Here is a 115,343-nt window from a genome sequence, read left to right on the forward strand (position 1 = left end):
AAGCGAAGGCGAAAGCCGCAGCAGCCGCAAAAGCGAAAGCAGCGGCATTGGCGAAGCAGAAGAGAGAAGGAAGCGAAGAAGTATCGGACGAAGAAAAAGCCAAAGCGAAGGCGAAAGCTGTAGCGGCCGCAAAAGCGGCTGCGGCTGCAAGAGCAAAGGGAGTTGTAAGTAAGAAGGAAGATGAAGCGAAGCAGGAAGAACCGTCAATTAACCAGCCATATTTAAATCGCTATGTGGAGGTTGTTAAGGAGAAGGTAGGAGAATATGCATTAGCAGATTCTTATATTAATAAGCTTTCAAAAGATGTTCCAACTCTTGTGGTGGATCCTTCTAAATATTATGAAGTGATGGAATTGCTAAGATTCCATGAGGGACTTGCTTTTGATTATATGTCGGAGCTACATGCAACGGATTTTGTGACCCATATGGAAGTGTATGTTCATTTATTTTCATATGGAAAGAAACAGTCAGTAGCGGTGAAGGTAAAGCTTGATAGGGAGGCGCCGCAAGTAGAATCGGTGACGTCGCTTTGGAAAGGAGCGGATTGGCCGGAACGTGAAGCATATGATTTGCTCGGTATTATATTTAAAGGTCATCCTAATTTATCTCGCATTTTAATGCCGGATGATTGGATAGGGTATCCGCTTAGGAAAGATTATGAACCGTATGATGTGGAGGTGTAGCTTATGATCCGTACGGAAGAAATGCTCTTAAATGTAGGGCCGCAGCACCCGAGTACGCATGGTGTGTTTCGGCTTGTAATTAAAATTGACGGGGAAATTATTAAAGAGGCTACACCGGTTATTGGATATTTGCATCGCGGGACAGAAAAGATTGCTGAGAGCCTGCAATATACGCAAATTATCCCGTATACAGATCGAATGGACTATCTATCAGCGATGACGAATAATTACGTCATTTGCCATGCTGTAGAGACGATGATGGGGCTTGAGATTCCAGAGCGTGCTGAATATTTACGGGTGCTTGCAATGGAGCTTGGGCGGGTTGCGAGTCATCTCGTTTGGTGGGGAACGAACCTTCTTGATATAGGAGCGGTTAGTCCATTTCTGTATGCGTTTCGCGAACGAGAAATGATTATTAATTTATTAAATGAATTGTGCGGTGCAAGGCTTACTTTCAACTATATGAGGGTCGGCGGCGTGAAGTGGGATGCGCCGGACGGATGGATTGAAAAGGTGAAAGAGTTTGTTCCGTATATGAGAGAGCAATTGGAAGGGTATCACGATCTTGTTAGCGGAAATGAAATTTTCCTAAATCGTGTGAAAGGCGTTGGTATATATAACGCGGAAGAGGCGATTTCATATTCTTTAAGCGGCGCAAATTTACGATGCACGGGGGTAAACTGGGATCTTCGCAAAGATGAGCCATACTCTATTTATGATCGTTTTGATTTTAATATTCCTATTGGGAGCGTGGGTGATGCTTGGGATCGCTACGTTTGCCGGATGGAAGAAATTGAGGAGTCATTAAAAATTATTGAGCAAGCAGCTGAGCAGTTCCCGAAAGATGGAGCCGTCATAGCAAAAGTGCCGAAAATTATTAAAGCACCTAAGGGAGAAGCATTCGTCCGTATAGAATCGCCGCGGGGAGAGATTGGTTGCTATATTGCTAGTGATGGAAAGAAAGAGCCGTACCGCTTGAAATTTCGCAGACCATCTTTTTATAATTTGCAAATTTTACCGAAGTTATTGAAAGGTGAAAACATCGCCAATTTAATTACGATTTTAGGTGGGGTTGATATTGTACTTGGGGAGGTTGACGGCTAATGATTGAGACGCTCTTACAATCACCTTCAAGCTGGACGAATTTCTTCATTTTTTTCGGATTAGCGGTGCTTCTATTATTTGCAGTCCTTGGCTTCGTTACATACGGTATTTTGGCAGAACGGAAAGTGATGGGATTTATGCAAGGACGGATTGGACCAAACCAAGTTGGGGGTCGATTCGGTTTACTACAAACGGTAGCTGATGTTTTGAAACTATTATTAAAAGAAGATAGCATTCCGAAAGCCGCGGATAAACCGTTGTTTATATTAGCACCTGTTATTGCATTCGCACCAGCATTTATGGTACTTGCGGTTATCCCGTTTACTGATAAATTTCAGTTCGCGGATATTGGAGTAGGGTTACTTTATTACATTGCTGTTTCTGGAATTACGACGATTGGCGTCGTAACCGGGGGATGGGCATCAAATAATAAATATTCCCTTTTAGGAGGGATGCGTGCGGCGGCGCAAATGATTTCTTATGAGATTCCGCTTGTAATGAGTGTGATTGGCGTCGTTTTGTTAGCTGGTAGTCTTAATTTAAATGAGATTGTAGCGGCACAGGAGAAGGTGTGGTACATTTTCGCGCAGCCAATCGGTTTCGTTGTTTTCTTAATTGCAGCAGTTGCAGAGTTAAATAGGACACCGTTTGATTTACCGGAAGCCGAGTCAGAACTTGTTTCTGGATACCATACGGAATACTCAGGGTTTCGCTGGGCATTTTTCATGCTTTCAGAGTATGTATATTTCTTCGGGATGGCATCTTTAATTACAGTACTTTTTTTAGGCGGATGGAACCCAGTTATGTTCCTCGGATTTATTCCAGGTGCTGTATGGTTTGCTTTGAAATTCAGCAGTGTGGTCTTTCTATTAATTTGGTTCCGCGTCACGTTTCCACGTATAAGAGGTGACCAGTTAATGGAGTTTGGCTGGAAAGTATTATTGCCAATCGCGCTTGCAAATATTTTCTTAACGGCATTGATTAAGGAGTTATTCTTCTAATCTATGAAGGGGGTGCCAGTAAGAGATGAAAGGACTATTTAAAGGTTTAAAATATACGCTTAGTAATTTGAGTAAGAAAAAGGTGACCTATGATTATCCGAATCAACCGTTGCCATTACCAGACCGCTTTCGAGGTATTCAAAAGTTTTATCCAGAGAAATGTATTGTTTGTAATCAGTGTTCTAACATTTGTCCGACAGATTGCATTCAATTAACAGGAAAAAAACATCCTGATCCTACGAAAAAGGGAAAAATTATCGACACGTACGATATTAATTTTGAAATTTGTATTCTTTGCGATTTATGTACAGAGGTTTGCCCGACAGAAGCAATTGTCATGACAAATAATTTTGAACTCGCAGAGTATTCACGTGATGATTTATTTAAAAATTTGCAGTGGCTTGACGAGAATGACGAGAACGTCAGGAAGGAGAATAAAGCATGAATGGCGAGTTTGTAGCTTTCTTTATATTATCCTTGTCTGCGATTATTGGCGGCGTTCTTATGCTGAACTTAACGAAAGTAATGCATATGATGCTGGCTCTTGTGCTTACGTTCCTTAGTATTGCAGGTTTGTACTTTCTCTTATCAGCTGAATTTATCGGAGTTGCACAAATTTTAATTTACTCTGGTGCAATCACTATTATTATGATTTTTGGCATTATGTTAACGAAACATAACGCGGAAAATGAATCGCGCCTTACTCTTCGAAAATGGATTATCTTCTTTGCGGTTGTAGCATTTGGAGCGGTTATGTATTTCGCTGTTAATAATATCGATTTTTCAAATCAAAGCGCACAAGGAAGTTTACCTCTCCATGAAAAAAACACACTTCAAATCGGTACACTTCTCTATTCAAAATATATTATTCCATTTGAATTAACCTCGGTTATTTTACTTGTAGCACTTGTTGGCGCAATTATACTTGCGAAGAAGGATGAGGGAGAGGAGGATTCCCATGAGTAGCGTTCCAGCTTCTGCCTATTTAACACTTGCGATTATTTTGTTTTGCATCGGCCTATTTGGAGCTTTAACAAAGCGAAATACAGTAATTGTATTGGTTTGTATTGAATTAATGCTCAACGCCGCCAATTTAAATTTAGTAGCGTTTAGTAAATTAGGTTTGTTTCCGAATTTAACAGGACAAATTTTTTCGCTGTTTACGATGTCTGTAGCGGCAGCTGAGGCGGCGGTCGGACTTGCGATTTTGATTGCTTTGTACCGTAATCGCACGACAGTTCATGTAGATGAAATGGATACGCTGAAAGGATAGCATTGTGACCGAAAAGGGGGAAGGAAACAATGATCGATTATGCATGGCTCATACCGCTTTTCCCGCTTGTTTCGTTTTTGTTACTTATTATGTTCGGGAAGAAGATTAGAGAGGGAAGCAGTGTACTAGGTATTTTCTTCACCTTTCTCTCCTTTATAGGAGCGGTAGTTGTACTAATAGAACGATTTTCATCCGAGGCAGTGAAACATAAATGGATATGGCTTAGGGCCGGAGATATAGATATATCATTTGGTTTTGAGGTTACTGCATTAGGGGCTTTAATGCTATTTATCGTTACGCTTGTGAGCTTTCTTGTACATGTGTACTCGAAAGGTTATATGAAGGGTGACGAAAGGTTACCAACCTTTTATGCATATTTAGGGCTCTTTACATTTGCGATGCTTGGGCTTGTTATATCGACGAATTTATTACAGCTTTATATATTTTGGGAGTTAGTCGGCCTCGGTTCATTTTTACTTATCGGTTTTTATTTCTTTAAAGAAGAAGCGAAGGCTGCTGCGAAAAAGGCTTTTATTATGACACGTATTGGGGATGTTGGGTTATTTGTTGGGATGATTTTAATTTTTTGGAACACAGGTAGTTTTGAATATGAGGCGATTTTTAAGGCGATTTATACGGGTGATCTTTCCCCTACTATGATTACAATAACGGCGATTTTAATTTTTATCGGTGCGATGGGGAAATCGGGTCAGTTCCCGCTTCATACGTGGCTGCCAGATGCAATGGAAGGACCGACACCTGTTTCGGCACTTATTCATGCGGCAACGATGGTTGCAGCTGGCGTATATTTAGTAGCAACGATGTTCCCTCTATTTTCAGCAAGTGCTGTAGCGATGCAAACAGTTGCAATCGTTGGTGCTTTCACCGCAATCTTTGCAGCCTCTATCGGTCTTGTACAAACTGATATAAAGAGGGTGCTTGCTTATTCTACAGTTAGTCAGCTCGGGTACATGATGCTTGCGCTAGGCTCTGCTGGTTATGTAGCTGGTGTCTTTCATTTAACGACACACGCTTTTTTTAAAGCATTACTGTTCTTGGCTGCAGGGAGTGTAATTCATGCAGTGCACACGCAAAACATTAATAAAATGGGCGGTTTACAGAAGAAGATGAAAGTAACTGCTGCGCTGTTTTTAATAGGTACACTTGCCATTAGCGGCGTTCCTCTCCTTTCCGGGTTTTTTAGTAAAGATGAAATTTTAGCGGCGACTTGGATGAATGGTAATTACTTTCTATTCGTTTTAGCGGTAATTGCGGCATTTTTAACAGCATTTTATATGTTCCGTCTATACTTTCTTGTCTTTACGGGAGAAACGAAGACGAAGGAAGAGGTGCATGAATCGCCTCGCACAATGACGTATCCGATGATTGTCCTCGGTGTTCTTGCAGTAGTAGCAGGATATGTAAATACACCGTGGTTTGGGACGTTTCTCGGAGATTGGCTTACGAAGGATGTAGGGTTCAAAGTGAAAGATGTACATGGGCCAGCTTGGATTATGGTTGTTGCGACGCTCGTTTCATTTGCGGGAATTGTCCTCGCGTATTTCATATATGGCAAGAAATCTATCTCTAGAGATTGGGCCGCGGGAGAGGGGACGCCTCTTTATAACCTTTTGAAAGAAAAATATTATGTGGATGAACTATATAATGTTACGGTGCTTCCTATTACGAAAGGAATCGCTCATATGCTTCGCTTATTTGAAGTATATGTTGTAGAAGGAATCGCAGTTTTAATTGGGGGATTGGTTAAAGGTGTGAGTGGCCTAGGGGCGAAGCTTCAAAATGGGAATGTACAAGTGTACGGCACTGTAACGGCAGTTTCGCTCGCGGTACTCGTAATTATTTTGTTATATACGGGAGGGGATTTACGATGAATGAGTTGCTATTAACGTTCTTCATTTTTTCCCCGCTGTTAGGAATTCTCTTACTGTTATTAACGCCGAAAAAAGAATCGCGTACGGTGCGAGCGCTTGGTTTATTCGGAACGGCGCTTCCATTTGGAATCGCTATCGTCCTTGCTTGTACATACGCCTCTGGAAAGAGCTTATCGATATTTGATGAAAAAATGAAATGGATTAAATTTGGGGACTTTGCAGCAGTGGATAAAAGGTTGTTTTCGATTTATTACGAGCTTGGTATTGATGGTCTATCGCTTGTAATGATGGTACTCACAGCCCTTCTAGCGATGCTTGCAGCAATTGCGGCATTTTCCGTTAAAAGAAATTTAAAAGCATTCTACATGCTATTACTCGTGTTAGAAATAGGGATGCTCGGTGTCTTCGCTGCTCAAAATTTAATGCTGTTCTTTATCTTCTTTGAAATTACGTTGCCACCAATGTTTTTATTAATTGGCAAGTGGGGGAAATTGTCGAGTGAAAAGGCTGCATATAGTTATTTAATATATAACGGTATTGGATCAGCCATTTTACTCATCGTTTTCTCAATTTTGTTTGCGAAAACAGGTACGACAAATATTGCGGAGCTTAAAGAGATATTAACGAGTGTAACTGCTGGGGGAGGACCGCTCGTCTCGAGTAGCTTACAGTTCGGTTTATTTCTTGCCATAATGGTTGCCTTTGCGATTAAACTACCCATTTTTCCTTTGCATCGCTGGATGGTCAATGTGCACATAGAAGCGCATCCTGCTGTAGTTATGCTTCATGCGGGAGTTCTGCTGAAGATTGGAGCGTACGGTATTATTCGCTTCGGGAAGGGGTTATTCCCAGAATACTTTCGTGAGTTTGCAACGCTAATCGCGATTTTAGGGGTAATTAATTTATTGTACGGGGCCTTTCTAGCACTTATCCAAACGGACTTTAGAAAGGTACTTGCTTACTCTAGTATTTCACATATGGGAATTGTTTTAATGGGGCTTGCGGCGTTAAATGCACCAGGCACACAGGGGGCGTTATTCCAAGTTGTGTCTCACGGTTTAATTGCAGCGTTACTCTTCTTCTTACTAGGCATAATTGAACAACGTTTCGGGACTTCGGATATTACAGCACTTGGCGGACTCGCAAAAAGTGTTCCAGTGCTTAGCGGTTTCTTCCTGGCGGGCGGTATGGCATCGCTTGGACTGCCAGGAATGTCTGGATTCGTTAGCGAATTCCTTGCCTTTCTCGGTTTATTCCAAGGGGAACCAGTCATCGCCGCTGTCGGTGTACTTGGGATTATTTTAACCGCTGTATACGTATTAAGAGCGATACTTCAAGTGACATTTGGCAAGAAAGAATGGGAAGCGAAATCTGATATACACGGATGGGAGTACGTCCCTGTTATATTGCTTATCGTTTGTATTATTGCAATTGGAGTAATGCCAGAACTACTAGGGGATCCGCTTCAAAATACATTGAAAACATTGGGGGTGAAGTAGGATGGATATGAACACGTTACTTAGCTTATCATGGCACCTCATGGTACCAGAATTCATTATTCTCGGGGCTGCCATCCTTCTTTCCATATGTGATTTGTTTTTTAAGCTGAACCATAGGTACGTAGCGATTGGTGCAATTGCCGCTGCCTTGTTAGCGATAGTGTCATTAATTACGCTATATAGCGAACCGGCAGGAGATATTTTAAATGGATCGTTTGTATTAGATGGATTTTCAAAAGGGTTTAAAACGTTGTTATTAATCGGAGCAGCTCTCGTCTTATGTATGGCAATGAGTGATGACAAAGAGGATCCTATTCGAGATAAGGGAGAATATTATTACTTAATGTTAATGGCGCTTCTTGGAGCGATGTTCATGGCTTCTAGCGTTGATTTCATCACACTATTCGTCGGTTTAGAGTTGCTTTCGCTTTCTTCGTATATTCTAGTAGGAATTCGAAAAAGAAACCGCGCATCAAATGAGGCAGCAATGAAATACGTCATTAACGGAGGGATTGGAACAGCGATTACGCTCTTTGGAATGAGTTATTTATACGGTATTACAGGATCGACCAACATAGTGGAAATGCAAAAGGTATTGACGCAAGAGTTGGCTGGTGGCATTCAGTTATTGTTAGCTCTCGCATTTCTACTATTGCTCGTTGGGCTCTCTTTCAAAATTGCAACAGTGCCGTTTCATATGTGGGCACCAGACGTATATGAGGGAGCGGCGACACCTGTCACAGCATTTCTCGGGACGATTTCTAAAATTGCGGGGTTTCTACTCATTACGCGCCTGTTCCTTATGGTATTTGCAAGTGTGGCAATCCAAGGGGATATGCAATCCTTGTATGGGCGTATGAGCATATACATTGTGGTGCTAGCTAGTATTACGATGATTGTTGGGAACGTAGTAGCCTTAAAGCAATACAATGTAAAACGCCTATTTGCTTATTCGGGCATTGCACATGCTGGGTATTTGCTCGTGCCTCTCGTGGCACTATCACAGTTTACGATGGATAGTATGTGGTTTTATATGCTGGCGTATATGCTCATGAATATAGGAGCATTTGCAATCATCCACGGATTAATCTTACAAAACAATAAGGAAAATATGACGATTTTCACAGGATTATATAAGCGATCGCCATTTACCGCTATAGTGATGACAGTTTTTATTTTATCGCTAGCTGGAATACCGGGGACGGCTGGTTTCATCGGAAAGATTAACATCTTTTTAGGAGCACTTCATGTAGAACCAGCTCATTACGTGTTAGCTTCTATTATGATGGGTACGACGGTTATTTCACTCATATATTATTTCTGGATTTTACAGCAAATGTTTTTCCGTACTGGAGAGACAGAAGAGAAAATTCAGTTACCGTTAAATATAAAGATTGTCATGAGCCTTTGCGCAATTTCGATTGTAATACTAGGGATTATGCCGATGATTGGTTACAATTTCTTTTATGAATATTTTCCATTAATGAAAGATTTCTTCTTCTTAGGGAACGTGGTACAATAGTGAAAATAAAAGGTGTAGAGTCCGTACTCTACGCTTTTTATTTTGGAGTAGTAGCAAATGAAAACGCCTATAGGTATATGTTTTTCAAAAGAAAATTTCGATGTGAAATGTAAGATACTTATTTGCGTGTGAAAAAGTGTGGCTCCTACTTATTATGGTATCGTTTTTACATTTTGCGTAAGTAGTAGCCAAGCAAAAAAGGGGTCGATTTTTTGGCACAACTTTTAGGGCAACAAGCACTGATTGCCATTGTTTCGCATTTATTATTTATTACCATTACGTGGTGGGCCTTACAAGGTATTCACATTGAGCGCTTAATGAAGTCTGGGAAAGTGATGCAGACGAGAGTGTTACTCATCCTAATTACAATTGCAATTGGGACATCTGTAAGTAACTTTTTCCTTGATTATTTAGGCTATTCGAAGAGTTTAACGTATTTAGTAAAGTAAGTGTATAGAACCTCATATCTCCGTTAACAATGGGGATAGGAGGGGATGAAATTGAAGTTTAAAGCCATTCTTATCGTTGTCGTAAGTGTTGTTTTATTTTTGGTTGGATATAGAGAGATGAAACCTATAAGCGATGAACAGAAAATGGAGAGCATGGTCGCAGCTTTAGAGAAGAACGATGCAAAAGTAGAGCGGTGGTCATGGTTAGCACGAGAAACGAAAACAATTTCTAATATACATACGTTTCAAAAATTGTTAAATGAAGTGAAGGAAAAAGCAAATGTCGAAAGTTGGGAATTAGAGCAATCTCCAGATGGATATAAAGCTACATCCTATAAAAAATCTTCTTCATATGAAGAACGAGTAGTAGTAACTTGGAGTAAGGAAAATACTAAAGAAAACACTTTCATTATTTTTGAAGTAAGCGGGGCGAAATGGGACCCGAAGTACGTTCGGAAAATGGATAAAATTTTTAGTGAAAAACCTACAATTTATACTTGTGTTCAAGGTGTACTGAATGATAAGATTGAAGGTGTTTTGCAAAATAAAACCAATCAGGTTTTGAAAGATCTTTCAGCAAGAGCGATCGAACAGATAGAAGAAAGAGCATTTGTGTCAGTCTCCGCATATAATAAAAAGTGGAATGACGCTCTTTCAACAAATAGAGAGAAAATAAATGTGCAAATAGCAATACGTTCTACAGACAACAAAGATACAATTGTGGTTGGCACACCGATCATAACTTCTGAGTATTGAGAGAATAGATACTGAAAAAAGGACACGGAGGGGAATAATTTGGAAAAGATCATCGTCCGTGGCGGAAAGCGGTTGAACGGCACAGTGCGTGTTGAGGGCGCAAAAAATGCTGTATTACCTATAATCGCTGCAGCCCTATTAGCGAGTGATGGAAAGAATGTACTATCTGAAGTACCAGTTTTGTCTGATGTATACACAATTAACGAGGTATTACGTCATTTAAATGCTGAAGTCGTATTTGAAAATAACCAAGTAACAATCGATTCTTCTAAAGAATTAAACATTGAAGCACCATTTGAGTATGTACGTAAAATGCGTGCATCTGTTCAAGTGATGGGACCATTATTAGCGCGTAACGGTCGTGCTCGTATTGCACTTCCTGGTGGATGTGCAATTGGTTCACGTCCAATTGACCAACATTTAAAAGGCTTCGAAGCAATGGGAGCGAAAGTGAAAGTTGGTAACGGATTTGTTGAGGCATATGTAGAGGGAGAACTAAAAGGAGCTAAAATTTATTTAGACTTCCCAAGCGTAGGCGCGACAGAAAACATTATGTCTGCAGCTACATTAGCAAAAGGGACAACAATCCTTGAAAACGCAGCAAAAGAGCCAGAAATCGTTGACTTAGCTAACTTCTTAAATGCGATGGGAGCGAAAGTACGCGGAGCTGGAACTGGAACGATTCGTATTGAAGGTGTCGATAAATTATATGGTGCAAACCATTCTATTATTCCTGACCGTATTGAAGCAGGAACATTCATGGTTGCAGCAGCAATTACTGGTGGAGACATCTTAATTGAAAATGCTGTACCAGAACATTTACGCTCTATTACGGCGAAAATGGAAGAAATGGGTGTTAAAATTATTGAGGAAAATGAAGGTGTACGTGTTATCGGCCCAGATAAGTTAAAAGCGGTTGATATTAAAACTATGCCTCATCCAGGTTTCCCAACAGACATGCAATCACAAATGATGGCATTATTACTACAAGCTGATGGAACAAGTATGATTACAGAAACGGTATTCGAAAACCGCTTTATGCACGTTGAAGAATTCCGTCGTATGAATGCTGATATTAAAATCGAAGGTCGTTCTGTTATTATGAACGGTCCAAACAGCTTACAAGGTGCTGAAGTAGGCGCAACTGATTTACGTGCAGCAGCAGCATTAATCTTAGCTGGTTTAGTATCAGAAGGTTACACTCGTGTAACCGAGCTAAAACATCTTGACCGTGGCTATGTAAACTTCCATAAGAAATTAGCTGCATTAGGTGCAACTATTGAACGTGTAAACGAAAAAGTAGAAGAAGTGAAAGAACAAGAAGTTTCTGATCTTCACGCTTAATTGAAATAGTCTCTATGTCTTTTGACGTAGAGGCTATTTTTTTTAACTATTACTGTTATAGTCAATAAATTCTATACTTATGCACGTCTCAGTAAAAATATTTAGAAAATTTTTGTTTTATCCCGCACATGCCCGGTTGGGATGGGCTAATAGTCAGTGGGGGATGAATAAAACCCTCACTGATCAAAGTTTCACTTTATACCGATCCCCCTAAGTATGTTCTAAAAGCCCCCTTAGTTCCATAAGAATGAAAGGAAGCCAACTTTATATTGGGGGAATAGGATGAAATTTTCAAAGCCACTTTTCATTACAATGGCGCTTTTAATAGCGCTCGTTATCATTGTACCTGCCGTCCTTGTCATTCCGTTTGCGAAAGCAAAGGTAGGGGAAGAATCTCCTAAAACTCCTCCAGTCGTACAAAGCATACCAGCTCCAGGGAAAGTTGATACAGCGGTTCAAGTTGCTGTATATCGCGATCAGCAGAAAAAGGTAGAAACATTGCCTATGGAGGAATATGTAACCGGTGTAGTAGCTTCTGAGATGAATGCCAGTTTTGAAATAGAGGCGCTAAAGGCGCAGGCATTAGCAGCAAGAACATTCGTGGTGCAGCGTATGCTAAGCGGAGGTAAGAAAAACAATGCGGACGTGACAGACACGGTCAAAGATCAAGTGTACAAAAGTAAAGAGGAACTGAAGAAACAGTGGGGGAATAACTACGAAAATAATTTAAAGAAAATCGAGGAAGCAGTTTCTAAAACAGCAGGACAAGTTTTAACGTATGAAGGTAAGCCAATTTCAGCTTCTTTCTTCTCAACGAGTAACGGTCGAACAGAAAATGCAGCGGATTATTGGGGGAATGATTATCCGTACTTAAAGAGTGTAGACAGTCCATGGGATCAAGCATCTCCAAAATTTACGAGCGAGCAAACATTTACAGTGACGGACTTTCAAAAACGTCTTGGTGTGAAAGTACTACCAGACGGGAAGATTGGAAACATTAAAGACCTTACAGAAGGAAAACGGGTAAAAGATGTAGAGTTTCAAGGGAAAACATTAACAGGAAAAGAAGTTCGTGAAAAATTAGATTTACGTTCTTCTGACTTTACATGGAAACAACAAGGTAATAACATCGTCGTTACGACAAAAGGTTTCGGCCATGGCGTCGGTATGAGCCAATATGGGGCAAACGGTATGGCGAAAGAAGGTAAGAAATATACAGATATCGTTGCTCATTACTATAAAGGTATTGAAATTAAAACGATGAATGATTATGAAGGGAAATTGATGGTGAAAAAATAGGGATTATAGTGCACGTACACTTTTGTTGATTTGATATAGATGTCGTTACTAGAAGGAGCTGTTCCAAAAGATATTTTGGAACAGCTCCTTTTTGTTGTAAAGGAGAAAATATAAAGGGGTGTCGCCTAGTCAAAAGTTCGACTTATGGGACAGCTCTTTTTGTCATTATTTGTAGAAATAAATGGAAGTTACCCTGCGCACTGCGTGTTATAATACAGTTATGTGAATATATAAAACATAATAACAGGGGGTAATGAAAAATGATGATGGATGTACCACTTCTCATTCCGTCAATGATGGAACGAGCGGAGAAATATTTTTCAAAAAAGGAAGTTGTCTCACGGACTGCATCTCGTATTCATACATTAACATACGGAGAAATTGCAAAGCGGACAAGAAGGCTTGCTAGCGTATTAAAGAGAATGGGAATTGAACAAGGGGATAAAGTAGGTACAATTGCTTGGAACCATCATAGGCATTTGGAAGCATACTTTGCGATTCCAGGAATCGGGGCGGTGCTACATACGATTAATTTAAGGCTTTCCGCTGATCACATTTCATATATTATTAACCATGCAGAAGACAAAATTATTTTTGTCGATGAAGACATGGTACCTATATTAGAAAGTATTCAACACGAAATTCCACACGTAAAAGCCTTTATTATTATGACAGACGATCATAAACTACCTCACACAACACTATCACCAGCATACCATTACGACCAATTACTCGAAGAAGGCGATGAGACATTTCCGTTTGTAAAAGATTTAGATGAAAAAGAACCGGCTGGTATGTGCTACACATCAGCTACGACAGGAAAACCGAAAGGCGTAGTTTACACACACCGTAGTATCGCGCTTCATAGTTACACACTCGGACTTGCAGATGGCGGGAATATATCAGAAGTAGACACTTGTATGCCTGTCGTTCCAATGTTCCACGTTAACGCATGGGGATTACCGTTTGCGAGTACATGGTTTGGTACGAAACTCGTATTACCAGGACCGCATTTCACACCAGAGATTTTGGCAGAGTTAATTGAAAGAGAGAAAGTAACAATTACGGCTGGCGTACCAACCATTTGGATTGGCTTATTACAAGAACTTGAAAAACATCCATATGATATTAGTAGCGTGAAAACGATATGGTCAGGTGGAGCGGCTGCTCCGTTAAGTATGATTCGTACGTATGAAGAGAAATATGAAATTGTATTTAGACAAATATATGGAATGACAGAAACGAGTCCAGCAGTTGTAATTAACTGCCCGAAATCGTATCAGCGTGATTTACCGAAAGAAGAATATTATAATTTACGTTCTCGCCAAGGGTATTTATTCCCTGGATTAGAAATGAAAGTGATTGGACAAGACGGTGAAATTAAATGGGATGGAGAAGAAATGGGAGAGCTTTGTCTGCGCGGCCCATGGATCGCTGGTAGCTATTATAATGATGAACGTACGGAAGAATCAATGAAAGATGGTTGGCTTCATACAGGAGACATTGTTACAGTTGATTCGGAAGGATTTATTAAAATTGCTGATCGTACGAAAGATTTAATTAAAAGCGGCGGTGAATGGATTTCTTCGGTAGATTTAGAAAATGCTTTAATGTCACATGACAAAGTATTAGAAGCATCTGTCGTAGCAGTTCCGCATGAAAAATGGCAAGAGCGTCCTGTTGCTTGTGTCGTATTAAAAGAAGGACAAGCAGTAGAACGAGACGAACTGTATGCTTTACTAGAAGCAGAATTCCCGAAATGGTGGATGCCAGACGATATTTTATTCGTAAATGAAATTCCGAAAACATCTGTAGGGAAATTCTTAAAAAGAGCGCTTCGTGATCAGTTGAAGACTTATATGGTGGAGCAGAAATAAAGAAGAAGGCTATCCTTTAATGCGGATGGCCTTCTTTGTTGACTATACTTATAATATTGTATTAAATATCATAATTTTCCATTAATTGTTTGGTATAATGAACTAAAAAACATTTGGGGGAGACAGAATGGCGTTATTGGAGTTGAAACAGTTAGGGAAGACAAACCAGTTGCCAACAATTGAACTGGAAGTTGAGGAAGGACAATGTGTTGTTTTGCAATGTAATAATCATACAGCTAAAGTGTTGCACCGTATTATTATCGGAGAAGAAGAGGCTTCTTCGGGCAGTGTGCTATTTGAAGAAGAGCCAATTGGGAAGAAAGTGTATTCACGCATCGGTTTTTGTTTTTTGAAAGATGAAGCATATGACCGTTTGAAGGTGAAGGAGTACTTTAAGTTCTTATTAGGGCTGTATGAATCAAATATGAGTATGGAAGAAGTAGTACAATATGTCGGTCTCCTAGATAAGTTAAACGTTAAAATAGAAAAATTGTCATTTTCAGAGAAACGCCGTCTTCATATCGGGCGAGTTATGATTCATAATCCGGACTTAGTTATTCTGGAAGAGCCAGAGCAAAATGTAGATACAGAGAGTACGATTATTATTCGAAAAGCAATTATGAAAATGAAAGAACAAGGAAAGGCAATCTTTATTACATCGTCCTTCTTATCGGATGCGCTCTCGCTAACAGAGGATGTATACATATTAAATCAAGACGGTGTAAAAAAAGTGGAAATCGAGCAGGAAGAAGTGGAAGAAGTCGATGAGGAAAAAGTAGTTCAAATGATTCCGCAAATGAAACTTGAAAGAATACCAGCGAAAGTGAACGATAAAATCATTTTACTTGATCCGATGGAAATTCATTTCATTGAAACGCAAAATGGAGTGACACATATTCATGTTCGTGAAGGTGATTTCGTATGTGCATTAACATTAAGTGAACTAGAAGTAAGATTAACAGGATTCGGATTCTTCAGATGTCATCGCTCGTACCTCGTTAATTTACAAAGAGTGCGAGAAGTTATTACTTGGACACGTAATAGCTTTAGTTTAATTTTGGATGACGAAAGAAAAAGTTCAATCCCACTTTCAAAAGGACGAATGGATGAATTAAAAGGTGTAATTGGGCTATAAAAAATACTCCAATAAGCTCAAAATACGATTCATTTACCGGTGAAAATACTCCTTTTACCGGTATTTTACTGCGTAATCCCTTTGTTTTTCATATGATTGAGTCAAGAAAAGCGAAACAAACAAACGAGAATCGCTAAAGCGACTTTCATCTATAAAAAGAAAAACAAAGGGGATGACGAAATGAAATTGGCAATTGAAATGAAAGATGTAATGAAAAGTTTCGATGGAAAAACGGCCCTTCGAAATGTAAATATTGAGGTGAAGCAAGGAGAAGTTTTCGGATTCCTCGGACCGAGTGGATCTGGGAAAACGACAACAGTGAAGATTTTAACTTCTCAATTGCTTCATAGCGTTGGAACTGTAAGAGTGTTAGGTAAAGATATTACGGGGCCAAGCAGCATCGATTACAAACGGATTGGTATTTTAACAGACAATAGCGGCTTATACGAAAGACTTAGCATTTATGATAACTTACTACTATTTTGTGATTTATATGATTGTAAAAAAGAACGAATTGATGAAGTGCTATCACAAGTGAATTTATTAGATGATAAAAAAACACAAGTGAAAAAATTATCAAAAGGAATGAAGCAGCGCGTTACATTAGCGAGAGCAATCCTTCATAAACCAGATATCCTTTTTTTAGACGAACCAACATCTGCACTCGATCCGGTAAACGTGCAAAACATTCATAAAATCTTAAAAGACTTAAATAAAGAAGGAACTACGATTTTCTTAACGACGCACAATATGGACGAAGCAGAAACGCTTTGTAACCGCATTGCCTTCTTATGCGGAGGAGAAATTGTAGCACTCGATACACCAGAAAACTTACGATTAAAATACGCGAAAGATCAAATACAAGTTGTGTTGAAAGATAAACAAAAAGAAACAGTGAAAAAAGATGAATTAGGAGCAAAACGTATTTCAGAATGGATGAAAAAGGGCGAATTACTATCGATTCATTCTTATGAGCCAACGTTAGGCGATATCTTTATTGAAGTTACTGGGAGGGGATTATAATGACGTTTTCAATGAGACGATTTTCAGCTATTTTTCGGAAAGAGGTACAGGATTTTAAAACGAATTCACAAAGTTTAATTATGATGGCAATGCCGATTTTCTTTGCAATAATATATAGTCGTTCAGATAATTTTAGAGAAGTTGGGGCAAGTACATTAATTACAATGACGTTAGTTTTGGTTGGGGGCTTTATACAGGCAATGCTTATCGCTGAAGAAAAGGAAAAAAGTACGCTTCGTGTTCTTATGTTATCGCCAGCATCGTCTATTGAAGTATTAATTGGAAAAAGCTCATTAACGGGCATAATTACAGTTGCGATTTGTTTTATTAATCTACTTATTTTAGGTAAATTAGAAGGTAATATTGCATTATTATTATTCATCTTTGTTCTTGGAATGCTAATATTCACCCTTATTGGAACATGTATTGGATTAATAGCTCAAAATGTACCGCAAACATCAACAATTGGGTTACCGATATTAATGGTCTTTCTTATTGGCGATTTTATAGCAGGATTCGTGAAAAATGAGGTTGTTACAAAAATAGTCGAGTATTTACCAACTCGTCATATCGGTCTCGCAGTTAGTAGTGTAATAAAAGGTGAAGATTTTAGTGCAATTACTAGTAATTTATTGAACATAACTATTTGGTTAGTGGCAGTACTTGTTATTACTCTCTTCGTGTATAGAAAGAAACAAATGGACTAAAAACTGGGCTGAAGAAGCTCAGTTTTTTCTTTTTTTCATCATTTCCTCGGAAATTTTGCGATTATTATACATATTTTTACAGATTTTGTCGAAAAGTAATTAGTTATAGGTTGTATAGGATGTATGAATATTGTTCAAAATGATTGCTGAGGTGATGATGGAATGCGAGGAAGAAATAATAAAAAGTCGCGAAAAGTAGTACATTTATTTCAAAGAAGATGGGTGTTTCCGGCACTATACATTGCTTGTGCAGCGGTAATCTTAATGGTTGCGCTATGGTTCCAAGGAGCTAATCCAAAGAAAGCTCCGAACCAAGATCAAGCAACGCCGTATACACAAACGGATGATCCGGCAGTACCGGTAACAAAATCTTCAGAAGTAGTGAAAATGCCAGCTGCAGCAAATGCAGAAGTAGTAGTACAGAAGAAATTCTATGAAGATGCAGCAACTGAGGCGGAACAAGAAAAAGCACTTGTCTTTTATAACAACACATATTCCCCGAATAAAGGAATCGACATTGCTGCGAAAAATGGAAAAGAATTCGATGTTACAGCTGCTTTAAGTGGTACAGTAACGAAAGCTGAAAAAGATTCACTTCTTGGTTATGTTGTAACAGTAGATAGTGGAAATGGTGTAGCGGCATCTTATCAAAGCTTAGGCAGTGTGAAAGTAGAAAAAGGTGCACGAGTTGCACAAGGTGAAGTACTAGGGAAATCCGGTTTAAGTACAATGAATAAAGATGCAGGTTCTTACGTTCACTTTGAAGTACGTAAAGACAATGTGGCTGTGAATCCTGAGCGTTACTTAAATAAATCAGTAGCAGAAATTAAAGCTGATGCAGGTACTGCAAAGGCGACGAATGCTTCTGGTAAAAAAGATGATGACAAATCTCAAAAAGAAGAAAAGTCAACAAGCACGAAACCAGAAAGTAAAACAGAGGATAAATCTCAAAAAGAAGAGAAATCAACAAGCGGTTCGACTAGTGATAAAGAGACGAACGGCAAACAAGAGGACAAAGCTAAGAAAGAAGAAAAATCAACAAATGGTTCTACAGAATCATCTAGTGATTCTTCTTCACAAGAATAAAAAAGTGAAAAAATCAGTTCTCACTAGGAGAACTGATTTTTTTATTTTCATATAAAAATAATCAGTTTCGAGAAAAAATTTGCAATAACAAGGAAAAATGACGAGATTCTCGAATATATATTACAAAAGGGAGGGGATACTGTGTCATTTTTATCAGTTCTGTCGATTGCTATTATTTTATTGTTTGTTTTATTCGCTTTATATTATTATATTGCCGGTAAGAAAGAAGTTCCCCACCATCAGTTGTTAGAAGAAGAGTATGAACGAGAAAAGTGACACCTTGTATAAGAGGTGTCACTTTTTTTCGCCATAATTGTCATTGTTAACGTATTTCTCACACAAAAACGTTATTTTTCTTAACTTAGTCCGCAAAAATAGTGAACATGTAGCATATATCAGTAGTGCGGGCAATACAATGGTATAAACCAATGCAAAGAGAGTGTTTGAGGTGAGAAATCGTGAATCATTGCATTATAAATCCAAGAATGTTTAACGCTTACAAACAGCACTCACATTTACTTCATAGTCGTATGCAGCGAGTCTCATTTCACACTTCTCACATCCAATTTAGGGAGGCGAGTGGTGTGCACGATTACATCAAAGAGAGAACTATCAAGATTGGCAAGTATATCGTGGAGACAAGAAAGACAGTGCGTGTAATTGCAAAGGAGTTTGGGGTATCAAAGAGTACAGTCCATAAAGATTTAACAGAACGTTTGCCAGAAATTAATCCAGAGCTCGCAAATGAAGTGAAAGAAATTCTTGATTATCATAAGTCTATTCGTCATTTAAGAGGGGGAGAAGCAACAAAGCAGAAGTATAGAAAAGAAGATATAGAAAAGCCTGTACGTCAATAAATGCAAAACAGCAAACATTCCTTACAGATTCGGTAATGTTTTTCAGAAAAATTCTTTTTGTGAATATTACGTTTCTGTTAAAATTATGATAAAATCAGAAATTAGGTGTAAAAGAATTCGGGTGTAACCTGATTTTGAATATCGAGGAGGAAAAGACGGGAATGTTTGCGCGAGATATCGGAATTGACCTAGGTACGGCTAACGTATTAATTCATGTTAAAGGTAAGGGTGTTGTATTAAATGAGCCATCTGTTGTGGCACTTGATCGTAATAGTGGAAAAGTATTAGCAGTAGGTGAAGAAGCAAGAAGTATGGTGGGACGTACACCTGGTAATATTGTGGCAATTCGTCCGCTTAAAGATGGTGTAATCGCAGATTTCGAAATTACAGAAGCAATGTTAAAGTATTTCATTAACAAATTGGACGTGAAGAGTCTCTTTTCAAAACCTCGCATTTTAATTTGCTGTCCAACAAATATCACATCTGTAGAACAAAAAGCAATTCGTGAGGCTGCTGAGCGTTCAGGTGGTAAAACAGTATTTTTAGAAGAAGAACCAAAAGTAGCCGCAGTTGGTGCTGGTATGGAAATCTTCCAGCCAAGCGGAAACATGGTTGTTGATATTGGTGGAGGTACAACAGATATTGCCGTACTTTCTATGGGTGATATTGTTACCTCTTCCTCTATCAAAATGGCTGGCGATAAGTTTGATATGGAGATCTTAAACTACGTTAAACGTAAGTATAAGCTATTGATTGGAGAACGTACTTCAGAAAATATTAAAATTAAAGTTGGTACAGTATTCCCAGGTGCACGTAGTGAAGAGCTTGAAATTCGCGGACGTGACATGGTAACTGGTTTACCACGTACAATTACAGTATGCTCGGAAGAAATTACAGAAGCACTAAAAGAAGACGCGGCTATCATTGTACAAGCTGCAAAAGGCGTACTAGAGCGCACACCACCAGAACTATCTGCGGACATTATTGACCGTGGTGTTATTCTAACAGGCGGTGGGGCTTTATTACACGGTATCGACATGCTTCTAGCAGAAGAGTTAAAATTACCAGTATTAATTGCTGAAAACCCAATGCACTGTGTTGCGGTTGGTACAGGTATTATGTTAGAGAACATTGATAAATTACCACGTCGTGCGTTGCGATAAGGTTTGAATGATTTAAAAAGTGCGAAGGAAATATTTCCTTCGCACTTTTTTTGTAAATAAAAGAAAGTAAGAGGAGGTTTGCAATACTAGATAAGAAGGCGCCTTCTTAAACAAACTATGACAATAGTTGTTAGGTTATTGTCATAGTTTGTAAATGAAAATTATGTTATAATCATTCGTGTGAATTTCGTGTGAACTTGATGTAAAATCTATGTAAATTTGTTTTAGATTTACATAGGGGGATTTGAGTCCTTCTTATCGTACATAGGTGCAAGGGACACTCTAGTTTGAATATATTTCTAAAGTGAATAATTATAAAATAAGAACATTTCACAGGGGGCGCGATTATGAAAAAGGTTATTACATATGGGACTTTCGATTTATTGCACTGGGGACATATTAACTTATTGAAGAGAGCGAAAGATTTCGGCGATTATTTAATTGTTGCAGTTTCTTCAGATGAATTTAACAAATTAAAAAATAAAAAATCTTATCATAGCTATGAGAATCGTAAAATGATTCTAGAAGCGGTTCGTTATGTGGATGAGGTGATTCCTGAGCATAGTTGGGAGCAGAAAGTAAAAGACGTTGTTAATCATGACGTAGATACATTTGTTATGGGTGATGATTGGGAAGGGAAATTTGACGAATTAAGTGAATACTGTGAAGTCGTCTATTTACCACGTACAGCTGGAATTTCAACAACAAAAATTAAAAAGGAACTAGTGCAAGTTGCTAGATAAAATAAATGATTAGAGAAATAATGGTAGAAATCTATCTCATCTTAGTTGCAATTTTACATAGTATGATGAAAGTGTTTCCAATTAAAAAGAAAGTAACTTTTATTATGTCTTATGGTGAGAATTTATTTTTTATTTATGAGGAAATGCAACGCCAAGGTATAAATTGTGAGGTGGTTTTTTTATATAAATCTACATGTAAATATGAAGTGGACAACTACTCGAATGTGAAATCTTATAAATTTGAAACAAGGAATATATTCCACACTATTAAATCTGTCTATCATTTATCTACTTCTCAATATGTCATTGTTGATAATTATTTTGGATCGCTAGCAAAAATTAAATTTAAAAAAGGCGTAGAGTGTATTCAAATATGGCATGCAGCAGGTGCTTTTAAAAAATTCGGATTATTAGCTCCTTCTTTTAAAAAAAGAAGTCTACGAGCTCAAAACAGATTTATGGATGTTTATAAAAACTTCCATAAAATTGTTGTAGGGTCAGAAGCGCTTGCTGACATTTATAAGAAAGCTTTTGCTCTATCTGATAATAATATATTAAAAACAGGTATTCCGAGGACGGATTTGTTTTTTGATGAACAGAGACAACAGAAAGTTAAAGATAATATTTTTATAGTAAATCCAAAGCTAAAAGATAAAAAGGTTATTTTATATGCGCCAACTTTTAGGGATAAAGAACTAGTAGATTTTGATTTACATCTAAATATCGATGAGATGTATAGGCAATTGAAAGGTGAGTATATTCTCATCATTAAATTACATCCAGCAATACGAAACATATGTAATTATGAGGAAAAGTATGCGGGATTTTTATATGACTATTCCCTTTATCCAAATATAAATGATCTATTTCTAGTGACGGATATATTAGTCACTGATTATTCCTCCATACCATTTGAATTCTGCTTATTAAATAAACCAATGATCTTTTTTGCATACGATTTAAAGAAATATATGAAAAAAAGAGGGACTATTGGTGATTATGTATCTGATGTGCCAGGACCAGTTGTTTATACAACTGAGGAGGTGGTACAGGTGATAACAGATGGTAAGTTCAAAATAGATAGTATAAATAATTTTACTTTGAAATGGAATGAGTATTCGATAGGTGATTCAAGTAAGTACTTTGTAAATATGCTTTTTAAAGGGAAATAGTAAGGTAGTCATGCATTTCTATAATAAGGATGTGTTCGAGGAAAAGATAAAAGACTTTTTATAGGAAGTATACTTTATAAATGAATTAAAGAGGGGTTTTAATATTGCAACTCAAGAAAAAGATTAACAGAATGAAAAATCGTATTAATTTTTTATCAGGTCCGCTGAAAAAATATTCGAATGACCAAGGGTTTAAGAGAACTGTTAAGTACACTGATTTTTATGTGAAATTAGACTTGGATGAGAAAGTTATATTATATGAATCTTTCCATGGTAAAGGTATGACAGATAGTCCATACGCAATCTTTAAAAAAATTATTGATAATCCAGAGTATAAGGGTTATACACATGTTTGGGCATTAAATGATGGAAATAATTTTTATGCTAAACGGTATGAAAATAAAAAAAATGTTAAGTTCGTTAAAGTTCATAGTGAAGAGTATTTAAAATATTTAACAACAGCAAAATATCTAATTAACAATACTACATTCCCACCTTATTTCCAGAAAAAAGAGGGACAAATCTATGTTAATACATGGCATGGAACACCTATTAAAACATTAGGAAAGGATATGAAGGGCGAAATAGGGCAACATAAAAATATTCAAAGAAATTTTATGCATTGTGACTATATATTAAATCCTAATAAATTTACTGCAGATACCATTGTAAATTCACATGATTTAGAAGGGTTATACAATGGTTATGTTGTCGATGAAGGTTATCCTCGAATTGACCTCACTCTACAAGTAAACCCGGAAGAAGTACGAGAATACTTAAAGGAATTTGTAGAAATTGATGAAACGAAAAAGATAATTTTATATGCACCGACTTGGAGAGGAGGAGTAAATCAGGTAAGTAATATTAAGGATGAGATTAACAATATTGTGAAAAAAATGTATTCTGAAATACCTAGTGATTATCAACTCCTGTTAAAAGTCCATACATTGACATATAAATTTATTAAAGATGATGAAAGCTTACGAGAGATTTGTATACCAGATTGGGTAGATTCCAATGAATTGATGTCAATAGTAGATGTTTTAGTAACAGATTACTCTAGTATATTCTTTGATTATATGGTAACAGAAAAACCAATCATTTTCTTAACGTATGATAAGGAAGCGTATGAAGAGCAACGAGGTTTATACGTTCAATTAGAAGATATGCCAGGTCCAATATGCTATACGGTAGACGAAGTTGTTCGTAGTATTGAAAAAATTGAGAGTGTAAAAAATGATTACAGTTTTAAATACCAAGAAATATTAAAAGAATATTGCTATCATGATGATGGAAATGCTACAGCAAGAGCGATTGAGATTATTTTCCGAGGAAAACATACGGAGAATGTATATAAAGTCACAAATGAGAATAAGAAAAATATTCTAATGTACTGTGGTGGGTTTTTGAATAATGGAATTACCACATCAGTTATTAACCTTTTGAATAATATTGATTACTCAAAATACAATGTGGCAGTTATTGATAAAGGGAAGTATGATCAAATTTCAAGAGATAATTTCAATCAAATTAATTCGAATGTGAAAAGGTTTTATCGAGTAGGTAGTTTAAACACCACTTTAAAAGAATCTTATCAAAATAATTATGTTATGAAAATGGGGCTAAAGAATGAAAGAGCTCAGAAGGCGCTACCAAAGCAACTATACAAGCGTGAAATTTCAAGGTTATTTGGTAATGCGGAATTTGATATAGCTATTGACTTTAGTGGATATGTTCCATTTTGGACATTGTTATTTGCTTTTGGAGATTTTAAAAAGAGAAATATCTATCAACATAATGATATGTGGGCAGAATACTCTAAAAAAATTAAAGGTAAATTTAAGCATAGAGCTAATTTAAATATTATTTTCCCGTTGTATAAGGAGTTTGATAAAATAGTAGCTGTTGCAGAACACACAAGAAACTTAAATAGGAAGAATTTGAAGGATTATATTACACTAAAACAAGGTGTGTATGTCCATAATGCCATTGACCCTAATAAAGTACTTAAACAGATTGAAGAAGGCGACATATATAAATATGACGGGAAAGAATATTTATTAAAAGAAAATATTCACGGAAATGGTAAGCTTGAAATTAGAGGAATTGAAATGCCCCAAAAACAGAACATTAATTTTGTTAATATGGGAAGATTGTCACCTGAAAAAGATCAGAAAAAGCTTATACATGCTTTTGCACAAGTTACGGAACTCTATGATAATATTAGGCTTTATATTATTGGAGATGGAGTTTTAAAAGAAGAATTAGAGAATTTAGTGAGAGAAAAAAATCTAGAGGACAAAGTGATTTTTACTGGTCAAATGAGTAATCCTTTCTTACTTATTAATCAATGTGACTGTTTTGTTCTCTCGTCTAATCACGAGGGACAACCAATGGTATTGTTAGAGGCTTTAATATTAGGAAAGCCTATTATAGCTACTGATATTGCAGGATCAAGGAGCATTTTGGAAAAAGGCTATGGGGATTTAGTTGAAAATAACATTACTGGTTTAGTAATTGGGATGCAAAAGTTTATATTAAGTAAAACATCTTTTAAAGAATTTGATTTTCAAAAGTATAATGGGCATGCTCTTGAAATGTTTTACGATGAAGTATGCACTCTTAAAGAGAAGTAGAGCGTAATCAAATTAAAAAATATAATGAAATATGGAAGCTAAGTGAATTATGTTTATATCACTTAGCTTCTTGCATAAATAGTGATATTTTTAACGTTGTTAAGGTGATAAGAGGGGGCTTATTTTGAAAAAAATCACAGTGGTTGGTGCAGGAAGCTGGGGAACAGCACTATCTATGGTTCTAGCGGATAATGGGCATGAAGTGCGAATTTGGGGAAATAAAGCAGAACAAATCCATGAAATTAATGAGAAGCATACAAATGAAACATATTTACCTGGGATTCAGCTTTCTAAAACAATAAAAGGGTATGAGTCCTTAGCGGAAGCAATGGATGGGATAGATACGATATTATTAGTTGTCCCAACGAAATCAATTCGTAGTGTAATGCAGCAACTGAAGGACATCGTAAAACAACCGATAACAATTATTCATGCAAGTAAAGGAATTGAACCAGGGTCATTTAAACGTATATCAGAAATGATTGAAGAAGAGATGCCGAAAGAGTTAATAGAAAGTGTTGTTGTTCTTTCAGGACCGAGCCATGCAGAAGAGGTGAGTCTTCGTCATCCTACTACTGTAACCGCTGCGTCATATCATTTACAGGCTGCGGAAAAAACACAAAAGCTATTTATGAATACAAATTTCCGTGTTTATACAAATCGAGATGTGATTGGTGTTGAATTGGGCGGGGCACTAAAAAATATTATTGCCCTTGGTGCAGGAATTTCAGATGGTCTTGGTTACGGAGATAACGCGAAGGCAGCTTTAATTTCCAGGGGACTAACTGAAGTTACACGATTAGGGTGTGAGATGGGAGCAAATCCGCTTACCTTTGCAGGATTAACAGGTGTAGGTGATTTAATTGTGACTTGTACAAGTGTTCATAGTCGCAATTGGCGAGCTGGAAATTTACTTGGAAAAGGTCATAATTTAGAAGAAGTATTAGAAAATATGGGTATGGTAGTAGAAGGGGTTCGTACAGCTGAGGCAGCGTATCATTTAGCTGAAAAAATGAATATTGAAATGCCAATTACGAATGCAATATATAATGTTTTGTTTAATGGGAAAAATGCAAAAGAAGAGGTAGACACATTAATGGGAAGAACGGGAAAAGGCGAGGTTTCGCGTTAATGTATCGTAAGTATGAAGCGACTGAATTAGAAGGTGTGTAAATGACATGAGTTTTATAAGAAGAATAAAAAATCACCGTATTGTAAAGAAATTATGTAAGGCAGTATTTCTATTCTGTAGTTGTTTGCCTCCCAAAAAGAAATTAATTTTATTTGAAAGTTATTCTGGAAAACAATATAGCTGTAATCCACGGGCTATATATGAATATATGTTACAAAATAATATGGATTTTGAAATGATATGGAGTGTAAATAAAAACCATACAGTGCAATTTGATAAAGAAAATATCCCATATGTAAAAAGGTTCTCGATTCGTTGGTTTATTTTGTTGGCGCGTTCAAAATATTGGGTTACAAATAGTAGAATGCCCTTATGGTTACCTAAACTAAAACATACGGTATATATCCAAACTTGGCATGGTACGCCATTAAAGAAATTAGCTGGTGATATGAAAGAAGTACATATGCCAGGTACGACAACGGAAAAATATAAGCATAATTTTCATCTTGAAGCACAAAATTGGGATTATCTACTTTCACCTAATACCTATTCTACAGATATCTTTAGAAGGGCATTTCAATTTCAAAAGGAAGTCGTAGAAGTTGGTTACCCACGTAATGATTTTTTATATCAGAGTAACAATTCTTCAGTAATAGAATCTTTAAAGAAGAATAATAACTTACCGATAGATAAAAAAATTATTTTATATGCACCAACATGGAGAGATGATCAATTTTATAGTAAGGGACGATATAAATTAGATTTACAACTAGATTTGGATCTCTTACAAAGTAAGTTAGGATTGGACTATGTTATTTTATTACGTATGCATTATTTAGTAGCAGAAAAATTTGATTTAGTTAAATATAAAGGGTTTGTTTACGATTTTTCCAAGCATGTTGATATTAACGAACTATATGTAATATCTGATTTGTTAATCACAGATTATTCTTCAGTCTTTTTTGATTATGCAAATTTAAAGCGTCCAATCATTTTCTATACGTATGATATTGATTCTTATCGTGATAAATTAAGGGGATTTTATTTTAATTTGGAAGAAGAAGCCCCTGGACCGATTGTAAAGAATACAAGAGCGGTATTAGAAGAAATAGTAAAGTATGAAGTAAACGGATTGGGAGAATTTGCAGAGAAATACGATAGTTTCTATAATAAGTATTGTTATTTAGAAGATGGTGGTGCTTCTAAACGAGCTGTAAGGAAAATATTTTTCGGAGAGGCATAGTAAAGATGAACTCAATGATCATGGTATTGAAAGAACAGATAAGCAGTTTATATTTAATTAAACGTTTATCTATTTATCAAGTAAAAAGTACAAATAATAATAATTACTTAGGACTTTTTTGGGAACTTTTGAATCCACTAATACAGATGAGTATTTATTGGTTTGTTTTTGGCTTAGGTATTAGAGGGGGACAAGGTGTTAATGGAGTTCCTTTCGTCTATTGGTTATCTGCAGGATTAGTTGTATGGTTTTTTATAAATCCGGCAATGATGCAAGCTTCTAAGTCAATTTATACAAGGTTAAATATGGTTTCAAAAATGAGCTTCCCGATGAGCGTTATTCCAAGCTTTGTAATCATGTCTAATTTTTATTCACATGTAATACTTGTAGGAGTTATAACAATTTTATTTTTAGTAACAGGACAAGGAATTTCTATTCATTATATTCAGCTTGTTTATTATATGTTTGCCACTCTTATGCTAGTATGCTCACTGTCTCTAATTACATCCACTTTAGCGACAATTGTTAGAGATACTCAAATGATTGTTCAATCAATTATGAGAATGTTATTTTATTTAACTCCTATAGTATGGACTCCTGAAAGGCTACCATCTATTTTCCAAAAGATTATGCAATTAAATCCTTTTTGCTATATTGTTGATGGATACCGGGCATCTTTATTAGGAACAAATTGGTTCTTCCAAGATATAAATTATGCGCTATATTTTTGGGGATTTGTTTTTGTTACTTTTTTAATTGGCTCAGCATTACATGTGAAATTTAGAAAGCACTTTGCAGATTATCTATAATGAGGGTTGTAAAAAATGAATGAATCAGTCAGGTTTCATAATGTAACAAAAAAATACAAAATGCACAGTAAAAATTCAGATAAATTAAAGGATATCATATATCCTGGAGGATTTGGCGAAGACTTTTATGCATTAAGAAATTTAGAGTTTGTAGCTCAAAAAGGTGATGTAATTGGTATTGTTGGGGTAAATGGCTCAGGAAAGTCGACGATGTCTAATTTAATTGCTGGAATTACACCACCTACAAAAGGAAAAATTGATATTAAAGGAAAAGTTGCACTTATTGCTATTGCAGCTGGGTTGAACAATCAACTTTCTGGTAGAGAAAATATTGAACTAAAGTGCTTGATGATGGGATTAAGTAAAGAAAAAATTGAGAAGTTGACACCGGAAATTATTGAATTCGCCGATATTGGAAAATTTATTGATATGCCAGTCAAGAAATACTCAAGTGGAATGAAATCCCGTTTAGGGTTTGCTATTTCTGTAAGTATTAATCCAGACGTCCTTGTAATTGATGAAGCACTTTCAGTAGGTGATCAAACATTTACAGATAAATGTTTGAAACGTATGAATGAGTTTAAAGAACAAGGGAAAACTATCTTCTTCGTCAGTCACTCTTTGAGTCAAGTGAAAAAGTTTTGTACAAAGGCTTTATGGTTAGAATATGGAGAAATTAAAGACTATGGTCCAATTCAAGAAATTATGCCGAAATATGAAAACTTCTTAAAAGAGTACAAGGCTATGAGTAGAGAAGAGCAGCAGAAGTTTAAAAAAGAATCAATGGAGAAGCAGGCGGGTAAAAATTTAATAAACAATGAAGATACGAAAAAAGAGGGCACTGCTCAAGTTGTAGATCACCTATCATTATTAGGAAAACAAAGCCCACATCATACAAAAAAGAAAAATGGACGAAAGTTCTTAAGTGCTATTATTGGTGCTATGTTATTAATGATACTTGTTGGGGTAACTTACTGGCAAAAGGATAGTATTCTATATTCTTTACAGGCGAAAGAGCAGAAGAAAGAACCAGTAAGTAAGGTGGAACGTACTAAAAAAGAGGAGAATCCACTTGCATCTTTAGATGTCCGGTATGTAAACTCTGCAAAAGGTCGTATTAGGGGTACACCAACTTTAGATGGACAAGTAGTTGGAACGATATCGTTTGGAACTCCATTTGTTGTAAAAGAGCAGCAAAAAGAGATGGGATCAGATATTAATTGGTTAAAATTCACATTAGGGAATGGAGAAGAGGGTTGGATTAGTGAATCCATAGTTAAATCGATTCCGTATAACCAAACAATACCTTATGAAGAATTTTTAGATAAATTAAAACAATTAGATGGAATTACTCCAAATTTAGAAGAGTATCTTACTTTTTTAGGAAAGTCTAAAGAAGAGATAATTAACAAAGTAGGTAATTCAAAAAATGAAAAACAATTAGCAGTTGGAACATTAGTTCAATATGAAGATATTGATATAGTATATAATAATCAATTAATTGTTCAGAAGATAAATATTAAAAATATGAAAATATTAAAAGAAAATTTATTTGGAAAATTGGGTGAAGCACAATTGAAGGCTGAAGATAATTCGCTGTTTATTTATCGATCAAATAAATTTGACTTTGACTTTTCTTTAATTGGTTCGATAATTAATGAAATATCAATTTCAGATATTTCAAAGTAATAAAGTTTGTTATTATATTAAATGAGCATGTAGTATTTGGATATTTATAGGAGGTTAACCGTTGAAAACAGTAAAAAAAGCCATTATCCCAGCAGCTGGATTAGGAACTCGCTTTCTACCAGCAACTAAAGCAATGCCAAAGGAAATGTTACCAATTGTTGATAAACCAACAATTCAATATATCGTGGAAGAGGCAATTGCGTCTGGAATTGAAGATATTATTATCGTAACAGGAAAAGGAAAACGTGCAATTGAAGATCATTTCGATCATTCCTTTGAATTAGAACAAAACTTACTATCAAAAGGAAAGTATGAAACTCTTGAAAAAGTACAAGAATCTTCAAAAATCAATATTCATTATATTCGCCAAAAAGAGCCTAAAGGTTTAGGACATGCTGTTTGGTGTGCTCGTAAATTTATTGGAAATGAGCCATTTGCGGTACTACTTGGTGATGATATTGTTCAAGCGGATACGCCGTGCTTACGCCAATTAATGAATCAATATGAGAATACACAATCATCAGTAATTGGTGTTCAAACTGTTCCAGAGAATGAAACGCATCGCTATGGTATTATTGATCCGCTAGAGCAAAAGGATCGCAGTTATCAAGTGAGTAAATTTGTTGAAAAACCTGCTAAAGGAACAGCACCATCTAACTTAGCGATTATGGGGCGTTACGTGTTAACTCCAGAAATCTTTATGTTCTTAGAAGATCAACAAACAGGGGCAGGGGGAGAAATTCAGTTAACAGATGCGATTCAGCGTTTAAATGAAATTCAACGTGTATTTGCATATGATTTCGAAGGAAAACGCTATGATGTCGGAGAAAAACTAGGGTTTATTCAAACAACAATTGAAATGGCACTGCAACACGAAGAGTTAAAAAAAGAGCTATTAGATTATATGAAAAAGTTAGTGAAAAGCGCAATGGTTTGTAACTAAGCTTTAACGATACAAAAAAGACTTCATTAGAAATGAAGTCTTTTTTTGTAGAAAAGGATGCTAAAACTTTTATGGATCAGAATCAATATGTTGGGTAAACAGTTAAGGTGAATCTGTTTTTGGAATTAGCTTTTTAATAATACTTCTTTTTTTCAGTCGTCAAACTTGTAAGATATTGTTTAATTCAGTTTTAAATAGTTTTTATAATGTATCAATATACGAATTAATCAATTTGTTTGAAATAATTATTTATGAAGTTATTTTTGAATTTATATAAGGATAATTGAATTAAATATACTAAGGTAATTGTTGGATTTGATGTATAAATTTATATTGACGGGTTCATTATCAAGAACTAAAATGAATATTAAATGAGTATATTAAGATTAAAGAAACAAGGTATATATTTTCTGAATAAAATATATACCCAGAAAATTTATTCTACTTATGATTTAGTAAATTATGTTCGATATAATCAAAATTAACTTAGGTTATACGATTTGATTTACCAGCGATTAGCTTTTTTATTAGTTAAATAGACAGTAATGGAGGGGAAACATGGAAAAGGAAATAAACTTAAAAAATTTATTTAATGTTATAAAAAGAAAATTTTGGATTATTGCAGTGATTACGATATTAGCGGCATGTATTGGTGGCATATATAGCATTTTCATGAAAACGCCTTTATATGCGTCTTCTGCAAGAATCCTCATTCCAGCTAATGCTGATGCTATAGCTACACTTAAAGTGATGATAAAGGAACCTATTGTTTTAGAGAAAGTGGCCCAGCAATTAAATTCGCAAAAATCAGCAGATGCATTGAATGGACAGGTTAGTGTTGGAAAGATTGAAGAGTCGCAGGTTTTTGTTATTACAGCTGTGGATACTAATCCGGCGGAGGCAGTCAAAATTGCCAATGCTACAGCAAGTGTTTATAAAGAAGAGGCCAATGCTATCCTAAATTTTTCGAATGTCCGCATCTTAACAGAAGCAAAAGTACAAGAGCATCCTTTACCGATAAACTTGAATCATGCAAAAGCAATTGAGATGGCCTTGGCTGCCGGTCTTATATTGAGTGTCGGAGTAGTCTTTATATTGGATTCTCTTGATGAAACAATTAAATCGGAACGTAGCATTGAAAAATTATTACCGGTTCCCGTTTTAGGAAGTGTTTCTCAGATGAAGAAAAATAATATAGTAGATAAAACAAGTAAGAGAGAAAGTGTAATAGTGGAGGGGAAAACATTTGATTCATAATAAAAAACAAAGCCGTATCCTTGATAATAGTCATTTAATTGCTCATATAGCTCCAAAATCGAAGATGGCTGAGGATTATCGAACAATTCGTACTAACCTTCAATTTGCAATTGGAACTGACAAAACAAGAACTATAATTATTACTTCCCCTGGATATGGAGAAGGTAAAACCACTACTGTGGCAAATTTGGCTGTTTCTATGGCTCAGCAAGATGAAAAAGTCTTAGTAGTTGATGCGGATTTACGAACTCCGGAACTACATGCGATTTTTGGAATGGAAAATAAATCTGGATTAACAAATGTTTTGGAGGGAAAAGCAGCATTAGAAAAAGTGGTAATGCAGACAGAAATCAAAAATGTACATATATTGACAAGTGGTCCCGAAATTAATAATCCAGCTGAGATGCTTAGTTTACCATCTATGCAAAATTTAATTAGCAAAGCAATAGCACAGTACGACATTATTTTATTTGATTCTTCGCCCCTTCTTGAGGTTATAGATACAAATATACTAGCTAGTCAATGTGATGGGGTATTATTGGTGCTAAGTTGCTATCAAACTGCTAGTGAAGCAGTTGTTGAAGCGAATAGGGCATTAGATTTAACAAAAGGGAAGCTTGTAGGGGCTATTCTAAATAAAAAAGTATAAGAGATTTATTAGAATTGATTATACATAAAATAATAATACAACGCTTTCCTAATGGGTGACGTAAGGATGAGAAGCTTTTTTTATATTTTATAGTAGAGAATGAAAGGCCACCTATAAAGAATTATAGGGTACGGTGATGTCTCCTTACCACTATCAATGGAGACACTCGATCATACTGTGGGTTGAAGAACCTTAGACGTTAGTCGTCAAGAGTGTGGTGTGAGGGAGGGTTGGATGCCCAAACTTATTTGAAGTTCTTGTCTAGAAAGTCTTTCTAAAGGATTTTGTAGATAGGAACTTTGTATTAGTTGGTTATTGATTATTTTCCTTGTCTATATGTTTAGCTAGACATGTCCAATATATAAATCTTTTAATTCTAAGATAACAATTATGAAGATTTCCTTTTATTATATATAAAAAATTTAGAGAGGGGGACCTATTATGACGTATCGCCAGAGATTATCCTTATTAATTTTAATTGATTCCTTAATCGTATTAACTACGGTTTTCTTTAGTCGTTTCTTAGTAAGTGCTGATTTCAATGTCATAACATTTCCCATCGTAGTGAGTGCAATGACGCTGCTGCTTAGCCATCATATTTTTTCTTTTATTTATAAGCTTTATAAAAAAGCATGGGAGTATGCAAGTGTAGGAGAATTGCTAATTATTTTAAAAGCAATCACACTTTCTGTTATCACAACAGCGATAGTACAACAAATATTGGTTCAAGATATTTATTTCCGTCTCCTTGTTGTAACGTGGATGATTCATATTTTACTAATTGGAGGATCACGTTTTCTATGGCGGATGTTCAGAGATGCTTATATTCAAAAAGGGGACAACAAAAAAAGAACACTAATTATTGGTGCGGGTTCTGCAGGTACAATGGTTGTAAGGCAACTTTTGAATAGTAATGATACTGAATTACTGCCTGTGGCATTTATAGATGATAATATAAAGAAACAAGGGTTGGATATTCTTGGAATACCGGTAATTGGAGGAATTGACCGTATTGAATTTGCTGTTCAGCAATTAGATATCGATAGCATCATAATAGCAATTCCTTCACTTAGCAAGAAAGCATTAAATATGATTTTTCAAGAATGTTCCAAGACAAAAATAAAAACGCAAATTCTTCCAATGCTAGAGGATTTAGTGACTGGAAAAGTTTCAGTGAATGAATTTCGTGATGTCCAAGTAGACGATTTATTAGGACGTGACCCTGTTGAATTGGATATTGAAAGTATTTCAGAATTTATTACTAATAAAATTATTTTAGTAACTGGTGCTGGTGGTTCAATTGGATCTGAAATTTGTCGTCAAATTGCAAAATTCAACCCAAAACAATTGATTTTATTAGGTCATGGTGAAAATAGTATTTATTCTATCGAAATGGAATTGAAAGAGCTATACGGTGACACAGATATTGTCTTTGCCACAGAAATTGCTGATGTACAGGATGATCTGAAAATGATGTCAGTCATGAGTCAATATCAGCCTCAAGTTGTTTATCATGCCGCTGCACATAAGCATGTACCATTGATGGAACGTAACCCCGAAGAAGCTATCAAAAATAATTTAATTGGGACAACGAACGTGGCAAAAGCGGCAAGCTGGAATGGGGTCGAGACGTTTGTAATGATTTCTACAGATAAAGCTGTGAATCCGACAAGTGTAATGGGAGCAACAAAAAGGCTTGCTGAAATGGTAATTCAAAACTTGGACAAAACAAGTAATACAAAGTTTGTGGCTGTAAGATTTGGTAATGTACTAGGAAGCCGCGGTAGTGTTATACCGTTGTTTAAAAAACAAATTAAGCAAGGTGGTCCAGTTACGGTTACACATCCAGATATGATTCGTTACTTTATGACAATTCCAGAGGCGTCCAAGCTTGTAATACAGGCTGGTGCATTAGCTAAAGGTGGAGAAATATTTGTGTTAGATATGGGGGATCCTGTAAAAATAGTAGATCTTGCAAAAAATTTAATTACATTATCAGGAAATTCCCTAGAAGAAATACAAATAGAGTTCACTGGAATAAGACCTGGAGAAAAGCTCTTTGAAGAACTATTGAAAAAAGAAGAAATACATGAACAACAAATTCATCCTAAAATTTATATAGGTAAAACATCGAACCTTTGTATAAACGAAATTGAAGCAGTTCTCCAAACTTATAAGAATCTCGAGAAGACGGAATTAAGAAAACGTGTATTGACATTGGCAAATAGTCATATAACTCCACAAAATATGATGTAAATATGGATTTTGATCTGCATATATATGCTTAGACTTATGTTTTACTATGTAGAGAAATGAGAATGAAGTATGCACAGGTGGTTAGTTACAATATAACAATTGTAGGGTGATATATATATGGAAAATAAAGTATTATTTTGTGCGACGGTAGACTTTCACTTTAAAGCATTTCATTTGCCGTATATGAAATGGTTTAAAGAACAAGGCTGGGAAGTCCATGTTGCTGCTGCTGGCAACATAGAACTTCCATATGTGGATAAGAAGTATGACATTTCTATTCAAAGGTCACCTTTGCAATTTAAGAATATTAAGGCTTATAAAGAGCTGAAAGAGATTATTGATGAAAATCAATATAAAATTATTCATTGTCATACCCCGATGGGGGGAGCCGTTGCACGTTTGGCAGCAAGAAAATCTAGAAAGCATGGAACAAAAGTTTTATATACTGCGCATGGATTTCATTTTTGTAAAGGTGCCCCGCTTGCAAATTGGCTGTTATATTATCCAATTGAAAAAATGCTAGCAAATTATACAGATTGCCTCATTACAATTAACCAAGAAGATTATAACTTGGCTGTTCAGCGAAGGTTTAAAGTACCTAAAATTGAACAAATTCATGGGGTGGGAGTGGACACAGAATATTTTAAACCAGTTAGTGAGGCTCAAAAGAATTGTCTAAGGATTGAGATGGGTTATAAACCGGATGATTTTTTAATGTTTTATGCGGCTGAGTTTAATAAAAATAAAAATCAGCAGTTTTTGATTCGTTCATTGGCCTTAATAAAAGATCATGTTCCCAATGCGAGGCTTCTATTGGCTGGGAATGGTCCTTTGATAAATGATTGCAAAAATTTGGCTAAACAAATGGGTGTATTTGAAATGATAGATTTCCTTGGTTATAGGAATGATATTGCAAAAATTTTACCTATTTGTGATATTTCTGTTGCATCCAGTCTACGTGAGGGGTTACCAGTTAATATTATGGAAGCGATGGCTTGCGGATTGCCTGTTATAGCCAGTGAGAACAGGGGCCATAAAGAGTTAATTCAAAATGGTGTAAATGGTTGGATAGTAGGTCGTGAAGACATACAGACAATGGCAGAAAAGATAAAATATCTTGCTGAAAATAGTGGCTTACAAGGCATATTCGGAGAGTCTGGTCGTGAGATTATTAAAAATAATTATGCCGTCAATAAAGTATTAGAAGAAAAGAGCTATATTTACACCATGTTTATGAGTGGAACGGAGGCGTTAGATTGGATTGTCCATTAAGAATCTTACATGTTGTAGTCAATATGAACCGTGGTGGTGCAGAAACCCTTATTATGAACTTGTACCGGAATATAGATCGAAATAAAGTGCAGTTTGATTTTCTTACTTGTAAGGAAGGTGTTTTCGATACAGAAATATCAGAATTAGGTGGGAAAGTGCACAGGATTCCATATATTACTGATAGTGGTCATAACGAATACATAAAGTCTTTAGATAATTTTTTTGAATCTCATCAAGAATATAGGATTGTACACTCCCACATGGATAAGATGAGTGGATTTGTGTTACGTGCAGCTAAGAAAGCAGGTATACCAATTCGTATCGCACATAGTCACAATACTAGCAGTGAAGGGGGAGTTGCTGCGAAAGTATATAAGTGGTATGCAGGGAAGTATATATTACGAAGTGCGACACATCTTCTAGCATGCTCGGATGCAGCATCTCGCTGGTTATTTGCAGGTAAAACAGATACTGCCACGATTTTAAAAAATGGAATTGAGCCTGAAAAGTTTTCATTTTCCCCCGAAATTAGAAAACAGATAAGAGAGGAACTAAATCTTACAGTTGATAACTTTGTAGTAGGGCATGTAGGAAGGTTTGCGCATCAAAAAAATCATGAATTCCTTATAGAAGTGTTTGCTCAGTTAGTTAAACTTAGAGGAGATTCCGTTCTTGTTTTGGTGGGGGATGGTCCGTTACGGGTAAAGATTGAACAAAAAGTGGAAGAATTAAATTTAGGGGCTAATGTAAAGTTTCTTGGCATAAGGAGCGATATCGACCATTTACTTCAAGCTTTTGATGTATTTGCATTCCCATCCATTCATGAAGGATTGCCTGTTACTCTTATAGAAGCGCAAGGAGCCGGGTTATCTTGTGTAATCTCGGATGCGATAACTAAAGAAGTAGACATGGGAGCAGGTCTAGTGAGTTTTGAAAGCATAAATACCTCCCCCGAAATATGGGCGCAGGATATATTGGATGCCAATAAACGTATGCAAGATGTAGAAGGGTATATCAAGAAAGAAGGATATGATATAAGTGAATCGGCTACTTGGCTTGAGAATTTTTATCTTCAAGCGCTTTAATTAATAGTAACTTCTATATTTTAAATAATGTCTAAAGGATTAAAAAGGAGCACAATGATGTCAAGAGTTTCATGTTGTCTTAGGCTAGGAGAAGTTCCGCTGCATCTCTATAATATAACTGCAGGTTTTGTTCTACTTGCTCAACAAGGAGTAATAGACTTGAGGATAGAGAAACTTAGTAAGAATCATCAAGATCAATTACCTTATAATATGATGGAAGTTATAATCAACGGGAAAACTCGAGTGTTATATGATCTTAATGATGGTTATGATAATTTGCTTAAGCAAAATCAGGATTATGTTGAGTTTATGAATGTGTTGTTAGAAAAATACAACTTTTACTTTAAGCGAAGTTTTAATAGTTTTTATAATTCAAAGTTAAGGCATAAGGAAAAAATTTATCCTCTTGGATTAAATTATATGGTTACAATACCTGGAAATATTGCGCATTCACCGATGCCTCAAGATCCACTTAGGGAGAAAATTAAGAAAATAATACGGAAGGTTCCGTTGTCTCAATATTACAATGGTTTATATCGTATTAATTCTTTTGAAGATATACCTCATAAAGAAATAGATTCAAAAATTCTTTTTATGGCTAGGCTATGGGATGTAAATGGAGATTATGAAGGGCAAATTTCTTCGAATAAAAAGGAAGAACGTGCATATATTAATGATTTTCGAGCAACATGCATTAGACTTTGTCGAAAAGAGTTTGGAGATAAATTTTATGGAGGAGTAGCACCATCAGAATTTGCATATAAAAATTATGCAGATATTGTTATAGAAGACGGAAAAGCTACTGAACGGAATAATTACCTAAGAAAGGTAAAAGAATCTGCAATTTGTATTGCAACTATGGGATTACATCAATCTATTGGTTGGAAATTTGCAGAGTATGTTGCAGCAAGCAAGGCTATAGTAACAGAAGAATTACATTATGAAGTCCCAGGTGATTTTCGTGATGGTCAAAATTATCTTGTTTTTAAAACACCAGAAGAGTGTATAAATCAAATATATACTTTATCAAATGATGAAAATTATAGATATCAAATGATGATTAACAATTATAGATATTACCATGAATATGTAAGACCTGATAGATTAGTATTAAATAGTATATTAACAATATTAGGGGATGAATTTTAATAGATTAGATGATTGATGGAGAGATGTAAATTGAAACCTACTCTTACAATTTTTACACCTACATTTAACCGTGCTTACACGCTGCATTTATGTTATGAAAGTTTAAAGCGACAGACAAGTAAGGATTTTGTTTGGTTAATTATTGATGATGGATCTACAGATGATACAAGAGAGTTAATAGAAAATTGGATTTCCCAAGGCAGTATCTCAATTCAGTATCATTATCAAGAGAATCAGGGAATGCACGGGGCACATAATACTGCTTACGAATTAATTGATACGGAACTTAATGTTTGTATTGATTCTGATGATTATATGGCGGATGACGCCGTTGAAAATATCACTCGTTTTTGGAAGGAGTATGGAAGTAATGATTACGCTGGAATAATAGGATTAGACGCTAATCCAAATGGAAAAGTTATTGGAACGATGATGCCGGAACATGTGAAGGAATCTAAACTGACAGATTTGCATGCGAAATATAAAGTCACAGGTGATAAAAAGTTAGTTTATCGATCAGAGTTAACACGAAAAACCCCACCATATCCAATATTTCCGGGCGAAAAGTACTGTCCTCTAAGTTATAAATATATTCTTATTGATCAAGAGCATCCGTTACTCATCATGAATAAAGTTCTTTGTCATGTTGAATATTTAGCAGATGGATCTAGCATGAACATTATTAAGCAATATAGAAAAAATCCCCAAGGGTTCTCATTCTTTAGAAAAGTTGCTATGAAATATGCTCCTACATTAAAAGAAAAATTTCGAGAATCTATACATTATGTATCTAGCAACTTGATGATCAAAAACTATAAATTTCTCATTGAGTCCCCATGTAAATTTATTACTTTGGTGGCTACACCTTTTGGGATTATGCTTCATTTTTATATTCAAAAGACAAGTAAAGCTACTGTTTTGAAAAATAAATAGTAGGTCTTTAATTAACTGTGTATTTTATTGTCATATGTATTTAGATTGTAAGAGAAATATAGGACTGATAGGTTATATTATTGAATTATTTGGTTAAAGAATAGCAAAGAGTTTTATATTTACAATCTATAATATGAAAGGAATTTAAAAATGTTTATATTTTGGGTTACGCTGGCCTTAGTTTATATTCTTTCTTTTTTAGCAAGATATTTTTCTACTCCTGTAATAATGGGACCACACATTGTTCAATCAAAGCCAAATAAGCTGTTAGTATTTTTAACAATGGTTATTCTTGTAATGGTGTCTGGTCTCCGTAATAATATCGGGGATACTTTTTTTTATATGTATTCTTATAAAAAAGATACGTTTGATTGGGAACATATAAAAGAAGGAAAAGATATGGGTTTTAATGTGCTTCAGATGATTTTAAAACAGTTCTCTAATGACCCTCAAATATTGATTTTTGTAACGGCACTAATAACAAATGTACTTATTGTATTGGTTTTATATAAATATACAAGAATGTTCGAATTAAGTTTATATGTATATATAACAGGTGGAATGTATTTAATATCAATGAATGGGATAAGGCAATTTCTTGCAGCAGCAATTATTTTTGCTGCAACAAAATATATATTTGAAGGTAACTGGAAAAAGTATATTCTAATTATTCTATTTGCATCAACAATACATCAAACTGCACTTATCCTTATTCCAATATATTTTATGATTAGGAGAAAAGCATGGTCATGGGAAACGTATGTAACCCTTTTTTGCTCTGTACTCATAGTTATAGGGTTTAATCAATTTTTAGATACCTTATTCTCAGTCATAGGAGATAGTCAGTATGGAGATTACAAGAACTTTTCTGAGGGCGGAGCAAATATACTTAGAGTTGGAGTTAATATTCCTCCAATTATTATTGCTTACATTGGAAGAGAGAAACTCAGGGAAATATTTCCTAAAAGTGACTATGTAGTAAATATGTCTATATTAGGACTTGTATTCATGATAATTTCAACACAAAATTGGATTTTTGCAAGATTTTCTATATATTTTGGATTATACCAATTAATTTTAATTTCATGGATTATAAAATTATTTACTGATAAAGACCAAAAACTAGTTTATTATGCAATATTAGTATTTTATTTTATTTTCTATGCATACGAGAATGTAATAACATTAAACATTATTTATAAAAGTAATTTTTTAAATTTCTAAGTTTTTTAAGGTGAAATATGTTAATGACTAGTTGATCAATGAAATATGGAAATTTAGGTGTATAGGTATATTATTCTATATAGTTTAGAAAGGGGATACCGGGTTGGCATTTACAGAAAAGATTCCACGCATCATTCACTATTGTTGGTTTGGTAAAGGAGAAAAACCAATAATAGTAAAAAAATGTATAGATAGTTGGAAAGAGAATTTGGCTGGTTATGAAATAATTGAGTGGAATGAAGATAATTTTGATATAAATTGTAATTTATATGTCAAGGAAGCCTATGAATACAAAAAATTTGCATTTGTAAGTGATTATGTAAGAGTATACGCTCTTTATAAATTTGGAGGAATTTACTTAGATACGGATGTGGAGGTATTCAAATCTTTTGATGATATGCTACATCATGATTCATTTTGGGGATTTGAACAAGAGAACTATATAGCTACAAGTACAATAGGAGCCACTAAAGGAAATGTGTTAATAAAAATGTTTCTAGATTCATACGAAGAAAAAAGTTTTATTAAAGAGGATGGAAAGTATGACAGTTTAACCAATGTGGCCATTATAAGCGAGATACTAAAAAATAAAGGATTACAGTTGAATGGAAAATATCAAGAAATAAGTGGGATAGGAGCCTTCTATCCTCAAACATATTTTTCTCCATATGATTATATTAACTGTAGAAAATTTATTACCTCAAATACATATGCAATGCATCATTTTTATAAAAGTTGGTTACCACCTAAAGCGAGATTGAAGAGTGGTTTAAAACTGTTAGCATCTAAGGTTATAGGTGGAGAAAATATAGCGCGGATAAGAAAATTTGTTACAAAAAATTAGGAGGCATATATGAAGGATATACTGGTGGCCTCATTTGATATGGAAGTTGGAGGAGTAGAAAGAAGCCTTATAAGTATGCTTGAGGGTTTTGATTACAAAAAATACGCTGTTGATTTAATGCTGTATAGGCATCAAGGGGATTTTATGGAATTAGTTTGTAACAAGGTAAATTTATTAGAAGAAGTTCCACAATACACCACCTTTAGGAAGTCAATCGGAGAAACTTTAAAGGATAAAGAGTATGGCATTGGATTTTCTAGAATTTTATCTAAGATAAATACTCGTTTTGCAGGAAAAGCTAAAGGAATAGTAGAGACAGGATATTATCAAATGCAATTAATGTGGAAATATGCTATTCCATTTTTACCTAAACTAGATAAAGAGTATGATGTTGCAATTAGTTATTTGTGGCCGCATTATTTTGTAGCAGATAAGGTCAAGGCTAAGAAAAAAATAGCATGGATTCATACAGATTATTCTACAATTGAGACAGATATAGAGATGGATTTAAAAGTATGGAATAAATTTGATTATATTGTAGCTGTATCAGAAGCATGCAAAAATTCATTTTTAAAAAAATATAGTGCATTAAAAAATAAGGTTATAGTAATGGAAAATATAACCTCCCCGCAGTTTATTAGAGACATGGCGAATGAAGAAATAGATACCCCTATGCTTCTTGATAACCGTTTTAAAGTTATAACTGTGGCTAGACTATCTCATGCAAAAGGAATCGATAATGCTGTTAGGGCTTTAAGGATATTGAAAGATAAAGGCTATGAGAATATAGCCTGGTATGTAGTTGGATATGGTGGAGACGAAACAATGATTAAAAATCTAATAAGGGATTTGAAATTAGAAAATAGCTTTGTGTTGCTAGGAAAGCAAATTAATCCATATCCATATATAAAAGAAGCTGATTTATATGTCCAACCATCTAGATATGAGGGAAAAGCTGTTACAGTAGGAGAGGCTCAGATACTTGCAAAACCAGTCCTAATTACAAATTATACAACCGCAAACAGTCAAGTGAAAAATGAGGTTGACGGATATATTACGGAATTATCCGTTGAAGGAATAGCAGATGGAATAGAAAAATTGTATAGGGATGCTACCGTAAGAGAGCAGTTAGCTAACAATTGTAGTAATACTGATTATAGTAATAAGTATGAATTAAATAAGTTGTATGAAATTATGGAGGCTTAAAAGTTTATTAAGTGTACTGGTACAACTACAAAAATTTTAAAAAATGAAAGTATAAGAGATTCGAAGCAAAGGGGTGATTTGCTCATGAATAGAAATGTCAGTGTAATTATACCGGTTTATAATGCTGGTAAATATATTACTCGGTGTATAGAATCACTGTTAAATCAGGTGCTTCATAACTGCGAATTTATCTTTATCAATGATGGTTCAACGGACAATAGTGTAGAGATTATTGAAAAGTATAGGGCACTAGATGACAGGATTATACTTATAAATCAAAAAAATCAAGGTGTGAGTATTGCAAGGAATCAAGGAATTCTTATAGCTAATGGTGAATATATTGGATTTGTTGATGCTGATGATTATGTAGAAGCGGATATGTATGAAACTCTGTATAATTCAGCAAAACAAAGCAATTGTGATGTAATTATATCAAATTTAAGAAGTGAGATTGAAGGGCATAAGGTAACAATTGAATATCCATTTCCAATTAATATTGTTCTGGAAAAAGAATATATAAATAAGGAGATATTACCCTATTTTCTTAAAAGCGATAATTTAAATACTGCTGTAAACAAAATTTATAAAAATAGCATAATAACGAAAAATAATGTGAAGTTTCCAGAGAAGGTTGCATTAGGAGAAGATGGAATGTTTAATATTCAATTTTTTAGTAATGCAACTAATATGAAATATATAGATTACACGGGGTATTATTATAGGGATGTAGCGGGTAGCGCAACTCGGGATATCTCAAAAAAAGATTATTTCAAGCGAGCTGTGGAAGTATATAATATGGAACTGCCGAAAATTTACATCGAAAAGATCGATAAGGCAAAGATACGTGAATTGAAATCAAGAAAGTTTATAAATAGTGTAATTTCCTACGTATATATTTATTTTGAACCGTCTAAGGAAATACGGTTTAGTGAGAGATATGAATACATAAAAAACATGATATGTAATAAATATGTTAGAGAGGCATTGCCACTATATTGTGAAGTAACTTATAGCAAGCTTGGTAGATATGAGAAATTTTTAATAAATATGATTAAAAGAAAATCTACTGTGGGGTTATACTTCGCAGTCTCTTACAGCAGGCTTAGAAATAAATAAAACTGGAGGAATTTAGTGTGAAGTTTATGATGTTTGCCCATGGGGGCAGTTTGAATAGAGGGTGCGAAGCGATAGTTCGAGCTTCTACAAATATTATAAAAGAAAAAATAGATGGAGCAAAAGTATGTTTGGCATCAGATAGACCTGAAACAGATAAGGTAATCAATAAGTTAGATTATATATATGATGGCTCTAGCCGCAGTCTGAAAAAATATTCATATGATTGGTTATTGTCCTCAGTTAAAGTAAAACTCTTTAACGATGAATCTTATGCATTAGGGAAAATTCATCATAACATAATAAAGCATATAAAAAGTTCCGATGTATGTTTATCTATCGGAGGGGATAATTATTGCTATGGAGAGCAACCTGGGTGGTATGAGATTGATAGAAGAGTAAAAATGCAGGGGAAAAAGCTAGTACTATGGGGATGTTCTATAGGAGAAGAGGATATGTCTGAAAGAAAGTTGGAAGATTTAAAGCTCTTTGATTTAATATTAGCACGCGAAAGTCTTACCTATAATATGTTAAAAAAACAAGGATTAAATAACGTTCAATTGTGTGCTGATGCTGCGTTTACAATGGAAAAAGAAGAATTGGAGTTGCCTAATGGATGGCAGGAAGGAAATACAATGGGTCTTAATTTTAGCCCGCTTGTATGGAATAGAAATGAGAATTCTCAAGTTGCGGTAAGAAAGTTAATTAATCATATATTAAATACTACAGATATGACGATTGCTCTTACACCTCACGTTATTGAAGATGGGAACAATGATTACGAAGTTCTCTACAAATATTACCAAGAATTTAAGGACACAGGCAGAGTGATTCTGTTACCAGATAACCTAAATGCAATACAGTATAAGGGATATATAGCTAGAATGCGTTTCTTTATAGGAGCTCGAACGCATGCAACTATAGCTGCTTACTCTAGTTTTATTCCGACTATGGTATTGGGATATAGTGTAAAGTCCAAAGGGATATCTAAAGATATATTTGGGGAAGAAAAATTAGTTTTAGATATAGAGGAGATATCTGATAGTAATAAATTAAAAGCAAGATTTGATGAGATGGTACGAGAGGAAGGGGAGATAAGGCAAAAGCTACGACAATCTATACCTAATGTAAAGAAAATGTCCTACAAAGCAGTAGAGTATTTGAAAGAATTGTCTAATTAATTTGGGGTATATTATGAAAAAAAAACTACTATTTGTTATGCCTAGTTTATCTACTGGTGGTGGAGAGAAAAGCTTGATAAATCTACTATCACAAATAGATTACAGTTTATATGATGTAGATTTATTTTTGTTTAGTAAAACAGGAACATTCATGAATTCAATACCAAGAGAAGTAGATATATTAGATTTGCCAAGTGATTATAAAATATTTGCATCGAGCCTTAAAAATTCAATAATGGGCTTTTTAAAGAATGGGCAAATTAAATTGGCATATTCGAGATTGATGTTCACCATTAAGAATAGATTGATAAAGAATGTTGCTATTTCAGAACAGTATACATGGGGATATCAAAGTAAGTCATTTGAAGTTTTAAGGAAAGAGTACGATGTAGCGATTGGTTATCTTGAGAAGTCTTCAATATATTTTGTAGTTGATAAAGTGAATGCGAAAAAAAAGGCCGGATGGATACATACAAACTACTCGAATTCAGGTATGGATCGTCAGTTTGATAATCCATATTTTGAACAACTAGATAATCTAATAACGGTTTCAGAAGAGTGTGCAAAATCGTTACAGGAAAACTTTCCACATTTAAAAAATAAAGTTACGGTTATATATAATATAGTAGCCCCTAGGATTATATATGATTTATCTAAAGAAGATATAAAAGATGATAGTTTGTTTGATAGAAATTATACTAATATTATTACTGTCGCTAGATTAAGTCATGAAAAGGGTTTAGATTTAGCGGTGAAATCTTGTAAGTTAATTCTAGAAAAAGGATACAAGATAAAGTGGTATGTACTAGGGGATGGGGATGAAAGAGATAAATTAGAAAGTTTAATAGAAGATAATCATCTATCCCAACATTTTAAAATCTTAGGTGTTCGAGAAAATCCATATCCTTATATACAAAAAGCAGATGTATATGTACAGCCATCTAGGTATGAGGGTAAGTCTATAGCAATTGATGAGGCAAAGATACTGTGTAAACCGATAGTAGTGACCAACTTTGAAACTGCAAAAGATCAAATAGATCATAGAATAAACGGAATTATTACCGAGATGTCTGAAGAAGGAATTGCAACTGAAATTGAAAGGCTTATCACAGATATAGAATTGAGGGAAAGAATCGTAAATAATTTATCTACAGAAACGTTAGGAACCGAAAAAGAAATAAATAAGCTCTACGGAATTCTTTAAAAGGTGATTATTATGAAAAAAGACGTATTATTTGTTATTAATAATTTGAACTGTGGTGGGGCTGAGAAATCATTAATTTCTCTGTTACATACGATGGATTACTCTCGCTATAATGTGGATTTATTTTTATTTAAGCACGAAGGTTTATTTTTAAATAAAATCCCTAAGCACGTGAATATATTGGACGAACCTGCTGAGTATCAATATTTTGATATGCCAATAAAAGCAGCCACCATTAAATGTTTGCGACAAGGAAGATTAGATATAGCCTTCTCAAGGATTTGTGCAGGTTACATATTTAAAAGTGAGAAAAACAAAGCTCGTTGTGAACAGAGAGTATGGCGATATCTATCAAAATCCCTCCAGACTATAAATAAAAAATATGATGTGGCTATTGGGTACTTAGAGAAGAATCCGGTTTATTTTTGTATAGAAAAGGTTAAAGCCGATAAGAAAATCGGTTTCATACATACTGATTATGACAAGTTAGGAATGGATTCTAAAATTGATATGGGTTATTTTCATTCATTGAATCATATAGTAACGGTGTCTGAGGAATGTGCCAATGTTTTAAGGAAAAGATTTCCTATATATAACAACAAGATAGGTGTTATTCATAACGTAGTCTCTCCAAGTACGATAAATAAAATGTCACAGGAAAAGGTAGATATAGAACATAAAGGGATAAAGCTTGTTTCTGTAGGAAGATTAAGTAGTGAAAAGGGATTTGATTTGGCCATAGAAGCATGTAAGGATCTGATTGGGAATGGATATGACATAAAGTGGTACATTATCGGAGAAGGCAAAGACCGAGATAAATTTAAAAAAATGATAGAAGAAAACGAACTTCAAGACCATTTTTTATTATTAGGATTGAAAGAAAATCCGTATCCGTACATAAGAGTAGCAGATATATACGTACAACCATCTAGATTTGAAGGGAAGTCTATAGCGATAGACGAGGCAAAAATATTGCATAAACCAATAGTGGTAACAAACTTTAGTACGGCTAAAGACCAAATCGACAATGAAGAAAATGGGATTATTGTAGACATGGATGCTCACTCACTTTCAGAGGGAATTAAAAAATTAATACATCATGAAGAATTAAGAAATAAGTTAATAAATAACTTATCAGATGAAAAGTTAGGAACCGAGTCGGAAATAACAAAATTATATACATTATTCAAGTAGTATAGAAAGGACATAATTATATGATTATACAGGCAGCGTGCTTTGTGTTACTTGCCGTAATCGCAATTATTATAATGATTGATTTCGTCCCTATATGCAAGAGCTGGTTGGGGAGAATAAAAATAGGAAGATATACCGATAAAAGTTTATGGAATCAGTCAATTATTAATATAGGTATTAAATGGCTAAATAACACGCCAAAGATTAAGGTAACTGATAATACAAGATTAATAATAATTGATATGCTGAAAGGAAATTATACGAAAAGCGCTATACAGCATTGGCAAGAAGCATCTTTAATATTAGGGTTGTCTGAATACCTGAAATATAATGATGACAGAGCAGTAAAACATGAAATCACAAAGTTTTTGAACTCCAAATTTGATTCTAACGGTCAGTGGGTACACAAACCTCAGTATGTAGATGGAGCAATACTGGCTTATGCTATTATGAAGCTGGATTTTGGGGAGATAGATAAATATAAAAAAGCTTTGGATGCTACTTGGGAAATGATACAAGAACATATAGGTGAGGATGGTACGATAGAATATAGAAAGTTTATGAAGGGGTATCGATATGTAGATACCATTGGTTTCATATGTCCATTCTTAGTGACTTACGGCATTAGGTATAACAAAAGTGAGTGTATAGATTTGGCTGTAAAGCAGATTAAAGAATATGAAACATATGGAATGTTAAACTTAAGTCATATACCATGTCATGCTTATAGATTAGAAGATAAAGTTCCTCTAGGTTTATATGGCTGGGGAAGAGGTCTTGGATGGTTTGCTATAGGTCTTATAGATACGTGGAATGAATTACCGGAAAACAACAGCTATAAACCTGTATTAGAAGAAAGTGTACGTAAATTTGCAAAAGCTACGATGAAATTTCAACAACAAGGTAATTGGAATTGGACTGTAACCAGGAACGAATGCGGACCAGATTCTTCCGCTACATCCACACTGGGATGGTTTATGTTGAATGCAGCAAAGATAGAAGATATTTCAAAGGAATGTTTGGAAAGTGCAGATAAAGCTATCGGTTATTTGATGGGAGTGACAAGAAGAAACGGAGCGGTCGACTTCTCTCAAGGTGATACGAAGGATATAGGTGTATATTCTACGTTATTCGATATATTGCCATTCACACAAGGGTTTTGTATTAGAATAATTAACTTACGTAATAATTATAAAATTTAGTCATCCTTATAAGGGTGGCTAAATTTTAATAGTTAGATTAATAAATTTATTTTAGAACAGAGGGAAGAATTATGACGAGACGTTATAAAGAATTGGATTCCCTTCGGGGTATTGCTGCAATCATTGTTCTATTAGGACACTTCTTAGCATTATTTCCGATATTAGGTAAAAAGGTAATGTATTCAACATTTGGGGCCTGTTTTTCTATATTATGGCAGGGTCATTCGGCTGTTATTATATTTTTTGTGTTAAGTGGATTTGTTCTATCCTTGCCTTTTTATAAAGGGACGGAATTTAATTATTTAAAGTATCTTATTAAAAGAGTTTGTAGGATTTATATTCCTTATATTGTGATTCTTTTTATTGCAATAGGAATTAAATTTGGGATTCATTCTAAAATTGGTACCATTCCTGGTTTGGTACAATGGGGTTCATGGAACATAGAAGTTTCTTTTAATAGAGTAATGGATCATATTTTATTCTTGAGAGAATTTAATTCTGATGCGTTTATTATGGTGATTTGGTCATTAGTTCACGAGATGCGAATTTCCATAGTGTTTCCTTTAATTATTTTTCTTTTACTTAGAGTAAACTGGAAAGTAAGTATTGGGATAGCGATGTTTTTATCAGTTATTGGTTATTTATTAATGAAGAACATTCCAAGCGAATTTAATATGCCAGTATCCACCAATTACTTTATCACATTACATTATAGCTCAATGTTTATTATTGGTGCACTACTAGCCAAAAATAGAGAATATTTAGTGAGTAAAATTATTAATTCAAAAGTAAAATATATATTATTGCCTTTAGGTCTTCTATTTTTTAGCTATCCACGTATCCCATTTATGTTACTTTCCAAACTAATTGGTGAAATTGATTATGAGTTGTATCTTATTATCATCGATTGGTATATATGTTTTGGTGCAGTTTTAATTATTCTATCCGCTCTAAGTTCAAAACTATTTTCTAAATTATTACTGATTAAGCCAGTACAATTTATAGGGGAAATATCATATAGTCTTTATTTAGTACATCCAATTGTTCTATTAACAACAGTTCATATTTTCTATGGAAAGATATCAGTGCCTTTAATTTTATTAATTTCTTTCTTATTTACTATGGTTGTGTCGGTCTTATGTTATAAATTTATTGAAATTCCATCAATAAAAATAGGCCGGAAACTTGCCACTAAAAATTCTAGAGGCGATATTTCGTTGAGAAAAAAGGCTAGTTGAAAAATTGGGGAATAATAAGAATAAATATTATGTACGATGTGAATAGAGGGATAAGAGTAATTTTCTTAAGAAAAAGAGGAAAGATAATCTAATGCTCTATCGAGAAAAGTATTAGAAAGGAGCTTGGTATGGTGCAAATAAAAATAAAAATAAAAAGTATGTTAGTTTTTATTTGGAATAAATTGATCGATATGAAAATTCAGAGTTTGAATCGATTAACTATCATAAAAGATCGATTCACGAAGTGCTTTTTCAAGCCCCCTAGAATTCAATCTATAGATGAAACTTTAAAAAAAATTATTCATGATAAAGCTTCCGTAGCCAGGTATGGTGATGGTGAATTTAAATTAATTCATAATCTAGATATAACATTTCAACGAGCTGATCATTTGTTATCAAAAAGATTAAAAGAAATATTGCTAAGTGAAGATGAGAAGTTCTTAGTTTGTTTACCGGATGTTTTTCAAGATTTATCAAAATATGCAGATGAACCAAAGGATTATTGGAGTCTTCATACTGCAAAATATAGATTAAAGTGGTATAAAGACTTGAAGAAGGGAAAAATATATTATAATTCCTTTATATCGAGATTCTATTATCCCTTTCGAGATAAGTCAAAATGTAAAGAATGGTTTATATTATTAAAATTAATATGGAAAGATAGGGATATAGTTTTAATAGAGGGCAGTAAGAGTAGATTAGGTATTGGAAATGATCTGTTTGACAATGCTAAATCAATTGAAAGAATTTTAGTACCAGAGGAGCACGCATTCTTACATTACAATAAAATCTTAACAGCAGCAAAAAAAAATAATAAATCTAAATTGATTCTATTAGCAATAGGGCCTACTGCTACTATATTAGCATATGATTTGTATAAAGAGGGATATCAAGCAATTGATATAGGGCATGTGGATATTGAATACGAATGGTTTTTAAGACAAGCAAAAACTAAAATCAAAATTGAAAATAAGTACGTATGTGAAGCAGGTGCTGGACAAAATGTGGGCGATATTCAAGATGAGAAATATTTAAGCGAAATTAAAGCTGTAATAAGATAGGCATGAGGGTTTAACTTATGTAAGTAATGTAGAGGTGAAAGGATTGCATGAATTAATAAGTGTTATTGTTCCCATATATAATGTGGAAAAATGGTTAGTTAGATGTATTGAAAGTGTTTTAAAACAGCCTTTCGTCAATATTGAATTAGTTCTAGTCAATGATGGTTCAACAGATAAATGTGGTGAAATATGTGAAGAATATTTAGAAAAGGATAATAGAATTAAAGTAATCTATAAAGAGAATGGAGGAGTGAGTAGCGCAAGGAATGCAGGGATCGAAGCTGCTACAGGGAAGTATATAGTGTTTATAGATCCCGATGATGAGGTAAGCGAAAACTATTTTACTAGGTTATATGGTATTGCGGAAGATAAAAAGTGTGATGCTGTAATATGCGGATACAAAACTGTTCCAAATAATAATAGTATTATTCCTAACTTCAAATTAGATACTGTTATGAACGGGAGAGATTTTGTACTGAGCTCTCCAAATGTTCATTCCAAGAATGATCTATGCTTTGCATGGAGGTATATATACAATTTAAGCATTATAAAAGAAAAAAGCATCAGATTTAATGAACAAGTGTTTATTGGAGAAGATGTTATTTTTAATTTAGAGTTTTTATTGCACTCACAAAGGGTATGTGCAGTCTCAGAAGTTCTTTATTTTTATACTATTAATAATCCAAATAGCTTAATGAGGGTTCCGTATAAACCAAATTTAGAGAACAGTTTAGTTTTACAATATCAAATGAGAAGACAACTTTCACAAGAATTTGGTTTACTACACGATAAGCAATTTAAAAAAGATATGGCTAATTATTATATAAATCATATATATAGACTGTTGATTAATAATTTGAAAAGCGATCCTAATGTGGATGTTAATAATGCTTTTCGTAGAATAGTGAATTATGAAATGTTCTCAGATAGTGTAAAAGGAATTGGTTTTTCATATCGATGCAATAACTTTAAGGAGTATATATATTATTTGGCAATAAAGTTTAAAGTGTACCCTTTAATAGTTGCAGCATATAAAAGAGAAATCAGGTAATACCCTTGGGTTGAAAGTGTTTTCATACTTTCTGAAGTGGGAGGAAAAATGAGAGTTAAAAATTCAATAATTAATATATCAGCCGGTATAGGTAGTCAAGTTATTATTACGTTACTAAGTTTTGCTTCCAGAACCATATTTATTACTTATTTAGGTGTTGAGTATCTGGGCGTAAATGGATTATTTACTAATATATTAGGAATGTTATCTTTAGCTGAAGCAGGAATAGGATCTGCTATCATATATAATCTATATAAACCAGTGGCAGAAAATAATCAGGATAGAATCAATATGCTTATGAATTTTTATAGAAAGGCATATATGGCAATAGCTTTAATAGTATTGTTACTAGGATTACTTTTGTTACCTTTTCTTGGATATATCGCTAAAGATGCAAAGGTAGACAATATTCATTTTATTTATATTATATTTTTAATTAATACAGCTTCATCTTATCTATTTTCTTATAAAACTTCATTTTTAAATGTTTGTCAAAAGGGATATATTGTTACAGGGATTTATTCTATCTCATCTATTATATCTACTTGCGTTAAAATAGGAATTTTATACTTTACGCATAGTTATATTTTATATCTAATAATCGATATTATTATAACAATCAGTACCTCTGCGTTCTTGGCTATATTGGTAGATAAGATGTACCCATTTTTAAAAAATAAAGCAGCAAGCAAATTAGATAGTGAAACCAAAAGTAATATTGTTAAAAATGTAAAGGCTTTGGTGCTACATAATATAGGTGGATATATTGTCTTTGGTACTGATAACATGTTAATTGCGTCCTTTGTCAGTGTTACAGCTGTTGGATTGTATTCAAATTATTATATGTTAATTAACATTTGTAGAACCTTTATAAATCAAATCTTTGATAATATTAATCATAGTGTAGGGAATTTGGTTGCAAAAGAAAGCGATGAAAAAATTTATAGCATATTTAAGGTTACTATGCTTTGTAATTTTTGGATATACTCATTTTTTTCCATATTTTTATATATTATAATGCAACCCTTTATTACTTTATGGATTGGTTCGAAATTTATTATGGATATAAGTGTGTTAATTATATTAATGATAAATTTTTATGTATCAGGAATGAGACGTTCTATATCTATGGTCAAAACAACATCAGGGATTTTTCATGAAGATAGGTATGCGCCCTTTTTAGAGGCTGCCGTGAATCTGGTGGCTTCTATTGTCTTGGTGCAATATATGGGCATAACAGGTGTTTTTATTGGAACACTTATAAGTACACTAGTGGTTCCATTTTGGATTGCTCCTTATTTAGTATATAAGAAAGTATTCCGTAAACCGGTTAGGGATTATTTTTTAAAATATACTTACTATGTGATGATAGGGCTAGGAGCTTGTGTTATCACAAGTTTAATATGCGGTCTTATTCCGTATAATGGATTACTAGAATTAATATTAAGAGGGATGATTTGTTTAATAATTCCAAATGCTATTTATGTATTTGTTTTTTATAAGACAGATGAATTTAAGTATTTATTTGGAGTTGTTAAAAGTATAATGGGAAACCTGAGGGTGAAAATTCAGTCAAACAAAAAGGGCACTTTTTAATTTGAAATCTACATTTCTATTATCCCGTTACTAACCCAATCCATCGAGGGCCAGCGCCTAATGAATTGACACAAAATTATAATGCTTTAAAGTAAGAGCAAGTAAATAAAAGGAAAGTATTAAGAATCTTTTAGAAATGAAACACCACTATGTTCTGTTGAATATGGTGGTGTTCTTATTACTGAGTATTTTAATTAAATATTTTGCATGACATGTCCTTAAATAAAAAAGTAAATCAATTCGTTATTTTTCAACTATGAATGGGACTGCTTTTTATGAAGATAGAAGTTTTAGGCAGTTATGGAGTAGAGGTTAATACATAAACCAAATTAGGAGTATGATTATATATGAAAAGACTTTTCGATTTGTTCGTTTCTTTGTCATTATTGGTGTTTCTTTTACCTCTCATTATAATAGTGGCTGTTTTAGTTAGAATTAAGTTGGGTTCCCCTATCATATTTAAGCAGCAACGCCCGGGATTGCATGGTGTCCCTTTTTTTCTTTATAAGTTTAGAACTATGACTGACGAGAAGGATAGTGAGGGGAATGCGTTGCCCGATGATGTAAGGTTTACCCGTTTCGGAGGGTTTCTAAGAAAATATAGTTTAGATGAATTGCCACAGTTGTTTAATGTTATAAAAGGGGACTTAAGTTTGGTAGGTCCAAGACCATTATTGATGGAGTATTTGGAACTATACACAGAAGAGCAGGCCAAGCGACATAATGTCAGACCAGGGATTACGGGATGGGCCCAAGTAAATGGCAGAAACGCGATTTCTTGGGAGGAAAAATTTGATTTTGATGTATGGTATGCAAAAAAACGGACTTTTTGGCTTGATATGAAAATTTTGTTGTTAACGGCAAAGAAAGTATTTAAGTCAGAAGGAATCAATCAGGTTGGGCATGTAACTGTGGAAAAATTTAATGGTACAAAGAATTCTTGAGGAGGTGAGATGGATGCGAATAATTATGATTGGGGCAGGTGGTCATAGTAAAGTAATCCGAGATATTATCCTATCGTATGGAAATTATGAAATCATTGCGCAATTAGATGATGTGTATAAAGAGTTGAAAATTGAGGATGGTGTTTATTTTGGACCTATTTCTGCAGCTGTAAAGTTAATGGATGAGCATGTAGATACAAAGTTCGTGATAGCTATAGGGAATAACAGAACAAGAAATATAATTATGGAACAGTTAGAGATTCCCAGTCATCGCTATGCGACGCTTATACATAAACAATCTATTGTTAGTTTAAGTGCAAAGATTGGGGCTGGTACGGTTATTATGCCAGGTGCAATTGTTAATGCAGATGTTGAAATTGGGAATCACGTTATTGTCAATTCAGGCGCTATTATTGAACATGATAATAAGGTAAATGATTTTGCACATATTTCCCCAAATGCAGTGCTTACAGGATCCGTTACTGTAGGAACAGGAGTACATATAGGAGCAGGAGTTAATGTGATTCCAAATATCACAATTGGCGATTGGTCCGTTATCGGTGCCGGAGCAACAGTGATCTGTGACATTGTAGCGAATTGTAAGGCAGTTGGCATTCCAGCTAGAGTAATAAAAAAAGAATTATAGGAGAGTGTTTAAAGTGGTATACTCACAGGAAAAAACAAGAATCTATCTCTCCGCTCCACATATGAGCGGTAATGAACAAAAATATATAGGGGAAGCATTTGATATGAATTGGATTGCTCCACTTGGTCCAAATGTAGATGCGTTTGAAAGTGAACTTTCATCCCATGTTGGAGTTCTTGATGCGGCTGCAGTTAGTTCAGGAACCTCTGCTATCCATTTGGCACTTCGCTTACTGGATGTAAAAGATGGAGATACGGTGTTTTGTTCAAGTCTTACTTTTATAGCGAGCGCAAATCCAATTTTATATTTAGGGGCTAAACCAGTATTTATTGATTCTGAGCTTGAAACGTGGAATATGTCGCCACAAGCTTTAGAACGTGCATTACGTGATGCAAATGAGAAAGGAATACTTCCGAAAGCTGTCATTGTTGTAAATTTATATGGACAAAGCGCTAAAATGGATGAAATTCTTTTGTTATGTAATGAATATGATATCCCAGTGATAGAAGATGCAGCAGAATCGCTCGGTTCTTCCTATAAAGGTAAAGCAAGCGGGACATTTGGAAAATTTGGTATTTATTCGTTCAACGGCAATAAAATTATTACAACTTCAGGTGGAGGGATGCTTGTTTCGAATGATGTCGAAGCATTGAGAAAAGCAAGATTTTTAGCTACTCAAGCAAGAGATCCGGCTCCACACTACCAGCATAGTGAGGTTGGATATAATTATCGTATGAGTAATATTTTAGCAGGTGTAGGTAGAGCACAGCTGCAGGTCTTACAAGAGAGAGTACATGCAAGAAGACGAATATTTGATAGATATTATCAAGAATTATCTCATATTCCAGGGATACAGTTTATGCCTGAGTTAGAGGATACTTATTCAAACCGGTGGCTTACAGTTCTTACTGTAGATGAAGAAAAAACAGGAGTACCGATTCAGGCATTACTGAAACAACTGGAAAATGAAAACATTGAGGCGCGTCCTGTTTGGAAGCCTCTTCATATGCAACCTTTGTTTGAAGATGTAATGTATTATCCGCATAGCGAGAGTGAGGATGTTTCTAGAAAATTTTTTGAAACAGGCGTATGCCTTCCGTCTGGATCAGGTATGACAGAAAAAAATCAGACAAGAGTTATTACATGTATTAAGGATATATTGATGGTAAGTGCTGGCATGTAAAGATAAAAAATAGAAACAGCTTTAATTAAGAAAGGTGTTAATGAACTAGGAGTATTTAATATCTCATTCAGTGCTGTTTTTGTGAAATCTCATTTTACGGAAAAAAATTTTCTTTGAATGAAAGTCACGGCAATCCCTATAAAGAGTGAAATAGTAAGCGTACATAATCTTATGGTAAATGCGAATGGTATTTCTTATTAGTGGTAAACGCATATTATATCACCCCCTTTGTGAAAATGGTATGAATATAAAAAGGTTATTCTCCTGTTTCGATTAAAGAAGCAGGAGAATAAAGTAATAGAGAACATAACACGTGAAAAATCAACTTTAATTAATGGGTTAATAATAAATTATATAAAATATCATAGCACAGAAATTTTTAAAATATAAAAAGATGAAAATTCTCCTGTGTATTTGTAAGATATAACGTTTATCCTGCTATTTATGAGCATTAAGAGCACTACCTTAAGATTTTAGGGAAACTAAGAAAATAGATGGAATGTTCGTAAAAGCTCGATTGGTGAGATTAATAGTTAGGGATGTAAAGCCTCCTACCGATTAAAATTTTACTGTATTATTTGTTTTTACAGTTACTAAAAAAGATATATAAATATTCATTTTTTTGAGTATATAGATACTTGACAATGCAATAGTGAAATGTTAATCTGAGTTTATATTCTTTATAAAGAATATAAACGTTTTATTAATATATTAAATTCAAGGATTTTTATTCATATAAAATTGAGATGGTAATATCTTGATTAGAATTAAGAGAATCACACCTTTGTTCATTTTTTTGAGGAAATTAAAATGCAAGGGTTTACAATAGGATAGGTAGCCTGAAGGCTTGAATACTTCAACTGAAAAAAGATTTAAGGCTATAAAGTTGGGTTTTAAAATCTGTTATGCGTAAACGAGGTAGTTTGAGGAAAGGGTTTTCTGGTATATTAATAACATTTTTTTGATATATCTGGTAATTTTCTTATCCATCGGGTTTTCCCTTAATTGTCTCGTAGTGGGAGGAAAAAAATGAGTGCAATAACCGGAATTTATCATTTAAATGGAGAACCGATACCGCCTGAACATAGGATTGGAATCATGAAGGATTTATCTCGTTATCCAGGTGACAATACCGATATATGGCACAAGGAAAATATTTTTTTGGGCTCTCATGCAAAATGGATAACATCTGAATCTATTAATGAACAATTACCTTACTATGATTATGAAACACAGTTGGTTATAACTGCTGATGCTATTATTGATAATCGCAATGAATTATTCGATAGATTGCAAGTAGAAAAGGTACATAGAAGAGAGATGCCTGATAGTAAGTTGATTTTACTCGCTTATCAAAAGTGGGGAGAGCATGTACCAAAGTATCTAATTGGTGATTTTGCTTTTATGATTTGGGATGAGAGAAAGCAATTGCTCTTTGGTGCACGTGATTTTTCAGGAAGTCGGACTTTTTACTTTTACCGCAATCAAAATCAATTTGCTTTTTGTACTAGCATACAACCGCTGTTTTCTTTACCGTACGTCGGGAAGGAATTGAATGAGCAATGGTTAGCTGAATATTTGGCGATACCTAATATGCTTGATACAATAGATGCATTTTCAACAGTGCATAAAAATATAGAGCAAGTCCCGCCTTCTCATACTATCTCCGTAGTTAAGGGAAGAGTTAGTATTGCGAAATACGACACGTTATTTGTAGAGGAGCAGTTGCAACTCAAATCAAATGAAGATTATGAAGAGGCGTTCAGGGACGTATTTGAAAGCGCGGTAACATCAAGGTTACGTACTCATCGTAACGTTGGTTCTCATTTAAGTGGGGGATTAGATTCAGGAGCTGTTGCTAGCTTTGCTGCGAGAGCCCTGCAAAAAGAAAACAAAAAATTATATACATTCAGCTCAGTACCTGCAGAAGGGTTTACTGATTGGACTCGTGGTCATACGATTGCTGATGAAAAGCCATTTATCCAAACTACAGTACAACATGTAGGGAATATTAAAGAGAATTATTTGAATTTCCCGGGAGAAAATTCTTTCTCAGAAATTGATGATTGGCTTGAGATTATGGAGATGCCATACAAATTTTTCGAAAATTCCGTCTGGGTGAAAGGAATTTATGAAAAAGCCCAACAACAAGGGATTGGGGTGCTCTTAAATGGAGCCAGAGGAAATTTCACAATCTCTTGGGGGCCAGCTTTAGATTATTATGCGATTTTACTTAAAAAATTCAGCTGGCTGCAGCTTTATCGTGAAATTGATTTGTATGGTAAGAACGTTGGGGTCAAAAAATCGAGAATACTGAAAGTTGTAGGGGAGAAAGCATTTCCATCGATAAAAAACATGTTTTCCTCGGAACAGCAATATGAACTGCCAACGTTAGTTAGTCCAGAACTTGCAAAACGTACTGATGTATTTAGAAAGCTTGAAGAACATGGTGTGAAAGTAACAGGGGCTTCTATCCCAAATTTATATGAAATAAGGCAGAAACATTTTGAACAGCTAAACTTGTGGAATACAACGGGTACAAGTGGAACAAAGCTCTCCTTGCGTTATGGTTTACAAGGGCATGATCCAACGAATGACTTACGGGTAATTCGATTCTGTTTATCGTTACCACTCGAACAATTTGTTCAAAATGGCTTAAATCGTGCACTTGTCCGGAGGTCCACAAAAGGATTTCTTCCTGACAAAGTAAGATTAAATCAACGTGTGCGGGGAATACAGGCAGCTGATGTGGTTCATCGCATGATTCCTTCATGGAAAATGTTTATCGAGGAACTTCAGCAGCTTAGTAAAGACCCAGTGGCCTCTAACTTTTTTAATATAGAGATTATTAAGAGCGCGATTTTGAAAATTCAAGGAGAACCACGAGTAGAATACGTGTTTGATCCAGATTTTAGAATTTTAATGCGTAGCCTTATTGTTTATCGATTTATCAAAAAATATATTTGAAAGGGGGTGAAATTATGAAACAAGAATGGCAATCACCAGTATTAGAAGTGCTTGATATCAACATGACAATGGCTGGACCTGGAAAGAGACTTGTTGACCAAGTTTTTGAAGATGAGGATGAGCAAGGCGCTCTTCACCACAGCTAATGCACTAATATTTAAATGAGATTTATATGCTTTACAGCCCTTATATAGTTTAATTACGGTATAAGGGTTTTTTTTAATCAATTTTTCAACTATTTGGAGTGAGAAAGATGATACATACTGTAAAGAAAGAGATTTACAAAGCCTTCGGATTAGCCCTATTAAGTGAGATTCCCCTGCCGGAATTGCCTCAAGTAAGTAATTACGAAAATGAAGTAGACGTAAAAATAGAAACTGCAGACTTGTCTCAATTATGGGGAGAGTTATCTTCTCCGAAGTCAGTGTTTGTAGTTGAAGAAGAGTTAATTATGTTTCAAATCCCCGAAACTGCTACGTTTTGTATTCAAAATGGAGAAAAAATTATTGTTTCACCTATGAAAGGGTCTGATCAAGATAAGATTCGGCTTTATATTCTTGGGACTTGTATGGGGGCATTGTTGATGCAGAGAAAAATACTCCCTCTGCATGGAAGTGTAATAGCCATCAATGGAAAGGCGTATGCTTTTGTAGGAAGATCAGGAGCTGGAAAATCAACTCTTGCATCAGCCCTTTTAAGCAAAGGCTATAAGCTTTTAAGCGATGATGTAATTGCTGTGTCTCTTTCTGAGGATAATATTCCTTTTGTTACACCATCTTACCCGCAACAAAAGTTATGGAAAGAGAGTCTTGATCAGTTTGGAATGGAGACAGCGCATTATCAGCCATTATTTGAAAGGGAAACTAAATATGCTGTCCCCGTTACAGCTAACTTTTTCGAGGAACCATTACCATTGGCAGGTGTATTCGAATTAGTGAAAGTAGAAAATGGGGATGTTGAACTTCAGCAGATTGAAGGACTGGAGAGACTACGCACATTGCTGCGTCATACATATAGGAATTCATTAATCCCACGATTGGGGATGATGGAATGGCACTTTATGCATTCAACAAATATCGTAAACAAAATAGATATGTTTCAATTGAGACGTCCTATTTCAAAGTTTACGGCACATGATTTAGTATCCAAAATTCTAGAGTCTTTAAAAGAGGAGGAAAAATAATGAGTAGTAAACGAACAATTTCATTAAACAGTTTTGTTGTACAGGGTCAGGAAAATGTAGTGAGTGATATGGATGGGGAGAAAGTGATGATGAGCATCCATAATGGGAAATACTATAACTTAGGAGGTATAGGTGGTGAAATTTGGAGTTTAATTAATGAATTAATATCTGTCAATCAAGTGATTGATATATTATTGTCTCGATATATGATTGAAGAGGCAGAATGTAAGGAACAAGTACTCTCTTTCTTAAATCATTTGTATGCAGAAGGGTTAATCTCGGTTGATGAAAAACTTTGATTTTTAATTGAACGTTCCAGATTTAATAGATTAGGAGTAGGATCGATGAATATCATAAATAAAGCCAAAGCTTTCTTGTCGTTCGATATGAGAACAAAATTATTACTTATAGAAGCTTTCTTTTATTTAGGCTGGGCTCGTATTCTTAAAAGTATACCGTTTTCTAAAGCTGCTCCTATATTAGGAATTCATATGGCAGAAACGTCTTTAAGCTATGATGAATCGGAAAAGATTACGTTAAGGGAAATTTCTCAAGCAGTGCATATGATGAGCCGTTATACATTTTGGGAAAGCCAGTGTCTCGTTAAAGCTATCGCTGCAATGAAAATGTTGGAGAAGCGTCAAATTGAAAGTACCCTTTACTTAGGGACCGCGAAAGATGAGACGGGAAATATGATTGCCCATGCGTGGTTACGTAGCGGGCCCTTTTATATTACTGGCGTAGAAGAAATGAAGAGATTTACCGTTGTTGGTAAATTTGCAAAAAGGATAGGGTAAAAAAATCTTGAAGGAGAATGAGATGTATACCGGTTGTAATCTTGATTTGAGTCATTTACCTAAAGAACTAAAATTGTTACTTGAAATTATAAAGAAGGAAGATAAAGAGATACAAGAAATCCCGGGAGACTGGTTCATAAATATTGATTGGAACAAATTTTTGAAACTGGCGCTGCATCATCGCATGTACGCGTTTATTTATCCAAAAATGAAATCTATTGATAAACAGTTAGTTCCATCAAATGTTGTGCAAGTATTAAGTACATATTTTAAAAGGAATACATTCCATATGCTTCATTTAAGTGGGGAAATGGGAAAAGTAAGTAAATTATTTGCTGAAAACCAACTTCAACTTCTATTTTTGAAGGGCCCTATTCTTGGCGCAGACTTATATGGAGATGTTTCCCTTCGAACATCAGGGGATCTGGATGCCCTTGTTCCTATAGATGATCTTGGGAAAGTGAACGAATTACTTGTAAAGAATGGTTATGTCAAAGAGGATGATTTTCCGACGGTTATGAATGAATGGAAGTGGAGACGCCACCATACAACTTACATGCATCCGATAAGTAAGGTGAAATTGGAGATTCATTGGCGACTACACCCAGGACCGGGAAAGGAACCACGCTTCGATGAGTTATGGGGGCGAAAGAGGACGAGTCCTGTCACAAATTATCCTGTCTATTTTTTAGGTAGAGAGGATTTGTTTATGTTTCTTGTGACCCATGGGACTAGGCATGGTTGGTCCAGGCTTCGATGGTTAACGGACATTGACCGTATGGTAAGGCAAGAAATAGATTGGGAAGAACTCACTGTTATGTTAGAAAGATATGGATGTAAACAACTGGTAGGTCAGGCGCTTATTTTATCTTCTGAGCTTTTAGATACTCTTATAATAGCGGAAGAGGCAAAAGTATTAATGTCAGGGAGAAGGGTAACGCAATTAGCGCAGCTTGCTATATATTACTTGGAAAATATGATTAACTTACATACAGATCCTGTCCCAGAAGAAGTTTCAAAATATCATGAGCGATATTTATATTTGTTAAAGACAAGCTCTCAAAAGCTACTGTTTCATCTTAGTTGGTTGTATCCTTATCCTCAGGATGTGGAAACTTTACCACTGCCAAAACAACTGCATGTTTTATATTTCCCTTTGCGGCCGGTTTTATGGATTTGGAGGGAAATGAGGTACCGTAAGGAGAAGTGAAAATGAGAAATATTTTATATTTTACAAAGCGGTTATACTCTTTTACTGGAAAAATTCTCATTGTTAATCTCATGGGAATGGTATTGGTCAGTCTTGTAGAAGGAATCGGCATTTTATTATTAATTCCTATGATAAGTATTAGCGGTATTGCGAAGATGAATGAACAGACAAGTCCTCTTTCAGGGGTTCTTGGATTCCTAGGTGAGTTTCCAACTACTTTAGGATTACCACTTGTATTAGGAATATATATTATATTGGTCGTGGGACAAGCGCTTTTGCAAAGGAATATAACAGTTCGTAATGCGAAAATCCAGATACGTTTTATTAATCATTTGAGATTGGAAACTTATCGTGGATTGTTGCAGGCCAACTGGAGTTTTTTTGTGAAAAAGAGAAAATCAGATCTTATCAATTCTTTGACAACGGAATTAGGGCGTGTTAGCGCAGGCACTAATTTATTTTTACAGTTGCTCACTTCTTTAATGTTTACATTTATACAGATTGGTTTCGCTTTTTGGTTAGCGGCAGATATAACAATTTTTGTACTATGTTGCGCTGTGGTACTCGCCTTTCTTTCACGAAGATTTATTAAAAAATCAAAAAGATTAGGTGGTCGAACCTCAGAGAATTCAAAAGCGTATCTTGCAGGTATAACTGATCATTTTAATGGAATTAAGGATATTAAGAGCAATACACTAGAACGATCTCGTTATACGTGGTTACGTAATTGGGTAGAAGATGTGGAACGTGAACAGTTTGCATATATTAAGGTGAGAAATAATTCTCAACTCTTTTATAAAATTGCATCAGCTGTTTTCATTGCTATTCTTATCTTTCTATCTGTTAAGCTGTTTCAGACGAAAACGGAGCAATTATTATTAATTATTCTTATATTTTCTCGTTTGTGGCCACGATTTGCAGGTATACAATCCAACATGGAACAAATTGCAGCGAATCTTCCCGCTTTTAAAGATTTGCTGCAATTACAGGAAGAGTGTAAGAAAAGTATAGAATTGCAAGATATAGAGCAGGATTATGATTGTATAAATCCTATGCAGATAGAACAATCTATTGAGTGTCAAAATATCTCTTTCTGCTACAATAAAGAAAATGCTGTGTACTCACTTAAAGATATTAATTTGCGTATTCCTGCAAATTGTATGACAGCTATCTCAGGGCGTTCCGGTGCTGGAAAGAGTACATTAATTGATATCATAATGGGACTTATGCAACCGGAGAGCGGTCAGTTATTAATAGATAACAAACCGTTGACAAGTAAGGACCTATTATCATTGAGGAAATCTATTAGCTATGTTCCTCAAGATCCATTTCTATTCAATGCCAGTATAAGAGACAATTTGAGAATGGTTGAACCAAATGCAAGTGAGGAGCAGCTTTGGGAAGCTTTGGAATTTTCTGCTTCCGCTGAGTTTGTTAGCAGGCTCTCGCAAGGATTGGATACAATGATTGGCGATAGGGGAGTCAAGCTTTCAGGAGGAGAACGACAACGTCTTGTTCTGGCTAGAGCGATACTTCGAAAGCCTTCTATTTTAGTACTGGATGAGGCAACAAGTGCTCTAGATGCTGAAAATGAAGCGAAAATACAAGAAGCATTGGAAAGATTGAAAGGAAGCATGACAATTATTGTCATTGCACATAGGCTATCTACTATACGTAAAGCTGACCAAGTAATTGTAATGGATCAAGGACAAATTATTCAACACGGTAGTTTCACACAACTGGCAAAAGATGAAAGTGGTTTGTTTAGTAGCCTACTTGGACAACAGGCTAAGGTAAACATTTAAATATGACTAGTCACAATTATTTTTTATAAATTTAAGGAATACACTGCCTTTATTTCTTTCGGGCCGGTAACACAATTTGATTATTTATGGTTTGGGGGACAATTGGTATTTGTGTACTGGTCTTTTTATGGAAATATGAGCTTAATTTAATTGTGTGACCAGTAAAAAACTAGAAATACTTTTTGTGACTTATTAATATGCCATCTATATACATGTATAAATATCCATGTTATAATTTAACAAGGAACCTGATTTTATTTATACCATATAACAAAAAGCAGCGAGACCCCTCGTCTTTAGGACTAGAGGTCTCGCTGCTTTTTGTATATAAAGGTTTATTAGTGTAGTTGTGATAATATATTTTGAAGCACCTTGTAGACATTTTTATGGTCAGTGATTAATGAGAGGTAGTGCCTAATAAATTGTTAGTATTTTGAATTGCTACTAATTTTATATAAGTAATTAAGAAGGGAAACGATTTGAGGAGATGAAAGAGAGATAGTGAAGAATATTATATAAGTATTTCTTTTTATTTCATTTGAGTTTTTCTCTCAAATACTCCGGAATGCCTTATTTAACAGATAAACAAGGAAAAGCAACAATTTCTTATTAGTTATACTTTATTTTTATGTATTGTTAAATAGATTTAAAAGAATTTATATGCAATGTTGGATATTTCTGTGAAATGTAAATGTATCTTTTGTGATGATATTTTATAGGATTTTTATTAAAGGCTAATCCACGAAGATTTATTTTTTTATAAAGCATAGTGTTCTGGATTGCGAATCTTAATTTCTAGATATGCTATTTAAGATAATATAAGAAAAATGAAGAAATTTGTAGAAATTTGTAGAAAATTAAGGGTATGATGGTAAAAAGGAGTAAATATTAAATTTTTCTTTCTTATTTTTGTCCTTTATAATGAGCTATGAATACGACACATAGGGAAAATAATGTATATTTCCTCTCCCTAACTTTGATATACACCTTTTTCCAACCTCCGTGTTAATTGCTATTATTTTGTTATACCGATTAGCGAAGGGAAAAGGGTGTATCTTTTTTGTATGAATAGTCCTAATAGATATTTTGGGTAGAAAGCATTTCTTGTTTTTCGTGACAAAAACAATGGAGAATGGGATAATAAGGACAGTGTGTTGGTGGTATGACCAATTTGGTATATAAGGAGAGAATGATATGCTAGATATTCAACAGATTAAAGAAATTATTCCACATCGTTATCCATTTCTACTAGTCGATCAAATTCTAGAAGTAGAAGAAGGAAAGCGTGCGGTTGGGATTAAAAATGTAACGGCAAATGAGGAATACTTTAATGGACACTTTCCAGATTATCCTGTGATGCCAGGTGTTCTAATTGTAGAGGCATTAGCACAGGTGGGTGCTGTTGCGGTACTGAAGAAGGAAGAAAATCGCGGTCGCCTTGCATTCTTTGCTGGCATTGATAACTGCCGCTTCAAACGTCAAGTTCGCCCAGGTGATCAACTTCGCTTAGAAGTCGAAATGACACGTGTCCGTGGACCGATTGGAAAAGGAAAAGCAGTAGCAACTGTAAATGGTGAAATCGCTTGTGAAGCTGAAATCACATTTGCAATTGGTGATAAGAAAGAATAAAGATTTGCTAACATAACTTTACGTTGGAAGATGAATGAAGAGAGTATGGTCATTCATCTTTTTTATTGTTATTGAAGCGAATTATGAAGAAATGGACGAAAGGTAAGAGGATTTGTCGATAGGTAAGTTCTCTTACTTTTAAACAAACGTTTGATTGAAAAATATAGGGGACTTTCGAAAAAAAAGTTTATCAACTAAAGTCTGAAAAAAGATATTGAAAGAGTAAGAAAAAACAAAATGAAAATTAACAAAGGTAAGATTTTTATAAACAGGATAGTATAAATACACAGATCAATCAATGGTATATTCACTAGTAATACTAATAATACCCATATATCGACAGTGTATAACAAGTGAAAACCTATACATTAAAAACTGTTTCGAAATTCGTCAGATTCGGTAGTGTAATATTTGTCAATTTTTCCAATAATTTTCTCAACTATTCTTGCTATACTAATGTAAGTTCTGTAATATGTTAAATAGTTATTTATTGCTAAACAATTTTAGGACTAGATACCAGATTTTTGTTGTCAGCCTAAAACCTGACAAATTATTTATTTTCAGAAGTTTTTATAACAAATTATTGAAAGCTGGAGGAAGGCATGGAAGAAACAATAAGTTTGAAAGAGTTATTTGCTATTTTAAGAAAACGATTAGTTATGATCCTTGTAATTACGATTGGTGCAGCACTTGTAAGCGCGATCGTAAGTTTCTACTTTATAACGCCGATTTATCAGACTTCGACGCAAATTCTTGTTAACCAAAAGAAACAAGATGAGAAAATCATCCAGTATAACGAAGTGCAAACCAATGTGCAATTAACTAATACATATAAGATCATTGTAAAAAGCCCTGTAATTTTAGATAGGGTGAAGAGTGAATTAAAGTTAGGCATGTCTACTCAAGAGTTAAATGGAAAAATTAATGTAGAAAACGAGAAAGATTCACAAGTAATAGCTGTTACAGTTCAAGATAAAGATGTAAAACTAGCTCGTGATATCGCAAATACAACAGCGGAAATATTCAAAAGTGAAATTGCAAAAATTATGAGTATTGATAACGTAACGATCTTATCAAAAGCAGAAGTAGCAGAAGGTCAGTCACCAATCAAACCAAATAAAAAGTTAAATATAGCAATTGCATTTGTTGTTGGATTAATGGCTTCTGTTGGAATTGCATTCTTACTAGAGTACTTAGATAACACGTTGAAAAAAGAAGAAGATATTGAAAAACTACTTGCTGTACCAGTTCTTGGCGTCGTTTCTCATATGGAGGAAGATGGCACAAAGAGCGGTAGTTTATCAGCAACGAAGAGAGTAGGGGGTCATACAATTGGTTCTTAAGAAAAAAATATTACGTGCTCGCCGTCAGCTGATTGCATATGAACAACCAAAATCATCTGTGTCAGAGCAATACCGAAATATACGAACAAATATTGAATTTGCATCTGTTGATAAGAAGATTCGTTCTCTTATCGTAACATCTGCGAATCAAAGTGAAGGAAAGACAACAACGGCTGCTAATATTGCAACTGTTTTCGCACAACAAGGTAAGAAAGTATTACTTATCGATGCAGACTTACGTAAACCAGCATTACATCAAATGATGCAAGTGGATAATATATTTGGCTTAACAAGTGTATTAACACGTAGTAAAACACTAGAAACATGTGTGACACAAACGAAAATCGGTAATTTAACATTTTTACCATGTGGTCCAATCCCACCAAATCCAGCGGAATTACTGGGTGCAAGCTCGATGAAAGATTTACTTTCAGAAGCTTATGGCACGTATGACCTTGTCATTTTTGACACATCACCAATCTTACCAGTTACAGATGCACAAATTATGGCAAATCAATGTGATGCTTCTGTACTTGTTATTCGAAGTGGTGCAACAGAAAAAGAGGCGGCACTTAAAGCAAAACAATCATTGGATAGCGCAAAAGGTACATTACTTGGCGTTGTCTTAAACGATAAAGAACAAAATGGATCCGAATATTACTATTACAGTTCTAACTAAATGTAAAAGAAGGGAAGGTGAACATTCATCTTTTCTTCTTATATTCAGTATGTGAAGAATATGTGGAGAGGGGATGAAATAGAATGATTGATTTACATTGTCATATCTTGCCTAATGTCGATGATGGAGCACAATCAATCGAAGACAGCATTGCAATGGCAAAGGCAGCATGCGAAGAAGGAATTCATACAATCGTTGCTACTCCTCATCACCAAAATGGGGTTTATATGAATCTAGCAGAAAGCATTCTTCATCAGGTAAAGCAGTTAAATGAAAAATTAAAAGAAGAGGATATCAATTTAACCATTTTACCTGGCCAAGAAATCAGGTTGTACGGAGAGTTATTAGAAGACTATGATTTGGGACGTATTATTACGCTGAATCGTACCGATAAATATATATTAATTGAATTTCCAGCAAACCATGTCCCGCGCTATGCAGAAAAAATGTTATATGAATTACGTGTGAAAGGGATCACGCCGGTTATTGTTCATCCAGAACGGAATATGGAAATTATTGAACGCCCCGATGTGTTGTATAAGCTCGTCAATCAAGGGGCACTGACACAAATTACCGCAGGAAGCGTCACAGGGAAGTTCGGAAAGAAAATCAATAAGTTTTCATTGCAACTTATTGAGCATCATTTAACACATGTCATATCATCAGATGCTCATAACACAACAACGCGCTCCTTTCACTTGCAAGCTGCGTATGAAACAGTAGAGAAAACATTTGGAAGTTCTACATTGTACTACTTTAAAGAAAATACATATGAACTAATAAGTGGAAAAATGATTTATCGAGAAGAGCCCGAGAAAATAAGACGAAAAAAAATATTCGGTCTCTTTTAAAGGGAAAACCACTTGGTGATGCCTCCTAACCAATATCAATGGAGACACTCGGCTATGCTGTGGGTAGAGTAAATTTCTACCTTAGACGCGTTTGTTGTCAAAAGCATGATGTGAGGTAGGGTTAGATGCCCATAATTGAAACTCTACCTATGGAGTTATAAATATGACTCTATAGGTAGGTTTTTTTATTATTGCTACATGCATATATACAGAAAAAATATTTGGGGGTACTGATTTGAAAAAAGTAAGGAAAGCAATTATTCCAGCTGCTGGACTGGGAACAAGATTTTTACCAGCGACGAAAGCGATGCCGAAAGAAATGTTACCTGTAGTTGATAAACCGACGATTCAGTGCATTGTAGAAGAAGCAATTGAATCTGGCATTGAAGATATTATTATTGTAACTGGAAAAGGAAAACGTGCAATTGAAGATCATTTTGATCATTCTTTTGAACTGGAACAAAACCTTTTAGAAAAAGGTAAATATGAAATGCTTGAAAAAGTACAAGCATCTTCAAAGATTAATATTCATTACATAAGACAAAAAGAACCAAAAGGATTAGGTCACGCAGTATGGTGTGCTCGTAAATTTATTGGGAATGAGCCATTTGCAGTATTACTTGGTGATGATATCGTACAAGCTGATACGCCATGTTTACGTCAGTTGATGAATGAGTACGAGGTAACACATTCGTCTGTAATTGGTGTGCAAACAGTACCCGAAAATGAAACGCATCGTTATGGAATTATTGATCCAATCACGCAAAATGGTCGTCAATATCAGGTGCGCCGATTTGTTGAAAAACCAGCACAGGGAACAGCACCATCTAATTTAGCAATTATGGGGCGTTACGTATTAACACCAGAAATTTTCATGTTCCTTGAGGACCAACAAACAGGTGCAGGTGGAGAAATTCAATTAACAGATGCGATTCAACGTTTAAATGAAATCCAACGTGTGTTTGCATATGATTTTGAAGGTACTCGATATGATGTTGGGGAAAAATTCGGATTTATTAAAACAACGATTGAAATGGCACTTCAAAATGAAGAGTTGAAATTAGATTTAATGAAATATATAGAGGGACTTGTAAAAAAGGAAGAGGTACATTCATAAGCGAATGTACCTTTTTATTATAAATAAGATACTAATTATATAAAGAAGGGAACATATATATTGAGTTATCAAAAACGGCTCTCATTATTAATTTTATTAGATTCATTTATCGTATTAACCGCCGTGTATTTAAGTTATTGGTTCGTACATCCTAATGTATTAAACAGAATTCCTACGACAGTAATTATTAGTTCTATTACATTATTGTGTAGCCATCATATTTTTGCAGCTATTTATAAGCTTTATAATAAGGCATGGGAATATGCAAGTGTTGGAGAATTAATACAAATATTTAAAGCAATTACACTTTCTATTATTGTAACAGCAATTGTTCAACAAATTATAAATCATGATATTTATGTTCGAATTTTAGCAATCGCATGGATGTTACATTTATTATTAATTGGTGGTTCTCGCTTTGTATGGCGTATGTTTCGCGATACATATATTACGAAAGCTACAGATAAAAAACGAACATTGATTATCGGTGCTGGTTCAGCGGGAACTATGGTAGTAAGACAATTGCAACATAATAAAGAAGCGGATCTATATCCAATTGCGTTTGTTGATGATGATGGAAATAAACAAAAATTGGAGATTTATAATGTGCCGGTTGTTGGTACAACAAATCATATTCAAGAGATTGTGGAAGATAATGATATAGAGCATATCATTATTGCTATTCCTTCTTTAAATAGAAATCAAATAAACGAAATTTTTGAGAAGTGTACAAAAACGAAAGCAAAAACGCAAATTGTACCAATGCTTGAAGATCTTTTAGATGGCAAAGTTTCTGTTAATGAATTTCGAGACGTACAAGTGGAAGATTTATTAGGTAGGGAGCCAATTCAATTAGATGACGCGGGTATCGGGGAAAAGATTGCAGGTAAAACGATTTTAGTAACGGGTGCGGGCGGATCAATTGGATCAGAAATTTGTCGTCAAGTGATGAAGTATAATCCTGCAAAAATTGTTCTTTTAGGACATGGTGAAAATAGCATTTATACTATTGAAATGGAAATGCGAGTTACTTATAAAGATGCAGTGGAAATTACGACAGAAATTGCTGATATTCAAGATCGAAATAAAATCTTTGAAATAATGAACAAGCATCAACCATATATCGTATATCATGCAGCTGCACATAAGCACGTACCTTTAATGGAACGTAATCCTGAAGAGGCTGTAAAAAATAATATTTTTGGTACGAAAAATGTAGCAGAAGCGGCTGATACATTTAAAGTAAATACGTTCGTAATGGTTTCTACAGATAAGGCGGTAAATCCGACGAATGTAATGGGAGCTACAAAACGATTTGCGGAAATGATTGTCCAACATATGGCATCCATTAGTACTGGTACACGTTTTGTTGCAGTTAGATTCGGTAATGTTCTTGGAAGTAGAGGAAGTGTAATCCCGTTATTTAAGAAACAAATTCAAAAAGGTGGACCTGTAACAGTTACTCACCCTGATATGATTCGTTACTTTATGACAATACCGGAAGCTTCAAGATTAGTTATTCAGGCTGGAACGCTAGCTAGAGGTGGAGAATTGTTCGTACTAGATATGGGGGACCCAGTAAAGATTGTTGATTTAGCTAAAAATTTAATTACTCTTTCAGGGTATTCAATTGAGGAAATTGGAATTGAATTTACTGGATTAAGACCAGGTGAAAAAATGTATGAAGAGTTATTAAATGAAGGTGAAATTCATCCGGAGCAAATATTCCCTAAGATTCATATAGGAAAAGCTGTTTTAATGGATCAAGAGATTTTAAGACAGTTTATGAATGATTTTGAGGAAATTAGTAAAGAGGAAATAAGAGGACGATTATTAGATATTGCCAATAATAAAGTTAATCTTAAACATTAATTTAAGGGAAGGAAGTTTTTTAAATGGGAGACAGAATATTTCTTTCATCACCACATATGAGTGATGAAGGTTATGAAATGCATTATGTTAAGGAAGCTTTCGATACAAATTGGATTGCACCACTTGGGGAAAATGTGAATGGATTCGAAAAAGAATTAGCTATGAAAGTGGGATCTAAAGCAGCGGCAGCACTATCTTCTGGAACGGCTGCAATTCATCTGGCCCTAAAAGCGGCGGAAGTAGAGAAGGGGGATGTTGTTTTTTGTCAAACACTTACATTCTCAGCTACTGCAAATCCTATTATTTATCAAAATGCTACTCCTGTCTTTATAGATAGTGATTATGAAACTTGGAATATGTGTCCTAAAGCATTGGAAGAGGCATTCAAAAAATATCCAAACGTAAAGGCAGTTATAGTGGTTCATCTTTATGGGCTTTCCTCGGATATGGATAAGATCGTTGAACTTTGTAAAAAGTACGGTGTTGCTTTAATTGAAGATGCAGCGGAGTCTTTAGGTACTTATTATAAAGGTAAGCATACTGGAAGTTTTGGAGATTATGGTATTTTCTCTTTTAACGGAAATAAGATTATTACTACTTCTGGTGGCGGTATGCTCGTTTCTAATGATAAGGAACGAATTTCAAAAGTAAGATTTTGGGCTACTCAAAGCAGAGATCAAGCAAGACATTATCAACATAGTGAATTAGGCTTTAACTATCGTATGAGTAATGTAGTTGCCGGAATTGGTAGAGGGCAGCTTAAAGTATTAGATCAGAGAGTTCAGAAGAAAAGATACATATTCGAGTTTTATAAGAGAGAATTAGGAAATCTTGAAGGCATTGAGTTTATGCCTAGCAATGATTGGAATGAACCAAACTATTGGTTAAGTTCTATGACTTTGAATGGTAAGATTCGACCAATCGATGTGATGGAAGCTCTTGAAAAGGAAAACATTGAATCTAGACCAGTTTGGAAACCAATGCACTTGCAACCATTCTTTGAGAAGTATGATTTTGTTGGAACGGGTGTAGCAGAGAAGTTATTTGAGGAGGGTGTTTGCTTACCAAGTGATACGAAAATGACGGATGAAGATTTAGATAGAATCGTGAAAATTATTAAAGGATTGTGGTTAGCATAATGAGGAGCTCTAAAGGTAGCGCCTATAGAAAGTTTATAAAAAGACCAATGGATTTTATGCTGTCTTTAATTGCTATTATAGTGCTTAGTCCAGTATTTCTTATAGTAGCTTTTCTCGTGAAAACAAAGTTAGGCAGTCCAGTGTTATTTAAACAAGAGCGACGAGGATTACATGGAAACATTTTTAAAATGTATAAATTTAGAACAATGACAGATGAAAAAGATGAGCTGTTACCTGATGGTGTAAGACTTACTAAGTTCGGTAAATTTTTACGCTCGACATCACTTGATGAGTTACCAGGTCTGCTTAATATTTTTAAAGGTGATATGTCAATTATAGGACCTAGACCTTTATTAGTTCAGTATCTACCGTTATATAATGAACATCAAAAGCGCCGTCATGAAGTTAGGCCAGGATTATCAGGTTTAGCACAAGTTAACGGTCGGAATGCTATTAGTTGGGAAGACAAATTTAATTACGATGTAGAATATGTAGACAATGTAAGTTTTATTACAGATTGGAAAATTATATTTTTAACTCTCAAGAAAGTCTTTATTAGAGAAGGGATTAATTCAGAAACTGCAGCTACTATGGAACCATTTAAGGGGAGCAGTAAAGGAAGGGTGGAGTTATGAAAAAAAAACTCCTTATAATAGGTGCTGGCGGACACGGAAAAGTTATAGCTGATATTGCATTAAAAATGAATAACACGATAACATAATTAAGGATTATGTCCATGTATCACCAGGTGCACATTTAGCTGGTACCGTTAAAATAGGCAGGGGTACTTGGTTAGGTATCGGGAGCATAATAAGTAATAATTTTAGTATTACTAACCAGTGTAAAATTGGCGCAGGGGCCGTTATTGTTAAAAATATAATTAAAACTGGAACTTATATCGGAGTTCCTGCTAGGAGAGTAGTTTAATGAAAAAAGTACTTATATTAGCAAACAATGATGTTGGTCTATATAAGTTTAGAAGAGAATTAATAAAAGAATCGCTTGAAAAATACGAGGTATATATATCGCTTCCTGATGGCGAATTTATTAATGAATTAAAAGAGATGGGGTGTAAATTTATTAATACACCTATTAGCAGAAGAGGGACCAACCCAATAGCTGATTTGAAATTAATATATAGTTATTGGAAAATTATTAATAAGGTCAAACCTGATGTTGTTTTAACGTATACAATCAAACCTAATATTTATGGTGGATTAATGTGTCGAGTTAATAGTATTCCTTATATAGCTAATATTACGGGGTTGGGTACAGCTGTAGAAAATCATGGAGCACTCCAACGAATTACTTTATTTTTGTATAAAATAGCACTAAAAAAAGCAAAATGTGTATTTTTCCAAAATAAAGAAAATGAAAACTTTATAAATGAAAGAATTTTTATTAGTAATTATAAATTATTACCTGGATCAGGGGTTAACCTTGAACAATATTCAGTGTTAGATTATCCATCAACGGAGACAGTAAACTTTCTATTTATTGCACGTGTAATGGAAGAGAAGGGGATTGATCAATATTTAGATGCGGCTAAATATATAAGAGAGAAATATCCAAATACTGTATTCCACATTTTAGGATTTTGTGAGGACGAATATGAAGAAAAATTAAAGATAATGCATGAGAAAGGGATAATTCAATATCATGGAATGCAAAGTGATGTCAAAGAGTTTCATAAACTTTCTCATTGTACTATTCATCCTACATATTATCCTGAAGGTATGTCTAATGTATTGCTTGAAAGTGCTGCTTGTGGAAGACCTATCATTACAACTGATAGAAGTGGTTGCCGAGAAATTGTTGAACATGGAGAAAATGGCTTAATTGTTAAGCAACAAAACAGTCAAGATTTAATAGAAAAAATAGAGAGCTTTTTAGGTATGGAGTGGCAAGATAAAGAGAAAATGGGGTTAGCTGGTAGAAAAAAAGTAGAAAAAGAATTTGATAGAAATATTGTTCTAAACGCTTATGTAGAGGTAATAAATAAAATATTTAATAGTGTACAGAAATGATTATAAATAAGAGGGTTATATGATATTATGACTAATTCTAAGTCTATGTTACTTAAAGTTATATCGGTTTTTATGGGATCAGCATTTTTTATGGCAGCACAATTTTTAATAATAATTATATTGGCAAGATTAGGTGATGCTAAAGTTGTTGGAGAATTTGGATTAATGCTAGCAATTACAGGCCCAGTATACATGTTTTTTACAATGCAAATTAGAAATAAAGTTACCAGTGAAGATAGTAATTTATCTTCTTATATTGAAATTGTAATTTTAAATGTAGTATTGGGAACTATAGCATCATTAGTTATTTGCTTTGTTACAAATGCTAGTTCTAACGTAACACAATTGGTTTTTGTTTACTTGCTAGCAAAAAATGTTCAATTAGTTTCAGAATTAGTTTATGGATTTTTACAACAACAAGAAAAACTTCATGAAGTAGGATTTTCAAATTTTATAAAAGGTATTTCATCAACCTTTTTATTCTTTATTTTTTATTATTTAACAAGAGACATTTTATTGGCAACTTTTAGTATAGGCTTGTCGTGGCTGTTTATACTTTTAATATATGATATCCCCAAAATCAATATTAATAGGAAAAAAAATATTAAAGATTACTTGAGATTACCTAATGATATTAAAAAGATTAGTTATTTATATAGGGCTTTATTGCCTTTAGGGATCATTTCTCTTTTATACTCATTAAATACAAATATAACTAGGTATTTTATTACTTATTATATGGATACTGAAAAGTTGGGATACTTCACAGCCCTTTCATATTTAATGATAGCTGGAAATACTCTTGTTGGTGCGATAGGGCAATCTTTTTGCAATAGGTTATCTCGTTATAGTAATCGAGAATCAAAAAGTGATTTTAATAAATTATTTAACAAATTAGTTACCTTCGGTGTGATGTTAGGCCTGTTAAGTACGTTATTGACTTTTTATCTTGGGGAGTTGTTATTGTACATTCTTTTTGGACCGGAGTATATTGAATACTCTTCACTTTTAACCATTTTAATGGCAGCGACTATTTTTAGATATCCTGCTGAATTTATGGGGTACGCAACTATTGCAACTAAGACCTATAAGAATGAGTTACCTCAACTTATTTTTATGTTAATTGCCACATGTATTTGTTCGTTTTTATTAATACCTATATGGGGATTATATGGTGCCGCTATTACTTTACTTGTGGGCTCTTGTATTACTGCAATTGGAAGATTTGCAATAATTTTAAGGGTGAATAAAGTAAATGAAAGGAAAGTAAGTTATGAAACACAACAACATGGGTAAGGTTGGAAATTCAATTTCATTACCACTATTAATTAATGTATTACTCGTAATCTTTTTTGTGATTTTTTGTTCAATATCATTTTTGTTCTTAAGCACGAATGAAATATTGACTGTAATTCCTATTGCAATTACAGCTTTATTTATAATTCGAAGAATAGTATTAATAATTTTTCATAAGGTGCCCACTTTGGATATTTGGGCTGTTTTTACTTATACTTCGATATTAATTTTTATTTATTCCCCATTGTACCATTTGATAACTCATCAACCAATCGCAAATAATTTACCATCTAATTTTACTAGTCTAATCGCTTTTATCGCTTGGACTTCGTTACCGATAATACCGTTGTTTTTTTTAGGAAGTTATATTAGAAAAAAGATTAGATGGGGAGCGAAAAAAGAAAATTTTAATAACGAAGAAATAAAGGTACCTAATATTTCTTTACTCGCCCTTCTTTATATACTAGTTGGTTTTAGTGCAAATATGGTTATAGAATCAGGGGTAGGTTTAGGGGTGTTAACTGGGACCCTTTATGTTCTAAATGATTTTTTTAGTGTAGGGTTAATATTTTTATATTTTAATTGGGCTAGTAAGGTTCCTAAGCAAGGCAAGGCTGTAAAATTTTTAGGAATAGTATATTTACTAGTTATTGTAGTCTTGATTTCACTATTTAATTTAGATAGAGGAAGCCGATTTTTTATTTTGATCTATTCATTTTGGGGATTGCATATCTATATAAATTATTTAAATAAAAAGTTTAATATCACAAAACTGATAATAATTACACTCGTATTAATACCATTGCTTACACAATATAAGTTATTCAAATATACAGAATATGATACGAATTATCTTGTAGATAGTAATTATCGAAATTCTATTCAAAATCAATATGAGCAGTTGACGCCTGGTTATACAATTGCTACAGATTTGGGGCGATATTATATTTGGATGTTATATTATCAAGAATTACAACCAAACGGTAATATTGATTACCAGTATGGAAAAACTTATGTTGATGCTATTTTAACTATGTTACCTAGTTGGATTGTACCAAATAAACCCCCAGGAATGATTGCTCTGTCCCATGATGCAGAATCTGGTAGAGGATTTTATGAGCAATATAGACCTACTACGGCAAAAATAGGAGGATTCTGGGCTGAAAGTTATGTAAACTTTGGATTACTAGGGATATGGACTTTAGCAATTATATTTGGCTATTTTTTAGAAGTCATTAATGAAGTAATAAATAGAAATAAACTGGGGAGTATTACACCAATTGTATCTGGCTTGTTAGTTACATTTGGTGCAGAATTTTTGTTACACGATTCAAGATTAATATTATGGCATGTTACAAAGGATTTAGTTTTAATCATTCCGTTAGTAATATATATGAAATTTAGAAAAAAGAGGTTTATTATATGAAAATAATTTTCGCTATAAGTTCACAATACTATGAAAATCAAGATGGGATTTGGGCAACGACATCATATAATAATACGATGTGGGATGAATATCTTAAAAGTTTTGATGAAATCTTTGTTCTAGCTCCACTAAAAAAAGTAACTACACTTCCAATTGGATGTAAAAAGGCTGATAATAAAAGGATAAAGTTTATCGATTCATCTGCTATTAAGAAAAAAGATGCAATTGGTATAGTAAAAATGAGAAATAAGATTCATCTGTTAGTTAAATCGTTAGATGGTGGAATATTGCATAGTCCATCATTTGAAGCAGAGTTTGCGTTTAGTGCCTTAAAAAAGTATAAAAAGCCTTATGTTGTTGAAAGTAGAGGAGAGCAATCGATGCATGAAGGCTTTTTAAAAGCTAGGGGTATTCCTTTTTCTAAGGTTGTGAAACAAATTTTTCTAAAGATGCACATGAAACATCTTGAAGGTGCATATGGGTGTATTTATGTTTCTAACACTTTAAAAGAAAGATATGCACCGAAAAATAAAATTAAAGCAGCAGTAATAAGTGATTTAAGATTGCCAGATTCTTTTATAAAAAAATCAAGGGTTTGGGAACAACAGTCAGAACCTTTTAAAATAATTAATGTAGGTAATTTAAGTCCCTATAAGGATCAAAAGACTTTAATAAAAGCGCTTCATTTCATTGTGAAAAACTTTAATTATAATATCCAATTAAATATAGTTGGGAAAGGCCCACTTGAATCTGAATTAAAACAGTTTGTGAAAGATTTAGAAATAGAACAACATGTGAATTTTCATGGTTTTGTACCATGGGGCGAGGAACTTTTTAATTTATATGATCGAAATGATTTATTTGTCCTATCTTCTCTTACTGAGGGTATGCCTAGGGTAGTTCTTGAATCATTAGCTAGAGGACTACCGGTAGTATCAACAGAAGTTTCTGGGTCAATTGAAATTCTACCTAAAGAGTGTATAGCTCCTGTTGGTGATTACGAGGGATTAGCTAAAGCCATTACAAGATTAATGGAGTCTCCTTCTTTACTAAGTGAACTTTCCAGTTTAGGAATTAATGAGATTAAGAATTATAGAGAGAGCATCCTGAAGGAGAAGAAGATAAACTATTTTAATGAATTTAAAGAAGCTTTTAAGGCGGATGGGGATTGATGAAAAAGCCATTAGTTAGTGTTATAATACCAAGTTATAATCCAGGAAGGTTAATAGAATTTGCGGTAAAAAGTATAGAAAATCAAACGTACACAAATAAAGAAATTATTATTATAGATGATGGGTCAAATGATGGAACGATTGAATGGTTAGAAAATAATAAGAAAAGATTTAAATATGTTACTCAGAAAAATAGTGGGGCTTCTGGCGCAAGGAACAAGGGAGTCAGTGTTGCTAATGGGGATTTTGTTGCTTTTCTTGATGCCGATGATATTTGGTTTCCTAATAAACTCGAAAAACAAATGGGAATTTTTAAAGAAGAAAAAGACATTTCTTTTGTATTCTCAAATGGCCTGATAATACATGATGATATTGAAACTGATAGTATAATTTCGGAGAATCATGAAAAAGTATTTGATTTATACACTTTACCCCCAAGAGTAGTAGGTTTTGATTGGAATTTTCGTATCCATTCAGTACCTACAAGTAGCCTTCTTGTAAGAAAAGATGATTTTCTGAAAGTAGGGGGATTCCCAACCTTAGTTCAAGGGGAGGATTTCGCTCTAATACAATTATTACTAACTTATAATAAAGGTTATGCTTTTGCTGAGCCTTTAATGTGCTATAGAAGACATCAGAATAATACAAGTTCATCTATACAAAAAGTATCTATGAAAAAAAGACTAGGAAAGATTTTAAATAAGGATTTAGCAAGAATTACATTATTCAATATTTTGAAAGAAAATAATCATCCAATACCAAAAATTATTAATAAATATAGGATTTATCCAGTTCCTTTTAGAATGCTTGCATTGTTTATTTGGAGATTGAAATATGGGGCAAATAAAAATAAAGTAAAACAGGATATTATTAATTATCTAATGGGGAGGGCTTGAAAAAATTGAGAGGAAGAGAGAAAGTAAAAAAACTCCAAATTTTACTAAAAATAATGGTAGGTATTTGGAGTTTATTTCCACGGAAGATATTGTATTCTTTATTAGGGTTAAATCGAAATTTACCAGGATATTTAGGTTTAGGGATAAGATATACTATATTTAAAGTTTTATGCAAATCTTGTGGAGATAATGTTTTAATTAAACCCGGAGTATATTTCTTTAAGTTAGAAAATTTAGTAGTAGGGGATAATGTTAGCTTCCATCCTCTATGTTACATTGACGCTACTGGTGGAGTAGAAATAAAAAAGGATGTTTCAATTGCACATAATTGTACAATTGTATCTTTTGAACATGATTATACTTCGGGGACTGTATATAGGGATAACCCAGTAATTCCAAAATCTATTAGTATAGGTTCTAATGTCTGGTTAGGGGCAGGAGTAAGAGTCTTATCGGGAACGATTATTGAGGATAATGTTGTTATTGGCGCGGGTTCAATTGTTAAGGGGAGGGCAAATAAGAATTCGTTATATGCTGGAGTGCCTGCAAAAAAAATAAAGGGGATTTAGTTCGATTTTATTTGGGTACTAAGTTAAGAAATTCTACTTAATAAATTATTTTAGTTAGTTTTTAAAAGGAAATGAATATCAAATTAGGGTATTAATATAAGGTAGTATGGTGCTTGTCTCTTCTATATTATTGAGGGATATAGAATTGTGAATTAAGATATGAAGAGGAAGGTAAATATGTACAAAATAGCAGTAGCAGGAACAGGATATGTTGGTCTGGTAGCAGGGGTATGTTTTGCTGAGGTTGGTCATCAAGTAACTTGCGTTGATATTGATGAGAAAAAAGTTGAATTAATGAAATCTGGTGTTTCACCAATTTATGAAGCTGACTTAGAGGGTTTAATGCAGAAAAATTATGCTGCTGGAAGAATTAATTATACAATGGATTACAAGGCAGCATATAAAGATGCAGATGCAATTTTCATTGGTGTAGGAACTCCTGAACAAGCTGATGGTTCTGCAAACCTTTCATATATTGCAACCGTTGCGAAACAAATTGCTGAAAGTTTAGAAAAGGATTGCCTTATTGTTGTAAAATCAACTGTTCCAATTGGAACAAATGACAAAGTAGAGCAGTTTATTCAGGACTTTTTAGTTAATGATGTGAAAGTAGAAGTGGCATCAAATCCAGAATTTTTAGCTCAAGGATCTGCGGTTCATGATACGCTATATGCAGAAAGGATTGTTATTGGTACAGAAAGTAAATGGGCTGAAAAAGTGTTAATGGATCTGTATAAACCATTCCATTTACCTATCGTTTCAGTAAATAGAAGATCAGCAGAGATGATTAAATATGCTTCTAATGATTTCCTAGCTCTTAAGATTTCTTATATGAATGATATTGCTAATCTTTGTGAGTTAGTTGGTGCGGATATTCAAGATGTTGCAAAAGGTATGAGCTTTGATGAGCGTATTGGAAGCAAATTTTTAAATGCAGGTATTGGGTTTGGAGGATCATGCTTCCCTAAAGATACTAAAGCATTAGAGTACTTAGCGAGACAAAACGGTTATGAATTAAGAACGATAAAAGCTGCCATTGATGTAAATAAAGATCAAAAGACTCTATTATACAAAAAAGCGAGTCAAAGATTAATTACTTTTAACGGTCTTAAAGTGGCGGTATTAGGATTGACATTTAAATCTGGTACAGATGATTTAAGAGAAGCTGCATCTCTTGAAAATATTCCTCTACTGTTAGAGCAAGGCGCAGATATTTATGCATTTGATCCAGTAGGTGCGAATAACTTTGCTAAAGTGTATCCAAAGGGGAAAAATAAGAACGGTAATATCACATATGCTACGGATATTGAACAAGCTTTAGAAGGTGCAAACGTCTGCTTTATTTTCACAGAATGGGGAGAAGTGAAGGCATTAACTCCAGAAATTTATAAAACATTAATGCGAACACCTCTAATTTATGATGGTAGAAACATTTATGATGTGCAAGCAATGCAAGAAGCAGGCATAGAATATCATTCTATTGGTAGAAAATCAACAAGTAGAGATCGCATGGAGGAGTTGAATAACAGTGATTTACAAGCCTCTAGATAAAAATAAAATATACCTTATTACTGGAGCTGCTGGTTTTGTAGGATACTTCTTATCTAAAAAATTACTAGAGCAAGGTTGCAAAGTAATAGGTGTTGATAATATAAATGATTATTATGATGTGAATCTTAAATATGCTCGTTTGGAGCAACTTAAGCCATATGAGAAATTTACTTTTATTAAAGGGGATATTTCTGATAAGGATATGATTAAGAAGATTTTTGAAGAGCTCAAGCCTAATATTGTTGTAAATTTAGCTGCACAAGCAGGTGTAAGATATTCAATTGAAAATCCAGATGTGTATATTCAAAGCAATATTATTGGTTTCTATAATATTCTTGAAGCGTGTAGACATTATCCAGTAGACCATCTTGTATATGCATCATCAAGTTCTGTTTATGGGGCTAATAAGAAGGTGCCGTTTGAGGAAACAGACTTTGTAGATAACCCAGTATCACTTTACGCATCTACTAAGAAATCAAATGAGCTAATGGCACATACATATAGTCATTTGTATAAAATTCCTGCTACTGGACTTCGTTTCTTTACGGTGTACGGTCCTATGGGACGTCCGGATATGGCTTACTTTGGATTTACTGATAAGTATTTTGCTGGTGAGTCAATCAAGATATTTAATAATGGTGATTTTGAAAATGACCTATATCGTGATTTTACTTATATAGATGATATTGTTGAGGGAATTCAACGTCTTTTGAGTAATCCACCTAAAGGAGATGTTGAACATAAGGTATTCAATATTGGAAACAATAACCCTGAAAAATTAATGGTGTTTATTGAAACATTAGAGAAAGTGCTAGGTAAAGCTTTAGGAAGAGAAGTGGCATTTGCAAAGGTGTTTGTGCCTATTAAACCAGGAGATGTACCAGCTACTTATGCATCAACTGATTTATTACAGAAGGCTGTAGATTTTAAACCTGAAACTCCTATAGAAAAAGGCTTACAGGAGTTCGCCAATTGGTATGTAGAGTATTATAAAGTGAAATAATATTGATTATGCTTTTGGGAAAGAAAAATCTATCAAAGGTTTAGGTTACTTAAGATAGAATATACTTTGATATACTGGCTATAGAATGTCATTCTTAGTATAAGAGAATAAATTGATACTTTTATTATCTGGATATTTATTCAGAATGATGGAAAGAAGAGGTCTATAATAATGAAAAAGAAAATCCTATTATGGATATTAGGAATCATAGGAGTATTAATTATAGGTGGAGGAGTCTACGCTTATAATATATATTCTTCTGTTTCAAAAACATTAGATGAAGTTCATAAACCTTTAAAGCGTGATCAAAATAATAAACAAGAAGAAAAAATCAATAAATCTGAACCTGTTTCAATCCTATTACTAGGTGCAGATGAACGCGGTGAAGATAAAGGGCGTTCTGACTCTTTAATGGTTATTACTTTAAACCCGAAGAACAATTCTATAAAGACGTTAAGTATCCCTCGTGATACGTATACGGAAATTGTCGGTAAAGGAAAAAGTGATAAAATTAACCACGCTTATGCGTTTGGTGGAGTAGATATGTCTGTCGCAACAGTCGAAAAGTTCTTAGGTGTGCCTATTAATTACTACATAGAAGTTAATATGGAAGGATTTAAGGATATTGTTGATGCTGTGGGCGGTGTTGATGTAAATAATGATTTAGAATTCTCTCTTGAAGGAAAGCACTTCCAAAAAGGGAATATTCATTTAACAGGTGATCAAGCTTTAGCGTATACTCGTATGCGTAAAGAAGATCCACGTGGTGACTTTGGTCGTCAAATGCGTCAACGCCAAGTGATGCAAGCAGTTATTAAAAAAGGTGCAAACTTATCTTCTTTATCAAATTATGGAGATGTACTTACAGCAATCCAAAAGAACGTGAAAACAAACTTAACACAAGATCAAATGTTTGATATGCAAAAGAATTATAAGAATTGCTTGCAAAATAGTGAAGATATTCAAATCCCAGGTGACGGACATAAAGCAGCTGACGGTATTTGGTATTACTATGTTCCAGACGCAGCGAAGCAAGATTTAACAAATAAATTAAAAGCACATCTTGAGCTAAAATAAGTAATAATACGGATAAACCCAACTCTTTTGGAAAGAGTTGGGTTTATTTTTTTGTGTTTTTATATTAGTATTATATGATGTAAGACTATTAGACGAAGTGAATCGATGAGCAAGAAAGCAATAACGGTCCTTGTTATGTTCGTATTGTTTGTAGATGCTATTGTAAGTGGTAAGATACACTGGAGTAAGAAGGTTGCGAATGCAACAGCACAAAAAAATGAGGTAAAAACGACAAAGACTAAAGTAGAGAACAATAAGACGAACAAAGAAGAGAAACAAGATGCAAAGGCATCTTTTAATGAAGCATACGCAAAGAATTTACCAGATGCAGTGAAAGAGAAGTTAAAGAAAGCTGCTGAAGATAAAAAGGCAGTGAATCTTGTTATTGTTGGTGATGATGCTTCTTCACCTGTAAAAGACGCTTGGGTATCTAAGTTTGTATCTAACTTGGATGCAAGTTACGGTAAAGGTTTATGGAATGTGACGGTTAAGGAATATAAGAATGAAAGCACTGAGGAGCTAATTGCAAATAAACGTGCTCAAGATATTGCGAAAGCAAAACCAGATGTTATTTGATTTGAAGCACCGTTCATTACAGAAAATCATAAAATGGGTAATGGAAACTCTGTTGCTAATGCGCAAAAGTTTGTTGGAGAACTTTCGAGCAGTGCGAAAGATGCTACGATTATGATTCAACCACCAAACCCAATATATGGTGCGAAAAATTATCCGAAAGCAGTTGAAGCATTAAAGCAATTTGCGAAGCAAAATGGTTATGCATATGTTGACCATTGGGAAGCATGGTCAAATGCAACTACGAAAGAGATTTTACCGTATTTACAAGAGGAATTCAGTTTCCCAAATGCTAAAGGATATGGCGTTTGAGCGCAATATGTGACAAATTATTTTGTAGCTAAGTAATTTGTTTATGTAAAAGGTATGCCATTAATCGCATACCTTTTATATTAGGGAGATAATATGTAGGAGGAAGAAAGATGAATTCAATTTTAATCTGTGGTGGAGCTGGCTACATCGGTTCTCATGCTGTAAAAAAATTAATAGATGAAGGCCTATCTGTAGTAGTAGTTGATAATTTACAAACTGGTCATGAAGATGCGATTACAGAGGGTGCAAAGTTTTATAAAGGGGACCTTCGTGATAAAGGTTTTCTAAGAGATGTTTTTAAACAAGAAAATATTGAAGCGGTTATGCATTTTGCTGCTGATTCTTTAGTCGGCGTTAGTATGGAGAAGCCTCTTCAATATTATAACAATAATGTGTACGGCGCACTTTGCTTGCTAGAAGTAATGGACAAGTTTAAAGTAGATAAGTTTATTTTCTCTTCTACTGCGGCTACTTATGGCGAGGTAGATGTTGATCTTATTACTGAGGAAACTTTAACAAATCCAACGAATACATACGGTGAAACAAAGCTAGCGATTGAAAAGATGCTCCATTGGTATAGTCAATCTTCTAATTTAAAATATAAGATTTTCAGATACTTTAACGTAGCTGGTGCAACTCCAAGTGGCATTATTGGTGAGGATCATTGCCCTGAGACACACTTAATACCTCTTGTTTTACAAGTTGCATTAGGTCAACGTGAGAAGATTATGATGTTTGGTGATGATTATAATACACCAGACGGTACTTGTATCCGTGATTATATTCATGTTGATGATTTAGTAGGAGCACACTTCCTTGGACTTAAGGATCTACAAAATGGCGGGGAAAGTGATTTCTATAACTTAGGGAATGGTAATGGCTTCAGTGTGAAAGAAATCGTTGATGCAGTTCGTGAAGTTACGAATCATGAAATTCCAGCAGAGATTGCACCAAGACGAGCAGGAGATCCAGCGCGTTTAGTAGCTTCTTCTCAAAAGGTGAAAGAGAAGTTAGGGTGGAATCCTGAGCATGTAAATGTGAAGACAATTATTGAGCATGCGTGGAATTGGCATCAGAAGAAACCTCATGGTTATGAGAAATAAGTAAAAATAAAAAAGAGAGGGGATCGTCGTTCAACATATGTTCGACAATACCCTCTCTTTTTTTGTATGATTTTTGCTATACTAAACTGTACTATAATACAGGACGGAAGGAGGAGAATGATGAAGATACTTGTAGTTGATGATGAATCGAGTATTCGTAATTTGATTCGGATGCAGTTGTAAATGGAAGGGTATGAAGTATTGACGGCAGCTGATGGGAGAGAAGCTTTAGAGAGATGGAATGAGCAGCCGGATGTACTCATTTTAGATGTGATGCTTCCTGATACGGATGGGTATGAGTTATTACGTTTATTCCGAGAGAAGGATCACGATATTCCAGTGCTTATGCTGACAGCAAAGAGTCAGATGAATGATAAATTGCTTGGTCTACAGCTTGGTGCGGACGATTATGTGACGAAGCCTTTTAATTATGCGGAGCTTATTCTTCGTGTGAAAAATATGAGTCGGCGTGTGAGGAAGGAAGAAGTGTCTTCTAATCATGAGGTAATCCGAGCAGGAGAATTGGTAATTTGTCCAAAGGAAAGAAAGGTACATGTGAGTGGACAAGAAATTCAGTTAACGTATCGAGAGTTTAATTTATGTCAGTTGTTTGTTTCGAATCCGCAGCGTGTGTTTATGAGAGATGAGTTACTTGAGAAGGTATGGGGCTTTGAGTATATCGGAAATACGAGAGCAGTTGATATTATGGTGCAAAGACTTCGAAAGAAACTAGGTAATAGTGGGGAGTATATTAAGACGATTTATGGCGTTGGCTATAAGCTGGATTGTTAAGTGGTGATGATATGTCTTTAAAACGAAATATGGTGTTTGGAATAGTTGGATTGTTGATTCCAATTCTTGTTCTTTTGTATGCAGTTGTTTATATTGCACTGGAGAAGAATGTGTATCATAATGCGGCAGATTCCTTAGAAAAGTTAAGTGTAGAAGCGCAAATTTATACGATGAATTATTTAGAGAAGGAAGCAGAAGTGGAGACGCTAGGTCCTAATTCGCTTTTAATTGCTTCGTATTTAGCGAAGCGAATGGATATCCGTGTGCAGATGATTGGGAAGAATGGAGATGTTGTTGCGGATACACAAAAAGGAGCATTACTTCATCGAAATATCGATATTGAGAGTTCTTTGAAGGGAAAGAAATCGTATGTTTTCGAGGAGGGAGATCCAGCTCCAATTCTTTTGTTTTCAAGTCCAGTTTATTATGGAAACGATGTCATTGGGAGTATTCGTTTTATCAATGAGTTAACGGATGAGAAGGAAGTTTTAACAAATGTGAGTTGGACGTTTTTAATAACGTCTCTTTGCCTAGTAGCTGCTGGTATTTTCTTTGCGATTCGTTTGGCGAAGTCTCTTCATAAACCAATTGATCAGTTAAGGCAAATGGCGCAGCGGCTTGCGAATGGAGATTATGAAAGCAAGATTGAGCTGAATGAGTATGTGGAAATTGCGCAGCTTTCAGCATCTTTTAATGCGATGGCTGATGGAATTGAACTGCATATTAAGCAGCTGAAGGAAGAGAAAGAGAAACAGAAAGATTTCTTAGACCGCATTACGCATGAGCTGAAAACACCGCTCACAGCGATTATCGGTTATGTTGATTTAATTCCGAAGTTACAATCGAAGGAAGATGTTCAGGAGAGTCTCCGTTATGTGGCTGTAGAAAGTGAGCGTTTATTATCGCTTGTAGAGGAATTACTTAAATCTTCAAAGTATGGGACGAGTACGTTTGAAGTGTCACCTACAGTCGTGAATATAAAAGAATTGGCAGAAGAAGCAATTTCGATTGTGAAACCTCGATTGCAGCAGTTTGAAATCGAAGTTATGAATGAGCTAGCAGAAGTACACGTCGTCGCGGATTTTGATAAGACGAAGCAAATTTTCTTGAATGTGCTTGATAATGCGATTAAATATAGTGATGCTACGCGAGTTCGTATGAATGTAATTATAAATGAGCAGGAAGCAAAGGTTTTTGTTCATGATGATGGTATTGGTATGGATGAAGGTGTGCTTGCAGAGTGGAATGAGTCTCCGGAAGGTAAGGTGCTTCCTTCTAATTACGGGAATGGCTATGGTTTATACATTTGTCAGGAGATTATGAAGAAGCAAGGCGGGAGTATGCGAATTGAGAGTAGTGAAGAAATGGGAACTACAATATGTATGACATTTTTACTCCCAAGACGGATGGAAGATATAAAAAACTTGAAAGCGGTTAAATGATACATTTATGAAACAATTATGCGGTATTTTCGAAACAACGTTTTTTTATCTTGGAGGTAGGCAGAAATGAAAAGGCTATCATTTCAAATTCTTGTGTTTGTCTTTTGTATGATCGTTTCTCTTATTTTGTTTTATGTTATTGAGAAGCAAATATATAATCGAATCACGATTGTGGATGACAAACAAGCCGTTTTACAAAGAGTGAATGAATCCCTTCCTACTGAAGTGAAAGTAAGGCATGAGAAGTGGGGAGAAATTGTTGTAACGGATGAAGTTCGTTTGCATACGATTGTTTCATTCTTTGACCGAATTCGAGTAGAACCGAGAGAAGCGAGGAATCAAGAACAAGTATTTACTGGAGAAGTAACGTACTTGAATGGACATAAACGTACTTTTGCAGTAGGTGACTTGTTCCAGTATGAGGCTAATGTATACGGAAAGAATGGTACGGATCCGATGATCTCAGCATTGCAAACGTATTTGTTAAGTCTGTATTATACACCAGAGCGCATTAGTAATTTCTTTGCGGAGGCAAAGGAAGTTGTAGTGAGGCAAGGGGATGTAATACGTACTATAGATCTTACGCGAATATTTGATTCTATTCGATACGCAAAGCAAATTACAGATTACGGAGAAATTCAGAAATTATTACAATCACAGAATGAACCGATTGCTTATATTACTGCCTATAAAACAGGCAAGCGTGTAAAGAATGAGCGAGAGGATATTCTTACGATTTCTGTGTATCCATCGTACTTTGTTGTGCAATACCTCGGTGATAATAACGGGAATGTCATGTATATGAAAGGCTCTCTAGCAGAGTTATTCGTAAAGGAGAATGCGTCATGAGAAAGATAGCCTTTTTCTTCTTTTTGCTAGTAATTGGAGGAGCGATGTCTAGTTGCTCTCGAGATACAACCTCTATTAAATATAATAAAAGTGGTCTCCCTATTTTGGATGATCGTCATCTTGTTGCATATGTAGCGGCCCGCGAGGAAGTTGGTGAGGCATTGCTTTCATCATTTTGTAAACCGCGAGGATGTACGTATGAATTTATTCGTCTTTCGACAGAAGAACTTCTTCGAAGAGTGGAAGAGGAATCTGGAAATCCGAAAGCGGATATTATTATTGGCGGTACAGTAGATGCACATCAAATGATGAAGCAAAAGGATCTGTCTATTCCTGTGACGAGCCAGCATGCGAATCGTATTTCAAAAACTGTTAAAGATAAAGATGGTTATTGGTACGGTTACGAAGTAGAGAAATTGGCAATCGCAATTAATAAAGAGCGGTGGAACGAAGAAATAGCACCGCTCGGTCTACCGTATCCATCCAGGTGGCAAGATTTATTAAACTCTGCGTACACTGGAAAGATTGTTATGCCAGATCCAAATGTTTCGGGTACTGCATATACGTTTTTTCAATCCCTTATTGATACTTTAGGTGAAGAGGAAGCGAAGGCGTATGTGAAGCATCTTGCAGGACAGGTTGGAGAAGTAACAGTGAATGGTTACATACCAGCAGAACTTGTGGCAAGTGGTGAATATATGATAGGCATCAATTTTATGGGAGATCAGAGAATGCTTCAAAAACGAGGCTTTCCTATTTTAAGTAACGAACCTGAGCAAACAGGTTTGTCTGTCAATACGATTTCAAAACTAAAACGTGCACCGAGTGGTATTATTGCGGATTTATTTATTGATTATTGTTTATCAGAAGAAGCGGGTCACATTTTAGAAAAAGTTTCGTTTGGCGTACCAACGATGTTTGCGAAGAATGAGAAAGAAATAGAAGGTCAGCCAGTTAGAAGGACAAACCAAAATATATCAAATAGTGGAATAATCGAGATATGGAATAGACAACGTCTCTCTCAGAAGTGAGAAAAGGAGACGAAAGAATATGTTTAAATGGCTTAAGCCAGCACCTGCAATTGAGAGATTGCCAGCGAATATGATCGACCGTGTATATCGATTACTACGTATTCGTGTGTTAATCGGGATTTCAGTTGGGTATGCTGCTTATTATTTAGTTCGTAGTAATTTTAATTTATCTACTACGTATTTAGTAGACGAGTACGGATTTAGCACTACACAAATCGGGTTATTAGGCGCAGTAATGGCTGTTGTTTATGGACTTAGTAAATTCTTTATGGGGAATTTATCGGATAAGGCTTTTGCTCAACGATTTATTGCAGTAGGTTTATTTTTATCTGGGCTTGTTAATATTTGTTTCGGTTTTGCATCTTCCTTTGGGATGATTTTAACTTTACTTGTTCTAAACGGTATTGTACAAGGTATGGGAGCACCACCTTGTAGTATCGTTATGACGAAATGGTTTTCAAAGAAAGAACGTGGTACGAAAACAGGTCTTTGGAATATTTCACATAACGTTGGTGGATTACTTGTTCCGCCATTCATTGGAATTGGTGTAGGTATTTTTGGTGAAAGTCATTGGCAAGGTGGCGTATTTATTTTCCCAGCGATTATCGCTATGGTAATTGCAGTTCTAGTATGGATTAATGCGAAGGATACACCAGAATCTGAAGGTCTTCCGCCAATTGATGAGTATCGTAATGACTATGAAGATCTTGAAAAAGCAGATAATGCTAACAAGATGTCATCAAAAGAAATTTTAATGAAATATGTAGTGAAAAATAAATTTGTTTGGTTCTTATGTATTGCCAATGCATTTGTTTACTTAATTCGCTTCGGTGTTATTAACTGGGTACCAATTTACTTAACAACAGTGAAAGGTTTTACAAAAACAGAAGCGCATGCAGCGTATTCAATATTTGAGGCAGCAGCGATTCCGAGTTCTTTAATTGTCGGCTTTTTAAGCGATAAATTATTCAAAGGGAAACGTATGCCATTGTGTGTTATTAGTATGGCTGGGGTTGTTGTTGGTACGGTTGTATATTGGCAAGCAACTAGCATACTTGTTGTGAGTATTGCAGTTTCTGTTATCGGTTGTTTAATTTATGTACCACAGTTTTTAATTGGTTTAAGTGCAATGGAATTAGTACCGAAATTTGCAGTAGATACAACTGTTGGTATGTGTGGTCTGTTTGGTTATGTTGGAGGAAGCTTCGTAGCAAACGCAGCAATTGGTATTATTGTTGATCGTTCTGGCTGGGATGGTTGCTTCATGTTACTGTTAGCAGGTGGTGTATTATCAACAATATTCTTACTGATTGTTCAAATGGGACATGAGAGAAAAGGTTCTAAAGTAGCGTAATCGTTTATTAGGAAAGCTATCCAATTATCATTTTGGATGGCTTTTTCTATATAATATAATATTTCCTTAAAACTATCTTAAAAGATAGGATGTCATATTCCTAATCATTGGAATTTTTGTTACAATACAAATGAATGTGTAAAACTTTGTAAAAAAAATGTAATAATATGCATTTTGTTTTCAGAAAGTTTTGTACAATTCTATTATCTATTAAACTATTAAGTTATAAAAGGAGAGAGAATATGTTACCAAATACGGTTCGTACTCCAAACAAGAAGAAGAAATGGATTATTATCGGGGTTATTGCACTAATTGTTATTGTAGCAGCAGTTAATATTTTTGTGATGCAAGGTAAGAAGAAAGGTATAGCGACGAATGATGCTGTAAGTTTTGAGAAAGTGACAGAGCGTAAGCTTAATAATACGAAATTAATTTCAGGCCAGGTGAAGCCAGGGAATATTGAAAGTTTCTATGCGGATCCGACTAAAGGAAAAGTGAAAGATATTGCGGTGAAAGAAGGACAAGAGGTAGAGAAGGGAACGAAATTATTCTCTTATGATAATGAAGAAATTAATCTTCAAATGAAGCAAGCTGAGCTTGATCAGAAGATGGCTGATATGCGTTATGATCAAGGGAAAAAGAAGATTGATTCATTGAAGAAAGAAATTAAGAAAGCAAAAGATGGCGGGGCTGGGAAAGAAGTAACAGACCAGATGGACGAGCAATTAAGTGAGTTAGAGATGACACAAAAAACAACTGACCTTGAGAAAGAGAAAGGAAAGTTGCAGAAAGAAGAGTTAAATAAAAAGCAGAACGAGCTTACGATTTATAGTAATTTTGCTGGTGTTGTTCAAAAGTTAGATAAAGATGCGGCGCAAAGTTCATCTCAAGCGTTAGGTGGTCAAGGGAAGGCATTCTTACAAGTTGCTTCTAAAGATCCGTTCCAAGTTCAAGGGACATTAACAGAACTTCAGAAGTCACAAATTCAAAAGGATCAAACGTTTACTGTAACGGCGAAAGCAAATAATAAGAAGAAGTGGACAGGTAAGATTACAGAAGTAAGCGAATTCCCAACAAGTGCAGAGATGGCTCAATCGGCTGGTCTAGGTGAAGCGACTCAAAATATGTCTCAATATACATATAAAGCAAGTCTGGATAGTCAAGATGGTTTATCTCCAGGTTATCACGTTTCTTTACAAGTAAATTTAGAGAATAAGACGATGATTGCTGTGCCAAGTAAGAGCATTGTAGAAAAAGGCGAAGATGCATTCGTTTATATCGAAGACAAAGGAAAACTTCGTAAACAAAATGTGAAAAAAGGTTCTACTGATGGAGACTGGACAGAGGTTGTTGAAGGCGTAACAGTGGGGCAAAAGGTGGTTAAAAATCCTTCCGACAACGTGTATGACGGAATGGAAGTGAAAGAGAAATGATTACGTTAAATAATATTTCTAAAACGTATTATCAAGGGAAATTGGCAGTGCCGATTTTGCATGGTATTAGTTTAACGATTCAAAGTGGTGAGTTTGTTTCTATTATGGGGCCGTCGGGTTCTGGTAAATCAACGCTTATGAATATTATCGGTTGTTTAGATCGTCCAACAGAAGGCGAATATATGCTGAATGATGTGAATATCTTAACAGCAGACGAGTCAAAGCTTGCTTTAATTCGAAATGAATATATTGGCTTCGTATTCCAGCATTTTAATTTATTACCGCGTCTTTCCGCAGTGGAAAACGTTGAACTTCCGCTCATCTATGGTGGAGTGAAGAAAGCAGAGCGTCGTCAAAGAGCTCTTGAAGCACTGGGGAAAGTTGGATTATCAGATAGAGTACACCATTTGCCTAGTGAATTATCGGGTGGACAGAAGCAGCGTGTCGCTATTGCGAGATCGATTGCAAATAATCCAACGTTTATTATGGCCGATGAGCCGACAGGTGCGCTTGATACGAAGTCTGGTGAGCAAGTTATGAATATTTTCACGAAGCTCAATGCAGAGGGTACGACGATTGTTATGGTTACGCATGAAGAAGAGGTAGCCGCTTATTCTTCTCGTCGTATTGTACTGAGAGATGGGGAAATTACAGAAGATAGAAGGTGTGCGGTATGAGTCTACTAGATAGTATAAAAATTGCCTTATCTTCTATTCTAGCTCATAAACTGCGCTCAGCTCTTACAATGCTTGGAATTATTATTGGTGTAGGTTCGATTATTACTGTCGTTGCGATTGGACAGGGTGGGGAAGCGATGTTGAAGTCGAAAATCGCTGGTTCTGGTAATAATCTTATGCCAATTCAGTTTAAACCAGATATTAATGATGAGTTTAGCATGGGGGGGCATCAAGTCCCGAAATTAACAGAAGAAGATATTATGGAAGTAAAGCAAATTAAAGATGTTTCTCATGTTATTACAACGAATAATACGATGGAAACAATGGATATTAATGATAAAAAATCAATGATTAATGTTATCGGACTTGATAGTGAGTATTTTGAAGTAAATAAAGTGAAGATGGTCAAAGGCCGTTCATTAAATGAATCTGATATTTCACAAGGAAATAACGTTGTTATGATTAGTACGAAAACAGAAGAGACGTTATTTAAAGATGAAAATCCAGTAGGAAAAATCATTGAAATGAAAGGACAACCGATGCAAATTATCGGTGTCTATAAATCAGATAATGAATTTATGGGATTCGAGGCTGAGGAAATGTTAATTCCTCTTACTTTATGGCCTGTTTTATACGGAACAGATGAAATTCAAAGTATTGCAATTCAATCTAAAAATGTAGACGATTTAGAAGCAGCGGGGAAAAAAGCTGTTGATGTATTAAATAGTCGTAAGCCAAGTGATATTCCAGGTAAATATGAATTGGTAAACTTAAAAGAGTTCCAAGAAGGGGTTTCTAAAGTAACTGGTATAATGACGATGATTATCGGCGGTATCGCTGGTATTTCACTAGTCGTTGGCGGTATTGGTGTAATGAACATTATGCTCGTATCTGTAACGGAGCGTACGCGTGAAATTGGGATACGTAAAGCGCTCGGAGCGACGCGTAGTAAAATTTTATTACAGTTTTTAATTGAAGCAGTTATGTTAACGCTTCTAGGTGGCTTGATTGGAATTGGTCTTGGATATGGCGGGGCATATATTGTTTCCACATTCGCAAAATGGCCACCGCTCGTTTCATGGGAAGTTGTTGTAGGAGGAGTACTATTCTCTATGACACTTGGTATTATTTTCGGATTAATTCCAGCAAACAAAGCTGCGAAATTAGATCCAATTGAAGCACTTCGTTATGAGTAGATTATTAGTGTAGTAGAGAGGTTCTCTACTACACGTCACCGTTCTAGTGGGCGGTTCGTAGCCTCTACATGAGGATGTGAACCGCCCGTTAGAACGGGTTATATAAATAGAAGGAGGCGTTGTAATGGAAGCGAATTTGAATACGCAAAAAGTTGGCGGAGAGAAGCCCTCTTTATTTGGGATGATTACTTCTCCAGGCTTACAGTTTGAGAGAATGAAGACTAGTAATGCGGTCTGGGGTGCGTTTTGGATACTTGTTTTATTAGCGGGGATTGTTGGAGGTCTTGCTGCTTATGTAGGATCCTTAACTCCAGAAGCCATTAAACTTAACAAGGATTTAGGTTTTGATGTTCCGCCTGCAGTGACGTTTGGTATGGGGTTCGGGATTGGTGCTTTAGTTATGGGGATAGGTTCCTTTATTAGCGCAGCAGTGTATAAAGTATTAATGATGTTAATGAGCAATGATACTTCTTATAAAAAATTATTAACCATTAGTGTGTATTCAAGCATTATTTCATTACTTGGTTTATTAATAAATACAGTTTTAGCACTTGTTTTAGGCGGGTCAGGACAAGAAATGTACACTGGTTTAGGACCGATTTTCGCTTCAAGTGGTGGTGTTGCAAAAGGTATTGCAAATAACATTGAAGTGTTCACAATTTGGGGATTTGTTATAACGTGGTTAGGTCTTCAAATTACAGCTGGTTTAAGTAAAAAGAAAGCAACAATTCTTATGGTTATCTTCTTCATCTTAACTATTGGATTTGGTGCGTTAAAAGGAATGTTCCAATAATAAAATAAAAAAGGTGGCTCTTCCGAGAGTCACCTTTTTTATTTTTACCCCTATTTCAAATATCCCCAGCAGAATTTCAAATTCTACCTAGTGTAATTTCAAATTCCGGCATCAGTAGTTGAAATTACCCACAATGAAATTTCTTTTCTCTTTTTATATTGTAGAGGTACCGCGGAATAACGAAGAGGTATACCTTTTAGAAACGGGTACTGTGTGAAGCCAGCGACTTTTGCAGATACAGTTGTTTTGTATGAGGGTATGATTATAAATCAAATAAAGAGGTTAAATATTTATCAAGATTATGAAGAGTATTATCAATGTGGTTTAATTGGTCTTTGGCATGCTTATGAAAGGTATGAGGAAGAGAAAGGGAGTTTTCCTGCTTATGCTGTCGTAACGGTACGTGGTTATATATTGGAAAGGTTGAAGAAAGAATGTGTAGTGCAAGAGAGGTATGTATGCGTAGGAGAGTATGAGGAACGATTTAAGTGTGAAGATGCGGGAACGAGAGCGAAGGACTTTATGAGTGTGTTAGATGAGAGGGAGAGGCACATCATTTCAGAGCGATTCTTTATAGGGAAAAAGATTGGAGAGATAGCTACCGAAATGGGAATGACGTACTATCAAACGAGATGGGTATATCGACAAGCGCTTGAGAAAATGAGAGATAGTGTAAGGATGTAACAATAAGAATGGGAGGAAAGAAACATATCTCCTTCCATTCTTATTTATTATTTTAAGGTAGTAAATATAACGAGAGGTTTTTTAAGTGTAGTAAATCTTTCAAGTTCATCTGGGATAATACATGCCCTGATTTCAAAAATTGCTGCTTTAACTTATGGGTACTTATGTGCATTGTTACGGTAGTTCCGTTTAAAAAATGAATGTTAGCTTTGTTAATTTTTTTGAAAAACTCTATATCATCTATCTGGTTATAGAACAACCAAATACAGTTTGGAGACGAAGGAGATTCTGTTGGGAACGCACAAATATATTCTCTGTGATTAATCGGAATCGGAACATTTTGTTTGAGCTTAAAGTTTGCTTGTATTGCATCACGTCTACCTTGATAAGTAGAATGAACAGTTGTTAGGCAAGATTTCTTGATGAGTTGTAGACCTGTTTGGCATGAGTACAGATGGTTACCGCTACTGTCGATAATTTTTGTTCGGTAATAAGGGTGTTTGTACGGCTCAAGCATCATTGTAGAACTAGAAATAAAAATATTATTTTCATTATCCATAAGTCTAAATCCTCCTCTATGTAAGTTTTTTATTCCGAATATAATTATATACAAATGATATGAATTTATTGTTAATCTTCTGTTGCGTATTGTAAATTTTTATTGTTGGTTTACAATCAATAGATGATGGTCTTTCTAATTTGCATCGCTTGTACATATATATGAAAATAGAAAAGAGTAGGCGGTGAGATAGTATGAAGAAAAAGTATATTATTATTATGGCTCTTGTTGTTGTTCTCCTAGTTTATTTAGCAAATAGTAACCCGAGTAAAGGGGAATATACAGATTGGGCAGCGAAGCAGTTCATGAAACGTAATGATGTAAGTAAGAAGCTAGACGAGGTTCAAAAAGAAAACGAAGAGGGTCTCCTTGGCGACTTAGCATCGGCGGGTAAGAAGTTGGCGAAAAAATATGTTGAGCCACAAGTTGGGTTAGTAATCGATCATTATACAAAACGAAATGATTATATTTTCTTCTCAACGTATACGACAGAGTTTGATTTAGGTGGGGAACATTATAAATATGTTTGCGTTGGTCTTTCAAAGATATTTATCCCGATTGAAATGCCGAAGAAAAAAGACGAATCTGCGAAATGATGCAGATTCGTCTTTTTGATTTACGGAGTAATAGAAACTTCAGATACGTTTCTTTCCACGAGGCGTGCTCCTTTTTTACGGGTGTTTTCACTAATTGATGAAAAAACAGACGATGAAAGAATTGTGTCCATTACTTCAGTTACTATTTGTGCATTGACCGGTGTGGTGGGATTATCGATAGAAAAAACAACTGTTTTTCCATCTTCTTTTGCGAAAATTAACTCGAGTACTTGCATTCTTTATTCACTCCTTTTTATTTATAGATTAGAAAGATCTGACGTACTTACAAGTTGTACAGCGTGAAGTGGTGATCCTTGTAATGAAGCAAGGGCGCGTGCTACTGCATGTACTTTTTCTAAATCTGCTGTTGTTTTAACACGTTTGAATTGCTTGTTCTTAACAACTGTTTTTCCGTTTTTGTCTAATCCGCCATTTAATACGAGACGTAAAGTTAAGTCCATTACGATTTGTTCAACTGCCATGTTTATCACCCCCTTTCACTTTATAAATAGGGAGTGAATGTCATGTTTTGGCGTGAAATTTTTTCTTTTTTTTGGTACTCTTATAAGAGCAAGAGAGGAGCTTTCGGGAGAATGAATCGTAAATGGTTATTTTGGATTCCTGTATTACTATGGATGGGGCTGATTTTCTATTCTTCAGCGCAACCATATAAAAAACAGGATATGCGCTCGGATATTGAACAATATGTAAATGTTGAGTTTGTGAAAGAGCATTTTTCATGGGTATCTATCGATTATGGCGGAGGTACACCTGTTAGTATTGCAAATAAAGGTGTGGGCGGATTTATTGAGTTTTTCCTTCGTAAAGGTGCTCATTTTATGGTGTTCTTTATGCTCGGTTCATTGATATATTACGCTTTTCATCGATCGGGTTGTTCGAGAAAACGGTGCTTTGCGTACGCCCTCCTTTTCGTTGCAGGATATGCAACATTTGATGAAATCCATCAATGGTTTACAGGGGATCGTACACCGATGTGGCAAGATTCATTGCTTGATACGTGCGGCGGATTAACAGGAATTATAATAAGCAATTGGTTTTGGCATAGAAAAAGGAGCTAATCTCAGTTAGAGATTTGCTCCTTTTTGATTTATACACCAAGTAATTCTTTTAGTTCGTCTGTTGATAGTTCAGTCATCCAACTATCGCTTGTAATGACGGCGTTATTTAGTGATTGTTTTCGTTCTAGCATTTCATCGATTTTCTCTTCAAGTGTTCCTGTTGTGATAAGTTTATGAACGTGAACGAAGCGTTTTTGACCAATACGATATGCACGGTCTGTTGCTTGGTTTTCTACAGCTGGATTCCACCAACGGTCATAGTGAATGACATGGTTGGCAGCAGTTAAGTTCAATCCTGTTCCACCAGCTTTTAACGATAAGATGAAAATATCATACGTTCCATTTTGGAATTGCTCAATCATCTTGTCACGTTCCTTCTTCGGTACGCTACCGTTTAGGAAGAGGACGCGCTGACCGAATGTTTCCTCTAATACACTCTTTAGCATATTCCCCATACCAATATATTGAGTAAAGATTAAACAGCTTTCGTTTTGGTCTTTTATATTTTCGATGAGTTCCATTAACGTTTTTGTTTTCATAGAACGTTCGACGATGTTTTGTGGTTCTGCTTCTTTCAAATAAAGGGCTGGATGATTACAAATTTGTTTTAGTTTGTTCAGCATAAGTAATATAAATCCGCGTCTTTCAATCCCGCTTAATCCTTCTACATTTTGCAATGTATCTTGAACAAGTTGTTCGTATAAGGAAGCCTGTTCACCAGTTAGTGGACAGTAAGCTTTCTGTTCTTGTTTATCTGGTAAGTTTAATGCGACTGTTTGATCTTTTTTCGTACGACGCAATAAAAATGGCGAGATAAATCGTTGTACTTGTTGGATTTTTCCTTCATCACGGTCCTTTTCGATAGGTGTGACGAAGCGGCGCTGGAATTGTCCTAAGCTTCCGAGATACCCATGGTTGATAAAGTCGAAAATAGACCAAAGCTCAGCAAGTCGGTTTTCCATCGGTGTACCGGTTAAAGCAATTTTGTGATTTGCTTGTAGGTTTCTTACTGCTTTCGACTGTTTCGTATGTGGGTTTTTTATATTTTGTGCTTCGTCTAAAATCACAGCGTCCCAGCATAGCGTACTAAGTTCTTCTTCATCAAGCTGAGCTAATGCATAAGAAGTTAACACGACATCTGCCGATTGAAGAAAGTCTTTAAATGACTCTTCTTTAGCTCGGTTACTTCCATAATGTAACTGAACACGTAAATTCGGTGCGAAACGCTCAAATTCTTTTTGCCAATTTCCAAGAACTGATGTTGGCGCCACAATTAATGCAGGGCCTGTTTGGAGATTGTTTTCTTTAGCATATAGTAAGTAAGCTATCGTTTGAATACTTTTTCCAAGCCCCATATCATCGGCCAATAATGCTCCAAATCCAAGCTTTCGTAAGTATAGTAACCATTCAATCCCGTGTTGTTGATACGGACGGAGTGTTGCCTGTAGTGAAGATGGTACATCTACTTTTGGAATATCTCCAATGTGCAGAAGTTTTTGGAAAAGCTCTTCGTAATATCCATCTAGCTCGATTTCAATGTCGGTAAATGGGCTATCATCTTCTACGATTTCTGTTTCCGCCGCATTAGATAAATGTTGCTGGAGAACGTCTTTCATTTCTAGTCCATATTTATCGGCACGGTTCATTAGTTTTTTTACTTCTTCAATAAAGGCAGGATCAAGTCTCATCCATTGACCATTTATATTGAAAAGACGTTTGTTCTGTTCAACGAGTTCGAAAAATTCGCTTTCTGATAAATCAATTCCGTCTGTTGAAATGCGCCAATCGAAATTAACGAGCGTATTCATGCCGAAGAAAGATTGTGTTTGTGCTGTACTTTGCTTCAGCTGTACGCGTAATTTCGGTTTGGTTGCTTTTAAATTTTGCCACCATGATGGTAGTAAAATTGTAATGCCTGCTGCAAGTAATTCATTACTTGCCTCTGTTAAGAAATTCCAAGCTTCAGTTTCAAAGAGTTCTTCTCGGAACTTGCCGTCCTCTTTTAACCAAGGTACGAGCTTACTGAATCCTTCTTGCGTTTCAATAATCCGCTCTTCGTAATCGTGCCATCTTTTTGGCAAGGAATCGATACTTTCATATACATATATACGATGCGCACCACGTTTTGGCGTAACGACTGTTTCGAGCTTCCACATTTCAAATTCTTCTTGTGGTTCTTGCAATCTTAAACCAACTGTAAATGGTAGGTCATCTTCAATATAGCCAATTTTTCGAAGCCAATCTTCTTCATGTAGCGCTGTTTCCAATTGCCTTTTCGTAAAGTCGTAATGTTCGTATAGTCTCTTTGCATCTTCCCAGCCGTCATTTGAGCGAGTGTCTTGCAAGATACTTTCGTTCACCGCTGAAGTGAAAAGAGATGCTAATGTGTCATCTTCGATTGGGGTATTTTGAACAATCCAAGATGGCTGATGAGACCAACGCTCCATATCGGGCACGAAGCTTCCACTTACGAAAGCGTCCCATAATTCATTTGCGTCCTTTGTAAGGGCTGTAATAGGACCATTCATTTGAATATTTGCAAAAGAGTTCATCGGTTTATTTGCGATGTATTCAAATGCTTGGACATTCGTTAGCATAACGCCTTGTTTTCCTTCATATGTTGCCTCTTTTAAAAACGTACCGTAGAAGGAGGTAGAGTGCCATGTGAATGCATTTTGTTTCCAAGTTGCTACGGATAAGGGAGTGCCGCTATCATCTTCTCCCCAAAGGAACCAACCTTGACTAACGTGCTGGAGCCTAATTGTTACTTCAGTTTGTATGATCATCGATTAATTTTCCTCTCCGTAATTCCTCTTGTAGTGCACGCAGACGTGAATGTAAGTTAGCAATATGAATAATGAAGGCATCCCATTCATCAGTTCGCTTCAGTCGTTTATAAAGCATCCGTAATTTCTTTAAGTAACGAACGGCACGTCTATATGATTTACGATTGCGCTCTTCAATTGCTTCCGTTGCGGCAAGGTGATAAAGAGGAAGTGCTGCTTCAGGCGCTTCTTTTTCAATATCTTTCAATGGTTCTTTCAAAAGCTCGATTGCCTCAAATCCATATAATAGATGAAGCTCCGCCCATGTACGGTATTGTTTCTTCGCTAGTACGTATTGTTCATAGTTCGCGAAACTATACGGTAATAGTTCTTGTAAAATCATTTCTAATCCCGCTTGTTCATTCGTATGCGTTGCATATGTTTCATACATTATTACAAATAAACGAACGATATCTTGTATGAAGACAGTATTTTCTTGTTCAAGTATTGTTTGCTTTACTTGTTTATACGTAAAGGAAAGCCAGTTTTTAGCACGATCCCACTGCATCGCACTTAATAACTCTTCTAGCCAATAAAAGTAAAGGCTCACAACAGAAGCAGGCTGTTTCTCAAGTAATTCCATTGCCAATAGATCTTCGTTATTTAAAAAGAGCAGATGAGAAGATGCCAATGTTTTGGAAAGTGGATTGATTTTTGCATCGATTCGTTTTTCTTCTTCTAGTAGCTGTTCTTCTGTTCTTAACAGTTCACCCCATATGTGACGATAAATGAAGAATCGTTCTTGTGTATAGGAATCGGTAGAGAAGAATACTTCATGTACGAGACGAGCTGTTTCTTGTAAAATCAGTTCAGATTCTGCCGGAATCGCTTCTGTTTTTAAGTCCCGAACGATGGATTCAACTTTATCGACGAATAGACGAACGACGTTAACTGGTTGGTGATAAGAATACAGTTTGTTTACTTCAAATTCTTGAATTTCTTCTAATAATTTTTGAAAGCAATAAAGTGCCGCATGCAACTTAAATAATTCATGTATAGCAATGATGCGCGGGGCTTTCCGTTCTAATTTTGTATAGAAGTCTGTAAAAAGACTCATAAGAAAATACATTTGTTTATAAGTGAGGCGCTTCTGTTCTTTTTTAAATGATTCATATTCATTTTCAAAGTACGATTGCCAACTTTTATAATCCGTTTCTTCAAAAGCAGATGATTGCAATACTTGCCTTGCAGTTCGAATAGGAGGAAGGGAAGGTTTCGTATTATTTTTGAATAAAGTTAATACATCTCCTACCTGCCCGAAACTTGAAGCCGCAGATAGCAATACAGCGAGCATATGCTCACATTGCGTTGGTGCGAAGCAATCACAATAGCTTTCAGCAACATTACGAATCGGGATGTGAACGCTATATACACTGCCTTCAGCATCTACAGTTCCTGATAGCGTATAGCCATCAAAGTCAACGTTATAGACAACACCACTACGATACAGGTGCCGAGCTGTAGCGACATGTTCTTGATCAGCTACTTGCTGCGGGTCAAGCCCTTGAACGAACTCGTTCGCAATCATCATAATTTCATCTTTCGTAATTGAGTGTTGCAGCATAATTTTCCTCCGTACACAGATTTCTTTCCTTTACCATTATAAACAAAAAATGCTCAAAACAGAAAAAATGAAATTCTAATTACACATTTAGAAAATCATGGTAATATATATAATATTAATTTGTATATTACTATATATTTATAGAAGGAGAAGTTGTTTGTCAGATTTACAGACTAAATTAGGTAGTGGGATGAATAAGCTACAATGATAAGAGCGGGAAATCATATAAGGAAGATCGTGATTACTTACAATATCTAAACAAAAAAGGAATTACAGAAGATTTATTAACAATGGATATTCGTAATGTAGAGCGTCAAAGTGAAACGAAATATAAAGTGACGACATACGAAGAGTACCACATTCGTTACGGTGATGGATCTGTGAAGTTCAAAAGTTTTAATAACGAACATATTGTAACCGTGAATGGAAATGGAAAGATGCTGTATCATTCCCTTGGTGCAAATAATACGTTGAAATCAGAGGAAGTATCTGGTCCGACTCGTTAATGTAAGAAAGACTATCTCTTTTAATTGAGATAGTCTTTTTTTGCGATTAGGAGCGTGTTTGCTTTAATATCGCTTGTACATATGGATCATTTAATATTTGTTCAACTAGCGGTAGCATTTCTTGATCGAATGGAATATCGATAGGGAATGGTTTTTGAGAGCCAGGTTTTATTCCATATTGTACGATTTTGTAATGTGTATTTGCTTCATGGCCTAACACAATTAATTTATAACGCTTGTCATCGTTTGTGAGTGAGAAGTCAATTGCGATGGCGTCATATGTTACATCATCTTTATATATGTACGGTTTTGGTGTACCGACCCAGTCTACTTTTGCTTGTAAATTCATCGGCATAGCCTCCTTATAGCTATTATAAAAAAATAAAAGCCAGCTCTCAACAAAGAGAACTGGCTTGTCATTTAGCAGTCATTGGTTATTTTAAAATTTTCACTTTAATAGATTTACGTCCCCATTTGTTAGCAGCTGCATCAGAGCCAACTAAAACGTCGATACGGTTACCTTTAATTGCACCGCCAGTATCACCAGCGATAGCTTCTCCATATCCTTCTACCCATACTTTAGATCCTAATGGGATTACTTTCGGGTCAACAGCGATCATTTTCATGTTTGGGTTCGCTGTTAGGTCATGACCCATTGCAGTTAATACACGGCCGCCGTATGTGCCACCGTTTTCACTCGGATGAGCTGTATATGCTGTAGCTACAACTGTTAACTCACGACCATCAGAAGGTTCGTTAGTTTCAGCAGCTTTCACAGCAGGCTTAGCAGCTGTTTTTACTGGTGCAGGCGCTTGAGCCTTAGCAGGTGCTTCAGCTTTAGCAGGAGCAGGCGTTTCTTGTTTCTCGATAACAGGTGCTGTACCTGTTAAGAAAGGAACATGAACATAAGCTGTTTTCCCGTTATATTCAAATTGTAACCACTCATTTTGTACTTGGTTCGTTGTTTCGATCATATCGTCTTTCTTAAGCGTCCCAAGAATTTCTGAGTTTGTGTTCGCTTCAGCACGTACGTTTAATACGTTAGCTGTTACGTAGTAAGAGCTTTTTGTAAACTCTGTATTTACGAATGCGTCTTTACCATTTAATTTGATTTGTGACCATCCGTTTTCTGTATTTAGAACATCTAATTTATGACCATTTAGTAATTTACCGACAACTTTTGATTCAGTAGTAGGGTTTTCTCGTACGTTTAGTACGTCTGTTGTAACAACAGTTTCTGCGCTAGCAGATGATGTGAAAATCCCAAGACCAAAAACTGCTGCTGTTGCTATACCAATTAATTTTTTCATGATAGCCTCCATTGCGTTTGTTTTCGTGTCCTCATTATAGCAACAGATTTTTTCGGATTTGGGGAAAACACACAATTACAAACCATTCGTAATGAGTCGTTAACACTTTGTAACATAGCAAGAAATGAAGGAAAGCGTTTTTCATTCCATGTAATTAGTAGGTTTCTAGTTGTATTCAAAATATTTAATACAACATATTTTTTTCGGTGCAAATAAAAACATTACAGGAATGTTACGTAATGTTTACTATACGGTTACACTCCTTGAGTATTTTACCGTTTTATGGGTAAAATAGTTATATAAACATAAACATCTCGTTTGTGAAGTTATAAACACGCGCTATGTACTAGCAAAAAAACCGCATAATTGTTACAAGAAGAAAGGGCTGTAAGGAATAAATCTGCCCTTTTTTACAACTGTAACACATCCTTTTTTGGGGGAATCTCTTCCCATCCGCATTTTTCTCACGCAATTTGACAGCAGTATTCCTATCTTGTAGCTCTTGCAGAGTGAAAAGGTTGTACGGAAGGTAAGGCTGTCCATAAGAATTCTAATTGGTGCAGGCAAAACTGAGAGAGCCGAAAATCACCGCAAAAACTATAGTTTTCTATCCGATTTAACTTATCGGAATTTATGCTATTTACACACAAGAAATGAAACATACGAAGGGGGATTTGATGAGGAAACTGACGAAAACATTTATTGTCTCATTAACACTATGTATTGCATTTACAATTTGGGGGATTATTCCCGAATCTATTATTGGAAAAGGTAGTTTAGGAAATGTAACGACTGCAATTCAGGCTGCGTTAGTTAGTAAGTTTGGATGGTTCTATATTATTTCCGTTTCTATTTTCTTAGGAATTGCTATCTTTTTAATTGTTTCTAAGTACGGTTCAATTCGTTTAGGTAAAGATGATGATGAACCTGATTATAGTTATATGACATGGTTTGCTATGTTATTTAGTGCCGGCATGGGAATCGGTTTGGTTTTCTGGGGCGTTGCAGAACCGTTGAATCATTTATACACACCTCCGTTTGGAGAGGGTGCAACTGAAGAGAGTGCACGTCTTGCACTTCGTTTCTCATTTTTCCATTGGGGATTACATCCGTGGGGATTATATGCACTTGTAGCATTATGTATTGCGTATTTTACATTTAGAAAAGGAAAGGCAAGTACAATTAGTGCGACAGTTGGTCCACTATTTAAGGGCGGTGAACATGGCCGTATTGCCCATATGTTTGACGTTTTAGCTGTATTTGCGACAGTATTCGGTGTGGCGACATCATTAGGACTTGGGGCAAAGCAAATTGCGGGTGGTGTTAGTTATTTAACATCCATTCCAAACTCGTTAACAACACAGTTAGTGATCATCGGAATTGTAACAGTTCTTTATATGTTATCTGCACAAACGGGACTCGATAAAGGGATTAAATATTTAAGTAATACGAATATTATTTTAGCGTTTGCACTTATGATAATTGTATTATTTGCAGGTCCAACAAACTTTATTATGAATTACTTTACTTCAACAATTGGTTCGTACATTCAAGAATTGCCAAGTATGAGTTTCCGTTTAAGTCCATTAAATGAAGGCGGAAATCAATGGATTCAGTCATGGACAATTTTCTACTGGGCATGGTGGATTGCATGGTCACCATTCGTAGGGACGTTTATTGCTCGTGTGTCACGTGGACGTACAATTCGTGAGTTTGTTATCGGCGTGTTACTCGTACCAACAATAATCGGTGCGCTTTGGTTCTCTGTTTTCGGAGGAACAGGTATTCACATGGAATTGTTCGACGGAGCGAATATATATGGACAAATTAAAGAAATGGGAACAGAAGTAGGATTGTTCGCTATGTTAGACCAGATGGGTAGTATGGGGCCGGCTTTATGTGTGTTAGGTATTTTACTTATTTCAACATTCTTTATTACATCAGCAGACTCTGCTACGTTTGTTCTAGGGATGTTAACGACACATGGTAGTTTAAACCCACCAAATCGCATTAAAATGGTTTGGGGCATTGTCTTAGCGGCGTTAGCTTCGATCTTATTGTATGTTGGTGGATTAGAGGCGTTGCAAACTGCGTCGATTATTGCGGCATTCCCATTTGTATTTGTTATTTTCTTTATGATTGCGGCGTTGTTTAAAGAGTTGCAAAAAGAAGGACGTATGAAGCAACATTAATAATAGAAGAAAAGGGGCTGATTTTTTATCAGCTCCTTTTTTTTATGTACCCTTGTTGCCAATCAAGAGATTAGGAAAAAGTATGTATATCCATACTATTAAAAAGAAAAATCGATATGTTTCGACAATATCTGATATTATGTAAATTATATTCACATTTTTGACAAAAAATTGTCGGAAATGTGTTGTCACTTTTATGTATATGTGCTATATTATTTCCTGTAAGCGATTTCAAATAGTTTTTAAGCGCATTCAAGGGGGACATCTAGAATAATGAAACGTTACGAAAGAAAGTGGAAGCATATTTGCTTGAAACGTGTGGCACATCGAAATGTCCAGGAAAGCACGGAACCAAAGACTGAGACTCGTAAAGAGCATCAAGAGAAGCAATTGGTTTTACAAAAATAGCAATCACTTTTTCGTATATAAATGAAGGTCGATCGTTCGTTGGGGGATGGACGTGAAATAACTTTCAGCTAAGGGGTATTGTCTGATATATAGTATTACGGTAAAAAATAAGCACAGAGCATACGGCGCTCTGTGCTTATTTTTTATCCCGCTATTTGCGGGCTGATTAAAGTTTCACTTTATTTTTCCTTTTTAAATCGTACTGTTTTATCCCAGCCAATTACTTGTTTCTTGCTCTTTGCACGTAAGTAAAGAATGAGACTACGAATAAACAAATATGTAAAGAGCTGTGCGTACGTAAAGTACATAATGACGCTAATAAAAATGTTGGTCGGTGTAAAGGTGCGCTCGACGCTCTGTGCACTAAATAATTGCGAGACATATGTAATATATGCGACATACCACATAAATAGTAACGGAATGCTATATTGAATCTGGAATATCCCGAGCAGTCCAATTACAAACCAAACATTTGAAATGATTAAGAATAGCCAAAATACGACATACACTAAAACCTGTTGTAAAGAATGGACGAGAAGCTTTCCTTTAAAGAAGCTTAGCGAGGAAAACATTTTTTCTAAAATGTATAAATTTCCTTGTAGCCAGCGTGTACGTTGTTTAATAAGAATTTTTAAATGCTCAGGTTCTTGTTCCCATGTAATCGATTCTGGAACGATTGGTAAGAGGTAACCTTTTTGTGTAATTCGTAATGTTAACTCAGCGTCTTCGGCAATTGCATAAGGATCATAGCCACCAAGCTCTGCTAATGCAGAACGACGAAGAAGCATATTGGTTCCTGTCAGCGAGCCTGTTTGGAATAGTAACCAGCGTCCAGATTGCATAAGGAGCTGAAAGATTTGAAACTCTAGTGAAATCATTCGTGTAAGCCAGTTTCTTTTCTCATTTACTGTACGAACGTGTCCAACTGCTCCAACTGCATCTTCCACTGTTTCAGCGTGTTCCACGAGCATTTGTAAAGCATGCGGTTCAGGTTGATTATCTGCATCGTAAACACAGAAATATTCACCATCCGAAATGCTAAGGCCATAGTTTAATACACGTGATTTTCCTTTCGGTTCACCAGGTGGTACACGAATGTGACGAATATGAGCATAAGCTTTGTCGAAATCGTCGCCAATTTCTGGTGTCTCATCTTGAGAGTTATCATTTAATAAATAAACGGTTAGTTTGCCTGGGTATTCAATCTTTGCCATCGCTTCTAATGTATCTTTAATAACGACGCCCTCATTATGGGCCGGTATTAAAATATCTACACTTGGATAATGTTCTAGCGTACGATCTTTTCGTTTACTATTTCGATGAATTAAGCCCGCGAGTGTTAAGAGAGAGTAGTAAACGAGTAAGGCAGAGAACAGAAAAGCTGTAACGATCAATACATATTTAATTGAGAATGTAATGCTGATCCAGAAGACAAGTACACAAAACAAAATAAATAGGAGAAGCATAATGAGTGTCATCATAATGCAGTCGGTCCTTTTGCATTGATTTGCTCACGCTTTATTTTAATGTCTTTAATTGCTTCAACTGCAAGCCATTGTTCCATTTTTGGTTGTAGACGATTCATTACAATATCAGCACCAGCTTCATTTGTATTTTGTAATAAAATGACCAATGTATTACTGTTATATTCAGCAGCAAGATCAAAGTCAGCTCTTACCGTATCAACTAATAATGAAGCTACACGATCCATGACACTTTCTTTCGTGTATTTACTAAAGGAAGTAAAATCAAAGAAAATGATAATGCCTGTTTCATTACGACGATTCATTGCAGTTGTTAATAATGCTTTTCGTCTTTCGAATTCTTGTCTTGTTAGTAATTTTGATTCTCCAATGAATTGCTCCAACACTCTCACTCGTTCAGTTAACTTTTTATTTTCAAGAATAACCTTTTTTAATAGATGGGTTGAGATATAAACAATGAAGAAGTTAGCTGCCATCAGGAAGTGGGTAATAATATATTTCCATTGATCTGATGTACTCCATAAGTGAAGCCACGCTTCATAAAATAAATAGAATACTGAAATAATGGTTCCCAGTATAAAGAAAATAAATGCTGTTTTATCAGCTAAAAATAGGAACAGCATATTTATGATGACATATATAATTGTAAAAATGAGCGCGTGCTCATAGTTCGTCACATGTACGGTAGTAAAATAAAATAAAATTTGTAAAATCCACATAGAAAGGATTTTATAGGATTTATTTTTCACGAAACTTCCCTCCTTAAAGATGATTCGTGCAGGATATTTGTAGTATGCACAATTATTAAGAAATGGACTATGTAGTTGGAATTCTTTTTGGAGCAAGAAACATCAAATAGTATCTCTCTTTTACAAGAAAAAATAAACAGGCCTACTAATTATTGTAGCATAATGTCTATACATCTAGACATATAGTATTTAATAAATATATAAATTATATTTATAGTATATAAAAAAGCCTCCTCTTTAAAAGAGGAGGCTTTGCATAAAATTATAGGAACATCATACCTGCAACTGCTGCGTTTAAGAAGTTCGCTAGTGTACCAGCGATAACTGCTTTAATCCCTAATTGCGCAATTTGTTTACGGCGGCTAGGAGCTAAAGTTCCTGTTACACCTAATTGAATTGCGATAGAAGAGAAGTTTGCGAAACCACAGATTGCAAATGTTAAAATCATATTTGTTTTTGCAGAGAGCTCTGCCATGTGTGGTCCTAAGTTTGCATATGCAACGAATTCGTTGATTGCAAGTTTTTGACCGATGAAACTTGCTGCTTGTATAGCTTCGTTTGGTGAAACACCGATTAAGATTGCAAATGGTGATAGTAAGTAACCGAAGATTAAATCAAGGCTAAGTTTAATATCGAACCAAGAGCCAACCCATCCTAATAGACCATTTAATAGAGCAATTAGTGCGATGAAAGCCATTAGCATTGCAGCTACGTTAATAACAAGTTGCATACCTTCAGATGCACCGCGTGCAGCTGCGTCAATAACGTTCGCATCTTCACGTTCTGTAGAAAGTTCAACGTTATTATCTACTTTTTCTGTTTCTGGCATAATTAGTTTTGCAATTAATAAACTTGATGGAGCTGCCATAATTGCTGCTGCTAATAAATGCTCTAATGGAATGCCCATCGCTGCATAACCGACAAGAACTGATCCGGCAACAGCTGTCATACCACTTACCATAATAGTGAAGAACTCACTGTTAGTTAAACGTGCTAAGTAAGGTTTAATTAAGATTGGTGCTTCTGTTTGACCTAAGAATACAGTTGTTACTGCATTTAAGCTTTCAGCTTTAGAAGTTCCAAGAAGTTTACTTAATGCACCACCAATGATACTAACAAATTTCTGCATAATACCTAAGTAATATAAGATTGCTACTAATGAACTAATAAATACGATTGGAAGTAGTGCTTGAATAACGAAGATAAATCCCCAAGGTCCTTTTGCGTTGACTAAATCCCCAGCAACGAACTTAATTCCCTCGTAAGAAAAATTGATTAATCCTTGAACACCGTCAGCAGCGTGTTTTAAGCCTGCTTTCCCGGCATCCCATCGTAATACAATAAATGAAAATGTCATTTGTAATGCTAGCGCGATTAAAACTGTGCGCCAATTAATAGCTTTGCGGTTGGAAGATAGTAAGAAAGCGATTGCTAATACTCCAATCACGCCGCCAATTCCCCATAAAAGATTCATGCAGTGTATGCTCCTTCCTCATAGTAAAAAAAGTGTATAAAACAGTTGTCTATACTTCTGCAAATATAACATCTTAAGTAACTTATCATAATGGACATCAGAGGTCAAACGTCTATTGAAAAGTTTAAATAGAAAGAAAATTCTTCAAAAAAACACATATAAAATGAATAGACACGAAATAGGTTATGTTTTTTGTGGAAATATATTCATTATGATAACGCTATGGACAATTTTTGTAGAATATAGTGTACGAAAGGGAAGAATGAACACATAATTTTTTCGTGAGAAATAGAATAAGAGGGATTCATATATTAAAACCTTTAAAAAAGAGCCTTCTAGTAAACTAGAAGGCTCTGAAGCTATAACTTAAGGTGCTTTCGTATACCCTAAGAAATGGCTTTTCCAATAAGAGTTGCTTAATGAAACGATTGCTACACCTTTATCTCCAGCTTGGATAAATGACCCGCCCCCAAGGTAGATACCCATGTGAGAAGGACCTGCTTTATAAGTGTCTTTGAAATAAATTAAGTCACCTGGCTGTGGACTTGAAGTTTGTGGTAAGCTACTCCAATATCCCGCAACACTTTGGCGGCTAATGTTATGGCCGAATTTCTTATATACGTGGTAGATGTAACCACTGCAGTCAACACCGTTAGCAGAAGTACCGCCCCAAACGTATGGTACGCCTTGCATAGATTTCGCGTATGCAAGTAGAGAAGAACTGTCACCGCTATTATTGCTTGTATTATTATTGTTGTTATTGTTTTGATTGTTATTTTGGTTATTGTTAGGTTTATTATCTACTGCGCCCCCAACTGGTGTTTTAGATAGGAAACGTGTTCCGATGTAACCAGTTTGACCGTTGTAGTTAATTTTGCTCCATCCATAGTTTTCAGAGATTACTTGAACCTTCTGTCCTTGTGGAAGTGCGCCTATGATTCTATAATTTGTACCTTCGCCGCTACGTACATTTAGTGCAGAAGCATTAATGTAGTAGTCACCAATTGCACCTTGTTCAGGTTGTTCAGGTTGTTCAGGTTGTTTCGGTTGTTCAGGAGTAGCAGTGCCACCTTTAACGAATTTCATGAATTCGCTACTAACGTAGCCTGTTTTTCCCTGATAGTTAACTTTAAACCAGCTACCTTCAGATCCAATTACGTTTAATGTCGTACCATTTAATACGCCACCAATTACGCTATGGTAAGTAGCAGGACCTGTACGAACACGTAGGGATGTTGCGTTAACAACGTAAGTACCGCCAGTTTGAACAGTTACATTATTATTTTGCCCTTGGTTGTTACCTTGAGTGACGTTTTCGTTAGAACCGCCTTTTGTTACGTAGTCTTTGCTTAAGTAAGCTGTTTGCCCTGCATAATTGATTTTGAACCAATCTTGAACTTCGCCTACAACTTGTACTACTTGTCCTTGTTTAACAGAACCTACAGTTGGGTGAGAAGTGCTAGGACCTGTACGAACACGAAGGGAAGATACATTTACTGTATAGTTTCCGCTTGCTGGTTGAACAGTTGCTTCATTGTTATTACTGTTTGTAGAACCCGTATTTGAAGAAGCACCTGATACAAATTGGCTACTTACGTAACCGACTTGTCCGTTATGCTTGATTTTTACCCAACCATTTTCTTGACCGATAACGTTTAAAGTTTGTCCTTCATATACACGTCCTGAAACAGAACTAGAAGTGCTAGGACCTGTACGTACACGTAATACATCAGCAGTAACTTTATTGTTTCCACCTGTGCTTACGTTGTTATTTGTTGCTCCGTTTTTTGATACAAATTCGCCACTAACATAGCCTGTTTGACCATTATGGTTAATTTTGAACCAACCATTCTCTTCTCCAATTACGTTTAATGATTGACCATTATAAACGCGAGTGATGATGTCGTGAGAAGTACTTGATCCTGCACGAACATGTAATACGTCAGCATTCACCGTATACGATGAACTGTTTGATGCGGAAGCTTGGACAGCTTGTGTAGCAGCTTTTTGTGTATTTTGTTCTGGGGCAGCTTGAACGCTATCAAGTGTAGGTGCTGCTCCTCCTGCTACAGACACTGCCGCAAGACCGGCAAGGTATTTTTTCATAATTTGTCGATTCCTTTCTGTCTGTAATGTAGTGTAGTGAAGAAATATTTACCAACTATTAAAAATTCTAAAAGGCATGTCGATTACTGTCAAGACTTATACGGGAATCTGAATATGACAAAAAGATTACAAGAAAAAATCAAGGCATAAATTCACACCTTGATTTTTATTTAAATACATATATTTGTTGTAGAAAGAGAGGAGATTATTCGTATTTAAGAAGATGGAATGTTGGATTTTAAAAGGCTTTGAGAAAATGACTTTTGTAGTAATTTGGTGATAGGACCAACTTGCCCATCTTGAATCGCAGTTCCATCAAGGTGGGTCATCGGTAAAATCTCAATAGTCGTTCCTGTAAAAAAGCATTCATCTGCGTTATAAACATCGCGAGTGCTGAAAAGCTCTTCTTGCACAGGAATTTGAAGGGTGTTAGCTAAAGAAAGGACGTACTGACGAATAATTCCGTTTAAAATAAGATGGTTAGCTGGATGCGTATATAGCGTTCCGTTTTTTATGAGAAAGAAGTTAGATTGGCTACCTTCAGTAACATTACCATTTCGTACGAGAAGTGCCTCTTTACATCCTTTGCGTTCAGCTTTCGTATAAGCTAATACATTTGGTAATAAATTTAGCGATTTAATATCGCAGCGAAGCCAACGAGTATCAGGTTCTGATATGGCGCGTACACCATATTCAATCCATAAAGCAGGCCTTTCCTTTTTGGATATATAAGCATAGATTGTCGGGGATGTGTCATATGAGAATGCATGTGCACGAGCTTGTACACCACGAGATACTTGTAAATAAATCGTTCCATCTTCGTGGAAATTATTACTCTCAATTAGTTTGTAGAGTAATATAATGAGTTCTGCTTTTGAGAAAGGGAGTGATAATTCCATTTCGTCCATGGAGCGATATAATCTTGTTAAATGTGGATCTAATAAGTGAAAGTTTCCGTTATAGAGGCGAATAACTTCATAGACACCATCCCCAAATTGTAAGCCTCTTTCTTCCAGCTCTATGTACGTTTTTTGTTTCGTTGTATCAATAACTGCATCATTCCATAGTACAAATCTTTCGTATGCCAATTTCCGTCCCATCCTTTCATGAGTACACAAATAAAAAAATCACTATAGTTACTGTTATGCAAGTGATTCTCTACATATGACGTATACGTACTTGTAAATATTAGAGAAATAGCGATGATTTATAGCATTTTGTATATACAAATTCGAAAATGAGAAATAAGAATCCTGCTTTTTGAAATAAAAAAAGCAACATTCGATGGAATGCTGCACAAGGAGGGTAGCTATCTTGCATAGGGACATCGTCTTTAAAGGTTTAGTTTATGTAAACAAAACACTTTGAAAGACAATAATAAGAAAGTTGAAAACAAATGATGCGCATATTTCTCTAAGGGATCTTGTTGAAGATGAGAGAAAAGAAATATGTGGAACCTTGTTTACACATTTTATTATAAAGATGCTTCATTAATGTAGTGTAAATATTCGGTGAAGGTTATGTAATTTTAAAGTTAATGTATAGAAGAAGTTACAGAGAGAAATATAAAAAAGAGGCTGAGATTACTCAGCGCTCTTCTTTTCTTCTTTAATAGTCGTTTTTACTTCACCAGTTTTGATCTTATTGCTTTCAGAGAAGCGAAGTAAGTCGCCTTCAATGATTTTGTCTGACATGTTCAGCTCATTTTGTGCACGATCAATAAGTGGTTGAGCTTCTTCTTTTGGTAATTGTACAACTTCACCAGTTTGGCGATCATAGAATGTACTGTTTGTGTACATATACTTATCTGTAATGAAACTACCGTCACGAAGAACAACAAATCCTTTATTATCTGGTGAGAATACGTCATGACCAAATCGAACGTCATTAGTAGAATCTACACCAAGTAAATTTAGAATAGTTGGCTTAATGTCAATTTCACCAGTTGGTTTTGAAATTGTTTTACCTTCTTTTTGACCTGGAACGTGAATAAACATCGGTGTTTTTTGTAAGTTCATATGGTCAAATGTAGTAATTTCTTCTTTTCCTAAGAACTGTGCCATTGCACGGTTATGGTTCTCAGAAATACCATAGTGGTCACCGTAGAATACAATTACA

104 protein-coding genes and 3 pseudogenes (1 of these 107 running past the window's edge) are annotated in these 115,343 nt (G+C 35.0%); 94 read left to right on the forward strand and 13 right to left on the reverse strand.

What is annotated here, in order from left to right; genetic code table 11:
* From VK90_RS01935 to VK90_RS02365, 89 genes and pseudogenes are all read left to right on the forward strand, one after another.
* Positions 1-683 (forward strand): NADH-quinone oxidoreductase subunit C (locus tag VK90_RS01935; RefSeq protein ID WP_048370065.1); only part of this gene is annotated, 683 nt, incomplete at its 5' end.
* Positions 684-686: 3 nt separating this feature from the next.
* Positions 687-1,787, forward strand: coding sequence for an NADH-quinone oxidoreductase subunit NuoD (nuoD, locus tag VK90_RS01940; protein ID WP_002174338.1), 1,101 nt, complete (start codon positions 687-689; stop codon positions 1,785-1,787).
* Entirely contained in the window at positions 1,787-2,788 is a 1,002-nt protein-coding gene (gene nuoH, locus VK90_RS01945) for an NADH-quinone oxidoreductase subunit NuoH (RefSeq protein WP_048370068.1), read from the forward strand. Before nuoD ends, nuoH begins: the two co-directional genes overlap by 1 nt.
* A gap of 25 nt (positions 2,789-2,813) precedes the next feature.
* Positions 2,814-3,233, forward strand: a complete 420-nt coding sequence (gene nuoI / locus VK90_RS01950) for an NADH-quinone oxidoreductase subunit NuoI (protein ID WP_000677191.1) — start codon at positions 2,814-2,816, stop codon at positions 3,231-3,233.
* Entirely contained in the window at positions 3,230-3,754 is a 525-nt protein-coding gene (locus VK90_RS01955) for an NADH-quinone oxidoreductase subunit J (RefSeq protein WP_002174336.1), read from the forward strand. The genes nuoI and VK90_RS01955 overlap by 4 nt, the downstream gene beginning before the upstream one ends.
* On the forward strand, positions 3,747-4,061 hold the full coding sequence (gene nuoK, locus VK90_RS01960; RefSeq protein ID WP_002174335.1) for an NADH-quinone oxidoreductase subunit NuoK: 315 nt from the start codon (positions 3,747-3,749) through the stop codon (positions 4,059-4,061). Before VK90_RS01955 ends, nuoK begins: the two co-directional genes overlap by 8 nt.
* 29 nt (positions 4,062-4,090) lie before the next feature.
* Positions 4,091-5,953, forward strand: coding sequence for an NADH-quinone oxidoreductase subunit L (gene nuoL, locus VK90_RS01965; RefSeq protein WP_048370072.1), 1,863 nt, complete (start codon positions 4,091-4,093; stop codon positions 5,951-5,953).
* Positions 5,950-7,452: an NADH-quinone oxidoreductase subunit M gene (locus VK90_RS01970; RefSeq protein WP_048370074.1), complete on the forward strand. Its 1,503-nt coding sequence runs from the start codon at positions 5,950-5,952 to the stop codon at positions 7,450-7,452. The genes nuoL and VK90_RS01970 overlap by 4 nt, the downstream gene beginning before the upstream one ends.
* A gap of 7 nt (positions 7,453-7,459) precedes the next feature.
* Entirely contained in the window at positions 7,460-8,974 is a 1,515-nt protein-coding gene (gene nuoN, locus VK90_RS01975) for an NADH-quinone oxidoreductase subunit NuoN (RefSeq protein ID WP_048370362.1), read from the forward strand.
* Positions 8,975-9,186: 212 nt separating this feature from the next.
* Positions 9,187-9,423: a DUF1146 family protein gene (locus VK90_RS01980; RefSeq protein ID WP_002174331.1), complete on the forward strand. Its 237-nt coding sequence runs from the start codon at positions 9,187-9,189 to the stop codon at positions 9,421-9,423.
* Positions 9,424-9,474: 51 nt separating this feature from the next.
* Positions 9,475-10,179, forward strand: coding sequence for a YwmB family TATA-box binding protein (locus VK90_RS01985; protein WP_179885127.1), 705 nt, complete (start codon positions 9,475-9,477; stop codon positions 10,177-10,179).
* 39 nt (positions 10,180-10,218) lie between these two features.
* Complete coding sequence (gene murA, locus VK90_RS01990) at positions 10,219-11,523, forward strand: UDP-N-acetylglucosamine 1-carboxyvinyltransferase (RefSeq protein WP_048370079.1); 1,305 nt, start codon at positions 10,219-10,221, stop codon at positions 11,521-11,523.
* 282 nt (positions 11,524-11,805) lie between these two features.
* Entirely contained in the window at positions 11,806-12,822 is a 1,017-nt protein-coding gene (gene spoIID / locus VK90_RS01995) for a stage II sporulation protein D (RefSeq protein WP_002174328.1), read from the forward strand.
* 260 nt (positions 12,823-13,082) lie between these two features.
* On the forward strand, positions 13,083-14,699 hold the full coding sequence (locus tag VK90_RS02000) for a long-chain fatty acid--CoA ligase (protein WP_082147749.1): 1,617 nt from the start codon (positions 13,083-13,085) through the stop codon (positions 14,697-14,699).
* 127 nt (positions 14,700-14,826) lie between these two features.
* Positions 14,827-15,834: a LytTR family transcriptional regulator DNA-binding domain-containing protein gene (locus VK90_RS02005; protein ID WP_048370081.1), complete on the forward strand. Its 1,008-nt coding sequence runs from the start codon at positions 14,827-14,829 to the stop codon at positions 15,832-15,834.
* Positions 15,835-16,014: 180 nt separating this feature from the next.
* On the forward strand, positions 16,015-16,857 hold the full coding sequence (locus VK90_RS02010) for an ABC transporter ATP-binding protein (RefSeq protein WP_048370083.1): 843 nt from the start codon (positions 16,015-16,017) through the stop codon (positions 16,855-16,857).
* Positions 16,857-17,564 (forward strand): ABC transporter permease, encoded by a 708-nt coding sequence (locus tag VK90_RS02015; protein WP_048370085.1) that lies wholly within the window; start codon positions 16,857-16,859, stop codon positions 17,562-17,564. Before VK90_RS02010 ends, VK90_RS02015 begins: the two co-directional genes overlap by 1 nt.
* 162 nt (positions 17,565-17,726) lie before the next feature.
* Positions 17,727-18,650 (forward strand): M23 family metallopeptidase, encoded by a 924-nt coding sequence (locus VK90_RS02020; RefSeq protein WP_048370087.1) that lies wholly within the window; start codon positions 17,727-17,729, stop codon positions 18,648-18,650.
* 141 nt (positions 18,651-18,791) lie between these two features.
* Positions 18,792-18,926: a hypothetical protein gene (locus VK90_RS02025; protein ID WP_025147067.1), complete on the forward strand. Its 135-nt coding sequence runs from the start codon at positions 18,792-18,794 to the stop codon at positions 18,924-18,926.
* A 308-nt stretch (positions 18,927-19,234) separates the two neighbouring features.
* Complete coding sequence (gene spoIIID / locus VK90_RS02030) at positions 19,235-19,507, forward strand: sporulation transcriptional regulator SpoIIID (protein ID WP_000544010.1); 273 nt, start codon at positions 19,235-19,237, stop codon at positions 19,505-19,507.
* 161 nt (positions 19,508-19,668) lie between these two features.
* Complete coding sequence (locus VK90_RS02035; protein ID WP_025147069.1) at positions 19,669-20,670, forward strand: rod shape-determining protein; 1,002 nt, start codon at positions 19,669-19,671, stop codon at positions 20,668-20,670.
* A 347-nt stretch (positions 20,671-21,017) separates the two neighbouring features.
* A complete protein-coding gene (gene tagD, locus VK90_RS02040) occupies positions 21,018-21,413 on the forward strand; it encodes a glycerol-3-phosphate cytidylyltransferase (RefSeq protein WP_048370090.1) in 396 nt (131 codons plus the stop codon).
* Positions 21,414-21,418: 5 nt separating this feature from the next.
* A complete protein-coding gene (locus VK90_RS02045) occupies positions 21,419-22,585 on the forward strand; it encodes a CDP-glycerol glycerophosphotransferase family protein (protein WP_156185343.1) in 1,167 nt (388 codons plus the stop codon).
* Between the two features lie 131 nt (positions 22,586-22,716).
* Positions 22,717-25,221 (forward strand): glycosyltransferase, encoded by a 2,505-nt coding sequence (locus tag VK90_RS02050; protein WP_048370364.1) that lies wholly within the window; start codon positions 22,717-22,719, stop codon positions 25,219-25,221.
* Between the two features lie 124 nt (positions 25,222-25,345).
* Positions 25,346-26,353 carry an NAD(P)H-dependent glycerol-3-phosphate dehydrogenase gene (locus tag VK90_RS02055; RefSeq protein WP_002184556.1) on the forward strand — a complete coding sequence of 336 codons (1,008 nt, stop codon included), beginning with the start codon at positions 25,346-25,348 and terminating at the stop codon, positions 26,351-26,353.
* 46 nt (positions 26,354-26,399) lie between these two features.
* Positions 26,400-27,596 (forward strand): CDP-glycerol glycerophosphotransferase family protein, encoded by a 1,197-nt coding sequence (locus tag VK90_RS02060; RefSeq protein ID WP_048370097.1) that lies wholly within the window; start codon positions 26,400-26,402, stop codon positions 27,594-27,596.
* A 5-nt stretch (positions 27,597-27,601) separates the two neighbouring features.
* Positions 27,602-28,405 carry an ABC transporter permease gene (locus tag VK90_RS02065; protein ID WP_048370099.1) on the forward strand — a complete coding sequence of 268 codons (804 nt, stop codon included), beginning with the start codon at positions 27,602-27,604 and terminating at the stop codon, positions 28,403-28,405.
* Between the two features lie 15 nt (positions 28,406-28,420).
* On the forward strand, positions 28,421-30,094 hold the full coding sequence (tagH, locus tag VK90_RS02070; RefSeq protein WP_048370101.1) for a teichoic acids export ABC transporter ATP-binding subunit TagH: 1,674 nt from the start codon (positions 28,421-28,423) through the stop codon (positions 30,092-30,094).
* Positions 30,095-30,155: 61 nt separating this feature from the next.
* Positions 30,156-31,037 (forward strand): UTP--glucose-1-phosphate uridylyltransferase GalU, encoded by an 882-nt coding sequence (gene galU / locus VK90_RS02075; RefSeq protein ID WP_048370104.1) that lies wholly within the window; start codon positions 30,156-30,158, stop codon positions 31,035-31,037.
* A gap of 558 nt (positions 31,038-31,595) precedes the next feature.
* Positions 31,596-32,294 (forward strand): YveK family protein, encoded by a 699-nt coding sequence (locus VK90_RS02080; RefSeq protein ID WP_025147079.1) that lies wholly within the window; start codon positions 31,596-31,598, stop codon positions 32,292-32,294.
* Complete coding sequence (locus VK90_RS02085) at positions 32,284-32,943, forward strand: CpsD/CapB family tyrosine-protein kinase (RefSeq protein WP_025147080.1); 660 nt, start codon at positions 32,284-32,286, stop codon at positions 32,941-32,943. The genes VK90_RS02080 and VK90_RS02085 overlap by 11 nt, the downstream gene beginning before the upstream one ends.
* Positions 32,944-33,384: 441 nt before the next feature.
* Positions 33,385-35,199, forward strand: a complete 1,815-nt coding sequence (locus VK90_RS02090) for a polysaccharide biosynthesis protein (RefSeq protein WP_048370106.1) — start codon at positions 33,385-33,387, stop codon at positions 35,197-35,199.
* A gap of 117 nt (positions 35,200-35,316) precedes the next feature.
* On the forward strand, positions 35,317-36,471 hold the full coding sequence (locus VK90_RS02095) for a glycosyltransferase family 4 protein (RefSeq protein WP_048370108.1): 1,155 nt from the start codon (positions 35,317-35,319) through the stop codon (positions 36,469-36,471).
* A complete protein-coding gene (locus VK90_RS02100; protein WP_082147751.1) occupies positions 36,456-37,556 on the forward strand; it encodes a glycosyltransferase family 1 protein in 1,101 nt (366 codons plus the stop codon). The genes VK90_RS02095 and VK90_RS02100 overlap by 16 nt, the downstream gene beginning before the upstream one ends.
* Positions 37,557-37,613: 57 nt before the next feature.
* A complete protein-coding gene (locus tag VK90_RS02105; RefSeq protein ID WP_048370110.1) occupies positions 37,614-38,705 on the forward strand; it encodes a hypothetical protein in 1,092 nt (363 codons plus the stop codon).
* Between the two features lie 30 nt (positions 38,706-38,735).
* Complete coding sequence (locus VK90_RS02110; protein WP_048370111.1) at positions 38,736-39,638, forward strand: glycosyltransferase family A protein; 903 nt, start codon at positions 38,736-38,738, stop codon at positions 39,636-39,638.
* A 150-nt stretch (positions 39,639-39,788) separates the two neighbouring features.
* Positions 39,789-40,862 (forward strand): EpsG family protein, encoded by a 1,074-nt coding sequence (locus tag VK90_RS02115; RefSeq protein WP_048370114.1) that lies wholly within the window; start codon positions 39,789-39,791, stop codon positions 40,860-40,862.
* Between the two features lie 103 nt (positions 40,863-40,965).
* Positions 40,966-41,706 (forward strand): glycosyltransferase family 32 protein, encoded by a 741-nt coding sequence (locus VK90_RS02120; RefSeq protein ID WP_048370116.1) that lies wholly within the window; start codon positions 40,966-40,968, stop codon positions 41,704-41,706.
* A gap of 9 nt (positions 41,707-41,715) precedes the next feature.
* Complete coding sequence (locus VK90_RS02125; RefSeq protein ID WP_048370118.1) at positions 41,716-42,912, forward strand: glycosyltransferase; 1,197 nt, start codon at positions 41,716-41,718, stop codon at positions 42,910-42,912.
* Positions 42,913-42,996: 84 nt separating this feature from the next.
* The gene (locus VK90_RS02130; protein WP_025147089.1) at positions 42,997-44,028 is read left to right on the forward strand and encodes a glycosyltransferase; all 1,032 of its coding nucleotides are present in this window, start codon (positions 42,997-42,999) and stop codon (positions 44,026-44,028) included.
* A gap of 17 nt (positions 44,029-44,045) precedes the next feature.
* Positions 44,046-45,206 (forward strand): polysaccharide pyruvyl transferase family protein, encoded by a 1,161-nt coding sequence (locus tag VK90_RS02135; RefSeq protein ID WP_048370120.1) that lies wholly within the window; start codon positions 44,046-44,048, stop codon positions 45,204-45,206.
* 13 nt (positions 45,207-45,219) lie between these two features.
* Positions 45,220-46,410: a glycosyltransferase gene (locus VK90_RS02140; protein WP_048370126.1), complete on the forward strand. Its 1,191-nt coding sequence runs from the start codon at positions 45,220-45,222 to the stop codon at positions 46,408-46,410.
* 12 nt (positions 46,411-46,422) lie between these two features.
* On the forward strand, positions 46,423-47,604 hold the full coding sequence (locus VK90_RS02145; protein ID WP_048370128.1) for a glycosyltransferase: 1,182 nt from the start codon (positions 46,423-46,425) through the stop codon (positions 47,602-47,604).
* A 20-nt stretch (positions 47,605-47,624) separates the two neighbouring features.
* The gene (locus tag VK90_RS02150; RefSeq protein WP_048370130.1) at positions 47,625-48,806 is read left to right on the forward strand and encodes a glycoside hydrolase family 88 protein; all 1,182 of its coding nucleotides are present in this window, start codon (positions 47,625-47,627) and stop codon (positions 48,804-48,806) included.
* A 71-nt stretch (positions 48,807-48,877) separates the two neighbouring features.
* Entirely contained in the window at positions 48,878-50,044 is a 1,167-nt protein-coding gene (locus tag VK90_RS02155) for an acyltransferase family protein (RefSeq protein WP_048370131.1), read from the forward strand.
* 128 nt (positions 50,045-50,172) lie between these two features.
* A complete protein-coding gene (locus VK90_RS02160; RefSeq protein ID WP_048370132.1) occupies positions 50,173-51,105 on the forward strand; it encodes an SP_1767 family glycosyltransferase in 933 nt (310 codons plus the stop codon).
* Positions 51,106-51,148: 43 nt separating this feature from the next.
* On the forward strand, positions 51,149-52,156 hold the full coding sequence (locus VK90_RS02165; RefSeq protein WP_048370134.1) for a glycosyltransferase: 1,008 nt from the start codon (positions 51,149-51,151) through the stop codon (positions 52,154-52,156).
* Positions 52,157-52,204: 48 nt separating this feature from the next.
* Complete coding sequence (locus VK90_RS02170) at positions 52,205-53,752, forward strand: lipopolysaccharide biosynthesis protein (protein ID WP_048370137.1); 1,548 nt, start codon at positions 52,205-52,207, stop codon at positions 53,750-53,752.
* A gap of 347 nt (positions 53,753-54,099) precedes the next feature.
* Entirely contained in the window at positions 54,100-54,696 is a 597-nt protein-coding gene (locus tag VK90_RS02175) for a sugar transferase (protein ID WP_048370139.1), read from the forward strand.
* Between the two features lie 13 nt (positions 54,697-54,709).
* Positions 54,710-55,342: an acetyltransferase gene (locus VK90_RS02180; protein WP_025147099.1), complete on the forward strand. Its 633-nt coding sequence runs from the start codon at positions 54,710-54,712 to the stop codon at positions 55,340-55,342.
* A gap of 13 nt (positions 55,343-55,355) precedes the next feature.
* Positions 55,356-56,525 carry an aminotransferase class I/II-fold pyridoxal phosphate-dependent enzyme gene (locus VK90_RS02185; protein ID WP_048370141.1) on the forward strand — a complete coding sequence of 390 codons (1,170 nt, stop codon included), beginning with the start codon at positions 55,356-55,358 and terminating at the stop codon, positions 56,523-56,525.
* Between the two features lie 1,029 nt (positions 56,526-57,554).
* Positions 57,555-59,492 (forward strand): lasso peptide isopeptide bond-forming cyclase, encoded by a 1,938-nt coding sequence (locus tag VK90_RS02190; RefSeq protein WP_025147101.1) that lies wholly within the window; start codon positions 57,555-57,557, stop codon positions 59,490-59,492.
* Between the two features lie 14 nt (positions 59,493-59,506).
* Positions 59,507-59,638 carry a paeninodin family lasso peptide gene (locus VK90_RS29735; protein WP_000808480.1) on the forward strand — a complete coding sequence of 44 codons (132 nt, stop codon included), beginning with the start codon at positions 59,507-59,509 and terminating at the stop codon, positions 59,636-59,638.
* Positions 59,639-59,745: 107 nt separating this feature from the next.
* Positions 59,746-60,675, forward strand: a complete 930-nt coding sequence (locus VK90_RS02200) for an aldolase (RefSeq protein WP_048370143.1) — start codon at positions 59,746-59,748, stop codon at positions 60,673-60,675.
* Positions 60,675-60,974 (forward strand): lasso peptide biosynthesis PqqD family chaperone, encoded by a 300-nt coding sequence (locus tag VK90_RS02205; protein WP_048370144.1) that lies wholly within the window; start codon positions 60,675-60,677, stop codon positions 60,972-60,974. The genes VK90_RS02200 and VK90_RS02205 overlap by 1 nt, the downstream gene beginning before the upstream one ends.
* A gap of 45 nt (positions 60,975-61,019) precedes the next feature.
* On the forward strand, positions 61,020-61,472 hold the full coding sequence (locus VK90_RS02210; RefSeq protein ID WP_025147103.1) for a lasso peptide biosynthesis B2 protein: 453 nt from the start codon (positions 61,020-61,022) through the stop codon (positions 61,470-61,472).
* Between the two features lie 22 nt (positions 61,473-61,494).
* Positions 61,495-62,682, forward strand: coding sequence for a nucleotidyltransferase domain-containing protein (locus VK90_RS02215; RefSeq protein WP_048370146.1), 1,188 nt, complete (start codon positions 61,495-61,497; stop codon positions 62,680-62,682).
* A gap of 2 nt (positions 62,683-62,684) precedes the next feature.
* A complete protein-coding gene (locus tag VK90_RS02220; protein WP_048370147.1) occupies positions 62,685-64,487 on the forward strand; it encodes an ABC transporter ATP-binding protein in 1,803 nt (600 codons plus the stop codon).
* 1,194 nt (positions 64,488-65,681) lie between these two features.
* Entirely contained in the window at positions 65,682-66,116 is a 435-nt protein-coding gene (gene fabZ, locus VK90_RS02225) for a 3-hydroxyacyl-ACP dehydratase FabZ (protein ID WP_002184592.1), read from the forward strand.
* A 602-nt stretch (positions 66,117-66,718) separates the two neighbouring features.
* On the forward strand, positions 66,719-67,459 hold the full coding sequence (locus VK90_RS02230; protein WP_048370149.1) for a YveK family protein: 741 nt from the start codon (positions 66,719-66,721) through the stop codon (positions 67,457-67,459).
* On the forward strand, positions 67,449-68,138 hold the full coding sequence (locus tag VK90_RS02235) for a CpsD/CapB family tyrosine-protein kinase (RefSeq protein ID WP_048370151.1): 690 nt from the start codon (positions 67,449-67,451) through the stop codon (positions 68,136-68,138). Before VK90_RS02230 ends, VK90_RS02235 begins: the two co-directional genes overlap by 11 nt.
* An 83-nt stretch (positions 68,139-68,221) precedes the next feature.
* A complete protein-coding gene (locus VK90_RS02240) occupies positions 68,222-68,989 on the forward strand; it encodes a tyrosine-protein phosphatase (protein ID WP_048370152.1) in 768 nt (255 codons plus the stop codon).
* Positions 68,990-69,224: 235 nt separating this feature from the next.
* Entirely contained in the window at positions 69,225-70,106 is an 882-nt protein-coding gene (gene galU / locus VK90_RS02245) for a UTP--glucose-1-phosphate uridylyltransferase GalU (protein ID WP_048370153.1), read from the forward strand.
* A gap of 60 nt (positions 70,107-70,166) precedes the next feature.
* Entirely contained in the window at positions 70,167-71,978 is a 1,812-nt protein-coding gene (locus tag VK90_RS02250) for a polysaccharide biosynthesis protein (RefSeq protein ID WP_048370155.1), read from the forward strand.
* A gap of 23 nt (positions 71,979-72,001) precedes the next feature.
* Positions 72,002-73,117, forward strand: a complete 1,116-nt coding sequence (locus VK90_RS02255; protein ID WP_048370158.1) for a DegT/DnrJ/EryC1/StrS family aminotransferase — start codon at positions 72,002-72,004, stop codon at positions 73,115-73,117.
* On the forward strand, positions 73,117-73,752 hold the full coding sequence (locus VK90_RS02260) for a sugar transferase (protein WP_048370159.1): 636 nt from the start codon (positions 73,117-73,119) through the stop codon (positions 73,750-73,752). The genes VK90_RS02255 and VK90_RS02260 overlap by 1 nt, the downstream gene beginning before the upstream one ends.
* Complete coding sequence (locus VK90_RS30085) at positions 73,749-73,838, forward strand: PglD-related sugar-binding protein (RefSeq protein WP_197088194.1); 90 nt, start codon at positions 73,749-73,751, stop codon at positions 73,836-73,838. The genes VK90_RS02260 and VK90_RS30085 overlap by 4 nt, the downstream gene beginning before the upstream one ends.
* Positions 73,826-74,044 (forward strand): annotated as a pseudogene (locus tag VK90_RS27920) (acetyltransferase); the annotation flags it as partial. The gene VK90_RS30085 and the pseudogene VK90_RS27920, both read left to right, overlap by 13 nt.
* A complete protein-coding gene (locus VK90_RS02265) occupies positions 74,044-75,144 on the forward strand; it encodes a glycosyltransferase family 4 protein (RefSeq protein WP_048370160.1) in 1,101 nt (366 codons plus the stop codon). The pseudogene VK90_RS27920 and the gene VK90_RS02265, both read left to right, overlap by 1 nt.
* Positions 75,145-75,171: 27 nt before the next feature.
* Complete coding sequence (locus VK90_RS02270) at positions 75,172-76,440, forward strand: oligosaccharide flippase family protein (RefSeq protein WP_048370161.1); 1,269 nt, start codon at positions 75,172-75,174, stop codon at positions 76,438-76,440.
* Positions 76,418-77,866, forward strand: a complete 1,449-nt coding sequence (locus tag VK90_RS02275) for a hypothetical protein (protein WP_048370162.1) — start codon at positions 76,418-76,420, stop codon at positions 77,864-77,866. Before VK90_RS02270 ends, VK90_RS02275 begins: the two co-directional genes overlap by 23 nt.
* Entirely contained in the window at positions 77,863-79,038 is a 1,176-nt protein-coding gene (locus tag VK90_RS02280) for a glycosyltransferase (RefSeq protein WP_048370163.1), read from the forward strand. The genes VK90_RS02275 and VK90_RS02280 overlap by 4 nt, the downstream gene beginning before the upstream one ends.
* Positions 79,038-79,934, forward strand: coding sequence for a glycosyltransferase family 2 protein (locus VK90_RS02285; protein ID WP_048370164.1), 897 nt, complete (start codon positions 79,038-79,040; stop codon positions 79,932-79,934). The genes VK90_RS02280 and VK90_RS02285 overlap by 1 nt, the downstream gene beginning before the upstream one ends.
* On the forward strand, positions 79,931-80,503 hold the full coding sequence (locus tag VK90_RS02290) for an acyltransferase (protein WP_053081313.1): 573 nt from the start codon (positions 79,931-79,933) through the stop codon (positions 80,501-80,503). Before VK90_RS02285 ends, VK90_RS02290 begins: the two co-directional genes overlap by 4 nt.
* Positions 80,504-80,680: 177 nt before the next feature.
* The gene (locus VK90_RS02295; protein WP_048370166.1) at positions 80,681-82,054 is read left to right on the forward strand and encodes a UDP-glucose dehydrogenase family protein; all 1,374 of its coding nucleotides are present in this window, start codon (positions 80,681-80,683) and stop codon (positions 82,052-82,054) included.
* Positions 82,032-83,057, forward strand: coding sequence for an SDR family NAD(P)-dependent oxidoreductase (locus VK90_RS02300; protein WP_048370167.1), 1,026 nt, complete (start codon positions 82,032-82,034; stop codon positions 83,055-83,057). The genes VK90_RS02295 and VK90_RS02300 overlap by 23 nt, the downstream gene beginning before the upstream one ends.
* Before the next feature lie 171 nt (positions 83,058-83,228).
* Positions 83,229-84,134, forward strand: coding sequence for a polyisoprenyl-teichoic acid--peptidoglycan teichoic acid transferase TagU (gene tagU / locus VK90_RS02305; RefSeq protein WP_048370169.1), 906 nt, complete (start codon positions 83,229-83,231; stop codon positions 84,132-84,134).
* A gap of 105 nt (positions 84,135-84,239) precedes the next feature.
* Positions 84,240-85,019 (forward strand): annotated as a pseudogene (locus VK90_RS02310) (SGNH/GDSL hydrolase family protein).
* 110 nt (positions 85,020-85,129) lie between these two features.
* Complete coding sequence (gene galE, locus VK90_RS02315) at positions 85,130-86,122, forward strand: UDP-glucose 4-epimerase GalE (RefSeq protein WP_048370170.1); 993 nt, start codon at positions 85,130-85,132, stop codon at positions 86,120-86,122.
* Between the two features lie 183 nt (positions 86,123-86,305).
* On the forward strand, positions 86,306-86,914 hold the full coding sequence (locus tag VK90_RS02320; protein WP_048370172.1) for a response regulator transcription factor: 609 nt from the start codon (positions 86,306-86,308) through the stop codon (positions 86,912-86,914).
* Between the two features lie 11 nt (positions 86,915-86,925).
* Complete coding sequence (locus VK90_RS02325) at positions 86,926-88,356, forward strand: HAMP domain-containing sensor histidine kinase (protein WP_048370174.1); 1,431 nt, start codon at positions 86,926-86,928, stop codon at positions 88,354-88,356.
* Between the two features lie 66 nt (positions 88,357-88,422).
* On the forward strand, positions 88,423-89,205 hold the full coding sequence (locus VK90_RS02330; protein WP_025147125.1) for a DUF3919 family protein: 783 nt from the start codon (positions 88,423-88,425) through the stop codon (positions 89,203-89,205).
* Entirely contained in the window at positions 89,202-90,236 is a 1,035-nt protein-coding gene (locus tag VK90_RS02335) for an ABC transporter substrate-binding protein (protein WP_048370175.1), read from the forward strand. Before VK90_RS02330 ends, VK90_RS02335 begins: the two co-directional genes overlap by 4 nt.
* Positions 90,237-90,255: 19 nt before the next feature.
* Positions 90,256-91,590, forward strand: a complete 1,335-nt coding sequence (locus VK90_RS02340; RefSeq protein ID WP_048370176.1) for an MFS transporter — start codon at positions 90,256-90,258, stop codon at positions 91,588-91,590.
* Positions 91,591-91,832: 242 nt separating this feature from the next.
* Positions 91,833-93,023, forward strand: a complete 1,191-nt coding sequence (locus VK90_RS02345; protein WP_048370178.1) for an efflux RND transporter periplasmic adaptor subunit — start codon at positions 91,833-91,835, stop codon at positions 93,021-93,023.
* Positions 93,020-93,700: an ABC transporter ATP-binding protein gene (locus VK90_RS02350; RefSeq protein WP_002174269.1), complete on the forward strand. Its 681-nt coding sequence runs from the start codon at positions 93,020-93,022 to the stop codon at positions 93,698-93,700. The genes VK90_RS02345 and VK90_RS02350 overlap by 4 nt, the downstream gene beginning before the upstream one ends.
* The gene (locus tag VK90_RS02355; protein WP_048370180.1) at positions 93,697-94,896 is read left to right on the forward strand and encodes an ABC transporter permease; all 1,200 of its coding nucleotides are present in this window, start codon (positions 93,697-93,699) and stop codon (positions 94,894-94,896) included. The genes VK90_RS02350 and VK90_RS02355 overlap by 4 nt, the downstream gene beginning before the upstream one ends.
* Before the next feature lie 124 nt (positions 94,897-95,020).
* Positions 95,021-95,689 carry a Yip1 family protein gene (locus VK90_RS02360; protein ID WP_048370181.1) on the forward strand — a complete coding sequence of 223 codons (669 nt, stop codon included), beginning with the start codon at positions 95,021-95,023 and terminating at the stop codon, positions 95,687-95,689.
* A 213-nt stretch (positions 95,690-95,902) separates the two neighbouring features.
* On the forward strand, positions 95,903-96,373 hold the full coding sequence (locus tag VK90_RS02365) for a sigma-70 family RNA polymerase sigma factor (protein ID WP_048370183.1): 471 nt from the start codon (positions 95,903-95,905) through the stop codon (positions 96,371-96,373).
* A 52-nt stretch (positions 96,374-96,425) separates the two neighbouring features.
* Here the strand turns inward: VK90_RS02365 and VK90_RS02370 are convergent, their stop codons facing one another.
* Positions 96,426-96,932, reverse strand: a complete 507-nt coding sequence (locus VK90_RS02370) for a competence protein ComK (protein ID WP_048370185.1) — start codon at positions 96,930-96,932, stop codon at positions 96,426-96,428.
* Between the two features lie 194 nt (positions 96,933-97,126).
* On the opposite strand from VK90_RS02370, the gene VK90_RS02375 reads away from it, so the two are divergent.
* The gene (locus VK90_RS02375) at positions 97,127-97,528 is read left to right on the forward strand and encodes a DUF4359 domain-containing protein (RefSeq protein ID WP_048370187.1); all 402 of its coding nucleotides are present in this window, start codon (positions 97,127-97,129) and stop codon (positions 97,526-97,528) included.
* A gap of 20 nt (positions 97,529-97,548) precedes the next feature.
* Here the strand turns inward: VK90_RS02375 and VK90_RS02380 are convergent, their stop codons facing one another.
* Both VK90_RS02380 and VK90_RS02385 read right to left on the reverse strand, forming a co-directional pair.
* Positions 97,549-97,764, reverse strand: coding sequence for a DUF2922 domain-containing protein (locus VK90_RS02380; RefSeq protein ID WP_048370189.1), 216 nt, complete (start codon positions 97,762-97,764; stop codon positions 97,549-97,551).
* Positions 97,765-97,785: 21 nt separating this feature from the next.
* The gene (locus tag VK90_RS02385) at positions 97,786-98,010 is read right to left on the reverse strand and encodes a DUF1659 domain-containing protein (RefSeq protein WP_002174262.1); all 225 of its coding nucleotides are present in this window, start codon (positions 98,008-98,010) and stop codon (positions 97,786-97,788) included.
* Between the two features lie 111 nt (positions 98,011-98,121).
* Here VK90_RS02385 and VK90_RS02390 point away from each other — a divergent pair, with 111 nt between their 5' ends.
* Entirely contained in the window at positions 98,122-98,607 is a 486-nt protein-coding gene (locus VK90_RS02390) for a VanZ family protein (protein ID WP_048370368.1), read from the forward strand.
* Positions 98,608-98,636: 29 nt separating this feature from the next.
* Here VK90_RS02390 and VK90_RS02395 read toward each other — a convergent pair whose 3' ends face one another.
* Together VK90_RS02395 and VK90_RS02400 are read right to left on the reverse strand one after the other, a co-directional pair.
* Positions 98,637-101,393 (reverse strand): DEAD/DEAH box helicase, encoded by a 2,757-nt coding sequence (locus VK90_RS02395; protein ID WP_048370192.1) that lies wholly within the window; start codon positions 101,391-101,393, stop codon positions 98,637-98,639.
* Positions 101,377-102,996 carry an SWIM zinc finger family protein gene (locus VK90_RS02400; RefSeq protein WP_048370193.1) on the reverse strand — a complete coding sequence of 540 codons (1,620 nt, stop codon included), beginning with the start codon at positions 102,994-102,996 and terminating at the stop codon, positions 101,377-101,379. The genes VK90_RS02395 and VK90_RS02400 overlap by 17 nt, the downstream gene beginning before the upstream one ends.
* Before the next feature lie 206 nt (positions 102,997-103,202).
* On the opposite strand from VK90_RS02400, the pseudogene VK90_RS02405 reads away from it, so the two are divergent.
* Positions 103,203-103,502 (forward strand): annotated as a pseudogene (locus VK90_RS02405) (TcaA NTF2-like domain-containing protein); the annotation flags it as partial.
* A 46-nt stretch (positions 103,503-103,548) separates the two neighbouring features.
* On the opposite strand, the gene VK90_RS02410 reads toward VK90_RS02405, so the two are convergent.
* Positions 103,549-103,851 (reverse strand): DUF3910 family protein, encoded by a 303-nt coding sequence (locus VK90_RS02410; RefSeq protein ID WP_048370195.1) that lies wholly within the window; start codon positions 103,849-103,851, stop codon positions 103,549-103,551.
* A gap of 85 nt (positions 103,852-103,936) precedes the next feature.
* Complete coding sequence (locus VK90_RS02415) at positions 103,937-104,812, reverse strand: cell wall-binding protein EntA (protein ID WP_048370197.1); 876 nt, start codon at positions 104,810-104,812, stop codon at positions 103,937-103,939.
* 677 nt (positions 104,813-105,489) lie between these two features.
* On the opposite strand from VK90_RS02415, the gene opuD reads away from it, so the two are divergent.
* Positions 105,490-107,004, forward strand: a complete 1,515-nt coding sequence (gene opuD / locus VK90_RS02420) for a glycine betaine transporter OpuD (RefSeq protein WP_002174254.1) — start codon at positions 105,490-105,492, stop codon at positions 107,002-107,004.
* A gap of 273 nt (positions 107,005-107,277) precedes the next feature.
* Positions 107,278-107,412 (forward strand): hypothetical protein, encoded by a 135-nt coding sequence (locus VK90_RS31030; RefSeq protein ID WP_002123916.1) that lies wholly within the window; start codon positions 107,278-107,280, stop codon positions 107,410-107,412.
* A gap of 179 nt (positions 107,413-107,591) precedes the next feature.
* Here VK90_RS31030 and VK90_RS02425 read toward each other — a convergent pair whose 3' ends face one another.
* The 6 genes from VK90_RS02425 to VK90_RS02450 all read right to left on the reverse strand — a co-directional run.
* Positions 107,592-108,893 (reverse strand): glycosyltransferase family 2 protein, encoded by a 1,302-nt coding sequence (locus tag VK90_RS02425; RefSeq protein WP_048370200.1) that lies wholly within the window; start codon positions 108,891-108,893, stop codon positions 107,592-107,594.
* Entirely contained in the window at positions 108,890-109,645 is a 756-nt protein-coding gene (locus VK90_RS02430; protein WP_048370202.1) for a diguanylate cyclase, read from the reverse strand. The genes VK90_RS02425 and VK90_RS02430 overlap by 4 nt, the downstream gene beginning before the upstream one ends.
* Before the next feature lie 262 nt (positions 109,646-109,907).
* A complete protein-coding gene (locus VK90_RS02435; RefSeq protein ID WP_002174251.1) occupies positions 109,908-111,119 on the reverse strand; it encodes a NupC/NupG family nucleoside CNT transporter in 1,212 nt (403 codons plus the stop codon).
* A gap of 366 nt (positions 111,120-111,485) precedes the next feature.
* Complete coding sequence (locus tag VK90_RS02440) at positions 111,486-113,225, reverse strand: C40 family peptidase (protein ID WP_048370203.1); 1,740 nt, start codon at positions 113,223-113,225, stop codon at positions 111,486-111,488.
* Positions 113,226-113,440: 215 nt separating this feature from the next.
* Positions 113,441-114,325 carry a D-amino-acid transaminase gene (locus VK90_RS02445; RefSeq protein WP_082147753.1) on the reverse strand — a complete coding sequence of 295 codons (885 nt, stop codon included), beginning with the start codon at positions 114,323-114,325 and terminating at the stop codon, positions 113,441-113,443.
* A 483-nt stretch (positions 114,326-114,808) separates the two neighbouring features.
* Positions 114,809-115,343 carry the 3' end of an LTA synthase family protein gene (locus tag VK90_RS02450; protein WP_048370208.1) on the reverse strand. The gene runs 1,394 nt beyond the window's last position, so only the last 535 of its 1,929 coding nucleotides appear in the window; the start codon falls outside the window, past its right edge — the gene reads right to left on this strand; it ends in the stop codon at positions 114,809-114,811.

Origin of the sequence: Bacillus sp. LK2, from assembly GCF_001043575.1 — a bacterium.
GTDB lineage: Bacteria > Bacillota > Bacilli > Bacillales > Bacillaceae_G > Bacillus_A > Bacillus_A paramycoides.

What these genes read in the sequence shown, in the direction of transcription:
- nuoD (WP_002174338.1), top strand. Translation starts at nt 687, where the DNA reads ATGATCCGTACGGAAGAAATGCTCTTAAATGTAGGGCCGCAGCACCCG.
- nuoH (WP_048370068.1), top strand. Translation starts at nt 1,787, where the DNA reads ATGATTGAGACGCTCTTACAATCACCTTCAAGCTGGACGAATTTCTTC.
- nuoI (WP_000677191.1), top strand. Translation starts at nt 2,814, where the DNA reads ATGAAAGGACTATTTAAAGGTTTAAAATATACGCTTAGTAATTTGAGT.
- VK90_RS01955 (WP_002174336.1), top strand. Translation starts at nt 3,230, where the DNA reads ATGAATGGCGAGTTTGTAGCTTTCTTTATATTATCCTTGTCTGCGATT.
- nuoK (WP_002174335.1), top strand. Translation starts at nt 3,747, where the DNA reads ATGAGTAGCGTTCCAGCTTCTGCCTATTTAACACTTGCGATTATTTTG.
- nuoL (WP_048370072.1), top strand. Translation starts at nt 4,091, where the DNA reads ATGATCGATTATGCATGGCTCATACCGCTTTTCCCGCTTGTTTCGTTT.
- VK90_RS01970 (WP_048370074.1), top strand. Translation starts at nt 5,950, where the DNA reads ATGAATGAGTTGCTATTAACGTTCTTCATTTTTTCCCCGCTGTTAGGA.
- nuoN (WP_048370362.1), top strand. Translation starts at nt 7,460, where the DNA reads ATGAACACGTTACTTAGCTTATCATGGCACCTCATGGTACCAGAATTC.
- spoIID (WP_002174328.1), top strand. Translation starts at nt 11,806, where the DNA reads ATGAAATTTTCAAAGCCACTTTTCATTACAATGGCGCTTTTAATAGCG.
- VK90_RS02000 (WP_082147749.1), top strand. Translation starts at nt 13,083, where the DNA reads ATGATGATGGATGTACCACTTCTCATTCCGTCAATGATGGAACGAGCG.
- VK90_RS02005 (WP_048370081.1), top strand. Translation starts at nt 14,827, where the DNA reads ATGGCGTTATTGGAGTTGAAACAGTTAGGGAAGACAAACCAGTTGCCA.
- VK90_RS02010 (WP_048370083.1), top strand. Translation starts at nt 16,015, where the DNA reads ATGAAATTGGCAATTGAAATGAAAGATGTAATGAAAAGTTTCGATGGA.
- VK90_RS02015 (WP_048370085.1), top strand. Translation starts at nt 16,857, where the DNA reads ATGACGTTTTCAATGAGACGATTTTCAGCTATTTTTCGGAAAGAGGTA.
- VK90_RS02020 (WP_048370087.1), top strand. Translation starts at nt 17,727, where the DNA reads ATGCGAGGAAGAAATAATAAAAAGTCGCGAAAAGTAGTACATTTATTT.
- VK90_RS02035 (WP_025147069.1), top strand. Translation starts at nt 19,669, where the DNA reads ATGTTTGCGCGAGATATCGGAATTGACCTAGGTACGGCTAACGTATTA.
- tagD (WP_048370090.1), top strand. Translation starts at nt 21,018, where the DNA reads ATGAAAAAGGTTATTACATATGGGACTTTCGATTTATTGCACTGGGGA.
- VK90_RS02045 (WP_156185343.1), top strand. Translation starts at nt 21,419, where the DNA reads ATGATTAGAGAAATAATGGTAGAAATCTATCTCATCTTAGTTGCAATT.
- VK90_RS02050 (WP_048370364.1), top strand. Translation starts at nt 22,717, where the DNA reads ATGAAAAATCGTATTAATTTTTTATCAGGTCCGCTGAAAAAATATTCG.
- VK90_RS02060 (WP_048370097.1), top strand. Translation starts at nt 26,400, where the DNA reads ATGAGTTTTATAAGAAGAATAAAAAATCACCGTATTGTAAAGAAATTA.
- VK90_RS02065 (WP_048370099.1), top strand. Translation starts at nt 27,602, where the DNA reads ATGAACTCAATGATCATGGTATTGAAAGAACAGATAAGCAGTTTATAT.
- tagH (WP_048370101.1), top strand. Translation starts at nt 28,421, where the DNA reads ATGAATGAATCAGTCAGGTTTCATAATGTAACAAAAAAATACAAAATG.
- VK90_RS02080 (WP_025147079.1), top strand. Translation starts at nt 31,596, where the DNA reads ATGGAAAAGGAAATAAACTTAAAAAATTTATTTAATGTTATAAAAAGA.
- VK90_RS02090 (WP_048370106.1), top strand. Translation starts at nt 33,385, where the DNA reads ATGACGTATCGCCAGAGATTATCCTTATTAATTTTAATTGATTCCTTA.
- VK90_RS02095 (WP_048370108.1), top strand. Translation starts at nt 35,317, where the DNA reads ATGGAAAATAAAGTATTATTTTGTGCGACGGTAGACTTTCACTTTAAA.
- VK90_RS02105 (WP_048370110.1), top strand. Translation starts at nt 37,614, where the DNA reads ATGTCAAGAGTTTCATGTTGTCTTAGGCTAGGAGAAGTTCCGCTGCAT.
- VK90_RS02115 (WP_048370114.1), top strand. Translation starts at nt 39,789, where the DNA reads ATGTTTATATTTTGGGTTACGCTGGCCTTAGTTTATATTCTTTCTTTT.
- VK90_RS02125 (WP_048370118.1), top strand. Translation starts at nt 41,716, where the DNA reads ATGAAGGATATACTGGTGGCCTCATTTGATATGGAAGTTGGAGGAGTA.
- VK90_RS02130 (WP_025147089.1), top strand. Translation starts at nt 42,997, where the DNA reads ATGAATAGAAATGTCAGTGTAATTATACCGGTTTATAATGCTGGTAAA.
- VK90_RS02140 (WP_048370126.1), top strand. Translation starts at nt 45,220, where the DNA reads ATGAAAAAAAAACTACTATTTGTTATGCCTAGTTTATCTACTGGTGGT.
- VK90_RS02145 (WP_048370128.1), top strand. Translation starts at nt 46,423, where the DNA reads ATGAAAAAAGACGTATTATTTGTTATTAATAATTTGAACTGTGGTGGG.
- VK90_RS02150 (WP_048370130.1), top strand. Translation starts at nt 47,625, where the DNA reads ATGATTATACAGGCAGCGTGCTTTGTGTTACTTGCCGTAATCGCAATT.
- VK90_RS02155 (WP_048370131.1), top strand. Translation starts at nt 48,878, where the DNA reads ATGACGAGACGTTATAAAGAATTGGATTCCCTTCGGGGTATTGCTGCA.
- VK90_RS02160 (WP_048370132.1), top strand. Translation starts at nt 50,173, where the DNA reads ATGGTGCAAATAAAAATAAAAATAAAAAGTATGTTAGTTTTTATTTGG.
- VK90_RS02170 (WP_048370137.1), top strand. Translation starts at nt 52,205, where the DNA reads ATGAGAGTTAAAAATTCAATAATTAATATATCAGCCGGTATAGGTAGT.
- VK90_RS02175 (WP_048370139.1), top strand. Translation starts at nt 54,100, where the DNA reads ATGAAAAGACTTTTCGATTTGTTCGTTTCTTTGTCATTATTGGTGTTT.
- VK90_RS02180 (WP_025147099.1), top strand. Translation starts at nt 54,710, where the DNA reads ATGCGAATAATTATGATTGGGGCAGGTGGTCATAGTAAAGTAATCCGA.
- VK90_RS02190 (WP_025147101.1), top strand. Translation starts at nt 57,555, where the DNA reads ATGAGTGCAATAACCGGAATTTATCATTTAAATGGAGAACCGATACCG.
- VK90_RS29735 (WP_000808480.1), top strand. Translation starts at nt 59,507, where the DNA reads ATGAAACAAGAATGGCAATCACCAGTATTAGAAGTGCTTGATATCAAC.
- VK90_RS02200 (WP_048370143.1), top strand. Translation starts at nt 59,746, where the DNA reads ATGATACATACTGTAAAGAAAGAGATTTACAAAGCCTTCGGATTAGCC.
- VK90_RS02205 (WP_048370144.1), top strand. Translation starts at nt 60,675, where the DNA reads ATGAGTAGTAAACGAACAATTTCATTAAACAGTTTTGTTGTACAGGGT.
- VK90_RS02210 (WP_025147103.1), top strand. Translation starts at nt 61,020, where the DNA reads ATGAATATCATAAATAAAGCCAAAGCTTTCTTGTCGTTCGATATGAGA.
- VK90_RS02215 (WP_048370146.1), top strand. Translation starts at nt 61,495, where the DNA reads ATGTATACCGGTTGTAATCTTGATTTGAGTCATTTACCTAAAGAACTA.
- VK90_RS02220 (WP_048370147.1), top strand. Translation starts at nt 62,685, where the DNA reads ATGAGAAATATTTTATATTTTACAAAGCGGTTATACTCTTTTACTGGA.
- fabZ (WP_002184592.1), top strand. Translation starts at nt 65,682, where the DNA reads ATGCTAGATATTCAACAGATTAAAGAAATTATTCCACATCGTTATCCA.
- VK90_RS02230 (WP_048370149.1), top strand. Translation starts at nt 66,719, where the DNA reads ATGGAAGAAACAATAAGTTTGAAAGAGTTATTTGCTATTTTAAGAAAA.
- VK90_RS02240 (WP_048370152.1), top strand. Translation starts at nt 68,222, where the DNA reads ATGATTGATTTACATTGTCATATCTTGCCTAATGTCGATGATGGAGCA.
- VK90_RS02255 (WP_048370158.1), top strand. Translation starts at nt 72,002, where the DNA reads ATGGGAGACAGAATATTTCTTTCATCACCACATATGAGTGATGAAGGT.
- VK90_RS02260 (WP_048370159.1), top strand. Translation starts at nt 73,117, where the DNA reads ATGAGGAGCTCTAAAGGTAGCGCCTATAGAAAGTTTATAAAAAGACCA.
- VK90_RS30085 (WP_197088194.1), top strand. Translation starts at nt 73,749, where the DNA reads ATGAAAAAAAAACTCCTTATAATAGGTGCTGGCGGACACGGAAAAGTT.
- VK90_RS02265 (WP_048370160.1), top strand. Translation starts at nt 74,044, where the DNA reads ATGAAAAAAGTACTTATATTAGCAAACAATGATGTTGGTCTATATAAG.
- VK90_RS02270 (WP_048370161.1), top strand. Translation starts at nt 75,172, where the DNA reads ATGACTAATTCTAAGTCTATGTTACTTAAAGTTATATCGGTTTTTATG.
- VK90_RS02275 (WP_048370162.1), top strand. Translation starts at nt 76,418, where the DNA reads ATGAAACACAACAACATGGGTAAGGTTGGAAATTCAATTTCATTACCA.
- VK90_RS02280 (WP_048370163.1), top strand. Translation starts at nt 77,863, where the DNA reads ATGAAAATAATTTTCGCTATAAGTTCACAATACTATGAAAATCAAGAT.
- VK90_RS02285 (WP_048370164.1), top strand. Translation starts at nt 79,038, where the DNA reads ATGAAAAAGCCATTAGTTAGTGTTATAATACCAAGTTATAATCCAGGA.
- VK90_RS02295 (WP_048370166.1), top strand. Translation starts at nt 80,681, where the DNA reads ATGTACAAAATAGCAGTAGCAGGAACAGGATATGTTGGTCTGGTAGCA.
- tagU (WP_048370169.1), top strand. Translation starts at nt 83,229, where the DNA reads ATGAAAAAGAAAATCCTATTATGGATATTAGGAATCATAGGAGTATTA.
- galE (WP_048370170.1), top strand. Translation starts at nt 85,130, where the DNA reads ATGAATTCAATTTTAATCTGTGGTGGAGCTGGCTACATCGGTTCTCAT.
- VK90_RS02320 (WP_048370172.1), top strand. Translation starts at nt 86,306, where the DNA reads ATGGAAGGGTATGAAGTATTGACGGCAGCTGATGGGAGAGAAGCTTTA.
- VK90_RS02325 (WP_048370174.1), top strand. Translation starts at nt 86,926, where the DNA reads ATGTCTTTAAAACGAAATATGGTGTTTGGAATAGTTGGATTGTTGATT.
- VK90_RS02330 (WP_025147125.1), top strand. Translation starts at nt 88,423, where the DNA reads ATGAAAAGGCTATCATTTCAAATTCTTGTGTTTGTCTTTTGTATGATC.
- VK90_RS02335 (WP_048370175.1), top strand. Translation starts at nt 89,202, where the DNA reads ATGAGAAAGATAGCCTTTTTCTTCTTTTTGCTAGTAATTGGAGGAGCG.
- VK90_RS02340 (WP_048370176.1), top strand. Translation starts at nt 90,256, where the DNA reads ATGTTTAAATGGCTTAAGCCAGCACCTGCAATTGAGAGATTGCCAGCG.
- VK90_RS02345 (WP_048370178.1), top strand. Translation starts at nt 91,833, where the DNA reads ATGTTACCAAATACGGTTCGTACTCCAAACAAGAAGAAGAAATGGATT.
- VK90_RS02350 (WP_002174269.1), top strand. Translation starts at nt 93,020, where the DNA reads ATGATTACGTTAAATAATATTTCTAAAACGTATTATCAAGGGAAATTG.
- VK90_RS02355 (WP_048370180.1), top strand. Translation starts at nt 93,697, where the DNA reads ATGAGTCTACTAGATAGTATAAAAATTGCCTTATCTTCTATTCTAGCT.
- VK90_RS02360 (WP_048370181.1), top strand. Translation starts at nt 95,021, where the DNA reads ATGGAAGCGAATTTGAATACGCAAAAAGTTGGCGGAGAGAAGCCCTCT.
- VK90_RS02370 (WP_048370185.1), bottom strand. Translation starts at nt 96,932, where the DNA reads ATGGATAATGAAAATAATATTTTTATTTCTAGTTCTACAATGATGCTT.
- VK90_RS02375 (WP_048370187.1), top strand. Translation starts at nt 97,127, where the DNA reads ATGAAGAAAAAGTATATTATTATTATGGCTCTTGTTGTTGTTCTCCTA.
- VK90_RS02380 (WP_048370189.1), bottom strand. Translation starts at nt 97,764, where the DNA reads ATGCAAGTACTCGAGTTAATTTTCGCAAAAGAAGATGGAAAAACAGTT.
- VK90_RS02385 (WP_002174262.1), bottom strand. Translation starts at nt 98,010, where the DNA reads ATGGCAGTTGAACAAATCGTAATGGACTTAACTTTACGTCTCGTATTA.
- VK90_RS02390 (WP_048370368.1), top strand. Translation starts at nt 98,122, where the DNA reads ATGAATCGTAAATGGTTATTTTGGATTCCTGTATTACTATGGATGGGG.
- VK90_RS02395 (WP_048370192.1), bottom strand. Translation starts at nt 101,393, where the DNA reads ATGATCATACAAACTGAAGTAACAATTAGGCTCCAGCACGTTAGTCAA.
- VK90_RS02400 (WP_048370193.1), bottom strand. Translation starts at nt 102,996, where the DNA reads ATGCTGCAACACTCAATTACGAAAGATGAAATTATGATGATTGCGAAC.
- VK90_RS02410 (WP_048370195.1), bottom strand. Translation starts at nt 103,851, where the DNA reads ATGAATTTACAAGCAAAAGTAGACTGGGTCGGTACACCAAAACCGTAC.
- VK90_RS02415 (WP_048370197.1), bottom strand. Translation starts at nt 104,812, where the DNA reads ATGAAAAAATTAATTGGTATAGCAACAGCAGCAGTTTTTGGTCTTGGG.
- opuD (WP_002174254.1), top strand. Translation starts at nt 105,490, where the DNA reads ATGAGGAAACTGACGAAAACATTTATTGTCTCATTAACACTATGTATT.
- VK90_RS31030 (WP_002123916.1), top strand. Translation starts at nt 107,278, where the DNA reads ATGAAACGTTACGAAAGAAAGTGGAAGCATATTTGCTTGAAACGTGTG.
- VK90_RS02425 (WP_048370200.1), bottom strand. Translation starts at nt 108,893, where the DNA reads ATGATGACACTCATTATGCTTCTCCTATTTATTTTGTTTTGTGTACTT.
- VK90_RS02435 (WP_002174251.1), bottom strand. Translation starts at nt 111,119, where the DNA reads ATGAATCTTTTATGGGGAATTGGCGGCGTGATTGGAGTATTAGCAATC.
- VK90_RS02440 (WP_048370203.1), bottom strand. Translation starts at nt 113,225, where the DNA reads ATGAAAAAATACCTTGCCGGTCTTGCGGCAGTGTCTGTAGCAGGAGGA.
- VK90_RS02445 (WP_082147753.1), bottom strand. Translation starts at nt 114,325, where the DNA reads ATGGGACGGAAATTGGCATACGAAAGATTTGTACTATGGAATGATGCA.